The following is a 115,343-nucleotide window of genomic DNA, read 5'->3' as shown; positions in this document are numbered from 1 at the left end:
TGAAGTAGAAGTTATTGACGGAGATATTTATATATACATGTAATTTACAAAAGGAAGCCTCTCCTGGCTTCCTTTTAAATAAAAATAGACGAGGTGCGAATATGAACGGATATGTATATTTAGTTGGTGCAGGACCAGGTGATGAAGGGCTTATTACAAAAAAAGCGATAGAGTGCTTAAATCGTGCAGATATCGTCTTATATGACCGCTTATTAAACCCTTCCTTTCTTAATTATACAAAAGAAACATGTGAACTTATTTATTGCGGAAAAATGCCAAAGAATCATACTATGCGTCAAGAAATGATTAACTCACACCTCCTTCAATTTGCGAAAGAAGGAAAAATCGTAGTCCGCTTAAAAGGCGGAGATCCATCTATTTTTGGCCGTGTTGGTGAAGAAGCAGAAACTTTAGCATCAGCAAATATTCCATATGAAATTGTACCAGGTATTACCTCTAGCATCGCCGCTAGTATCTATGCAGGTATTCCCCTCACCCACCGTGACTACAGTAATAGTGTCACTTTATTAACCGGACATGCAAAAGGTCCTTTAAGCGATCATGGAAAATATAATTCATCTTACAATAGCGACACGATTGCCTACTACATGGGTATAAAAAACTTACCTACAATTTGTGAAAACTTACTACAAGCAGGAAAAAAAGAAGATACGCCAGTAGCAGTCATTGAATGGGGTACAACTGGTAAACAGCGCGTTGTCACAGGGACACTGTCTACCATTGTTTCTATTGTCAAAAACGAAAATATTTCTAATCCTTCTATGACAATTGTTGGTGATGTCGTTTCCTTACGTAATCAAATCTCTTGGAAAGAACGCAAGCCATTGCACAGCAAGAAAGTTTTATTTACATCTGCAACAAATAAAAAAAGCGCAATAAAGCAAATGTTACAAGAGTCCGGTGCAGAAATATATCAAATTCCAACTTTCAAAAAGAAAGAATACACATTAACCTCTGAACAAATCAATAAGATTTTTAACGTTGATCGTCTTGTATTTTGTTCCGCTGACAGTGTAGACATCTTAATGCAATCATGCAGTAAATATCATAAAGATATTCGTTCCTTACAGGCAGAACTTCAGTATATGAACCTTTCTATTCAAGAAAAGCTCATGCAATATGGATTGTTCAGTAAACCTGCGCAATTTTCTTCGAATTCAACGATTTATTTAGGACGAAACATTAACCGAATTGCTGTTATTCAAGAAAAAATTGGTGCTGGTTCCTATATGATGACTCATGAGTACACAATTGATCATCGCTTCGATGAAATTCATTCACGTATTCTTTCTGAATTCTCATGGGATAGCATTGTATTTGAAGGTCGTGCTTCTATTGATACGTTTCTAGCAGAAATAAAACGCCTTGGCTTTATCAATATTCTTACTCTCCCATTCTCGTATACCGACGTTCCAACTTTACACTATGCAAATAAAGTTGGGTTTCATAACGTAGATCATCAATTACAAGAAACTCTTATGAAGAAAGACATGGTGAGACAATGAAAGGAATTGTATATGTTGGACATGGGAGCCGGCTACAAGAAGGTAATGAACAATTCATTCAATTTATTCAATCTGTTATGAAAGAGCGAAACGAAAGAATTCAAAAAATAGCTTTTCTAGAACTAACGACACCTACTATTTCGGATGCAGTTACAGAAACGATAATAGAGGGAGTAACTGAAATAATGATTGTACCTGTTTTATTATTTGCAGCAGCTCACTATAAACGTGATATTCCTTTTGAAATAGAGCAACTACAAAAGAAATATCCACAAATAACATTTTCAGTTGTACCTCCTTTTAGTACACATCCACATATGGTGGAACTTGTAGTGAAAAGAATACGTGAAGCTATGCCAATGCAAAATAGTAGTATTTTACTCGTAGGACGAGGCAGCAGTGATCCACAACCGATACATGAATTACAACAAATCAGAGCAGCTGTCGAACGAAAACTTGGTATGCCAGTATCCTGTTCCTTTTTAACGAAAGGAACTCCCTCTTTTGCTGCTGAGCTCAAGGCTATAACATCGACTGCGTCCCATGTATATGTCATGCCGTACCTTCTCTTTACCGGATTATTACTTCAAAAAATTAAATTGCATACAAAAAAATATGATCACGTTACGACTTGTAACTGTCTTCAGTTTGATACATACATGAAGTTAACATTATTAGAACGAATGGAGGAATGCATATATGTATAACATGTACCCTCTTATGTTTAATCTACAAAATAAAGTGGTCGTTATCATTGGTGGAGGTAAAATTGCATATCGAAAAGCGTCTGGATTAAAAAATACAGGTGCTTTCGTCACTGTTGTCAGCCCAGAAATTTGCGAGGAAATGAAGGAACTTTCTTATATTACTTGGAAGCAAAAAACTTTTAGTAATGATGATATTAAAGATGCTCATCTTATTTATGCAGCTACAAATCAACATGCTGTAAATATGATGGTCAAACAGGCCGCTCATGATTTCCAGTGGGTTAACGTTGTAAGTGGTAGTACAGCATCATCTTTTCACACACCTGGTGTCATTCGAAATGATGAATATGTTGTCACTATTTCAACTTCAGGTAAGGACCCATCGTTTACGAAGCGCATGAAGCAAGAATTAACATCCATACTTCCTAAACTTATAAAAAAACTTTCTCATACTCGCAAATTGTAATCTATCACTCAGCTAAAATAGTAATTAACTTTGAACAAACGTTTTTAGAGGCGTTTGTTCTTTTTGCTTTAGTTTCGTTTTTTAGGCTCAGACAAGCAATTGGACAAGAATCTGTGAAGAAAAATAACGGCAACAATTACGGACATAAAAAACAGTTGCTTGAAAGCAACTGCTTCAATACAGGTTTTATATTGGATATTCATTCAACCAAATTAGCGCATATTCATACTCATCAAAAAATCTCACAGATTCTTTCGTATTAGATTGTTGTAAATAATCCATTATCTCCCCCTCTTCAAGGAGAAATGCAATTGCCTTACTGTGATTCAAAATGGTTTCATTGAAAAACTTCTCTTTCCATACTTTTTGAACAGAAAAATGATTTGGCGTGTATCCTTTTCTATCCACCAACAATTTATATTTCCGCCCTTCGGAAATGAATTGCTGACAAACCTGCTCGAAACCATTAAACCATTCATACACATCATCTGTTTTTATATTACCAACTAGATGGGTAACAATTACATCTCCTGAAACTGTTGTGCTGATATTTTGTTTACTCAACTTGGAATCATCCCCTTTATTTACAATAATACGGAAAAATTACATGGAATCAATAAAGATAAAATTCTTACTTGACGCTCCCCCATCACTATCAACCTAAGCTCATGTAACGTCAATTATAAGCGAGATTGTGTCTTTTTTCGCAAATCTATATGTAGATGCTTTAAAGATTTACATACGAAATAACCCGTAACGAGTTTCCTTTTTTTTGAATTAAGCCACTTGATTATCAGACATAGTACAATTGTAAACGACACTCAATATATTTAAGACTGTTTTCTTCTCATATCGATGGGATTTCCGTCCATCATTTACCGCCTCAAATCTATTCGTTTTTGCACGTACATTCAAAACAAAATATATGACAAATAAATAACGACAGTTACTGTAATAATGCTGAAAAGTGTTGAAAATAAAACGATTTGTGCATGTAATTCAGGTTCTATTTGATACTCCATAGCAATGGTTGATGTATTTCTTGAAGTAGGAAAAGAACTTGCAATAAATAATGATTGTGCAACAATACCATCCATGTTTAGTAGATATATCATAGCAAGTGCTAATAATGGTCCCATCAGTAACCTTCCAATTAAAGCCCATGTTATGACTCGATGGAAAAAATTAAGCTTAATGTTGGATAATTGTGCCCCTAGCAATATGAGTGCTATTGCAACAAAACCATTCGCAAGCTGATTAAGAGGAATAAAGATAGAATTAGGTATTTGAATTGTAAAAGATTGAAAGAAAACCCCTAATACGAGTGCATGAAATACAGGCAGTCTTAGAAATGATTGAATAATACCTCCGATTGTTTTTGTTGCTGATAGTAAGTTATATATCCCATATGAATAAGTTAAAAGATTCTGGAAAATAACAATAAAAATTTGAATGGAAACCCCCACTGGATTGTTACTGAAAATCAATTGACTTACTGGTAACCCATAATTACCGGAATTCATTAACGAAATGCTATTTTTTAGAGCTGCACTTTCTCCTTTTTCTAACTTTAATATTTTTGAAATGAAATGACTTACTATGATCAGACTCAGACTATAAAGCATTAAATAGTATATTATCTGGAGCAACAAACCTGTTTCTATACGAATATCATATATATTCACAAATACAGCCGCTGGCATCAAGCAATAAGTAATAAGTGTAGATAGCTGCTTTAAGTTAAATTGAAACTTTCTTTGTAAGATTGCACCAATTAGCATCAATATTAATATTGGTAATATCACGTCTAATATAATAAAAACAAACATGTAAAACCTCATTCCAAATATATTATAGTTGGATGAAACTCTTTACTAAATATGGACCACATTTAATTCATCGGAAAACACCCTCAGTTCTTAATAATCAGAAAACTGAAATCAATAATATGAAAATGCTCATCAAAAATTCTTATTTCATTTCCCTCCCCTCTCTTTTCTTTAACATATCAAATATAACTCATAAAGAAAATTATGGATTGTTTATACAAATTCATAATTTTATCTTATCGAACTAAACTGTATTCTTTAGTGTAGTACTTTTTTCACAATATCCGTTAGCCTTACCAAAAAATTTGGCCCTAAAAAAATCTGATACTGCAGTTACTATGCGAAGAATACTTACATCAATTCCATACTTGTCGCTTAAACCACCTAACACACCTGATACTTGTTTATCTTGAGTGGACTTATATTTTTTTCATCTAAACATCCCGATTCAATTAAATATTTACATTCTAAAAATGAGTTCGATCTTTAGAATAGATTTAAGATTTCCTTCACTAATCTACCCCTTAATTGAATAACTTTTGACTTCTATATTTTAAAATAAAATTCCATAAACCTTCTGTTTTTCATTTTAAAAGCACATTCTTTTAGAAAACGAGCGTTTGTTGAGATAGCAATAAAAACATGTTGAAGCCTATTACTAAAAAAAACATCCCAATATACTTTGGGACGGTTCTTTTTCCTTATTAATGATTCTTTAACATCACTAACAATTTCTCTTGGCTATACATCCACACTGTAATAATTAAACAAGCAAGTGCGACTTCTGATAACGCCATAAATCCAATTGCATAATGACCTGTTAATTGGAATAGTAATGTTAAAATTAGCGGTGGGAAGAATCCTCCTAGTCCACCTAAAGCTGATACGAGACCATTTACAATACCAGCTTGTTCTGAGAAATACATTGGAACGAGTTTAAAGATTGTACCATTACCTATACCTGCACAAAATGCGACTAGTAGGCAACCAAATGTATACACGTTCATGCTAGGCATAAATGATAAAATAATACCTGAAAGTGTTAAACCGATAAATACAAAGATTAATATTTTAAATGGATTAAACTTATCACCGAGCCAACCACCAATTGGGCGCATAATTGTTGCGAGTACGATGAATCCAGCTGTCCGCATACCTGCATCTACTTTCTCTAATCCGAAGTGAGATACTAAAAAGTTTGGTAAGTATACGGTAAATGCGACAAATGATCCGAATGTTAAAAAGTAAAAGATACATAAAAACCAAAGTTTTTCATTTTTATATACACCTTTTATTTGTTCCATTAATGGTGTATTCACCTTTTTCTCTTTACGATCGCCTAATAAAAAATTCATAAGTGCAAATGCTGCAAGTAAAACCAAATAACATTGTACTGTCGCTCTCCAGCCAACTGAAGTTGCGATAACAGGCGCTAAAAATGAAGTAATGGCTGTTCCGGCATTACCTACACCGTAAATACCATTTACAAAACCGTGACTCTCTTTCGGAAAGTATTTTGGTAAAGAAGTTACCCCTACAGAGAATACAGCACCACCGATTCCGACAAATAATCCACCAATAATTAAATCCATCATAGAATTGGCAACACTAATATAAAAGACAGGAAATAATAATAAAATAAAACTAATAAAGAATAATTTTCTTGCTCCGAAACGATTTGTCCAATAACCAATTGGAATGCGAAGAACAGAACCTAAAATAACCGGTACTGCTGTTACCATAGAAATTTGTCCCGCAGTTAATGGAATATCCGCTTTAATATAAGGCATTAATGATGATAAAATGACCCATACCATAAAACCGATAACTAGATTAGAAGTTTGTAAACTTAATTGAAAATTAGGACTTTTCATCCTGTTCCCTCCTATGTATGCATAGTTATATTCATTCTCTCCAGCCTAATCACGTCCTAACATGATTAGGCTGAAAAGAATCAACCACCACTTACTGGCGGAATCATTGCTACGACATCGCCAACTTGAATGATGTCATCCTCATTTGCATACTCTTCATTTATCGCGACCATAATCTCGTTTGAAATTGCTACATTATATTCCTTAATCAGAACTTCCTTCAGCTTCGCAACTGTAATATTTTCACAATCTATGTGTAATGCTGGCTTACTTACTTCTTCTTGTAAATGTGCAAATAATAGTACTTCAATCATATACTCCTCTCCTTTCCAGGCTCACCATTTGCATATGTTACCTTCTCTAACTGATCACCTATCCATGACTCACCATCTTCCCAAAACTCTTTCTTCCAAATTGGAACAATTTGTTTAATACGCTCCATAATATATTCGTTCGCCTCATATGCAGCTTTCCGGTGTGGTGTAGAAACAGCGACAACAACAGCAAGATCAGAAATTTGTAATGTACCAATGCGATGTGTAATAGCGACATATGTCCCTGGCCACTTCTCTCCTACTTCAGTGCCAATTCTCTCAAGCTGGTTCTCCGCCATTGTCTTATAAGCTACATACTCTAAACAAAGTGTACGTCGACCTTTCGTAAATTCTCTAACAGTACCAATAAAAGTAGTAACCGCACCACACTCACGACGAATTACTTTGTTTGTAACTTCTTCAATTGAAATAGGTGTATCAATTACTTCATAATACGTATGTGTCATCTTGCACCTCTGATCCTTATATAAGTTAGCAATCTCTTTTTCTATTACTTGTATGATCGAAGCGGCTCTTCCCACGGCCACTCACTTCCGACGTTCGATTCTAATAACAGTACCGAAACGGTTATTCCTGTTTCAAATCCTCTCGTTCCTCCCGGCAGAACGATAAATGCATTCGCTTCTGCAATTGAAGAAATTGCGCTAGATTTATCTAAACCGACTGGTGTAACTTGCAATTGCCCATCTACAATTTCTACTCTCCCTCTTACAAAACGAGTAAACGGATTTGCTTTCGAAATGTCTTTCTGTAAAATTGCCTCTGCACGATATATGTGCGGATCTTTCCTATGCAAGTATGTTCCAATGACAGGTCGAACATACAATTCACATCCGACATAACAAGCAGAAGGATTACCAGATAGACCAAATAATAGTTTTCCCTCTAACTCAGCTACAGTTGTCACACTTCCTGGTCGCATCGCTATTTTGTTAAAAAGTACATTAGCTTGTAATCTCTCATAAATAGCCGGTAAATAATCATAGTCTCCTACTGAAACGCCACCAGTTGTAATTAATATATCAACTTCTTTTATCGCTTTTTTTACAGTGTTATAACACGTCTCAAAATTGTCAGCGAATTGCCCATAATACTGTACAATTCCACCTGCTCGTTCAATTTGAGCAGCTACCATATAAGAGTTACTATTTCGAATCTTCCCTGGCTTTAATTGTTCATGTACTTCGAGCAGTTCACTTCCTGTCGTTACAATTCCAATGACTGGCTGTTTTACAACATATACCGTACTATAACCAAATGTAGCAAGAAGTGCTGCAACTCCAGGATTAATAACAGTCCCTTTTTTCACCAGAATGCTATTTTGTTTTACATCTTCTCTTTTAAAAGAAATGTTATCCCCAGCAACAAAGGAGCGTTTCAATTTCATATAAGTCTTTTCGTTTTCTTCAAATCCTTCCGTTAGCTCTAACATAACTACTGCATTACACCCCGCAGGAATTGCCGCACCTGTCATAATACGGACAGCTTGAAATGCTTTCACATCTTCTGTAAAAACAAAACCTGCTCCAATTTCACCAATCACTTCAAACAGAATGGGATTACTGCTACTTGCTTCTTTTGTGTCTTCTGCTCGAATCGCAAATCCGTCGTATGGAGAACGATTGAAATGCGGGACATCATGATCTGCAATAACATCTTCTCCAAGTGTTCTACCGTAGCTTTCTATAAGAGAAACCTTTTCTATTTCACCTTGGTAAGCATATTCCATTACACGTGCAACTGCTTCTGCCACTGGAATTGGTATACGTTTTTCTAACATTCTTTTTCACCTCGTTTTAATAAGGGACAACTCTCTTTCTGTTCATCCTATATATTTTGCGTATAATCGTTTTGCTATTTTCACATCATTTGTTCCATGAATAAATGCCCTACCGTCTGTAAATAAAACGAAACGATATTCATCAATTAGAAATGATAGTAAGTAAGGCGTTTTTTGGACAAGTACACTTTTTTGTAATCGTTTTTGAACTTCCTCTAAATGAAGAACACGTTTTACCCCTGAACGGATTTGAACCGTATTCCGTCCGCATAGCACTTCCATTTTCATCTGTGCTTCAAATGTTAAACTTGGGTACGTGCGTGTATTTCCACAAGATGGACATGTATTTTTCTTCTGTCTATTTACTTTTAATGAGAGATATTGATTGTTCCAAATATCAAATGATAACATTGTTCCTCTTAGCGCCTCGAAATCATCCACCAATATTTTCATCGCCTCTGTTACTTGATGAGCAACGACCATTTGTACAGCCGGTTGAATGATTCCTGCTGTATCGCATGTTGCACTGCCCATAGGATGATCCATTAAGCAGCGAAAACATGGTGTTTTCCCTGGAAGAATTGTATACGTTACACCGTAACTTCCAATACATCCACCGTATATCCAAGGTATATTTTCTTTTTGTGAAATGTCATTTATAAGTAGGCGCGTATCAAAATTGTCAGTCGCATCTAATATGAGATCCACTTCTTTTGTTAACTCTTTTATTTCTTGCAGTGTGACATCCGATACTACTGGTACAATTTCCACTTCAGAATTAATCTTTCTTAAATGCTCTGCCGCTGCAATTGCTTTCGGTTTGCACTGCTGTGCATCTTCTTCTGTATATAACTGTTGCCGTTGTAAATTACTCCATTCGACGTAGTCACGGTCAGCAATTGTCAATTTCCCAATTCCCATTCTAACAAGAGCTTCTGCATTTGCAGCTCCTAGTGCACCCGCACCGATTAGGAGCACATGCTTTTCTCTTATTTTTCTTTGTCCCATTTCACCAATTCTAGAAAACAATACTTGTCTTGCATAACGCTCTTGCATAAGAACTCCGCCTTTCACTATCCACCAATGTAAGACATTTCAACTTTTGGACGTTTACTTGTACTTTCAACTGTTCTTTCATCTGAATATCGATCTGTTCTATATCGCCATGTATGTTGTAAAATTTTTAATAATGAGGCGTCAGAAATATTTTCTCGAAGAAGCGTTCGCAAATCCGTTCCTTTTGTTCCAAATAAACATGTAAAAAACTTACCGTCTGCCGAAATACGGGCTCTCGTACAAGAAGAACAAAATGACTCAGAAACAGAAGTAATAAATCCAACTTCTGCATCGCTCCCTACATATCGATACATTTTCGCAACCTCTCCAAAGTAACGAGGTTTAACAGGCTCAATCGGATATACACGATTAATCTTCTCTATTAATTGTTCCTTCGTAATAACTTGTTCAAAGTTCCAGCCGTTTGTACTGCCCACATCCATAAACTCTATAAAACGGAGCTGAATTTCTTTTTCTTTAAAGTAACGAGCCATATGAAGAATTTGACTATCATTCATTCCTTTTTTTACGACCATATTTACCTTTACTTCTAACCCTGCGTTCTTCGCTTCTTCAATTCCTTTTAATACAGGTTTTGTGCTTACATTTCGTCCATTAATTTTTTTGAAGACATAATCCTCTATCGCATCTAAACTAATATTTACACGTTTTAATCCCGCTTCTTTTAACGCCTTTGCTTGTTTTGCTAAATGAATACCGTTTGTTGTGAGTCCAATATCTTTTAAGCCTTCTAGCTTTGCAAGTCTTGCAATTAACGTCGGTAAGTCTTTACGCAATAAAGGTTCACCGCCAGTAAGCCTAATTTTATTGACTCCCATACTTATAAATAATCTCGCTAATCTTTCTATTTCATCGAACGTTAATAAAAGCTCTTCCTTTAAAAAAGCGTAATCAGGTCCGAACACTTCAGCAGGCATACAGTATGTACACCTAAAATTACAACGATCAATAACTGAAATACGTAAATCTTGAAGTGGCCGTTCTAAAGAATCTTTCATGTTCTCATGCATCTATATCCCTTCTTTTCTGCTGCAATCCTTAGTAAGCTTTCAATTTTTTTATTTGCCTTCATTATAAAAAAGAAGCTACATATTCAATGTGACTTTTCTCACATTACTTTCCCCATTCAAAAATTCTTCACAAATCCGTTCGAATTTTGTTCACATCTTTAATCTCATCCACTTTGTCTATTGAATTTTTCAAACTAAAAACTGAAGATTTCTTCCCCTTACGGTCATTGAAATTTCAATTTATTTTTAAAATAGCTCTTGCATTTTCATCATACTTACACTCAAAATAGGAAATGTATTGCTTATAAGAAGAAAGGTGATCACTGTGGCAAACAGTATGACATTATCTCAAGATTTAAAAGAATTACTTGCATCTGTTGAATATAAAATGCAAATTAAAAAAGGTAGTTTTATTTTTCAAGAAGGTATGGAGGCAACAGAGCTCTATATCATCCACTCAGGAAAAGTACAAATTAGTAAATTAAGTGCTGACGGACAAGAATTGACACTTCGAATTTGTTCGGAATATGACATTATTGGAGAACTAACATTATTCACGGACAATGCGAAATACTTATTAAATTCAAAATGCCTTGAAGATGTTGAAGTAGGAGTTATAAAGCGTGAAGCGTTAGAAAAAGCATTACTCCAAAAACCAGCACTTGTATTTGAATTTATGAAATGGATTAGTGAACATTTAAGAAGAATGCAAACGAAGTTCCGAGATTTAGTATTACACGGCAAAAAAGGTGCCCTGTACTCTACTCTTATACGAATGACAAATAGTTACGGTGTATTAAAAGAAAATGGGATTCTCATCGATTTACCATTAACAAATCAAGAACTTGCTAATTTCTGTGCAACTTCACGTGAAAGTGTAAATCGAATGTTAAATGAATTAAAAAAGCAAGGTACAATTTCGATTCATAAAGGAAAGATTACAATCCACGATTTACAATTTTTAAAATGTGAAATTGCTTGTGAAGATTGCTCTGCTTCTGTTTGTAGCATTGATTAGCATCTTATTTAGATGCTAATCTTTTTTCAATTTAAACTACTTATTAACGGCTATTCCCTATATAAACAAAAACGAGGCCTTCCATATTAGACCTCGTTTCGTTTTAGCTGCTAACTCCTATCTGTTTACAGCAGTATTATTTTTTCAACTCATTAGGAATACGTCTTCTGTAAATTACATAACTACGGCTTACATATTTAATTGGGGCACTAAATACATGTACTAGTCTTGTAAATGGCCACACTGCGAATAAACCCATCCCTGCAAGAATATGAATTTTAAACCATACTGGTACTTCCGTCATATATTCAACTTTCGGTTGGAAAATAAAGAGACTTCGGAACCAAGGGCCAATTGTTGTACGATAATCAAATCCTTTTGAATCGATATTTAAAAATGTTGAAGAAAGTCCTGCTAACATTACGATAAGTAATAAAATAAGCGCAATATAATCTCCCTTTGTGCTCGTTGCAATGATACGTTTTACAGTTACGCGGCGGTACGTTAATATAATTAAACCGATGATAGAAGCAACACCTGCCGGAAGCCCGAAACTAATTGCCATTATGTGATACGTATGCTCAGAAATACCTATCGAACGGTATACAGCTTCTGGAATTAATATCCCCATAACATGACCGCCAATTACGAACATAATCCCAAAGTGGAATAATAGACTTCCGATTCGGAGCATTTTCTTTTCTAATAGTTCACTAGATTTTGATGTCCATCCAAATTGATCATAGTTGTATCTAAAAATATGTCCACCGATAAAGATTGCAAAAATGATATAGGGAAACAATACCCATAGAAATTGATTCATCATTTTAACAACTCTCCTTTCTAATTTGTCTGTACATCCCATGCTTCGATAGCGAGTAGAACAGCCGCAAGAATTGGTTCATACATACTACCTGCTTCTTTTAACTGAACGTGTAATGCTTGTATATTCTCCTTGTATTTATTCATAATTGGTTCACTGTCTTGCTCATTTGCATTTGCAAAAAACTCAAGAAAAAGTGGTAAATAATCAGGTAGTTCTTTATCCGTTACTTCAAAACCAGATTTTTTATAATGCTGCTTTAACTCTAATAATTCAATACCTCTTTCTCTTTGTTCACCAGTGTTCATATAAGTAAGATACATATTTGTTTTCTTACCAAAATCGAATGTATATACGTAACTATCAATGAGTTGATCATTCGTTTTATGTAGCGCTTGCTTTATAAAGGCTGTAAGTGATGCTTTAACTTCTTCCTTTTCTATCGTTTCAATCTCTTCTTGCAATTCAGTTACAGCTTCTCTCCACCCTAGTTCAGGATAGGAGAGAAGAAAAGAAGAACAAGAAAAAGCAGTTTGTAAACTTTGTTTCATCATTTTCTGCCCCCTTTATTTAAGAAATTGTCATACAAGAGCCTGGACCACCTGCGAATGCTAAACCACAGCTTCCTTGTTCGCTATATAAATCTGCCACTTGTTCACGGTGAGTGCCCGGAATGACGAAGCGATCTTTATATTTCGCAATAGCAAGAAGACGATACATATCTTCTACATCCTGTTTTGTTAAACTAAGTTCTTTTAATACAGCTTCATTTGGCTCTTTATTAATTTGCAGCGCTCTCATATGCGTTCGCATAACAGCCATTTTCTTCAATGTAAGACGAATGTGTGATTCATCTCCTGCAGTGAGTAAATTCGCTAAATATTGAATTGGAATACGCATATTATCGATAGCAGGGAAAATCTCTTCTGCTTGCCAGTTACTGCCTTTCCCTTCCACCATATTCATAATTGGGCTAAGCGGCGGAATATACCAAACCATCGGCATTGTACGGTACTCTGGATGAAGAGGCAGAGCAATTTTCCAATCGATAATCATTTTATAGATTGGTGACTCTTGTGCTGCTTTAATCCATTCTTCAGGAATGCCTTGTTTTTTCGCTTCAGCTGCTACTTCTGGATCATTTGGATCTAGGAAAACAGTAAGCTGAGATTCATATAAATCTTTTTCGTCTTCAACAGAAGCTGCTTCTTTTACTTTGTCAGCGTCATATAGCATTACCCCAATATACCTGATACGTCCCACACATGTTTCTGAACAAATTGTTGGCATACCAGCCTCAATACGTGGGAAACACATTGTACATTTTTCAGCTTTATTCGTTTGCCAGTTAAAATACACTTTTTTATATGGACAAGATGATACGCAGAACCTCCAAGCACGACATGCATTTTGATCTACAAGAACAATGCCGTCTTCTTCACGTTTATACATCGCACCAGATGGACAAGATGATACGCAAGACGGATTCATACAATGTTCACATATGCGTGGTAAATACATCATAAAGACGTTTTCAAAATCTGTTTTAATTTCTTCTTCCATTTTCTTTACGTTCGGATCTTGTAATCCTGTTATATGTCCACCAGCTAAATCATCTTCCCAGTTCGGACCCCATTCAATTTTGTCGATAAATTCGCCTGTAATTGCTGATTTCGGACGAGCAACTGGTTGATGCTTACGCTGCGGGCTATTTGTTAATGTTTCATAATCATAATTCCAAGGTTCAAAGTAATCATCAATTGTTGGTTGATCTGGATTGTGGAAAATGTTCATAAGACGTTTCATTTTCGAACCAGATTTCAGCTGAATTTCACCATTTTTCAATTCCCATCCGCCTTTATATTTCTCCTGATCTTCCCATTGTTTCGGATAACCAATTCCAGGCTTCGTTTCTACGTTATTGAAGTACATATATTCCGCACCTGGACGATTTGTCCAGGTGTTTTTGCACGTTACGCTACAAGTATGACAGCCGATGCATTTATCTAGGTTCATTACCATTCCGACTTGCGCTTTAATCTTCAAGCCAATCTACCTCCTTCAGTTTACGGATTACAACATTTAAATCACGCTGGTTCCCAGTCGGACCATAATAGTTAAATCCATAGCTTAATTGGCCATATCCACCAATCATATGTGTTGGTTTAACATGAATACGGGTTGGACTATTATGCGTTCCCCCACGGGTGCTTGTTAATTTCGTACCAGGCACGTTAATGTGGCGATCTTGCGCATGGTGCATAAATGCCATTCCCCTCGGTATACGGTGCGTTACAACAGCACGCGCTACGACAACACCGTTACGGTTAAAGCACTCGATCCAATCATTATCAGCAACGCCAGCTTCTGCAGCGTCCTCTTTATTCATCCAAACAGTTGGACCACCTCTAAACAGCGTTAACATCGGTAATGAATCGAAATACATACTATGAATCGACCACTTATTATGCGGTGTTAAATAGTTTAGTGTAATCTCTTTCCCTTCTACTTCAGGGCGTGACTTACGGAACGGTTTATGTTGCAGAATTGGTTTAAATGTTGCCATCGTTTCACCAAATTCTTTCATCATGTCATGGTCTAAGTAGAAAGATTGTCGACCAGTTATCGTTCTCCAAGGAATAAGACGTTCCACATTTGTTGTAAACGGTGAGTAACGTCGTCCACCTTTTTCTGAACCTGTAAAGGCCGGAGAAGTAATTACTGTTTTCGGTTGTGCTGTAATTTGTTCGAATGTAAAGCATTCTTCTTCACGTTCTTCTGCTAAATCACGTAATTTTAGATCTGTTTGTTTTTCAAGTGCTTCCCATGCTTTTACTGCCATATGACCGTTTGTTGTAGAAGAAAGCGTTAATACCGCTTCAGCAGCATTGATTGCTTCTTTTATGTCTGGGCAACCTTTCGCAATAGTATCCGTTCGAACAACTCCTAATTTGCTCTTTAATTGCTCATACTCTTTTTCAGCTGACCAAGAGATCCCTTTCGTACCAATCGGTTGTTTTCCGGCATTTGGTCCAAGTGCTGTCATTTTGTCATAAATCGTTTTATAATCCCTTTCAACAACATGAATTTGTGGCATCGTTTTACTCGGGATTGGTTCACATTCACCTTTACTCCAATCTTTAATCTTGCCAAGTGGTTGCGCTAATTCTTGCGGTGTATCATGAAGAAGTGGTGTTGCAACAACTTCTTTCATTGGTTCAAGATCTATTTTCTTCGCTAAATCTGACACAGCTTTAGAAAGTGAAGTGAAAATATCCCAGTCAGAGCGTGCTTCCCACGGTGAACCGATTGCTGGATTAAATGGATGCACAAATGGATGCATATCTGTACTACTTAAATCATGTTTTTCGTACCAAGTTGAAGCAGGTAAGACGATATCAGAATACAGCGCTGTTCCAGCCATACGGAAATCTAAATTAATGAGTAAATCAAGCTTCCCTTCTGGTGCTTCTTCATGCCACTTAATTTCTTCTGGTCGTAATGAATCACTATCGTCATTCATTAATCCGTTTGTTGTACCTAATAAATGTTTTAAGAAATATTCATGCCCTTTACCAGAACTTGAAATTAAATTCGCACGCCAAACGAATAAGTTGCGCGGGAAGTTGTTTTTATTATCAGGATCTTCAATCGCAAATTTCAGTTCTTTTTCTTTTAATTTTTGTGCAACATATTTTCCGATTTCTTCTTGCGTTGTTGCACCAGCAGCAACAGCTTCTTTATATAATTCAATTCCATTTTTCTCGAATGTTGGATAAGAAGGTAACCAGCCGAGTCGTGCTGCTAATACATTGTAATCACCGTGATGTTGATAGCGTGAGTTACCTTCAATTGGTGATGCTAAATGTCCAACAGGTGTATCTTCATAGCGCCATTGATCTGTTACGAAATAGAAGAAAGACGTACCATTTTGTAATTTTGGTGGCCCTTGCCAATCTTTTGCCATCGCGATTGTTTGCCATCCTTCTGCAGGTCGTAACTTTTCTTGACCAACATAATGCGCCCAACCACCGCCGTTTACACCTTGTGCTCCAACGAGAAGAACAAGATTTAAAACAGCGCGATAAATCGTATCAGAGTTAAACCAGTGGTTAATACCCGCTCCGACAATAATCATTGAGCGACCATTCGTATCAACAGCATTTTGTGCGAACTCACGAGCGATTTGAATAATAAGCTCACGTTTTACTCCTGTCATTTTCTCTTGCCATGCAGGTGTAAACGGTATGTCATCATTGAAGTCTTTCGGCTCTTGTCCGCCAAGCCCTCGGTTCACTCCGTAATTTGCTAACGTTAAGTCGTATACAGTTGTAACGAACACTTCGCCTTCTTCTGTCATAACCTTTTTCACTGGAATTGTACGTTCTAATACTTTGTTTCCATCATCAGAGAAGTACGGAATTTGTACCGTTCCAATCGATTCTTCCATTCCAAGTAAAGAAAGACGTGGATCAATCTTTTCACCTGTTTCTTCATCTTCTAAACGCAAGTTCCATTTCTTTTCGTTATCCCAACGTGAGCCCATTGTGCCTTGAGGTGTTGCAAAATCATTCGTGTTCTCGTTCCAAAGAACAGGTTTCCATTCTCCTAACTTCGTTTCGCGTCCAATATCAGCAGCGTTTAAGAAACGATCAGCAACGAATTGATCTCCTTTTTGTTTCAATGTGACAAAGAAAGGAAAATCAGTATATTGCTTCGCATACTTTGTGAAATATTCCACTTGATTATCTACGTAAAATTCTTGTAAGATCACATGCCCCATTGCCATCGCAAGTGCACCATCTGTACCTTGTTTCACACTAATCCAATCATCCGCAAACTTTGTAGATTCAGCGAAGTCAGGGCTGACAGAAACGACTTTCGTTCCTTTATATCGAACCTCTGCTAAAAAGTGAGCATCTGGTGTTCTCGTCATCGGTACATTTGAACCCCATGTCATAATGTAACCAGAGTTATACCAGTCACTACTTTCTGGTACATCTGTTTGATCGCCCCAAATTTGCGGAGAAGCTGGTGGTAAATCTGCGTACCAATCATAGAAACTAAGCATCGGCCCACCCATAAGTTGCATAAAACGACTACCAGCAGCATGACTTAACATCGACATAGCTGGAATTGGTGAAAAGCCAACATTTCGATCTGGCCCGTATTTAATTACTGTATAAAGTAGAGAAGCTGAAACGAGTTGTAATACTTCATCCCAATTCGCACGAACGAATCCACCTTTACCACGCGCCTGCTTATACTTACGTGCTTTTTCAGGGTTTTCCACAATGTTTTTCCAAGCATCTAGTGGTGACTTGTGCTTTTGTAGTTCCTCTTGCCACATACTCCAAAGAACACCACGTACATACGGATATTTCACACGAAGTGGACTATAAATGTACCAAGAAAAACTCGCTCCACGCGGACATCCTCGTGGTTCAAAATCAGGCATATCTGGACCTGTTGTTGGATAGTTAAGCTCTTGCCCTTCCCAAGTTACAATTCCATCTTTCACATATATATTCCAGCTACATGAACCAGTACAGTTCACGCCGTGTGTAGAACGAATTACTTTATCATGCTGCCAACGCTTTCTGTACACATTTTCCCATTCGCGATCTTCATATGTTTCTTGTGTATGATTATCGTTATAACGATCTATTGGTGAAAAATATTTTAAACGTCTCATTAGTGCTGAAGTTTTTTTCTTCATACTGTTCACTCCTTTAATACGTCTCTCTTACATACCCTTACTATAAGAGAGGTTGTAAAATACAGATGTGACATTTCGCACAGTTCAAGAGATTGTCAAAAATTCAGTAGAAAATAAGTTTGTGAGAAAATCTTGTGTTCCGTTGTGAAGATTATGGTTAATCTTAATTATTAGGAGAATGGTATTTTGAGGTATCGACTATTTTGCAAAAGAAAAAGAGTTTTGATATTATTTCAAAACTGCCATAAGGAAAAGAGTATAAATTGTATGTAAAAAAATTTTTCCCAATGTTATTATTTTATATCGAGTCTGATTTTACATAAAAATACAAATCATTATTTACTGTATTGCCCTTAGTTACGGAAACAATTATACTAGATGTAATCGAAATAAATAATCTGAATATTCTCAGAATTTAAGGTAGAAGTTTTACTATCTACATATAGAATTAGAAATATGTCCACTAAATTGATTAGAAAACGATAATAACATTAGGAGGATTACGATGCCCCAGCTTGATTCATTACATCCCACTGTAGAAAAAATAATCAATAATATTGAAAAAATAATGGTCGGAAAACGAAAAGAAACAATCTTAGCTTTGACAGCTCTCTTAGCTGAAGGTCATGTGCTATTAGAAGATGTTCCTGGTGTCGGGAAAACAATGCTAGTACGTGCCCTTTCTAAATCCATTGATGCTGATTATAAGCGAATTCAATTTACACCTGATTTATTGCCGTCAGATGTAACAGGAGTTTCTATTTATAATCCGAAAGAGCTCCAATTTGAGTTCAAGCCTGGACCAATTATGGGGAATTTTGTACTTGCTGATGAAATTAATCGTACATCTCCAAAGACACAATCTGCTTTACTTGAATGTATGGAAGAAGGCAATATTACAATAGATGGCATTACAAGACCTTTACCAAAACCGTTCTTTGTCATGGCTACACAAAATCCGGTCGAATATGAAGGAACATATTCTCTACCAGAAGCTCAGCTCGATCGTTTCTTATTGAAACTAAAAATGGGATATCCTACACCAGAGGAAGAATTTGAAATTTTAAACCGGATGGAAAAAACAAATCCACTCTCTCAATTACAGACCATTACTACAATAGAAGAATTAATTTATTTACAACAAAGCGTACGGGTAGTAAGTATGGACAAAGCAATTAAGCATTACATTGTAAAGCTTGTTAATCAGACTCGTACGTACAGTTCTATACAGTTAGGTGCAAGTCCACGTGGCTCGATTGCTTTAATGAAAGCTTCACAAGCTTATGCATTTATCCATGGCAGGAATTATGTTATTCCAGACGATGTTAAATTTTTAGCTCCTTACGTTTTAGCACATAGACTCATTCTAAAAATGGAAGCAAAATTTGAAGGAATAACAGGAGAACAAGTTATCGGAAAAATCGTTGCACGAACTACCGTGCCTACTCAAAGGACGATGAACCCTTGATGAAACGAATGCTGCGAGCGCTATATCACGTTATGAAGTTATTGCTACTCCCTTTATGTCTAGTCTTAACATTTGTGTACGCTATGCTTCAAGGAGGGTTTGTCAGTTGGTTTTTGTTTTACAGCACAATTCCCATTGCTCTTTATTCGCTACTACTCCCCTTCTACGCTTTACGGGACGCTGAAGTAAAACGAATAACAAACCAAAATGGATATGTAGTAGGAGAACAATTTGTAAGCACGATTACAATAAAAAGAAAATTTCCTTTTCCCTTACTTTATTTAGTTATAGAAGATGAACTGCCACCACAATTTATAAGTTGTAAACAAACAAAGATGAATAAGGTAGTACTCTTCCCAGGATTGAAACGAAATATTTCGTTTCAATATGTTATTAACACAATCCCTAGAGGCGAGCACACTTTTTCAAGCGTTCGTGTCAAAACTGGCGATTTATTCGGCATGATAGAGAAAGAAGTAACTTTTTCAGTTCCAGATACATTTTTAGTCTATCCCCAGTATGTAGATATAGCATATCGACAATTGGAAAATCATTTCGAACAAGGAGCGCTTTCAGCAAATATAAATTCAGCAAAAGACTCTACAATCTCTGTCGGTGTCAGAGACTATAAACCTGGTGATCGCTTTTCATGGATTGATTGGAAAGCAACTGCACGAACAAACACTATTATGACAAAAGAGTTTGAACAACAGCGCAGCCATAATGTCATGATATTCATAGACAGAACCGAGTCTCCTCTATTCGAATCAGTCGTCACATTTACTGCCTCTATCGTAAGGACTGTCTTGAAACAAAATTCACCAGCATCATTCGTGTCTATCGGAAAAGAACAAACTATTTTCCCTTTAGACAATGGAGATACGCAGTTACAACAAATCCTTTGTCATTTAGCAAAAGTGCAAGCAGACAGTGTATTCCCGCTCTCCCAGAGTCTAGACATGGAACTAAGAAAAATTTATGAGCCCGTCACGGTTATACTCGTGACCAGTAATCTTTCTCCCGATATTCAAAAGGCGGCTGATTGTGCCGCTATAAGAAATAGAAAATGTATGGTTTTTGTCGTGAAAGAAAAAGCGAATCAACTTTCACACCGAGAAATCAGTATAATAGAAACTCTAAAAAAACGACAAATATTTGTAAACACGGTTTATGAAAACCGTTATACAAACGTGTTTTTTGAGGTGAGCAAATGATAACATTACAAACAAAATACAAGTGGGATACGAACAGATTCTTTATGCATGCATGTGTATTTCTTCTTTTACTAGAATGGCTAAGACCTCTTATAGGTATTACAAATGTAGGTAGATTAGATATTTTCGTAACATTTATAGGAATTTGCTTCGCTCTCTCTTTTTTTCAAACGAGGTGGCAGATTCCAATAAAAATTGTCACAGTCCTATTTATCATTCATTCCCTATATTATAAAAATGCTTTTATAAATCCATCTTGGCTAACAGCATTCTTTTCTGATATGTTTCGAAATTCCTCCCTGTTTTTCCAAGGGAATTTACTAGATATTTCTCCAGTTTTTCCGACGGTTTTATTTTTTCTCTCATTTTGGTTTTTGAGTTCTTTTACTTCATTTTGGATTATTCATAAAAAACGTGGGTTTCTATTTCTTGTATTGACTATTATTTATATCGCAACTTTTCATAACTTACATTTATACAATGCAAACTACGCTATTATTCGTACTGTTGTCATCGGCTTTTTTATGCTTAGTCTTCTTCAAGTAGAACGAATAAAAGAACGTGAACACTTACAAAATTATGCTAGGGAAATCTCAAAATTACTTAGACCACTTACAATATTTATTGTATTATTAGCAACCATCGCATACTTTGCTCCAAAATTTGGCCCTCAATGGCCAAACCCAATGGATTTCTTAAAATTCAACACATCTGAAGCAAGTAAAGAAAAAAAAGTTTCTACAATTGGGTATGGTTTAGATGACTCACGATTAGGTGGTCCTTTTAAGGCGGATCCTACAATTGTTTTCACAGCACGAACGCAAAACAAACAATATTGGAGAGTCGAAACGAAAGATTTTTATACCGGAAAAGGCTGGGAGGTTTCTGAAAATCCGAAAAAGGTTTCTTTTAAAAATAAAAACGACGTCGTAAGCTGGTACGAACAAAATACAAAAACAGAAACTACTGAGGCAACAATTACCATGCAAAAAAGTTACCCTCACCTTACCTATCCAGCAGGATTAGTAACAGTTGAAGCTTCTTCTGATGTATCATACAGTGTTGACCCGTTTTCAGAAAAAATTTATACAATGAATGGAGACTCTTCTACTACTTTACATTCGTATAAAGTAACATATGAGATCCCTGAGTTTTCCATAAAAAACTTGAAAGCTGTAAAAACAAATGAAGGTCAAGAAACAAATCCTTATTTTATGACAAAGTACACACAACTTCCCGAGTCATTACCACAGCGCGTAAAAGACTTGGCTATCAATCTTACAAATGATAAAGACAACCGATATGATAAAGTATTAGCTATTGAAAATTACTTCACAGACAACTCTTTTACATACGAATCAACGAATGTCTCATTCCCTGCCAAAAGCCAAGATTATGTAGATCAATTCCTTTTCGATACAAAAAGCGGCTACTGTAATAATTTTTCGACGTCTATGATTGTACTACTTCGTTCTGCCGGGATTCCAGCTCGCTGGGTGAAAGGCTATACAGAAGGAACTCTTGACAATACACTTGCCTCTGCAGAAGGTGAGGATGTTTATACAATCACGAACGATAACGCACACTCTTGGGTCGAAGTATATTTCCCAGAATACGGATGGATTCCATTCGAACCGACAAAAGGATTTACTAATCCCTATAATTTTATAAATAATACGCCTGCTCCTATTTCACAAAATAGCGAAGCAAATAATTCTAATAACGAGCAAATACAACAACGAAATAATGAAGCAAAACTTAAAAGTTTAATTGAAAATACAGAAGAAGCTTCTACTAAAAAGGTCACAAATTCTAAAACTAGTTTTTCTTGGTGGTACGTATTCCTCTCTACGATACTAATTAGTATTATAGGATACATTCTCTTCACCACTAGAATGAAATGGATGACATTTCTTATTATTCATTTCTATAAATACCGAAAAGATGATGCTGTTTATCAAAAAGCTTACGGTGCACTTTTAAAACAATTTGCGAGAATTGGCATACCACGGGGTGAAAGTCAAACATTCCGAGAATACGCTCTCCATATCGATACACTTTACAACTCGGCCGATATGCAACAACTTACTGCCAGTTATGAGAACGCTATGTATCAACAGGGGCAGGCTACGGTAGAATGGAAGAAATCCGTACACTTATGGGAAGTACTTATGAAAAAAGCAGCTTCTCCACCTAAATCAGATGGCTTTGATACAGTTATTTAATCTTGAAAATTTGAGTTTAAAGAAAACGTCTCAAAGAACTACATTGTTCTTTGAGACGTTTTTTAATAAAGTGAAACTCCTACTTATTCCCCAAGCACCTTCTCAATCTCAACCTCTAAATCTACCGGCTTCGTCTGCGGAGCAAAACGCCCTACTACTTTCCCGTCTTTTCCGATTAAAAACTTCGTAAAATTCCATTTCACTGCTTTCATACCAAGTAAACCTGGTGCTTGTTCTGTCATGTATGTATATAGAGGGTGAGCCTTATCACCTTTCACATCAACCTTTGCAAACATCGGGAAGTTTACACCGTAGTTTAATTCACAAAAACTAGTAATGTCCGCTTCTGTACCTGGTTCTTGTCCCCCGAATTGGTTACAAGGAAATCCGAGTATTTCGAGTCCTTGGTCTTTATATTTATCATATACCTCTTGTAATCCTTTATATTGTGGTGTGAAACCACATTTGCTAGCTACATTGACAATAAGAAGTGCTTTTCCTTCGTAATCTTTTAACGATTTTTCTTCACCTGTAATTGTTTTAGCTGAAAAATCATAAACTGTCATTGTCTTTGCCCCTCTCTTCACTATCATTCTATGTTTATACTATACTACATTCGTGAATATACAGCTCTTATTACGTACTTATAAGTTGTAATGATAGCGCTTTATTTCTGTTCGAAAATTCGACACAAACTACTAGACTTTTATGATGGAAAGTTTTACAATTGAAATGTGAACAAAATGTGACAGTTTATATTCCATTATAAAAGAAAAGGATGGTGTTCATTATGAAAACTGCACAACATGAAACGATTTCAAATCGCGAGTTTTATTTCGTACTATATATGATGTTATTGTTTGTTACTGGCTGGGTAATCGATGTAAATGGTTTATTCTTAAGCTCCTACTTTAATTTAGCAGGAGAGATTATGCTTCCATTAGTAGGCGGGATTGTTGGACTGTTCATTATGTCTATTAATAAACAACAAACGAAATAATAATATTACAAAAAGGCAGAAGACGAGCTTCGTTTTCTGCCTTTTTTCTATTTTAGCGTATAATAAAAACATGCAGTATATAAGGAGTGGTAACTATGAAAAAAGTAGAGCAATTATCTTCTCACCTATATCTTATTGATGATTTCGATTTACAGCATAATGAACGAACAGGTACGTACGTTTTATTAGGTGACGATATTACTTTAATTGAAACTTGTGCAGCCCCTTCTCTTCCGTATATTTTAGACGGCTTACAACAATTACATATTGATTTAAACGATGTTAAAAACATTATCGTTACACATGTGCATTTAGATCACGCTGGAGCAGCTGGTTTAATGATGGAAAAGTGCCCAAATGCTACGTTATATGTGCATTCTCGTGGTGCTCGTCATATGATTGATCCAACAAAACTTATTTTAGGTGCAAAAGCTGTCTACAAAGAAGATTTCGATAAACTCTTTGATCCAATTCTTCCAATTGAAGAAGAACGTGTTCATATTGTACAACATGGTGATACGTTAAAAATTGCAAAAGATCGCACCCTTACATTTTATGATACACCAGGACATGCGAAGCACCATATTAGCATTCACGATTCATTAACAAACGGGATTTTTACTGGCGATACAATTGGAATTTATTATAGAGAACTCGCAGACGTTGATGTAGAGTTATATCTACCATCAACGTCCCCTTCACAATTCCAACCAGATGCGATGATTACTTCTAAAAATCACATTCAAAGTATGAATGTAGATACTATTTATTTCGGTCATTACGGCGCATCCTCTCATGTTACAGAAGTATATAATCAACTGGAATATTGGCTACCTATTTTCGTTCATACTGGTAAGGAAGTCTTTGAAAAGTATAATGATTTCGATGAAGTAACTAAAGCTTTACAAACTTTGTTAATGGATAAAATCTCTTCTCATCTTACAAAGTTAAACGTTCCATCAGATCATTCCGTTTATAATATTTTACATTTAGATATAGAAATTAGCGCAATGGGCATTATTGATTATTTCACGAAGCAAGAAAAATCAAACTCCACTATTAACTAACAGTAAAAGAAGAGATATACAACAGTAGTTATTGTATATCTCTTCTTTTTTTGAATATATTTTGAGTAAAGGATGGTGGAATATAATGCAAAAAGTGATGCTATACCTCTGCTTCACATTATTTATCGTCTTATTATTATTTGTAGGAGTAAAAATTCAATTTTATTTAGATACAGATGCACAAGTGAACTTTAACGTTTATCCAAGATTATTCTACTTTACACTCTTCCCTCTTATAGTTGGCATTTTATTACGCTTCCTTCAATCTATTAATCGCGAAACGAGTAAACAAAACTGGAGCTTTCAACCGGATAAATTTATTGCTATTACAGTGCCTACACTATTCATTTCCTTTTCCCCAGCACTACTCTTTTCACCACTTGCCGAATACCTACCTTATTTAGTTAATATTATTCTAATAAATACAACTTTTGTTACGATTATTAGTTTAATAGCTGGTTATTCACTATTAGATTGTTTTATACAAAAGGACAATGCAACGATGAAAAAATATAATTGAATGCTCTATTTTCTTTTAATAAAGAAAGCTCAAAGCTAAAGCTTTGAGCTTTTTTACTTATCTCACCTTTTCATCTACATACTCCATAAACTGCTCCGCTTTAATAAATCTTTCTTTGTACGCCTCAGGCACTTCTTCTACTGTTATCCCGCCACTCGATTTCGTTTTTACTAACACAGTTTGATGTGACATTAACGCCTCCATATATTGTTCATACTCTTCAGGAGTTAGTACTTCTTTACTAGATTTATGGCCATTTAATTTATCAAAATACGGATGAAGCTCCATTACTACCTTTTTCAATTCCTCTTTTTTAGCTGGTGATAATTGATCATAATCTATATTACCATTCGAATCCCCGTACGCAAGCTTTGCATTAGTTAATTTTTTCAGTTCTTTTGTAAACTCTTCATATTCCTTCGAACTCATTTCATCTTTCGCTTCTGATAATTTTGCATTAAAACGCATATACGTTTCTAATGTCATCGCTCCGGCGTGTTTTTTTAAATTCTCAAAAGATCCGTATATACCATCCGCCATAATAGATTGATATGCAAAACCGGTCGTAGGGATTAAAAATGCTGCTGCAAGCACTCCGGCGATAAGACGTTTCTTCACCTTACTTCCCCCGCGATTCATTTTGATTTGAACAATTACTTTTTCTTTTAACTCCGGTGGGGCAACAATCCCCTTCGCTTCTTCTCGTATAGATTCTCTAACTCTACAATCTAAACTCATTTCACATTCCCTACCTCTCCTAAAAAGATTTCTTCTACTTGCTCTTTTTGACGTAGTTTCTTTAATGCCGCATGAATTCTAGACTTCACTGTACCAATTGGAATATGTAATATTTGTGCTACTTCTTCTTGTGAATATTCGTATAAGTATCTTAAGATAATAACTTGTTTCAATTTATACGGTAATTTATGAATGAGTTCGATTAGTTTTTGGTTTGATATTTTACTTACAACATCGTTAGAAAAATCAATTTGCACTGGCTTTCTTTGCTCTTCTGCTTTTTTCATAATTCGTAGTCGCATCCACCTCTTTCTTCTATAAGAATGAATTTGTTTAATCGCAAGCCCAATTAGCCAAGGGCGAAATGGCTTCTCGCTATCATATTTACGAAGCGATTCATATAGCTGTATGTATACTTCTTGAACGACATCATCTACATCCGTTTTATCTTCAATTAAAAAATGTGCTGTTTTATATACTTCTTGAATCGTTACATCATACAATTCGCTATACGCTTCTTTATTTCCTGATAAAGTTAATCGAATTAAATGTGCGTAATCTATTTCAGCCTTCATATTCCAGCCCTCCTTTGTCTTACACTATATATTGGCAAGTAATTCATATTTCGTTCGATTTTTCCGAAAAAATTTTTTATATAAATTAATATTATGATCCAATGAGTTCATAAGCTTCACTTATAACCACACATAACTATTATATAATTTTCCAATTTCTGATAAAGATTTAAAATGATTTATATAGTCAAATTTAGGAGGATATATGATGAAAGCTATCGTTGTAACGTCGTTCGGTGGTCCTGAAGTGATGAAATATACAGATGTGGATATGCCGACTATTTCAGAAGATCAAGTTTTAATTCGCGTTTTTGCTACTAGTGTAAATTTCGCTGATATTAAATCACGTTATGGCAAAAAAGGAAATAAAGCACTACCTTTTATTCCAGGAATAGATGCAACTGGTATTGTAGAACGCGTCGGTTCTCATGTGAAAAATATTCAACCTGGACAGCGTGTCATTGCTTTTCCTCAAAATGGATCTTACGCAGAGTACGTTGTTTCAAATGAAAATCTCACTTTCGTTTTACCCCATGAAGTCGACTTTCAAACTGCAGCTGCTTGTCCGATCGTATCTTTCACAAGCTATAATTTACTCGTGAATGTTGCAAGGCTTCAACAAAATGAATCCGTGCTGATTCATGCAGCTGCTGGCGGAATTGGTACTACCGCGATTCAACTTGCAAAACGATTAGGGGCTGGAACAGTTATCGGTACTGTAGGAAGTGAAACGAAAAAAGAAATCGCTTTAGATGCTGGAGCTGATTATGTTATTTGTCATCAAGATGAAGATTTTGCAGAGAAAGTCAATGAGCTGACAAACGGAGAAGGAGTGAATATAATTTTGGACTCTATTTCTGGAACTGTCTCTGAAAGAAGTTTAAACTGCCTAGCTTATTACGGTCGCCTCGTTCATTTCGGTAATGCAAGCGGTAAAATTGGCAATTTCAAAACGAAAGATTTACACGCAAGTTGCCGCTCTATACTAGGCTTTAGCTTTGGCACTACACGGAAAAAACGTCCTGAACTACTCCAAGAAACGGCAAATGAAGTTTTCCGTTATTTGCGTGACGGAAGTTTGCAAATGAAAGCTACAAAATCTTTTCCCCTTCCAGATGCAGGGAAAGCACATGAATGGGTCGAAAGTAGAAAAAGTACAGGGAAAGTAATACTAACTGTTCAGTCTTCTTCCTGAAATGAATACTTGAAACAGAGGTGGCATTCATGGGATCACGAATTATGCATGTTATTATCGCTAACGGTATTGCTGAGAAACTATGTATTCAAGATAAAACTTCTTTCTTACTTGGAGCTGTAGCCCCTGATGCTGTTCATTCAAAAAAAGAAAAAGGAACCTCACATTTTTATGCTGGTACAACGAAGAACTATACGAGAAGAATAGATTATGATTCATTTTTTCATAAATACGAAGCACATATAGATTCCCCCTTTATTTTAGGCTATTACACCCACCTCATTGCCGATGATAATTGGCTAAGTGGCTTTTTTCTACCATGGCTAAAAAATAGAATAGAAAATGACGAAACTATCGCACCCCTGTACTATAACGATTTTAAATTGTTAAATGCAAAGTTGCTTCATCATTACGATAAAGAACAACAGCTCTTCTCTCTTCTCAATCAAGAGGCTCACATTGTGGATATTGAAGAGGTTTCTAAAGAAAACGTTTTAGCTTTTCGAAAGTATCTTTTTGAAGATATGTTGTATCCCGAGCAACATTTGCATGAAGACTTACAGGTGTTTACGTTTAATCAAATTGTCGGTTACATTGAAACCGCTATTGAAAAAGGTGCATTTTTTATTACACAACTCTCTCATGAAAAATCCACTTCAAAGATTTAATCCCCCTCAATATATTTGAGGGGGATTTTCACATAGCAATATTATTATTGGTTCTTCTCCATAACCGCAAAATAATTCCCTTCACTATCAGCAAAGTTAAACACTTTACCAGAAGGCATAGTTACCATTTCTCCAACAGTAACATTTTTATTTTTTAAACCTGCATATAATTGATCCAGATTTTCTGAGAAGAACATTAAGGACGGTGTACCAAGATTTAATTCTGGGCTCATTTTCGAAATAACTTCTTTATTATGTAATATAATGCTCGTTTCAGCACCGTTAGTTGGAGCAATTTCAATCCATCTCATTCCTTGCTTGTTATCTTCCTCCGCAACTACATGAAACCCTACCTTTTCCGTCCAAAAATTTACTGCCTCATCTTGATTATTTACATATAACATAATTTGTCCTACTTTATGAATCATTTGTATTCCTCCTATTGTTTTTTTACATTCTATGTAGCTTTCTACAGCTGGTATCGTTATTCCTTTTGAGTTGGTATGTACTTCTTTGCAAAATTTATCGACTGACTCATCCCATCCAGTTCGTCAAAATAATTGTTTCTTTCAATCATGTTATATCCGTCGAATCCAATTTCATCTAATACTTTGAAGAATATATCGAAATCCACTTCACCATTTCCTACCGCTACTTCTATATACTTACTTGAACTATTACTTTTCACTTCTTTACAATCTTTAATATGAGTTTGTACTATATAATCTTTTAATAGTAATAAACCTTCTAACGGATTTTCATTTACATCACTTATTAAATTTGCTGGGTCAAAGTTAACAGCTAGTCCTTTCGAGTTTGCATTTTCTAAAAATCGTTTTAATACTATTGCTTTTTCAGATCCTGTCTCAATAGCAAAGACTCCCCCAAATTTGAATGCTAATTCCCCTATCTCATAACAAACCCGCACCATTTTATCATAGCTCTCACTTTTTTCATCATCTGGAACTTTCCCAATATGAGCTGTTATTATCTTTGCTCCCAGCTCCAAACCTCTGTCAGTAATATATTTAATCTGATTTATTGCACTGTCAGCTTCTGTTCCTGTAATTCCATTTTCTCCAAAACTAATTGCTAATGATGGAATCTTTATCCCATTAAAAGATAAGCTTTTCTTTAAAGCAGTCCATTCTACCACTGGAATATTAGCTAAGTTGAAGTTTTTATTCATAGCATATAATTGAATATATTCTAAATCCCATTCCCTTGCTTTTTGTATTCCTTCGTTTACTTCAATATGTTTCGTATTCAAAAACATTCCTAATTTCCTATCCATATATGTACCTTCTTTTTATTATTTCGCATCAGTTTAATATTCGACTTTTTTATATTACTTCCTTGTACAAACTAAATGAGAAATGATTCACCCTTATCGATAATTCTTATAAGATAGATACATTTAAATTCCCTTTGTTATTCAATTACAAACAAAAAGACGTAACTATAAATAGTTACGCCTTCCCCATTATTTATCTAGGCTTTTTCTTCCCAGTAAATGCTGGTTTCTTTTTCTTAGGTGCTGGTGGCTTCGATTCTACAAATGTTCCTTTGAACATTTCTTGCTTCGTAAATACGATGCCTAGTTTTTTCGCAAATTGTAGTAATTTGCGCTCTTCTTGTGGAGTTACAAGAGATACGACAGTTCCTTCTTTACCCATACGTCCTGTACGTCCTGAGCGGTGAATATATTGGTCTACTGTGTCCGGTAATTCTAAGTGAATTACATGTGTTAAATCATCAATATCAATACCGCGTGCTGCAATATCAGTAGCAAGTAGAATTTCTAATTTTCCGCCGCGGAATGCACGCATCGTTGCTTCACGCTCTTGCTTACCTGCTTCTGCATGAAGAGCTGCTGCTTTCATTTTACGGAACTGCAATTTCTGAGTAATTTCATCTAAACGGAATGGATCGTTTAAGAAAGCAACTGCTTTTACATCGCCCATATGCATAATTCTTCTTACATAATCATTTTTTTCGCGTCGCTCACAAATGATGTACGTATGCTCAACTAAGCTTTTTGACTCTGCACGTGTTACACGTACCACTTGTGGTTCAACTGCCAAATCACGTGCCGCGTCTTCTGCCGCTTTGGTAATTGTCGCTGAGAAGAATACTAATTGACGGTCGCGCATCGTTGATTTAATTACATCTTGTACTGCGCCCATCATCTTTTGTTTTACAATTTGATCAAACTCATCAAATACAATTGTTTTCACTTCATGCATTTTTAGCTTTTTCATACGAATTAATTCTAAAATACGTCCTGGTGAACCGACAATTACTCTCGGATGTTTCTTTAATTTTTCAACTTGGCGCTTAATATCTGCACCACCAATTAAAGATGCACCTGAAATTTCAGTTCCTGCTGTAAACTTTTGAACCTCTTCATGAATTTGCATTACAAGTTCACGTGTTGGCGCTAAAACAACAACTTGTGGCTGTTTTACTTCAGGATTAATTTTATGTAAAAGGGGTAATAAGTACGCTAATGTTTTTCCTGTTCCAGTTGGAGATTCAGCTATAACGTCTTGTCCTTCTAAAATAGTTGGAATCGCTTGTTTTTGAATTTCAGTTAATTCTTTAAAACCAGCCTTCTCCCAAGCTTCTTGTAAAAATGGTTGCATATCTTTTATCATTTGTTTTTCTCCTTTATCTCTATTTTTGAAGAAAATGCTGTATTGTTCGCACCGTTTCTATCATGTGTGAAATAACAGCTATTAAATCATCAACATGGTCTTCTGTAATCGCTTTTTGAAATAGAACCTCTACCTTATTATGATATGAAATCGCTTGCTTATTATATTCGTATGAAACTTTCTGCATAATCATTCTTTCTTTTCCCCATATAGAACGCATTAAAGTTTCAATTTCTTCGCATCCTACTTCTGGTTGTTCTAACGGGAATGAAAATGCTAGCTTCATTTCACAACCTGGTGTAAACTGAGGCACTTCTAGTATTTCACCAGACAAGTTCTTTGCATCCACAGATAATGAAAATGTTGCTTCTACTAATGGTTCGAACGGTTCTGTTAATTGAAATGAGATATGATATATACGACTGAATGAGGCAAGGTCCATCATATCTTTTCGATCTGTTACAAGAATATCTCCATGTAGATCAAAATCATACACAGCACCTTCTACGATTACTTTTAAATTGTCAAAAGCAGTTGGATCAAACATAATTTCCTCCAAAAAACAGGCGCCTTTCGATGGAAAGGCGCCACTTGATGTATATATAGTTTACAGATAAACGAGATGAATTACAACCTTTTAGAATAAACCTACTGCTTTTCCATCTTCATTTACATCCATTTGAAGTGCTGCTGGTTGTTTTGGAAGACCTGGCATTGTTAACATTGTACCTGTTAACGCAACGATAAAGCCTGCACCGATAGATGGTTTTAACTCACGAATTGTAACGATAAAGTCAGATGGACGACCTAATTTTGTTGCATCGTCAGAAAGAGAGTATTGTGTTTTCGCCATACAAACTGGTAGGTTACTCCAACCTTCTCCTTCATATTGAGCTAATTGCTTACGTGCTTTCGGAGCAAATTCAATATCTTTTGCGCCATACACTTTTTGAGCAATTGTACGAATTTTTTCTTCTAATGGTAATTCTAATTCATAAAGTGGTGCGTAGTTGTTTTCACCTTTTTCGATTTCTTTTAGTACTTTTTCAGCAAGGTCAACTCCGCCTTGGCCACCCTTCTCCCAAACTTCTGTTAAGGATACTGCATAGCCACGCTCATTACACCACTCTTGTAAGTATGTAACTTCTGCATCTGTATCTGTAATGAATTTATTAATTGCAATTACGAAAGGCACACCGAAGCTTTGAATTGTTTCAACATGCTTCTGTAAGTTTTCCATACCTTTTGCTAATGCATCTACATTTTCTTCTTTTAATTGATCTTTTGCAACGCCGCCATGCATTTTAAGCGCACGAATCGTCGCAACAATAACAACTGCTTCTGGTTTAATGCCAGCTGCACGAGCTTTAATATCTAAAAACTTCTCAGCGCCTAAATCAGCACCGAATCCAGCTTCTGTAATAACATAATCACCTAATTTTGCTGCCATTGTTGTAGCGATAACACTGTTACAACCGTGAGCGATATTCGCAAATGGTCCGCCATGAATGATAGCTGGTGTATTTTCTAACGTTTGTACTAAGTTCGGCTTTAATGCGTCTTTTAATAATAGTGTTAACGCACCTTCTACACCTAAATCTTTAACCGTTACAGGTTGATTTGCAAAGTTATAGGCAACTACGATGCGAGATAAACGTGCTTTTAAGTCTTGAATATCTGTTGCAAGGCAGAACACGGCCATAATTTCAGATGCTACTGTAATGTCAAAACCGTCTTCACGTGGTACACCTTGTACAGGTCCACCAAGACCAATTACTACGTTACGAAGGGCACGATCATTTAAGTCAACGCAGCGTTTCCAAACGATTTTACGCGTATCAATTCCAAGTGTGTTTCCTTGTTGGATATGATTATCAATAAACGCTGCTAATGCGTTATTGGCAGTTGTGATCGCATGGATATCTCCAGTAAAGTGAAGGTTAATGTCTTCCATTGGTACGACTTGTGAAAAACCGCCACCTGCTGCTCCACCTTTTAATCCCATCGTCGGTCCAAGAGATGGTTCACGAAGTGCAATTACTGTTTTCTTACCAATTTTGTTAAAAGCTTGACCTAAACCAACTGTTACTGTTGATTTACCTTCTCCAGCTGGAGTTGGGTTAATTGCTGTTACTAAAACAACTTTACCGTCTTTCTCATCTTGTAAGCGCTTAAAAATATCAAGAGATAACTTACCTTTATAATGCCCGTATGGCTCTAATTCATCTTCTAAAATATTTAAATCAGCTGCAATTTCTTGAATCTTCTTCATACTCGCTTCTTGTGCGATTTCAATATCGGATTTCACTGTTGTAGTAGTTGTCATATACCCTAGTCCCCCTTTAATTGGTTCTGATGATATTGTATCAGTTTTTTGTATTTTCTGCACTTATTTACCTCCTAAAAATTCTTTCATTTCTTTATACGTTTTTTAACATAAATACCCATAAGAATGTTAACGATTGTTGCAACTCTGTAGGTAGTTGACCTAACATCTTCTCGTTTACTCCGCGCTTATATACGCCGATGCCATCTACAACTTTAAAACCTTGTTCTTTCGCTAACTGTTCAAATTCCCAAGGCATCATCGTATTACAAACAACGTCTTTTCCATACAAGCGAGGATAACTGTTCTCTCGTGGCTTTGCTGTCGGTCCTAAAATTGCAATACATGCATATCCATCTTTCTTTAACACACGCTTTATTTCATTTAACGCTCGTAATGGCTCTTCCGTCCACTCTAAAGAATTAATTGCCATAATTGATTCAAATTGCTCATTTTCAAATGGTAATGCAGAAAGATCTCCTTTTATAAAAGATAAATTTGGTCCTTCTCCGCGCTCCTTACCTTTTTGAATCATCACTTCCGATAAATCTACTCCCACTGCTTTATAGCCTGCGCTACTTAATTTATATGTACCGTACCCATCACCACAACCAACATCGAGCACTTGTGCTTCTTTCTTTACGTATTGTTCAAAAAACGGAATAATTGTGCTCCTACTCCCGCTATCCCACATTTCCTGACTATTTTTATTCCAAAACTCCGCACTACTATCCCATTTCTTCTCTGCTGATTCATGCCAATTAAATGTTGTCATACATTCCCCTACCTTCACGTATTATCATTCATTTCATTCTACATCATTTTCCAAAATTCCTGTTTTATCCCGCTTGCAGTAAGACACCTACCTCAAAATTCAATGGATGCGGACCAGTTAATGGGAGAGAACTGCTCATAAAAATCCAATTGTTGCTGGCTGATAATCAGTTGTGATGGAAAAAATCCCGCACTTTATCTTCAATAGGAAATGGATATGTTAACGATGGAATACGTATTCTCCATTTTTTGCTTTACTTGGGTTTAACTCATACTCATGTTCTTACCTTTATGTAAGATACTATAGGTACACCCAATTGAAAGAGAGGGATGTACATGCGAAGAAAGAGAAATCATCATTTTAAAAGTGGTGAAAAAAACGAAGAGTATGCTGCTGAAATATCACCAGCTGGCATACCAATTAGACATAAGCGTAAAGAAATTGCAAATGAAATAGAAGGTACAAATACCGGCGCAATGGTAGGCTATGTCGCTTTATTTCTTTCGTTATTCTCCATTGCTTTTTATCCAGTTACGCTCGGCTCCCTAGCAATTTTAGTTGGCCTATTAGCTGTCAATTTCGGAGCAAGAACACTTGGATATACAGCAATTGGTTTTGGTAGTTTTTCTGTTTTATTTACTTTACTTTATCCGCTTGCTTTGTCAGCGTTTTAAAAAAACACACCAAGTTATACTTGGTGTGTTCATTCATGATACAACATAATATGACCGCATCCACAACAATGTTTCGCTGTAATTTCTTGAAACACTGGATAATTTTCTTCATCCCTATGCTCAATAAATACTTTTTCAAACCGATACATGTTTGGTGCATATGCCCAATCTTGTTTCGTACGTGCATATAATGTTGAGGAAAAAAACTCCTCACCACCGCAAACGATACATGTGTTCTTCATCGCTATCCCTCCTATGCTTGTCTTACTTCATCTATATGAACATAAGCATAAAAAAAAGACCTTCTATTACTAGAAAGTCTTCTCTGAAACAAAAAGAAATGTACCAAACATTCCTACTCCGCTATATTCTTTTGAAACACCAGCTTCTGTTTTAAATGTTTGCTTTACAGTCATAAAGAATACACCATTTCGTGCATCTGTACTTTCAAATTGTAGTTTTTCTTTTTTACCATCTACATTTTGCGTGCATTCAAAACTACTCTCATTACAATTCAACGCATACTTATCCTCTACATACACTTTAAAATCTGATTCTTTCGGACAAGTTATAAGTAATATTGCCACGAGAATAATACTTACAATACCCACAATTGTATAATATTTCTTCATTTGTACTCCTTTCAAATGACAAGAAAACTTGACTTCATGCGCCAAGTTTTCTTAGTCAACAACCCATTGCCACTCTTGTTCTTTCTTATCAAAAATGAGCCAACCTGTTTCTGTTGCTTCCTCTTTCAATTCATCGATATTATCTAGCACCTCATCCGTACTTTCATACGAACCAACTACATATACCGGAATTTCAAGACCTCTTCTTGACTCAATCTTCCCTGCTAGATCTATGTAAAGACCATCTTCCATTAGTGGAATAAGTCCCATAATCAATTCTTTTGAAATTGCTGGGAAAATTTTTGATTTTTGGAAGAAAGAAAAACGTTTCTTACCGAAAGCACCGAGTTTATACGGAATGACTTTACTTAACATTCCTACAAAATCGGCAATTCTACGATAATACACTTTGTTGTACCATCCGTCATCATGTGAAAAATAAACAAATCTATTTTTCAGTAACGGAAAGAATGTTCTTGCAAGTGGTTCTTTTTTGTGAGCCAAATATAATAATTCTGCAATTTCTTTCGGCTCTAATTCATCTAAATCGCTTGCATCATCAAAATCTACCCAACAAAATTCATCAAATTCATCAATCTCTGCTTGAATTAACTTATGTATATTTTCTTCCTCAACATATTCAAATAAAGTATGATAATGAAAATCCGTCCATTCAAAGTTGTGCTTCAAAAGCAACACTTGATGAAGCGGTGAAGGGATGTTACTCGCAAACTCTTTAAACGTAATTCCTGATGTAATAAAACAATGACCTCGACGATTACCATTAATATATATCATATTCTTTACTTGGTCAGATCCTCCAGACAAAGCACCTAGCCACCTTCGTTTTATATGTTTCAATTCTATAGCATATTTTAACATGAAAAATTTTAGAAACATAGAAAAAACTTCAAAAACTATTTACAATTTCATGTGTTTTATTACATAGTGATTACAAGAAAAAACGCCTGCTCATAAGCAGGCGTTTTTAAAGGATTTCATCTGGGTTTTGAGGATGATGATTTCCCTCTTTCTTTTCTTCTTTTTGGAACATCGATTGAATTTTATCAATTGTTTGTGGAGCTAATTCAATCATTTTTTCTGCTAAATGTGTCGCATTTTGTAGATGAAGAATATTTACTCCATCTTTATTCACCACAAGAAATGCTACTGGTGTAATAGAAACACCACCCGCGCTACCGCCACCAAATGCAGGGTTACCGTTCGCTCTTTGTCCATCATTCGTTTGGAAATCAGAACCTCCTGCTCCAAAACCGAACGCTACTTTAGAAACCGTTAACACCACACCACCGTCAGCCGTTTGAACAGGCTCTCCAACAATCGTATTTACATCAACCATTTCTTTTAAATTTTCCATTGCTGCTTTCATTAACCCTTGAATTGGATGATCCACCGTTCATAACCTCCTTTGTCATATCTTTCCTAGTTTTTCCGAAAGTTTGTGAACTAAACATAAAATTTTATATTGATTTCAAAAAACTTAAGTTGTAATATTTAGAAAAAATAAAAAAGAGGTCGATTCGTTATGATGCGAAAATTAACAAAGAAAGATCATGAACAAGTATTCGCTTACCTAAAAGAAGAAGCAGCCATTAACTTGTTTATTATTGGAGATATTGAAGCTTTCGGTTATGACACAGATTTTCAAGAATTATGGGGAGTATTTAAAGAGAATGGGACATTAAAATCAATTCTACTCCGATTCCACGATTCATTTATACCATATAGTAAAGAAGACTTTGTTACCATTGATTATGAGGCACTTCTTTCCGCATATAAACCGCTTAAACTCTCTGGCAAGTCAACTATTGTAGAAAGGTTTGAAACTTCTCCAAGTCTACAATTAGGCGCCAAAAATGAAATGTATTTTTGCGAATGTCTAAATGACAACAACTTACCTAGCACGCCTATCCAAGAAACAATTAAACTTGCCACACTAGATGATGTAGAGCGAATTATGCAATTAAGAAGTGACATCGCTGAATTTCCGACTACTAATGAATCAGAGAAAATATTAAGGCAGGCTATCGAAACAAATACAGGACGTACATATTATATTGAAAAAGACGGTGCAATCATCGCATCCGCCTCTACTTCCGCTGAAAATTCATTATCTGCTATGGTAGTTGGTGTATGTACACACCCGAATTATCGCGGAAATGGCTACGCTTCACTCATATTACAAAAAATGATTCAAGACTTTACGAAAGAAGGCCGAACACTTTGTTTATTTTATAACAATCCAGCTGCTGGACGAATTTATAAACGACTAGGGTTTAAAGACATTGGGATGTGGACGATGTATCGATAATAATGCATAATACACGCAGGAGAGGCTGCCTATTATAAGTAGCCTCTTCTTAACTAATATCTATTCACATGTACTCCGCTTGCCGTTACTATATGATATACTACGCATTTACTTGTTAACGCTTGTTAATTTTTATAACATAAAAAAACAATTTAAATCTTTTATCTTTTCAACTGAACCAATTAGGAACGCTTTATCGTTATTCTCTTTTCTTATTTAGATATATTTTTCGACTTGCTACTGAAATTTTCCAATAAACAGGAAATCTCAATACATACTCCACCAATAATTAGAGCAACAATAGCTGTTAAAACCTTTTTTCCCATTGGCTGTGGAAAGAAGAAGGGAGAAAAAATAGCACTGCGGTAAAAGTACACATTAAAATACGCCCTTGTTTAAACATGCTTGATTGCTCCTTTTTTCTTTTTCAGATAAAACTATAAGCATAACGTTAAAAGAGGCAACCAGTAGGTCACCTCCCAAGTAAAACGATTAATAATACATGTTACATATTTTCAGCTGTTATTCCATACAATCTATCTCTATTTTGCCCTCTTCTTTTTTCGATTTTTAAATATAATCTCTAACGCTACTACTGTGGTGAATCCTACAGTTAGTTGTAAACCTGTAAACAATAGTTTATCATTTAGAGGAGTATCCGGAACACTCCACAGCAGTATCGGCGGGATAAGTATGCCAATGATTACAAGGGTTCTCATTATTTTCCCCTATCGTATTTTCCAACTAGTCTATAATTCTAATAATTTCTCGCGTAGAACTATTTCACTCTCAGTCATATACCCTCTATGCATTTCCTCTACAATCTTATCGTGATTAAAACATAATACTTTTTCATCCCCTAGATAGCCTATTGGGTAAGGAACACCCACATAATCAAAATCACGTTTATCTGCTGATATGACCATTCTTCCAATAATCATTACAATTTGTTCTATATCTTCTATTTTAACGACTGTTCCAATTGGTAATAGTTTCATTTGTTTATTTCTCCTTTTTTAAGCATCTGTAATAGTTCTAATCCATTTTCATTAAAAATTTGAAAATGGATTCTAAAACAACATTTGAAGTAAATCCTATGAATAATTAAATTGCTGAAAAATTTTTTTCTTGCAACAAAACTTCAAGTGAATTCCGTATTATTATTGGATTACTCCTCCCTTATACCAAACTTTATTTTTGTTTAAATTTTATATATATTCGTCCTACTACTTTATTCGCTCCCAAGGAAATGGCTCCTAAAATTAAAACAAAAATAATAAGAGCCATCTTTTTAGGTAGGCTATATGGCAATAACATAGAAAATATAAGAAGTATCACAACTGCAACATATGTAATATATTTTCCAGCCTTAAATGATTGCATATTAATATGCCCCTCTCTTAATCCTTCAATTTAATGGTACCACCTATCCGATAACCATCTCTAACGTATAATCCCGTTTCTTTTCCTAATTAATAGTGGATTATCCCTATCCTTTTTCAAACTTTATTATTGTTTAAATTTGTTATGTATTCGTCCTACCACTTTATTCGCCCCTAAGGAAATAGCTCCTAAAATTAAAACAAAAATAATAAGAGCCATCTTTTTAGGTAGGCTATATGGCAATAACATAGAAAATATAAGAATAGACGATGTATCGATAATTAAAAGCCGATTTAAAATCGGCTTTTATACATACTCATTTTCTTTTCTCATGCTTTCGCTTCCCTCATTCAGACTATTATACTCACTTCAAAGTCATAATTACCTGTCTTTCAACAAACCCAAACTCTTCGTACATCTCTTTTGCAAAGTTCCCAGTAAATACATTCAACCTAATTTCTGAATACTTCTCCTTCAATTCCTTAATACCAGCTTCCATCAGTTCTCTCGATAATCCTTTCCCGCGATATTCTGGGAAAACGTACAATTCATATATAAATCCAAGTTTTTCACAAGAAAAATAGTCTGTATTTTCCCCTATTAATATCCATCCCATTACTTTATTTTCTTCTTTAATGATTAAATAAAATGCTCCTTTTTCTACAATCGGCTTTGTAATTTCAATCGCTTTCTCGGTACTTAATTGACAATTTCCTCTCGTCCCTTCAAAAAGCGCTTGAGCTGTATGTTTTAATATTTCATTGGTATCTTCTTGATTTGCCTTAATTATCATTTTTCACAACTCCCCTGGAATAATAGGCATTACTATCCCTTGTTCAAGATTCTCCGCCTCCATAACAATTGCCGTTAATCCTTGTTCTGTACTTGTTTCATGGGGCTCTCCCTTCTCCCAAAACACAGCTTGTCCCGCCTCTACCTTTATCTTTTTTTTATTTGCCCCACATACATATCCTGCTCCGTCCACAATAAGAAGCAGTTGAGATACAACTGCTTCATGATAACCGATGATTCCATTCTCTTGTAAACGCATAGCACCGATATGTACATTTCCTTGATGGTTTACTATTTTCGACATTATGAAATTAGATTGAAATACTGATATGTGCTTTCCTACTTTTTCACTAAAATCAAAAATTTTCATTGCTAGTCCTCCTTATACATATAAAACCATCCTTACTGTCTGCATCATATGTCCTTCAAAGTCTTCTTCAAATTGCTCTAATTCAGCAAAACCTTTCGCTTCATAAAAGCGTTTTCCTTTTTCATTTGCTGCTTCTACATGTATGTACAATTTACGTATCCCATTTAATTCCTTAATCCCTCTTTGTAATAAAGCACTTCCGATCCCTTTTCCTTGCTGATCTGGTAACAAATAAATCGCACCTAATTCCGCTTCATTTTGTAGTCTAACAGGTGAAAAGTTAGCAAATCCTATTACTTCTCCCCCTTCTTCCGCAACGAATAAATGTGTATTTTTAAGACGATATTTCATTTTTTCATCAGAATATGCCTCGTCTAAAAAACTGTCTTGAATTTCTCTTGGAATAATGCCTTCATATGTATCATGCCAAGCTATTTTTGCTACTGATTGTACAGCGTGAATGTCTTCTTGCTTCATTTCTCTAATTATATATGTCATCTCGATGTCTCCATTCTCTTTAAATTACATTCTGCTAATATACTAGAAGAAACGGCAGAACCATTTTCATAATTCACCTTAATTAATTTTAACTTTTCAATCGAGGCTGTTGTAACATCAAAATTCTCATATATATACTCCATCGCACTTAAAAACTGAGTTGAATTCAAATGATTCGCAATCGTACAATGCGGAACCCATTTTCCCGGTACGTAATATGAATTTGGATTGTCATGAAAATTTTTAAAATAATCATGATAAGAATGATGAAGTTTTAACAATTCATCGGTAACAATCGGTGCTAGAAAGACCGTTCCATTAGTAGGAAAAATTCCAACAGAAGGAAAAGTTACTGCGTCCATATTTTCTTGAATAGCTACAAACTCCCCTAGTTTCTCCGTATACAAATGAACATCTAACTCATTATAATCCGCAATCGTGATATGAGGTTCTACTCCAGCTAATTGATTTGTTCCCATTATATTCGTTAATTCATTTTGCAGTTCTGTAATTTTATTAGTAAATACACGATCAAATGTAGCAATAATAGCGTACAATCTTTCTCACCCCTTCGTTACACATAGTGCTTCCCATTCTTCACGAATCATTCCCATTCGAATAGAATCATAGTATGTTCCTTTATAATAACGACACTTTCGCATTCTACCTTCTAAGCTCATTCCTATTTTCTCCGCTACTTTCATCATTCGTTCATTGCCAGACCAAGTCGTGATTCCTACTCTACCAATCTCCATTTTTTCAAATAGCAAATCTCTATATAATGTCAATGTTTCTGTACCGTATCCACCATTCCAGTATGTTGGATCATAAATCACAAGCCCCATCTCTAACCAACGCGTCGGTTTATATTCCCAATAAAACCCGACTGTCCCAATGATTTGACCGTTATTTTCTATAATTAAATTTGACAGTGGTTCTTCTTTCAAACGAGTTTGCATCTTCTCTTTATAGGAAGAGTATTCTTGCATTGAGAACGGGAAATATGGCGCATCCCATTTCTTCCATTCTGGGCTTTCTTCTTTAAATATGATATTCCATAATGTTTCTATATCCGATTCTTCTATTGTACGAATTGTAACTTTCTTCCCCTTTAATACAACGTTTTGCATAATTCCCTCCTGCATTCACCTTTATTTCATATATAATTATAATATTTTTTCAGAAAAATCAAAACTAATATCATATATTATATTGTATAATTTTGTTATAAGATACCAATTATTGATTTAGAAAGCTGGTGATTCAATGAATAATCAATTTAGTATTGCTTTATTTCTCACTATTATTACGACAAATATTATTCTATATTTCTTCTTACCATCAAATATTGTTACGAAATGGGACTTCAATGGAACGCCTACATCAACAATGGATAAAAGCACTTTTGTAATCGTAAATATAATTATATGTTCCTTCTTATTCTTTGTATTTTTAGCTTTATCTAAAGCAGCGAGTAACCAGAAATTTCTACATTGGATCGGCAACACAATGTTACTATTCTTATTTTTTGTCGATATTGTCATTGCCCTCATCGCTCTTGGCTTTTCACTTCCTCTTGATCATTTCATATTTTTAGCATTAGGGCTTTTATTTATATTAATAGGTTATTTCAGTTCCAAAATTGATACGACTAAATCAACCGTTTCATTAGAATGGAATGATAAGCACCTCGAAAAAAGAGCTTCAAATATTAGTAGTATTTCAATGATGATAGCAGGTATTTTTTTAGCGATACTTCCTTTTAGCGTTTCTGCTCCCTATAGAGGTTATGGCATACTAGCAATTCTTTTAGGAATGACGCTTATCATTCTACCGAGTACGATTTATTTACTTATTAAAGACAGCAGGCAGTCCACTAATTTAAAAGGTTAATTGAAGTACGAAGGCGCAAAATAGGCAATAAAAAATAGGAGGTTACATCCCTCCTATTTCTGCTCAAGCAAAATGCCTTTCTCTATCCACCCCTCTACACCATCTTTTTTAATTAAATCATATCCTGAACAACTACCATCAATGAGAGAAACGATCTCTCCTTTTCTAACGCTTATTTGCGCACAAGAAATATCAGTTTTCACTGTATATTCACCTGACTCAAGTTGTTTCATGTATTCATTTTTTACAGTGAGTAATTTATTTGTTTCCTTTTGCTTACATATTGTGTAATCTTGCATCTTCTCGATAGGCTCTATGTAATAATACGGATATGTCACTCCGCCCTGCATTTCTGAATTCGCATTAAAATCCGCTATTACTTCGTACCCTGGAAAATAGTCTACATATGTATAAGAAAACGTATCGCCCGTTTGTTTCCTCTGAATGATAAATGCATTTAATTGTCCTGCTTCTTTAATTGCATTTCCTCCATCTATTGCAATAATTTTTTTCTCCTCATCAATAACTGGATTGTTAGACGGTGCTTCTTCAGAATAGTTCACGACAGGCCAATGACCCACTATTACATACTTATTTGCTTTATGTGATTTATTAAAAAACTCTGGCATTGCTATCGCATTTTTGCGCTCTGTTTCTTTCCAATCTACTCAATCTTCTAGCCCGGCATGCACAAAAATATAATCTTCTGTTTCAATCGCTGTCGGTAACTCCGTTAGCCAATGTATTTCTTGTGAAAATTCACTTTGCAATGCTTCTCTCACTTCACGAATTGAAGTGCCTTCATGAACTGAAAAATCCAATTGCTCTAGCCATTCATTAAAAATCGAATGCTTTCTCGTACATAAATAATTAATAAGACGAGGATTTTCATTTAGAAGAGCATCAACTAAAACTTCACAATTTCCTTCAACAACGTGAACCTTTGAATTGTTCTTTACAAGATTCATAACATAGTTTACTACGCCTACGCTATCTCGTCCTTTCTCGCAAAGATCTCCATTAATAATTAAATAATCTTCATCTTTAAAGTTAACTTTATGTAGTGCTTCTTTTAAAAGATTTAATTCTCCATGAATATCAGATATGACGATAACTCTAGCATCATTAGGGATTGATAGTTTCTTTATTTTCTTCAAGTATAAGCGCTCCAATCATTCTCTTTATTAAATTAAAATAATTCGACAAAATACACTATATAACCTTTTCAAATACATATACCATAACTTACAACCTATTTACGGTTTAATAATAACTTAAAAAATAAGAAGAAGCTGTTCCCAACTTTTGCGGGACAACTTCTTCTTATTTTTTATAATTCTTTATGAAAAGAATAACTCACTTTATCATACCCTTCTCTTTCATAAAAACGATGCGCATCAATTCTTGCAAATGCTGATGTGAGGACGATAGATTCACATCCGTTTTCCTTTCCCCAGTTCTCTATATACGAAAGTAATACATTTCCATGTCCTTTTGAACGATGTGCGTCTGCCGTTACAAGGTCATATACGAAAACGTGCTTCTTATTATAAAAGTTCGTACAAATCGCTACACCTGCAAGGCTAACAACTTCATCCTCCTCATTACGCAGCGAAAATAGTTTATAATTTTCTTCTTTCATATTTCGAAATAAAGAGCTTGTTTCCTCTTTTGAAAGTTTCGTTCTTAATTGCTGTAAAACAGGTAATACTTCATGTAATTGCTCTTCTGTTACTACTTCTTTAACATTCATTTTTAACTCTCCTCTAACTATTTATTTAATTTTCTAAATGTTATATCATTATTATAGAAAGTAACTGCCCTTTACTTAAGTGACAGTTTAAGTATTTTTTATAAGGCCAGTTTTAAAGGAGAGTTTTATATGGATTTTACTATCCCATTGCAATTACAAAGTAACACACCTATTTACTTGCAAATTTACGACTATATAAAAGCTGAAATTATACAAGGGAGTATTTCTGTTGGCACACGTCTACCCTCACACAGAAATTTAGCATCACAACTTAATATTAGCCGCATCACTGTTGAATCAGCTTATCAACAATTATTAGCTGAAGGTTATGTAGAAAGTAAACCGAAACGTGGTATTTTTGTAGCAAATTTCGATATTGACGTTATCCCAAATAAAAAACGAAATGCAGCAATGAAGACGAGCAATTTAATAGACGAAAAATTCGAATATGATTGTAGCCAAGGGCTTATTGATCAAAATACATTTCCGATTACAAATTGGAAACGAGCATTACAAGAATCCATACTTACATACGAAAATGCACTATTTGCCAAAGAAGACCCTCAAGGTGAATTCGCTCTTCGAGAGCATATATCAACATATTTATATCATTCTCGCGGTGTACATTCTTCACCTGATCAAATTGTGATCGGTGCCGGAACGCAGCCACTTCTCTGGCTACTACTTCAACTGCTTGGCCCTACAAAAGAATACGGCATTGAAAACCCTGGATTTCACCGTATACACGCAATCATTAAAAGCTGTGATAGACAAATTCATCCCATACCATTGGATGAAAAAGGTATTGATATTTCTAGCTTATATAACACAAATGCCAATGTCGCATACGTAACACCATCACACCAATTTCCACTCGGGATTATTATGCCTTTATCTAGAAGAACAGAATTGTTAAAGTGGGCTAATGATTGCAATGGATACATTATTGAAGATGACTATGACGGTGAGTTTCGCTACGCTGGTAAGCCGATTCCTTCTTTGCAAAGTCTTGATTCAAATGAACGCGTTATTTATATGGGGACTTTCTCAAAATCTTTTTTACCTTCTTTACGAATGGGATATGTTGTTTTACCACCACATCTTTTAAAAACATATCAAGAACTGCATGGAATTTTCAAACAAACAGTCGCTACAATACAACAACTTGCTTTTGCTAACTTTATACAAAGCGGGAATTGGGAACGTCATCTTAACCGGAGTCGTACACTATATAAAAGAAAACATCATGCGTTAGTAAAATCCATTATGAAAGAAATGGGGGCTAATGTTCAAATTCTTGGCGAACAGTCCGGACTTCATATTGTTTTATGTGTCCATAACAGTATGAATGAAAACGAACTGATTGAATCCGCTAAAAAACAAAGCGTTAAATTATACCCGCTTTCTCCATATGATTTCGTGAATGATTTACGTAAGGAATCATACGTATTACTCGGTTTTGGTAGCATTCCAGAAAATAAAATTGAAACGTTGGCTATATTATTGAAAAACGCTTGGTTCCCTAGTTGCAAGGAAACTTGTTAACAGCGGGTTTAACTTGTAACATACTAACAATTCAACAAAATAAAAAAGAAGGCTGTTCCAAAATAACTTTTTGGACAGCCTTCTGCTAGTTATTCACCTGACCTAGCTTTCCTTCCCGGACGTTTCACACCAGTCGTTTCTGTTGAATAAGAAGCTTCAATTATAGCGGTTGGATCTACAGAGAGAACGAGATCTTTCATTTTCGGATAAATGAATCGGTTTGTAATACAATAAATGATTCTCTTATGCTCCCCTAAAAAACCACCTTCTCCATGTAGATACGTAACAGATAGTTGCAATTCTTTCATAAGTAAATCGCCTATTTCTTTATTCTTACCAGAAATAATCATAACGCTCTTACCTTGATTTATACCATCTAATATAAAATCAATCATTTTCGTAACAATATAGAAAATGGCTAATGAGAACATCGCTTGTTCGATTGAAAATAAAATGGCAACAAAGATGAAAATAACTGCATTTACTGCAAGTAAAAATGTACTAATCGGTACATTAAAGTGTTTATTCATCCAAACTGCTAACATTTCCGAACCGTCAATTGCTCCACCCATTTTAACAACAATCCCAACACCAATTCCGAACAGCACTCCACCATAAAGTACAATTAATAACTCAGAAGTCGTAATTGCTGGAAATGGTTTTAAATAAATTAATCCGAGTGTTGTAACTACATTCGCATAAGATGTACGGATAAAAAATTTCTTTCCCATTACTTTTGCAGTAAATAATAAAATTGGGATATTAATTCCTAAGAACACACCATAAAGCGGCAATCCTGCGACTTTATTTGCCATAATAGCAATAGCCGTTACCCCGCCATCTACTAATCCATTAGGTGCTAAAATAAGCTCTAATGAACCTGCTACTATAATTGAGCCAATTGTTAATAATACGTATTCAAATACTTTCTTCATTCATTACCCCCAAAACTTATATATTTTCTTAGTATTATTTTAACGTAATTTTACTACTAATTCAAAGGTATCGATTTATATAAAAAAAAGTTTCACCTTTATCGCTATTTTTATGTAACACGTAATACTAGAAACACACTTACAAATTAAAAGTAAGTGTGTTTCTAACATCTATTTAATCTTTACGTACGGCTTCATTTTTAATTCAAATATTTCCTCAACTGCCCTTTGATATCCACCAGCATTTCTAAGCGACTCTCCCACTTTACGACTATTTTCCTTAAACGTCACATCATCCATTACTTTCTTTACAGTCTCACGTAACAATTCAGAAGTTAACTCGTTACGATTAAGTGTTATGCCTGCCCCTACTTCAGTCAATCGTTTTGCAACGAATGGCTGATCTCCTGTTACCGGAATTACAACTAATGAAACACCGTAATATAACGCTTCACTCGAACTATTCATACCACCATGTGTCACGAATACATCAGCATGCTGTAAAACTTCTAATTGCGGGACATAATTATACAACTTAAAGTTTTTCGGGATATTTTCAAATTGACTTATATTTATCTTCTTACCAACGACTAATACGACTGTCGCATCTACATCTTTAAACGCTTCAAAACATTTTTCATACAAAGCAGGTTGTTCATTAAAAACTGTTCCCATAGAAATGAAAATCACTTTTTCATTTTTTAAATCTTCGGTAGGAAAACTCCCCACTTCTTTTTGAGTAGCAATTGATGGACCTACAAATTTATACGATTCATCAAATAAATCTGAACGCGGCTGATATTCTTTTGAAGTATATACAATCGTAATATCACCAGGATGGTTCATAATATCATACATACTATTACATTTCATTCCATACTGCTTATTCCATCTTTCCATTCCCGCTAAACAAGATTGATATAATGGATTCATTTCGTCTACTTGTCTCGATTCTTGCCCATCATGAAAATTAATGTACTGATTAACAGCAAACGTTGTACAAGATGAAACGCTTGGTAATTGTAAAATATTCGCTATAATACGTCCTACTGGAAAATGATTATCATATATTAAATAATCATATTTTTCCTCTTTTGTTTCTTCTACAATTTGAGTAACAATACGCTCTGATGCTTCAATCATATGAGATAGCATCGTCAAAGGGCTCCCACCTTCATTTACTCGTTCCATAATATTAATTTGAGAGAGAAAATTCTCAAACACTCGGAATTCTGCACCTGTTGCTTCAATCTTCTTTCTATAATCTTCAATACAATACGAAACAACTGTTTCTCCTCGTTGGATTAACTCACTTACAATAGCTAAAGTCGGATTAATATGACCTTCCCCAGGGAAATTTATTACGAGTACATTTGCCATAATATTCTCTCCTATCCAGTCAATCTTATAAAGTTAACAATTAATTATATTAATTAATTTAAGTCTATTATAAATGAATGCATTCTACTTCTTCATGCTTTTCTCTTCATTTTATTATTGAGAAATATTTTCTATAGTCTACATTATTTTGATTCACAATCTTATAAATGAATGCTTAATTTTACTTTTACTCTTCATAGATTTAAAGATATGAGTCTTACATTCAAGTCTTACTACTATACTTTTAGACAATTCACACAAAAATGTAGAAATATAATGTTTTTAATGAATTTTCGCTATAAATGTAACTATGCTTTCAATCTTTTTATCTTTATCCTCATAACACATCATCTGTTATATAATGAATTTATAGAATTTACAGAAAAGGGAGTCTTTTCATGCTACAACAACTATTCAATTCACCTATTCTATCCGTTCAGGCCTTGCACCCAGGTTATGAAGATCATGCAAGTGATGTTTTTCTCGTTCAAACAGAAGATACAGAAGTTATCGTTCGTACTTCTAAAATGAATGAAGAACCAAATAATGATTTTTGGTGGGGATGTAAAAATCTATTTGGAATTGATCCAAGGAACGTCCATCATTTAGAAACTGTACATACATTGCTGCAAGAACATACGAATCTTCCTATCCCAACAATATTAGAAAAACATGTTTTAAATGGCCGTGAATTTGTGGTGGTCGAAAAGTTAGTAGGTAACACAGTTCAATCTTTTATCGAGCAACCAGATTCTATTTTATTTAGCCTAGGAAAAGGACTTGCAGAAATACATAAGTTTAAAGCCGATTTTATAGGAAATCCGTCAGGCACGTTCCAAGTTCCACTAGATGAATTCCAATCACATATTTTAAACGTGAGTAAAGAGCTTGTGAATATGTTTTATTCCGATGATGAAAGCATACAAAATGCTTTTCCTACCTTTGAATCACAGCTTTCTTCCCTGTCCGTACCAAAAGAAGCTACACTCGTCTTACTTGATATGGACCCTACCCAATTTTATATGACGGTACAACTATTACGGGTTTAGTAGATACTGAAGCTTACGCGGTTGCCCCGCGAGAGTTTGATTTTATCGGACTAGAATATGTACTTACCGAAAAAGAAGCACATGCCTTTAAAAGTGGTTACGAAACAATTATGCCTATTCCTCATCTTGAAGAATGTAGACGACCATATCGTTATTTATACCGACTGTTATCTGTGCAAGGTAGTGTGGAATTAAAGGAATGGTTAAGTCACCCATCCTATTTTTAAATACAATTGAGAGGGAGTATACAATGGATATTCAGAAAAAGCGTTCTGTAACAGAAAGTGAAATACAGCAAATGAAGGATTTGGCTTATATTTGCGGGCAACAAGACAATCTTGATTACTCTTCAGATTTACATATCAACTTTTTAAAAAATCGAAATGAAGATCATATAAACGATTTTCTTCTTTATAACGGTACTCAATTAATTGGCACTTTAAATATGTATGATTTCGAAAGACCAACAAAGCTTGAACTAATAGGCTTTGTACATCCTCATTTTAGAAAACAACGTTTCGGAACTACCCTTTTACAAACTGCAATGAAAGAAATACAAAATAGAGAGGCAGATGAAGCTCTTCTTATTATCAATGGGGATTCTATTTCTGGGAATGAATTTGTAAAACATATGAAGTTACCGTATTTATATAGTGAATATAGTATGGAGTTCAAAACAAACGAAATTCAAAAAACAACAGAAAGTAATATACAGCTTACTCTTGCAACTTCAGAATCACTTCTTGACCTTATTGAAATTTCTAGTACAGCTTTTGGTGATTCAGTAGACAATACGGCTACATGGTTACAAAAAATGATGGCTTCACCTTCTCATAAAGTTTACAGTGCTCTTATTAACGAAAAAGCTATTGGAACAATTACAGTTACTGAGCAAGAACAATCTACTACACTATCAGGATTCGCCGTTCACCCTTCTTATCAAGGTAAAGGATATGGAAAAGATATTCTTAGTTATATGGTACATACCCTTATTACAGAAGGAACTTCAACAATTGAATTAGACGTCGAAACGAAAAATAACCATGCTTTAAAACTATATACACAATGTGGTTTTAAAATTAAAACGAAGCATGACTATTATAATTTAATGAATAGCACGGAGAATATTTATGTCTAAAAAACTTATTTATTCTGATTACGATATTTTCGCATCTATTTATAATAAACATTGGGGAAATTTTGCCGAACACTCCTATCTAGCTTTTGAAAAACTCGTTTTACAATATGCACAACCACGTTCTCATATTTTAGATCTTTGTTGCGGGACTGGTCATCTTACAAGGAAACTACTTGATAATAATTTTGTAGTAACTGGTATAGATGGTTCTACTCAAATGATTGAATATGCAAGTGAAAATGCGCCAGATGCAACCTTTTTCGTCGATGACGCTCGCTATTTCAATATAAATGAGCAATTCCACTACGTCATCTCTGCCGGTGATAGTTTAAACCATATTATGAATTTAGATGAACTAAAAAGTGTGTTTCACAACGTTTACTCCGTATTACATAACGAGGGTATATTCGCATTTGATATGAATATGGAAAAAGGATTTCTTGAAAACTGGATTGCTTCGTTTCATATTTCAGAGAAAGAATATGTTTGTACGATTGATTCTACATTTGATAATAAAAACAAAAAAGCAGAAATGAATTTCATATTATTTACACGTGATACAAATGATATTTGGAAAAGAAGTGACTTTTCTTTTAAAGAAACATGTTACACTAAAGACGAAATTACTCATGCATTACAATCTGTAGGTTTTAAAAATATTCAATCGTACGGTACAAATAGAGCATTTTTCACTTGCCAAAAATAAAAAAACTGAATCTAAATGATTCAGTTTTTTCTTAATATATTTACAACTGCAGTTGTTTCGTCATTTTCTTTATAAACACGCGGAATTCTTCTATCTAGCATACATGTAACTTCATAGTTTATTGTACTTAACATATCCGCTATTTCTTCTACTGTGATATTTTCTTCACCTTGTTTACCGTAGAATACTACTTCGTCTCCTACTTGTACTGGCATCGCTTTTGAAACATCCAACATTAACTGATCCATACAAACACGGCCAATTACAGGTACTCGAACCCCGTTAATTAACGCATAGCCTTTATTAGATAATTGACGATTATAACCATCAGCATAACCAATTGGTACAGTCGCAATCCATTCTTCACCAGTTGTTACATACGTATTCCCATAACTTACACCACGATTTTTCTTCGCATGTTTAATATGAGCCACTTTTGATTTTAACGACAACGCAGGCTGTAAAGAAACGACTGAATGATCCACCTCTTTTGATGGATACATACCGTACACTCCTATTCCAACGCGCACCATATTTTGAAATGTGTTACTTAATTCCATTGATCCTGCACTATTTGAACTATGAATATATGGTATTTGAATTCCTAATTCTTTCGCTGTATTAACAGCTTTTTCAAATAAACTTGTTTGCATATTCGTATATGATTTATCGATTTCATCTGCCGTAGAGTAATGCGTAAATATCCCTACTACTTCTATATACTCCATACGGTTTAATTCTTCTAAAAATGGTTTAACTTCTTCTTCTTGTAAACCGATACGACTCATTCCTGTATCAATTTTCACTTGAATTTGTACTTTCTTTTGAAGACGGTTTGCAATTTCATTTATACCATGTAAATCTTCTACTCTATAAACAGTCATCATAACGTCATATTGAATTACATCTTCTACAGCCGCTACTGGTGTGTATCCTAAAATTAAAATCGGCACAGTAATTCCTGCTTCTCTTAATTCTATTGCTTCATCTACAAATGCAACTGCAAGTTGATTTATTCCAGCTTCAATTGCAGCTTTGGCAACTTCAACTGCCCCATGGCCATACCCATTCGCTTTTACAGCAGCCATCATCTTAATTTCTTCATCATTTACATGTTTTTTAAATTCTTTTACATTATGTTTTACAGCATTTAAGTCAATTTCTACAATTGTATCTCTTCCATATTTCAAACTCATTGGTCTAACTCCTAACTCAATAATTGCATTCCATTCTATTTCACGTTTCATATGACCTTTTACAATATAATACTTTTCATTATGCTAGTCAAACTACTAGAATTTTCGGAATTTTGAGTATGATATAATATCCTCAAGAAACTATTATATACGGAGACGAGGAGAATTACAATGTTTGTTCAATCTGCATTACATCAACTAAAAGTTGCTATTGATACTTCTATTTATATGCTTAACCAATATAGTGAAAACGATTTAAAAATACAACCGATTCACTCAAAACGATCATTATTTGAAATGTGTACACATCTTTCTCTTATTTGTCATGCTGATTTGCTCATTTTAAATGGTATTCCAGAAAAAGAATTACATACCTTTTATATAGAACATACGCCCGTAACAGTTGCTCAAATGCAACAAACGATGATTGAAGGATACAACCTTCTCTCCAAAACATTTCTTTCCTACTCCCAAATAGAATTAGCAGAAGTTATGACTGCCTATTGGGGTATTTCTTATTCGCGCTTTGAATGGTTACTTGAAATCGTTGCACACTTTTATCATCATCGTGGACAAATTCATCTTTTATTATGTGAGCATATGAAAGATCCTCGCATTCCTTTATTTGAGTGATTTTCCACTTATTCATTAATTATAAATAGAGAAGCTACAAAACCAATAAAAAGTAGCATTCCTAATAAAATAAATGTTTGAGCATACCCTCCTATTTTCATTAGATAAATAGAAATGATAGGTCCTATACTAGTACCTAAAAATAAAATAAAAGTATAAATAGATACCGCTATTCCCCTCGCTTTCCCTCCTAATTGACCTACAAGAGAAACTAAAGACGGAACGGATATAGCAATACCTATTACAAAACAGACACTCATCATTACAAGTAGAGATAGATACGAAACAAATCCCATTGAACTTAGACTAAAAATAGCGATCAACAATCCTCCCTGAAGAACTTTTCTTACTTCAAACCTCTTCGTTAAACGACCTGCAAGCGGTGACAGCAACATACCAAATAGCCCCGCTAAGCGAAAATAAAGAATTTGTTCTGCAGTTAAATTGTAAGTAGGAGAGCTCAAATAATTCCCTAAAACAGTATATATATTAACAAAAGCCATTAATAAAACAAATGCAATTATATAGCTTAATACTAAGCTTTTATTTGTAAAAACTTTACCCATCTGTTTAATTGGCCCCAAAATATCAGTATAGGATTGAGACGTCTCTCCTTTCGGAAGAGAATAATAAACCCATATAGCAGTACTTATATAGACAATGCTAAGAAGAAAGAAAACCATATGCCATCCAAAATGCTGACTAACAGCAGTACTTATTACCTGCCCTACAATTCCAGCTACTAAAAAACCAGTACTAACAAATCCTATTGTTGTAACCCTTCTTTCTACTGGGAACATTTCTACAACGTAGGCTAGCGCTACTGGAGAAAATGTAGCTGCTGCTATCCCTTGTATACCTCTAAAAATAACAAGCCAAAATAAACTATCTACAAACCCTAAGCAAAAAGAAACAATCGACAGTGCAAGCAATCCAATAAAAATCACTTTTTTTCGTCCATATTTATCAGAAATTGCCCCAAATAACAAACACCCTATAGCAAAGCCAACAGAAAATATACTTCCTGTAGCTGCCGATTGTGCTAATGACGTATTAAAAATGTTTGAAAATAGAGAGATTAAAGGTATTGTTACATATAGGCTAGACATAACTACCATACCCGACCAACATAATACTGCTGTCATTATTGTATAATTCTTTTCACTATTTACTTCCTTTCCTATTTCCATCATAAACTCTCTCCCTTATTACGATTTGTTTTTATTAGTTTAAACTCTCTAAATTACTAAAATAGCATTCCTTTAACTCTTATTTATTTTAATTACATAGCAAAAATTATCACCGTTCATAAAGTTAGTTAAGCATATAATAAGGTAAGCTAATTATATGTCCAAATAAATAAGTTGATCTTCATAATCAACTTATTTACCTACCTTCTCCTAATTTCACCTGCATAGTTGTTTGCATTTTATTTAATAACTTTTCTAAAACTTGACGCTCTTCTTGATTAAAGCCATCAACTAACGAAGCGCAAGATAACCAAAAAGTTGGTAAAGAATGTGTAACTAGTTCTTTTCCTTTCGGAGTAATTTTCACCTTTAATCTTCTTCGATCTTCAGAATGGTGGAATCTTACGATTAACTCTCGTTTCTCCATCCAATCTAATAAGCCAGTGACAGAAGCACGTGTAATCCCTAATCGACTCGCAATATCCGAAGGACTCATGTTCACCTCTTCCCGATTCGCTTCCATTTCACGCAAAATAAACAATAGTAAAAAATCTAATTTACTCTCTGAAATACCAAGCGGAGCTAAATCTACGTCAACCGCATCAAGAACATTATCAGACGTCCATAACATTAACAAACCAAGTTTTGCTGCGATTGGATCCGTTTCCGCTGATGCTGTCTTTTTGATTAACTCTGCGTACGGCTCAATCCCTAAAGGAAGAGAATCTTTTCTTGAATCCATTCATCTTCACTCTCCTTTCTCATTAAATGATTAGCTTACCTAATTACTTTCTCATTATACTCATATTTTTCCTTTTATTGCAAGCACATTGTTGAACAAAAAAATCCTATTATTAAAACAGGATTTTTCACACTGACTAGCTATCCGTTTTAAATAATGTGCAACTTCTTTAAGGCATAAGAAATTCCGCCTTCACTCGCCTTCGTTGTAACGAAATCAGCCCTTCTCTTCAACTCCTCTCCACCATTTCCCATCGCAACTCCTAATCCTACATACTGCAACATCTCAATATCATTTCCACCATCACCAAAAGCAATGGCTTCTGATTTACTAATATTTAAATGTTCCAATACTTTTTGAATTGCAGTTAGCTTCGATACTTTACTATCTTCCAATACATTCATAACGTAACCATGAAAACGGTCAAACGTAAGTGCTGGATATCTTTCAATGAATTTTTGAGCTTCTGCTTCATCAGCATACAGACATATGCAATACATCTCATCTGACAAGTTTTTAACTTTGTCAGGATACCGCTCTAAATTTAAAGTTTCATTTAACGCTCGTATGACACGTTCATCTTTGGAGGCAATATCATTCATTGCAAATTCTTCTGTAAAGTAAGAAACACTGTGACCATGTAATTCAGAAAAATTTGAAATATCATGAACGATTTCGCTTGAAAGTACTGATTTATGTATAACTTTTTCCCCACATTTTATATGTGCACCATTTGCAGAAATATACGTTTTTATGCCTAGCCCCTTAAATTGTGAGCATAAACTATATGGTCTCCCTGTTGTAACAACTACGTGAATCCCCTTATCTATTAATCTTTGTACCGCTTCTTTTGTACTTTCGTGCATACTTCTATCAATCTCGCTTAAAAGCGTACCGTCAACATCAAAAAATGCAACTTTGTACATAAGTCTTTACATCCCGTCCAAATGATTCGTATCATTAATGAAATGCACCGTTTTTTGTTCACCCTCAATTTCAATTAAACTTATTCCCGTATCTCCCATTTTGAAATAGTAGTCCATTGAAATTGGCATATTGAAAAATGCACGTAATAGACTATTAATTACGCCTCCATGGGCAACAATCGCAATTCGATCATATGTATTCTCTGTCACAATTTTAGAAAAAATCCCTTCTATTCTCATTCGAAACTCAATAAATGACTCTCCGTTTTCAAAACGGTCATGAAGAAATTTTGGCTCTGGATATTTCTTTGCTTCTTCAAATGATAAGCCAGCTTGTATTCCATTATTAAACTCCATTAATTCCTCTTCTAATTGAATTGGACAACCAATTGCTTCTGCTAATGTTTCACCCGTTTCGCGAGCGCGTTTTAATGTGCTTGCCCAAATGAAATCTGGTGCAAAATCTTTTTTCACTTTCTGTACAAGTCTTTGTACTTGTCGTCTCCCTTTGTCAGTCAACTCAAAATCAGCTCGTCCTTCATGCACATGTAAAATATCAGCTTCTGATTCTCCGTGGCGTATTAGTAGTATTTGCATGTTTCTCTCTCCCCCTTTATTTAACATTCACAAAATTCTATTATATCACATTTTAAGATTTCAAAATAAAAAGGAACGGTCTCCCGTCCCTCATCCATTCACTTTTTCCGCATCATTCCAATAATATTTACTAAACGCTTCTGTTAACACATCAATTGTGTTATATAATTCATCTAACGTATTATCAACACCACCAACTTCAATTAACATCGCATTTTTCGATAGATCTTGGTTATAAACGCCATTTCCATCTTTTTTATACTTCGGAAAAATCCCTCTACTTAATCCGTAATAGTTTTCATCTAAATAACTATTGATCGCTCTTGCAATTTTTTCATTTTCAGCACGGCCTTCATTTTCCATCCCAATAATAAAATATAATCTTGCATACGATTTTCCATTAATTACTTTTGTTGTTACTTTCTTACGCTGATCATCACGATGTATATCAATCGGAAACGCAATTTTATTATTTTGTGCTAATGCTCCTTTTACATATTCATGAGATGCTTTATATGACTGATACCATACCCACTTTTTACTCGCTAATAAATCACCCATATTCGTTTTATCGTGAATTACTGGAATTCCTTGCCCCTCAAGTTGTTCCTTCATACGTTTTCCTAGTAAGGACACATTTACATCTGGGCTAGATGGATCAGTTGCCCCTGGTAATAATGGAAAGAAGGATTCCCAGCTATGTGTATGATAAATATATACTGCGCTTTCACCTTTTTTCGCTCCGTTCTTTTTCTGAACCGGATTATTCTTTTCCGCTTCTGTAACTTTATCTTTTGCTACTTCCCGTTCTTTCGTTACTTCTTCAATCGGTACACTAGATTCATTTGGGATATTCGTCAAGTTTGTCCCTTCCCCAGCTACGATAATATTAGAATAATACTTTGACATACCAGGTACTTCTTTACCGACGAATGTTCTTAAATCTTTAATTTTCAAATCTGTCGCAATAGAGAACATTAAATTCCCAACTGACTCTCTTTTATTCTGCTTAAAATAATCAAATCCGTAATAGTGATTCTCACTTTCTATCATTTGAACAAAACCTTGCATCGATACTTTTCCAAACCATTGATTTGCATAATTCGATTTCATTGTATGTAAAAGTGACGTCAAAATCGACGCTATTATAATTACTATTAGCGCATATAAAAGGAGTAACGAAATTAATTTCTTCCCATGTATTCGAGTTGCATACTTTTTCACTGCATCACCTTCTTTATACATGAATATGTACAAGCTTTTCGGAATATACGCACAAAAAAAAGAGAAATGGTATCCCATTTCTCTTCCTCACTTTTATTGTTCTTTTCCTGTATCATTTGAAGGTAGTTTCTTCGCTTGTTTTTCTTTAAATATTTCTCCAATTGCCCCAAGAGTACCAAGTGTTTCAATTGCATTAGACGGAATAAAGACTTTATTTGCTGGTCCTTTTGCAACTTCAGCTAATGATTCGAATGATTTGTAAGCAAGTATGCGCTCATCCAAATTCGCTTCACGAAGCAATTCAATACGGTTTTGTTCTGCTTTTGCGATTTCTTCAATTGCTCGCGCTTCCCCTTGTGCCTCTAATTCTTTTGCTTCTCTTATACCTTCAGCTTCGCGAATACGCGCTTCTTTATCCCCTTCAGCCATCAAGATTTTACTTTGCTTTTCCCCTTCAGCACGAAGAACTTTATCTTGTTTTGCTGCTTCAGCTTCTAAAATAATTGCACGTTTATTACGCTCAGCCTTCATTTGTTTTTCCATTGATGCTTGCACATCTTTTGGCGGGTTAATATCAACAACTTCGACACGTTCAATACGTACGCCCCATTTTTCTGTTGCTTCATCAAGCGCTAAGCGGATTTCTGTTGAAATTTTTTCACGACCAGATAACGTTTCATCCAGTTCCATTTTACCGATAATTTGACGCATCGTTGCTGAAGTAATATTACGAACACCATATTCATAGTTTGAAATACCATATGTCGCAAGTTCTGGTTCAACAATTTGATAGAAAATAATTGTATCTATTTCTACTTGAACATTATCTTTCGTAATTACTTTTTGCGGTGGTACATTCGTTTGTTGAATACGTAAGTCGTGATATACACGAACACGATCTACAATTGGGATTAAAATATTTAATCCTGGGTGCATGATACGTTGAAACTTACCAAATCTTTCAACAACCCCAACTTTTTGCTGAGGAATAATTTTAATTGTTAATGCGATAAATGTAACTACAATTAGTGCGAATATAATCGTTAACGTTAATGCTACCATATTTATTCACTCTCCTTTTTTACTTGTAATATAGTACTATGCCTCTTTATAACAACGACTTTTTCTCCAGCATCAATTGAAGAATCTGCAATAGCTGTCCAAGTATCTCCATCCACCTTCACAATACCATTCGCTTCATTTGTAATCGCTTGCATAACAATCCCTTTTTTACCAACAAGCATATCTACTGTATCCGTAAAACCTTTTGCTTCTCGAAAGTTTTTTGAAATTCTTTTCGTAAAGAATGTCAAAGTTAAACTTATAATTGCGCCAACAGTAACTTGTAACAGTAGTGCATCAGGAGCAAACAAAGCAATAAGACCTCCGACAACAGCTCCAATTCCAAGCCAAAGCATGTAAAATGTAATCGACAACATTTCTGCAATAAATAAAATACCAGCTATTATAAACCAAATTACCCAAGCAGCCATATGCAACCCTCACTTTCTTTCTCATTTTCTATATGTATATGAAGAAAAGAATGGTTTATCCGCCCTTTCTTACACTTGGGCGTTTGCTACAAGCTATTGTACATACTCACTGTTACTATGATTATTAATATAATACTATATCAATATATTCTTCATTATACATGAAAATTCCTTTCAAAAAGTGACAAAAAATTAAATTCTTTAAAAATTTCATTTTTTAAATTACAATTATTCTAATTACTAAATACTATTTTTATAGAGGTGTTATTCTTATTGAGAAACCTGTCACTAACCTACTACTTAGGTTCCAAAACATGCATTACTCTCGCTGACATCGTATATGTAATGATTATTACAACTCATATTTATATAGCAACTAAATCAGCTACTATTACTGCTCTTTTTCCATTATTACAAGTTATCACAAATCTAATTGCTAACATCTTTGCACCACTAATAATAAATCGTTTTCCGTCTTATACGTTGTTATATACGCTACAATGGCTAAAAACAGTCTTTTTACTATTATTAATGATTTTGTTTCCGGTCTTATCCACAAACATTATAGCTCTATTAACTTTTATTTTTTTCATTTCATTATGTAGTGGATGGAGCGCTCCATTACTATACAGCATTCTTCCGCGCCTTACACCGAAAGAAAAATTAGTAAAAGTAAATAGTATCTTTTCCTTTTCAACACAAATTGCGCAAGCCGCCGCTTATTCATTTACGAGTGTTATCGTTCTTCTCATTGGCGCTACATCTACACTCATGATTAATAACATGTTAATGATTTTTGGATGTATTGCATTACACTTTTCATTACGTACCATACATACTGAACGAATAGCAGATCCTCCCTCTTCAAAAAGTACTGCTTTATCGGAAGGTTGGAAACTCTTATTTCAAAATCCTTCTCTCCGTACCGTTACATATATGGACTTAATTGAAACTTTCGCCGGGACAATATGGATTGGTGCTATTACGATGGCGTATGTTACGACTATTCTTCATAAAGGCGAAGAATGGTGGGGATATATTAATACAAGTTATTATGTTGGCACGTTAATCGGTGGTCTATTAGCATGGAAAATGAGTTCCTATATTCAAAACAATTTAATACGATCTATGTCGATTGGCTCTCTTATATTTAGCATTCTTACATTTTTATATGGTATGACGAGCAGCGGATTTATTGCGCTTTTTCTATGTGTTCTAATGGGACCATGTTATCAAATTAGAGATATTTCTCAAACGACTGTTTTACAATCAAGTGTCACCCCTTCTTTATTATCAAAAATGTATACAGCACATGGCGCCCTTCTTTCAACAGCTTCTGGTCTTTCTATGCTTAGCGTTGGCATTATTACTGATATGTTCGGTGTTCGTACAATTTATATCATCGCATCTATTCTTATTTTATGTTCCGCTTGTTTATCTTTTAGTTTATTAAAATATCATAAAACAGAGCAGAACGATATTTCACTTTAATCACTAAAACAAAAAGGACAGGCATTCCCTGTCCTTTTTATTTATTCTATTCATGACAAGTTTGGGATTTTTCTATGTTTTGTCGCCTGTTCAAAAGCGTAAGCTAGCTTAATTAACATCCCTTCACTAAAGGCAGTACTTGCAATCGTAATTCCAAAAGGTCTCCCGCTTTCCATATATCCTGCAGGTATTGCTATAGACGGATAACCCGCTTTCGCACATATAGTAGAAGCTATATAGGAAGGAAACAGTATCGCATCAAGATTATATTTTTCCAATGCAAAATCAATGCCTTGTTCTTGTGAAAAATATATATCTTCTAATCTTGCATTTAAATATTCTGGATTTCGTAACGTATTAGGAAAATCTTTTCTTCCCTCTAACTTAGTTTGTCCATATTTTAAAGCTCTTTCTGCTATGTTTTTATTAAACTCCATTAACTCCGAAATAGAATGTACCGGAATAGTAGAAGGTAATTTAGAAAGATAGTTATCTAAACTATGCTTCAGTTCATAAAGCGGCACTCCCCAACTCCATTCTCTATGAAAAGAAGGAATATTAATATTTTCTACTACTGTCGCTCCTTCATTACGTAATACTTGGATCGTTTCCTTAAACAAGATTTCATCATACTCACCATTTTCGTAATAATCTTTTGGTGCATCGTTAAACACACCAATCTTCGCTCCATTTAAGCCATTAACATTAAGATATTTTGTATAATCCTGCTCTGCCCTACCTTCACTTCTATGAGTAGCAACATCTTTCTCATCTACTCCAATTAAACTCCCTAGCAAAATAGCAGCATCTGTTACCGTTCTAGCAAATGGTCCAGCTGTATCTTGCGAATAAGTAAATGGAATAATTCCTCTACGACTAATTAAACCGACAGTCGGTTTAATACCTACTACAGAATTTTGAACAGCGGGGCTCAAAATAGAAGCATCGGTTTCTGTCCCAATAGATACTACTGTAAAGTTAGCGGCAACTGCTATCGCAGATCCTGTACTAGATCCGCCAACAAACATATGGTCCTTGCCCGTTCCGTATGGATTGATTGTTTGACCACCTCTTGCACTATATCCAGCCCACATTTCAAAAGACATTGCATTTGCTAATTCTGTCATATTTGTTTTTCCTATTATTACTGCTCCGGCTTCTCGTAATTTTGTAACGAGAAATGCATCTTCACTGCTTATATTTTGTTCTAGAGCAATCGTACCTGCACTTGTATGCATGGAGTCATTCGTTTCAATATTGTCTTTAAGCAAAACAGGTATACCATGTAATGGACCCCTTATACCTTTTGTCTTTCTTTCATAATCTAACGCTTCTGCAATAAAAATAGCATCTGGATTGATTTCTAAAATAGAATTAATTTCCGGTCCGTCTTGGTCATACTTTGCGATTCTATGAAGATAATACATCACTAATTCCTTTGAAGTTAACTGCCCAGATTCCATTTCGGTTTGTATATCATGAATTGTTAATTCTTTTTTTAATACTGGATTAAACTGAATCTCCATTTATATTCTCCCTTATAGCAACTTTTTTGCGTATAACTCTTACTTTTTCATCTTTTCACCCCAACTATTCCAAACTAATATTCCTTTAAAGAAATTCAATTTATCTATTCAAAAAGCCTTTAATTTCCCAAAAAATAAAAAGAGTCTGAAACGAATGAACTTTCGCTTCAGACTCTTTTATTACTTTACATATATCTCATCCAATAAGTGTAAAAACTCTCCTTGTTTCCCTGCTAATTCAGGGCATTTTGCAATATTAACCCATTCGTAGCTAAACGCTAAACCTTGATCTTTCTCACCAGCACTTACTATATGTTCCCATGTATCTTTTACATCAGTTAGTAAAGTTACATGAAAAAAGTGACGTTTTTCATATTCCTGTTTTTCCTTCACATGTATAATGTAATCTGCTAAAAAACGCTCTATACATAAATGACGTAATCCGGATTCTTCCTGTACTTCACGCAATATAGCCGCTTCTAACGTTTCACCTTCATCAACCGTTCCCCCTGGCACTTGAATACCAGCTTCATGTATATCACGATGTTTAAAAACCAGTAATTGCATAACCCCCTCTTTTTCTCTTGTAATATATGCATGTACTTTTTTCTTATATAACATCGTCATTATACGTCTCTCCCCTCAATCATTTACTCTGTTACTTCTTCAAGCGTCAGTTGATTATCATACAAATATGTAGCTTGTGGATTTCCCACATACCTTACGTGCCATGGTTCATACCGATAGCCCGTAATCGTTTCTTTCGCTTTTGTGTATCGAATCACAAAACCAAATTTATGGGCATTTTCAGAAAGCCACTGACCTTCTTTCGTTTCCCCAAAAAACGTCTCTAACTGAAATTTAGCAGATTGAGACGTAATATCCATAGCTAATCCAGTTTGATGCTCACTTGTGCCAGGAACCGCGCTAGACATTGCTGTTTTTGCTTCCCCATCTTGTTTTTTATACATCGTATTTAATGCTTTTTGTCGATCAAAGGATCTAAATCCAGAAACTGCAAAAAGGAAAATACGCTCGTTGTTAGCTTGCTGGAACATTTCCTCAAGCGCCCTCGCTGCCTCTTTTCTCATCTTTTTCTTTTCTTGATCACCTTCACTAGAGTAGCGCACTTTCGGAATAACTAAATCTGGCGGTCTATAACCATCTGGTAAACGCCTACTTTTATTCACAAGTACAAGCATTGAATTCGGATTATTAATTACCGCAATATCCCCATCCATATTAGCAATCGTTTCTTTCGCTTTTGGAAATATACTATTTACACTTACTTCCCGCGCCTGCTTATCCTTATACATTTTATAATTGATTCCTGCTACTCCAACAATAATTATTGCAGCTACGATACCGAGTAGTGCCCATCTTTTTTTCATATAACGACCTCTTATTTTAATAATTTGGCCATTTCATACTCATCGATGTCCTTTCCATCGATAATAAGAGCAGCTTTTTTGACACCTTCTTTCTCAAATCCAGCTTTTTTATATAGTGCCTGAGCTCTTGTATTGTGGGCCATTACTGTTAATTCTAAACGCCATACATCATGTAATTTTGCCCACTTCTCAACCTCTTTAAACAATCTCGTCCCAATACCTCGCCCGTTATACTCTTGCAAAATACCAATTACAATGCTTGCCACATGCCTCTTTCTTTGAATGTTATTTCCATTCACTAATATAAAACCTATTATTCTCTCATCTTCAACTGCTACAAATATTGTTGCATATTCATTTTCTATAAATCGCTGGATCATTTTTTCTTGTTGCTCAGCTGTAGTTTTCCTTTCTCCTGGTTCATATAACATAAACTTCGTTTCTTCATCTAATTGCTTACTTAATTGCAAAAATGATGCTGCATCTTCTACTTTGATCTCCCTAATCACCTAAATCACCCTATCAATTTCATAATATAAAAATTTTCCTTGTAAAAAGATTTTCTCTGCCATTTCAAAAATCCCTTTCTAATTCTCCTATTATAATTAGACAAATTTCGATATCGCTATAATAATTATTAATCATGTCCATTTTGTGACATCTTGCTATCCACATTTCAAACCAACACAAAAAACGTAAGCATTACACTTACGCTTTTCCAAGATTGAAGTGAGCTAATAATTATCGATAGATACCCTGGCTAATTCAAGTTTCACTTTATCCATTCACTTTTTCTGCCTGCCAAAAATATTCACCAAATGCTTTAGCAAGTGCATCAATTGATCGATTCAATTCTTCCTCCGTATTATCTACACCGCCAACTTCTATTAATATCGCTTGTCCTGATAAATCTTGATTATAGATTCCATTTCCTGTTTGAAAACCTTTTTGAATGACCCCACGACTCACTCCTGGATATTTCTTATTAATCGCCTCATGTAAAGCTGTCGCTAATTGTAAGTTTTTTTCATAATTTTTATTTCCTTTCCCTACTACAAATGCAAGCTTCGCATATGATTTATCTCCAATTGTTTTTGTCGTTACATTCTTTCGAGCACTATCACGATGCAAATCAAAAAAGTATTGAAGATCTTTATTTCCAGCCATAGCTTGCTGCACAATTTCTCGTGACATTTTATACGAACTATTACTGTTTAAACCCTTACTTATTAACTTTTGACCAACATCACTCTTATCGTTAGTAGCTCCAATCCCTTCACCTTCTAGTTGTTCACGGAAACGATCTCCTAATATAGAAATATTCGATACAGAACTCGTTGCTTTATTCGGATTCGGGTCATTCGTTAAGTTAAGTAAAGGTAAATAAGATTCCCAGCTATGTGTATGATAAATAAACGCAACTTGTCTTTTCCCGGTCGTTTGGGACGGCTGTTTTTTCTCTTTATTCGTATCTTGTTTAGGTGCTTGTCCAGTTCCACTAGTCCGTTCTTTCACTACTTCTTCAAGAGGTACACTCGACTCTATCGGTAAGTTAGAATAGTTTGTGCCCTCACCCGCAATAACAATTTCTGTATCGTACTTACCAAACCCGGGTAGCTCTTTCCCGACAAAACTGCGTACATCATTAAAGCGAATATTTGTAGCCATAGAAAAGAGAAAAGAAGAAATTGAAAAATCTTGATTCAACTTTCGATACTCCTGTGTAAAATAATGATTCTCTTTTCCAAGTACATACATGTAACCATTCATCGATAACTCATTTAACCAATTATATAAATACGTTGACTTCGTCTCTTTCATAGAGGTTACCATCATACTAATAAGAAAAAAAGTCGCTAGCACTGTAGTAATAACAAATAAAACTAACTTACGCATACTTGTAAACTTCATAAAAAAAAAGCCCCGATTCATACTATCACCTCTCTATTTCAAGTTATGTACAAGCCCTAGAGAATAGACCGTTAAAATTTCGGCTATATTGTTAATGAGGTGAAATGAATTGAAGCTATTAATAGGAATATTACCAATCGCTCTATCATTCATTTTTTATTTGTCCGCTAAGCATCCAAAAGTCTTTATTGTACTACATATTTCTGCGTACTTGGCACTGTATGTACTCGGTACAATTATTTCCATTAATATATACGATGTTTTAATACAAGATTTAGTTTTCATGACGAGCATTCATGGGATTTTACTGAATCCATTTTTCCTTATTGCAGGAGCGTATATAGGAACATACACGTTGTACCTACTTATGTCTCACATTATTATAAAAATAAAAAATGGAGCGTAATGAAATGCAACCAACATTTATCTGTCATACATGCAAAAAAAGAATTGTGAGAAAGAAAGATCTTATTACCGCCACATGGTACTTCCGCTTTTATTTATTTCACAGTGATTGTTTTAAACGACAGCAAGTGTTCGTCCCACGATTTATCCCTGTGAATACACTTTTCAATTTCTTTCTTATTATGTATGGACTTATTTTTGGCAGCATTCTTATGATTACAGAACCGTCTATTATTTGGCTGATTCTCTTTTTTCCCATTTTTTATCGGTTTCTTTCTTATTATTATGTGGAACGTTTTTTCTCTACATAACGTGCAGACTGACCTCTCGGAATACTTAAACATTCCCACTCATTTTCTTTTAACATCTTCCCAATGTAAATAATCTGACCAATATGCAATGCATAATGGGAAATTTGCCTTTCAATTGCTTGCATGACAGTATGTGCTTCACCGCGAATGTATACCGTCTTCAATAAGTGTTCCGGTGTTAAAGTATTCATCGTATTAAAAACATATTTCCATCCTTCTTGCCAAGCTATAAGGGCTTCTTCTTTTGAATGATAGCATCCCTCAAATTCACCATCTCGATTACGATCTGTTTTTTCACCATCAGACGTTAAAAAATCCGTCCATCTAGAACGCATATTACCGTGCAGATGCTTTATAATAATCGCTATACTATTTGTTTCTTCATGAGAATACCATTGTATTTGTTCATATGATAATTGAGAAAGTGCCCGTTCCCCTTGCTTCTTTGTTGCTTTAAAGTTCGAAATCGCACATTGTAAATATTCTCGTCCGATATCCATATTAGCCCCTACCTTCACCCTAGCTAATTTTCGTTCCATTTGGCAATTCCATATTAGGCTGAAGCAACACAACATCATCAGCTTCAGGAACGCCGCCAAGCACAAGCACTTCTGATTTGAATCCAGCTACACGCTTCGGTGGAAAGTTTACAACCGCAACGATTTGTTGACCGACTAAATCTTCTGGACTGTACCTTTTCGTAATTTGGGCACTTGACTGCTTTATCCCGATTTCTCCAAAATCTATTGCTAGTTTAATCGCTGGTACTCTCGCTTCTTTAAATTCCTCTGCATGTATTACAGTTCCAATTCTCAAATCCAAATTTAAAAAATCTTCAAAATTAGCCATTTATCATTCCCCCCAATTATTACTTAGACAAAATACAAAAATCCCCTTCAAAAAAAGAAAGGTGCCTAAGCACCTTTCTTTTGTAATTCACTTGATTCATTTGATTTATAGAAGAAGAAACCGAGAATCCCGCCAATACATGATGGAATTAACCATCCGATTCCTTCGTTATATAACGGTAACATTTGTAGTACATTAGAAATTGCGTCAATTTTAATTTTCGCACTTTCTAAACCGTTAAAGAAACTAATTAACAATGCACCTAAAATAGCTCCAATATAAATTGTATTACGCTTCCCAATCCACTTATGGAAATACGAAAGTACGATTAATACAATTGCAACTGGATAAATGATCATTAACACAGGTAATGTTACTGCGATTAATTGTGTTAAACCTAGGTTAGATACAATTAAACTAAATACACATACCATTGTTACAATCGTTTTATGCGAAAGTTTTGGGAATAAGTTTGTAAAGAAACCCGCACACGCAGATGTTAACCCAACAGAAGTTGTTAAACAAGCGAGTATAATAACAAGCCCTAATAAAATTTTACCACTCGTCCCATATAGCTCATTTACAACATTCGTTAAAATAAGACCACCGTTTTCTGAAATACCAAGTGATGTACTTGTTGAACCAAGATAAGCAAGTGATAAATAAATTAACGTTAAACCAAGTACAGCAATAATACCTGATACGACTGTTATTTTTGCAATTTGACTACTCTCTTTTATCCCTTTAGAGCGGATAACTTGTACAACGACAATCCCAAATACGAGAGCACTAATTGCATCCATCGTTAAATATCCTTGAATAAATCCACCAAAGAAAGCATTTTCTTTGTAAGCAGCTAACGGCGCAGCTGGCTCTCCAATTGGATCAATAATTGCCTTTCCGACAATAACAGCGACAATTAATACTAATAATGGTGTAAGAAACTTTCCAAACCAATCCACTAATTTAGATGGATTTAATGATAAATACCACGTTATTCCGAAGAAAACTATCGTGAAAAGAAATAGCATGTACCACTCTGAAACCATTGCCTCTGATAAAAACGGCTTCATACCCATTTCAAACGAAACAGCTCCAGTACGAGGAATCGCGAAAAATGGTCCAATTGCTAAATAACTAATCAATGGGAAAATAAACGCAAATATAGGGTGGACTCTAGAAGATAGCGCTTTCAAGTCCCCCTCTACAAACGCGACAGCTGTTACAGCTAGTAGGGGTAATCCGACTCCCGTTACAAGGAATCCTATTGTAGCAATCCAAACATTCTCTCCTGCTTGTTGACCTAAAACTGGCGGGAAAATTAAATTTCCTGCTCCTAAAAATAATGCAAATAGCATTAAACCAATTGCTACCGTATCACCTGGCCTTAAACGTCCCTTCATGCTCTTCATTTGCATAGCATTTTTTCATTGTTTATCTCTATATTTTACAATATGCTATGCATCCTCCTCTCTGCTCAAGATGATAAAATATGCCCCTTACAAAGCAGTGTCTTTCTCCATAATTTCTCCATTCCCCTTATTTTTACTCTAATCATTAATACAATTGTTATTTTTGAATTTTGAGTTTTTTGAATTTTTAAATCATTAGAGTGTTATTACGTGGAGTATAGTTGTCAGACCTCTTTGTTTTTATCACACATATAGTAACATATTTAGTTGCAAAATAAAAACATATTTTCAAATTGATTTTTTTGAAAATCGAAATTATCTACATTTTTTATTCTCTTACACAAATATTGTTATAATCTCACCTATTATCTTGTCGTTATTTTAAAATAACTTTATACACGTAACATAACAAAAGCCATCCAAGATAATTAGATGGCTTTTGTTATGTTACTCTATCGTTTCAACTTCACGTGGATTTTTCATCTCTTCCACATATACAACTCTAAATCCGTGATCTTCTAAATCTTTCAATAATGTCTCTAATTCACCGTCGTTAAACTCTTCTCCTAATGTAAACATAATTCTACGAACTAATAAGGCATCATTATCAAAAGTCATCAAACTTTGAATACCAGTGTATTTCTTTAAAACTGTCGATAACTTTTGGATTGCTCCATTATAGTCTTGCGTTCCAATCATGACAGAGTATTTACTAGAGTGAACGCCCCAAGCATCCTCTAATAACTCAAAAACTTTTTTATGCGTTAAAATTCCAAGGAAAACCCCTTTTTCGTCAACTACTGATAAATAAGGCAATTTTTTTATTGTAAAAAATACTTTAAAGAAAGAAGAATCTTCTCTCACAAATCCCTCTTTATCGTTTAATAATTGCATTACACTCTCGTCAAGTGATCCTTTATATTCTAAAATATCTACTTTATATATATTCCCTAAAAATTTCTCTTTTTTTTCATCTAAAACTGGTACACAACGATACCCCGTTTTATTTAAATGCTCTAACGCTTCCCCTATCGTAATCGAACTTGAGCACAGTAAAACTTCCCTTTTTGGCACGTAATTCCCTTTAATCCTCATAAAAAGCCTCCTTATGTTAAAATACTTTCTGTGCCATAACTATATTATATTTTCAGAAAAAAATAAATAATTTATTTTATTTTTCTGAAAATTATTCATTTTCTTGTCATAATTTATTCATGAATCCTTCACTTGCACTTTCTTCCGCATCCAAAACCCTCCCTCTGAATTCTGAATCACTTCAATGTATCATTGTACGGACCTAATTGTTTTTTAGAAAAGTAATAATTTGTCTCCTTACTTTTCATTAACATATTTCCTTTTATAATTAAAAAATAGGTAGCTATTAGAAAGTAGATCACCCCAAATAACCAATCCAAATTTGTAGCCAGATTGTGTAAAAGAATATACCTCATATATACATAACCAATTGGAACATGTAGTAATACAACCGCACCTAATCCCGGATTATATATTGTTTTAGCTTTTATATTCGCAAAAATACCATGCCATATGAATTGAAAAAATCCCATTAAAATAGGTGCCAACCCAAGCCATATTATATTTTGAAAAAAAACCGGGAGTAAATAAAAAACATACGCAATCAAAATATTTATTACCATAGCAGATTGCGTATTTAATGGATAGCGGTCTGGTATATCACTTTTAAATATAACTACATTAAACAGACCAGCAAAATAACCTGGCCAACGATACTCTTCAAATTGATGCACTAAAATGGCCACAAAACTTAACCCTAACAGTACTTTTATTTCACTCATTTCTCCCAAATTCGCGACTAAAGAAACAACGACAATAATAGCGACAACTAACCCTATATCACACCAATGCTTTCTAAAGAAACTAGCCACCTCTATCACCCACTATCTCAATTTTTATAAAAATAGCGTTCAAATAGGAAATCAATCTGTTTTTCTACAGATGGTACTTTTATATCTGCCCCTGATTCGAGAATTGGCATCATTAATGTGGGAAGAAAAATGGATCCAAATATTTGCACCGTCATCATCATTAAAATTTCCCGATCCGTTTCATTTGTTATCTCGCTCAAAATATTCTTCACTTTACTGAAACCTAGCCTCTTCAAAAAATCCCCATATTCGTATTGAGATGTAAATACCGTAGTTCCCATTGCAATAATCTTCCTAACTAACTCCGGATATTGCCGAATTACTAGTACATAATCCAATAAAAATATTTTTAATCTTTCTTTTGCTGGCACTGTAATATTATCTAAAATAGAAAAAGTGCCTTGAAAGCTAATTAATAAAACTCTAATCGTCTCACTAATTAACTTTTCTTTTGAACCAAAATGGTAATTCACTAGCGCTATATTTATATCTGACAATGCTGCAATTTTTCTTATCGTTACCTTTTCAAAACCTTCTTTTTTAATTAATTCCAATGTTGTATTTAAAATCTTTTTTTTCGTTGATACGTTTTCATTCCCTCCCAATTTATCTCCCCCTCTAGAATGTATCAGTTAAACAACGATTTAAACATCGTTTAATTTTATGGTATCACTTTCCAATTTTAAAAATCTATTTAATCCTTTCGACATTTCCCTACATTCTCTTCATTCCACACAAAAAATAGATTTCTAAATACAATTTAAAATTATCCATATGCCCATACATGAAGAAAAATATATTGTAACTTGCTCCAAAAACGGCTAAAATAAGAATAAGAATTTTCTGAATATTCTAAGAGTAGGTGGTTTATATGTCCTTATTACGCTCACATATATGTAAATTTATAATTGGTGTTATTGTTATTTTTGCCATAAGTCCTATTCCAGCTCTTTTTATTACACACAATTACTCTTATCAAAATGGATTTATTAGCATTTTTCAAAACTTCGCACAGCTTTCTTCTATATCAATTCCAAAGGTTGATTGGATGCATGAATCTATCTTTTTCTCAGCAAATCAAATGATACATACTTCTAATCATTCAACACCATTATTCCCTTACATATGGGAAATATATTTTATATCGATTGTTCGTTTTACTTTTACCCTTGCGATCGGATTTTTCATAAGTTTGGGTATCGGCCATTTATTTTTCAAAGTACCTAACTCGTTTAAAAAGTTTACTACTGTATTGAATTGGATACCTTACTCTGTTTGCACTGTAGTATTACAATGTTCAGTCTTATTACTACTCCTATACGTCGCACAATTTATAAACCTTCCTTACTACTCATCTTTTATCATCGTATGTAGTACTTCCATGATTATCGTTATGCAAGCAGTAAAAAAATGGATTCCTTTCTTGAAAAACACAAATGAATATGAAATAAAACATGATTCTTTTCTTGTGGATACATTGTTTTTGGCGCTTACTTCGAACCATAAATCAATTTTAGGTTCCATCATTCTTTCATTCGTTTTTATGGAATGCGTTTTTCATGCAAGTGGACTGTTACAATTTATCGTTCAATTTGGCGGAAATTCACCCATAATTGTTACAATCGGCTTATTACTACTCTATATCCCATATAGCATACTTTCTTTCCTTCAAACACTATGGACCACAAACTACTCCAAGCAACAGTCATACACTTTAACGAGAAGTGTTCCAAAACCTTAATTGAACTAACCCTCTATAATCTAAAAGTAGGGGGTTATTCCTTTTGTATAGCGGACAAAATAACAGCAAATTCAAAAACTATTACAGAAACATACCAATATTTGCCCTTTTCCTTTGACTATTCTTTTCATTTGGATTTATTATAAAAGTATAACATAATTGCAGGAGGTGACATCTTTATTCCAAACCTTGGAATGGAGAACACACTTGGACATATTAAATATTTTTCTCATCTTTGTACTTATTCTTATTTCTGGCTTTTTCGTTGCATCAGAATTCGCTGTTGTAAAAGTACGAAAAAGTCGAATTGACCAACTTGCAAATGAAGGTAATAAACAAGCTTTAGCTGCAAGAAGCGTCCTATCTAATTTAGATGTTTATTTATCAGCTTGTCAGCTCGGGATTACGATCACTTCTTTAGGGCTTGGTTGGCTTGGTGAACCGACTGTGGAACATATACTACGACCGCTCTTTGAAAAAATTAATATTACTGGAACAATGGCTAACACTTTATCTTTTGTTATTGCTTTTAGTGTTATTACATTTTTCCACGTTGTATTAGGTGAGTTAGTTCCAAAGTCTTTCGCAATTCAAAAAGCAGAAGCAATCACACTCAAATTTGCAAAACCTCTTATTTTATTTGATAAAATTATGTATCCATTTATTTGGTTACTCAATAGTGCAGCTATATTTTTCACAAAACTACTCGGATTAGAACCTGCCAAAGAAAATGAACTTGCTCATTCTGAAGAGGAATTGCGACTCATTTTAGGTGAAAGTTTTAAAAGCGGTGAAATAAACCAAACCGAATATAAATATGTAAATAACATTTTTGAATTTGATGATCGAGTTGCGAAAGAAATAATGGTTCCTCGTACCGAAATGATTTGCTTATCTACTGAAAATACGTTAGAAGAAAATATGGATATCGTCGCAACTGAAAAATATACACGCTATCCAATCATTGAAAAAGATAAAGATGATATCATCGGGATGATTAATACGAAAGAAGTATTCCATGATCAAACGAAAGGTATTTATAAACCACTTGAATCTTATATACATCCTGTTTTAACAGTATTTGAAACAGTTCCAATTCGTAAAACGTTAGTCCATCTTCAAAAAAATCGCGTTCAGATGGCAATCGTTATGGATGAATATGGTGGCACTGCCGGACTTTTAACGATGGAAGATATTCTTGAAGAAATCATTGGAGAAATTCAAGATGAATTCGATGCGGATGAATCACCTATGATTGAAAAGCGTACACCTAAGCTTACTGTTTTAGATGGAAAGGTACTCATTTCTGAAGTAAATGATATGTTTGGCCTACATATTGATGATAGTGATTTAGATACAATTGGAGGATGGCTTCTCTCTCAAGCAGTTGACTTAAATATTGAAGCTGGTTATTCCATTGAATATGCTGGTTTTCAATTTAAAGTATTAGAACTTGATGGACATCAAGTCAAAAAAGTTGCTGTACATAAACTAGATATTAAAAAGGAGCTATAAAGTGACTGTTTTATTAACAATTTGTATCATTGCCTGTTTCCTTGTTTCATTTCTCGCCTTTATTTATCCCATTATCCCTGGCATATTTGCTGTCTGGGCTGGATATTTAATTTACCATTTCGGTATAAATGGAGGAGAATTAACAACTTCTTTTTGGATTATTCAAGTCATTTTCACTCTTTTCATTTTCGTTGCTGATTTTATTGCAAATGGATATTTCTTAAAAAAATACGGTAGTTCTAAATGGGGCGAACGTGTCGGAATGATTTCTATCATTGTCGGATCGTTCTTCTTCCCACCATTCGGACTTATTATCATACCGTTTTTATCAGTATTTATAACAGAACTAGTGCATAAAAAAGCGCCAAAAGATGCCTTTCTAGTTGGAGTCGCTACTGTAGTTGGTTTTTTAAGCAGTACAGTAGCGAAAGCAATTCTCCAAATCATTATGATTGTCATCTTCTTGTGTTATATCATATTTTAACCATCCCGACTTCGGGATGGTTTTTTAATATGCAATACCTACTCGACTATTTTCATATATGTTTTTCTTACATAGATCCCATGCAAAGTGTGCTGTATCACCCACTGTAATTTTTGATCCACCTTCTGGCAATATATCTTTTTCAGTTCGATATACCTCTGTCGCCTCACCGTCTATTAAATGTGTCGGACAAACAACTGTCCAACATAAATTATTACTATTACTTAGTACCTTATATGCAGCCAAATGATCTTCTGCTGCTGTTGTCGTTTTCCTTTTTGATTCCGTTGATTGAAAACGATATAAATTTAGATCCGTTCTTGCTTGTAAAATACCCGCCGTTCCTATTGTTATGATCTTATGAACCCCTTCTTCTTCCATTTGCTTAATAATTTGTGGCATACTCTTCGCTAATGTTCCATTTTGATCCGTTCCAAGTGCACTAATTACTATATCGCTTCCTTCTATCGCTTTTTTTATATCATTTTCGTTCAATACATTACCTTCTATCACTCGTAACCTTTCATGTTGTATTTCTATTCTATTAAAATCACGCGCTAATGCAGTCACTTCAGCTGAATCCTTTAATGCTAAATTAATTATGTTTGAACCTACTCGTCCTGTTGCTCCCAATATACATACTTTCATTTGTTTTCCCCCTCTTTCATTCTCTTTCTATTTTTCAATAATATCAATCAATTTACAACAAAAAAGCTTCCTCATATATGAGAGGAAGCTTTATTATTACTTTATTTTTTCTCTTTAGAATCAGTAGACTTCTCGGTTCCGCTTGTTTCTTTATCCTTTTTATCCTCTTGTTGTGTTGTTGTGTCGTCTTCTTTCTTCTTGTCTTCACCTTTACTACAACCTACCATTAATAAAGAACTTGCAAGTGCCATAGCAGTTAATGATTTAACCCATTTGTTCATTTGCGTTTCCTCCCTGTGATAGAATATGTACAACCTCATATTACTCTCTATTTTTAAAGGAGAGATTGAAAAACAGTAAATATACGGTAAATTTTTGTAAATATTCCGATAACAAAAACTAATTTAAATTTACATATTTCATTTCCAATCGATACACAATAAAACTAATTTTTTTCTCTAAATGGACATAAAAAAAACTAAGGCGCATACCATTCCGCCTTAGTTTCTCATGCAAACTTTTCATTTTCATATAGATGTGTAATCTTATATTCCTTCTTCATAACATATTGCCACACACTATAAGCGTAACGGTTCATTTTCAGGAAACAATTTTCCAAAAATGAGCGGAACTCCGGATTAGCAACTTCCACTGCAACTTGAGCAAACTTTAGAGCTAATCGTTTTAAGTGCGCAATATAACATGTTGCAATATGAATATCCCCTGTATATTTACTAACTGTTTCCTTTTCCATTTCATGCAAACCAAACTCCGTTGTTTCACAGGTTATATGTTGCACATTCTCTCCTTCTTGAAAATTTACTTGTTCATTATATGCTTGTAACATATATGGTAAATGGTGCTGTAATAGATTTTTTAATTCTTCGTCTCTGACCTTTCCAGCATACTCTCCAACCTTGTATATTAGCATATAACTATATCTCATTAACTCTTTCATACAATCCATGAAAGTGCCTCCCTTCTCTAGGGTCTATATGTTATAAATATGATGCTAAAACATTTGCTATTCTTGCTAAAAACCAATCCCATCTACTAATTTTCTCAAAATCTTCTTCAGAAAATCGTTTTGATTTATGAAAGTCTACCTTTAATCGACTCCATACTTCATCAACAACTGTTTTATCATATATGATACAGTTAGACTCACAATTTAAATAAAAACTTCTATTATCAAAATTCGCTGTCCCAATATCAACAATTTCTCCATCAATGATTGTTACTTTCCCATGAAAAAATCCATTTCGATATTGATAAATCTCCGCTCCAGCATGTAACATATCTTTCAAATATGGATAGGCAGCTTGTTTTAACAATATGGCATCACTTTTAAATGGCACGAGAATTTTCACATTAACACCACGATTTAATGCAGCTTTTAGCTCTTTCACCATTTCTTTACTTGGTACAAAATATGGTGTAGCGATAATTAAAGACTTTTTAGCCTTTTTTAAAAGTGCCCCATACTTTTCCCATAAGCCTTTTCCATTTGAAAATAAATATTGATATTTTACATTCCCTAATGTCGGTATACTTTCATGTATAGGCATTTTTTCTCCTGTATCTTCTTTCCAATCTTCGGCGAACTTTCTTTCCATATCCGCTGCACCCTCACCATGGATGCGCACGTGATAATCACGCCATGGCCCAAACTTCGGATCTTGTCCAAGGTACTCCTTTCCGATATTAAAACCACCGACGTATGATACCTTTCCATCTATCGTAACAATACGTCTATGATTTCGTTGATGCAAAGAATAGAAAACATTTTTCAGTTTCGGTTTTTTACTAAATGTAAACTTCACACCGTTTTCCTTTAATCGGCTAATTACCTTTTTCTTCAGCTTATATCCACCTATCCGATCGACTGACAATTTCACTTCTACTCCACTAGATGCTTTTTTCTCTAATAACTGTAAAAACTCTTCGCTTATTTCATCTTTTCCTACAATATAAAAATGGATATATATATACTTTTCTGCTTCGTTTATATCCTCAAATAATTTTCTATATAACTCTTCACCGTTCGTATATAGTTGAAATTCACCTAATCGAACTTGTCCTAATTCATATTCACTAGCCATTTCCTTCCCCATTTCCACATCGATGTTCATCCAAATGAATACACCTATTAAACAAAGGATTATAGCGAAAAAGTGCTTCATGGATAAATTCCTTTCTCCACTTACTGTTATTTCTATATCTTCCCTTTTTTATTACATTATCATTCAAGAAAATATGTCATTGCATGATATATGTCCATATCAAACAATAGCTCATTTGCATATTGTATGTTGTATCTTAAAATAAAAGGAGGAAATAACAATGGGCTTCGCACATGGTAATGGATTTGCGCTATTAGTCGTATTATTTATCCTCTTAATCATCGTCGGTGCTGCTTGCTTCTGCTAAGTAGCTACTGTCATATGATATGTGGATGAAAAAACTATAAAAGCGGACACCTATTTTTAGGTGTCCGCTTTTCATTTTAAAACCATTTCCGCCTGCTATTGTAACTTAAATGGCTAAACATTTATCTCAAAAGGTTAACAATGTAGCTACTTTCTTACTCTCTGCCTTACGTATATGACGCTGCTCTGCACGTAACACTGCAATACGATGTAATTCTTTCTCTTCTTCTGTTTCAGGGATAACACGCGGTACTGGAACTGGATTATTTCCCTTACTAAGTGCAACAAAAGTAACGAATGACGTTGCCGCTATACGCTTCTCACCTGAAATTAAATCTTCAGCCACTACCTTCACAAACACTTCCATCGAAGTTCTTCCCGTCCAAATTACGAAAGATTCATAACTAACACAATCTGAAGAACGAACAGGATGTAAGAAATCAACCCAGTCCATAGATGCTGTGACACATTCCTTTCTCGAGTGTCTGGATGCTGAAATAGAAGCAACCATATCCATCTCCGCTAATATCTTCCCACCAAATAGCGTGTTATGATCATTTAAATCTGTTGGGAATACCCGGCTCGTTTTGAACACCCTTGACTCATTGGCTGTTTTCCCCTTTACTTCTGTCATTGTTATCACCCCTTTAATGATCTATCCCTAATATTTCAATAATCCCTATACCAAATGAACTACACATTTAATATTAGCAACATTCAGAACTTTTAGTCCACAAAAAAGAACCGATTTTATCAATCGGCTCCTCTAAATACATATTGTTCTTTCGGCTGTTCAACTTTATTCCATTTTGTTACTTCTAATACAGGAATATTCGCATGAAACGGCTGATAAAACTCAGTAGTTATCTCTCCTTCTACTTGAATCCAGTCATCATTATTCCACTCTACGCCTTCTGGTTTTTTCACTAACATACCATATACACCAGAATCCGCTACACAGTGTATAATACCGAAACGGAATAAGAAATATTGTTCTTTTTTAGAAGAATCATCTCTAAAAACAAACCCTTTAAAAGATAATTTTTTCCCAGTAAACTCGCCAGGATAATTATAAATTGTTTCCATACCCTTTAGGAAGTCTTCATCTTTCAAATTAATATTGTCTTTCGTAACAAACTCTTTCTTCCCTTTTTCCATTACACCGCGGTATCCTTCTTTCCCGTAATAAATGCTCGTATCAGGTCTTAGAAATTGTCTTGTCATAAATGGATCCTTACTTTCTGCTTGTGCAACAGGAAAATGAAATCCTTTCGCCTTAACAATATCTGAATCTAACGTTGCAATCGGGAAAAATAAGCCTGAGATAATTGGAAAACAAAACAAGGAGTACGAAAATGCTTTTTTCCACCATGTATTCTCATCTTTTGAATGATCATGTCCGCAATGGCTATGGTCACAACTGCAATCATTTTTCTCTTTTTCCTTTTGGTGCTCTTTTTGGAAAACGACGATAATTTGTACAATCGTTAAGAAACCTAAAATAATTGCTGCTGTTGTTGATAAATAGGCATACTTCATATTGATATACTTCGTAATGTTACCGGAAATATGAAGCTGCGCAATTAATATTGTAAAACCTAATAATATATATGCTCGAAACATAACCTACCACCCCATCGCATAAATGAATAGTGAGCTTGCATAAACAACAAGAGTAACTGTAACTATAACAACAATTACAAATTTAGTTTTAAATGTCGCAAGCATCATAAACATATTTTTAATATCCACCATCGGTCCGTAAACGAGGAACGCGACAAGTGAAGCTGTTGAAAACGTACTTTGGAACGAAGAAGCGATAAATGCATCTGCCTCTGAACAAAGTGATAATATATAAGCAAGTCCCATCATAACAGCTGATGAAGAAAACGGACCTTGTCCAATAGCAAGAAGTGTTGAAGTTTGTACAAACGTTTGTACCGCTGCTGCAATTAACGCACCTAGTACTAAATATTTTCCCATTGAGAAGAATTCCTCAACAGCGTGTGTACATACATCCCACATTTTTTTACGCAGTGGACGCTTATTATTCACTTCTGGGAAGTGATCATCTCTTAATTGATGTTCTTTAAACATAAAGGATAATATAATTCCAACGATAATGGCTACGATAATCGCTACAATAGAACGATACCATACCATGTGCATACTACTCCCAAAGGCAACGTATGTTGCAAATAAAACAACTGGATTAATTATTGGACCAGTTAACATAAATGCAATCCCTGCGTATGGTGGAACGCCTTTTCCGATTAATCGTCTTACAATCGGAACAATTCCACATTCACAACCTGGAAACAACATGCCTAAAAAAGTAGCTAATAAAACAGACAGAAATCGGTTCTTCGGCATCCATTTAGCCACCATATCTTCTGTCACGAACATTTGAATGAATCCTGAAATAAATACACCAATTAGCACAAACGGAAGTGCTTCGATCAATATGGAGATAAAAATTGTATTCATTTGCAGGAATGCTTTCGGTAATTGAAACAATTCCATGATGTATTTCCTCCAACTTTTCATTAACAATATGTAATTTTAACCCCATTTCATTAATTGGACAAGGATTATATGGCATACATAGCCTTTATATACATTACATTGTACAAGTTATATTCTATTCAAAATTTGAGATTTCATAGCAAAAAAGCTGCTCTAGCGTAGTTATATAACTATGCTAGAGCAGCTTTTTTATCGTTAAAAGTAACGTTTCTTCCAAAAAACAAAAGCTAACGTGAAAGATAGTGTTACACATATGATGAGTACAATTACAAAACCGTGGGCTTCCCCTTCAAACGGAACCTTTACGTTCATTCCAAAGAAACTAGAAACCATCGTCGGTAAAGATAAAATGATTGTAATTGACGTTAACAGTTTCATAACACTATTTAAATTATTTGATATAACGGAGCTAAAAGTATTCATCATTCCACTTAAAATGTGACTATATATTTCCGCCATTTCAATAGCCTGCTTATTTTCAATTAATACATCTTCTAATAAATCTTGATCGTCTTCATACATTTTTAAAAATGTACTATTACGCATTAACTTTTGAATTACAATTTTATTAGCCTTTAATGACGTTGTAAAGTATACTAAACTTTTCTCAAGGCCTAATAATGTGAAGATCTCTTTATTTTTCATTGACTGATTTAATTGATGCTCTAAATCAATTGTTTTTCGATTTATTTGCTTTAAGTATCTTAAATAATAAGTAGAAATCGTATATAAGAGCTGAAGTGCAAAGCGCGTCTTTTTAAACGTATAAAATTCTTTAATACGTTGATTAATAAAACGTTCAAAAATTGGATTCTCTTCTAAGCAGATTGTAACAAAACAATCCGGCATCACAATCATACCTATTGGAATCGTGTCATAAATCGAATTTCCTTCTTCGTCATGTCTAACTGTCGGAATATCCACGATAATTAAAGTATTATTGTCTTCCTTTTCAATACGAGAGCGTTCTTCATCATCCAAAGGGTCTTTAATGAAATCTAAGTCTACATTTAAAGTTTGTACTAGATATTGAATTTCTTCTTCTGTTGGATGAAGTACATTAATCCAGCACCCCTTTTGCATTTCCTCAATCTCTTGTAGTTTTCCGTTTCGGTCTGTTAAATATATATTTAACATACTATCACCCCGATTCTTTTTACATGTAGGAATCTACCTCTCTTAAATCACAGTTTTTAAACCGCCATTCTCAGCATATGAAACATACGTTTAAATTTCAATAGAAAAATTATTTTGAAAACGTTTTTATAGGAAAAATATTATAAAGTGAAACTTTAATCAGTGGGTGGCTTCATCCCCCCACTGATTATTAGCCCTCACAAATCGGGCTTTTACAGGCTACCCGCCCCCAACCAAACTTCTTTTCTTTCGCTGAATTTTGAGGTGAGGGTCTCACTGCCCGTTAAAGCGGGATAAACATAGAAAAAGACAGAGTGCTCTCTGCCTTAAAAGCTTATGTTGCCTTTATAACATATTTAGAAAGCATCCACAAGTTAAAACCGACTGAAATCGTATAGCCAGCGTATGTTGAAATGATAAAACTTACATAATCGAAATACGGAAGCAATACAATATTTAAAACTATCTTCACAATAATTCCAATCACTAGTCCTAGCACCGTCTTCTGCTGTTGATTGATTCCTTGTAGCATAGCAGCCGTTACTGTAAAAAGAGAAAATAATATGCAAGCAGGAGCATAATACTGTAAAATGATTCTCCCCATCTCTGGATCATTTCCAGCACCGAATAAAAGAGTATATACAGGCTTGGCTAACACCATCATTCCAATTGCCGCCGGTACCGTAATCGCTACTACTAATACATTTGTTCTCGTAAAATGTTTGTACAATAGCTTCGTATTTCCTGCTGTGTAAGCTTTCGTCATCTCTGGTACGAGAGACATACTAAAAGCTGTCGCAACGGATACCGGGATAAGCACAACCATTTGAACAAGACCAATTATCGCATTAATTTTTTCCGCTTCTCCTTGCATATACCCTATTTGTATAAGTAGTTTATTAATTGTAAATGTATCAATCGTCTGATACAACGGAATTGCTAAGCCCACCACAACAAAAGGAATAGAATATGTAAAGAGCTCCTTATAAAGCGAGAAAAAAGATTTCGTTGTTTGTGGTATACTTGCCATTTCTTTTTTCTTTAAGTGCCTTCTCCTTCTCATATAATACGCACTTAAAACAGTTAATCCACCTACCGCTCCCATAAAGGCACCAAATGTTGAAATACCAACTGCTAGCGAGACAGATGCTTTTAAAATATATAAAACGACAAAGCTTCCTATTAAAATGGTTAAAACCCGAAAAAATTGCTCTACAACGACACTTAATGCAGAAGGCCCCATCGATTGGAATCCTTGAAAGAAGCCCCTTAATAAACTCATTACTGGCACAAGTATTAACGCAAAACTTACAATTCGAATATTAGTAGTAACCGCTCCTACACTATTCCCCGTTTGATCATTCCCATCGATGACAAGCTTAGCTAAATGCGGAGCTAGCATATATAACGTAAAACACGAAATGACTCCCATTATAAACATAAACACGATTCCACTTTTCAACACTCTCTTAACCGTATGATAATCATTCAGTTGATCATATTTTGATACCATTTTTGAAACTGCAAGTGGTAATCCCATTGTCGCAATGCTGAGCATAATGGTATAGGGACGATATGCATACGTGTATAAAACATACCCACTCGTACCGACCATTGCTGTAAATGGTATAACATATATAAATCCTAACATTTTTGATATCATCGTTGCCATCGTTAAAAATATCGTTCCACGTATAAACGGTGACCCTTTCATCACATTCCTCCGCTACGCTTTATTATTACACATTATGGACAACTCCTTTTTTTTAGAACCGGAAACAAATAAAAAAGCCAATGAAAAATCATTGACTTTAACGCGCAGCTTTTTTCTTTTTGAAATACTTTAAACCAAAGTATAGAGCAATAAAAAGAACAGCTCCTATAATTATGTAATGTGTGTAATCAGATGCATACTCCTTAATTTGTCGCCAATTCCCACCAAGTTTTTCACCTAAGTATATAAATAGAATTGACCACGGAATGATCGCTACAACCGTATAAAGTGTAAATAGTTTTAATGGCATCTTAGCTAGTCCTGCTGGAATAGAGATCGCATGACGTACTACTGGGATAAAGCGCGCAGAAAATATTACGCCTGCTCCATAACGCTTAAACCAACCTTCTGCTATGTCTAAATGATGTTTATTAATAAGTAGATATTTCCCGTATTTCTCTACAACCGGACGCCCTCCGTAGTATCCAAGCCAGTATAAAAAGATTTGTGCTAAAGTACCACCAATCGTTCCGGCGATAACTGCACCAACAAAACTAATTTTACCATTCGCTACTAAAAAGCCAGCATACGAAAGTACAATTTCACTTGGGATTACTTCAATCATTAAAGCAAGAGCTACTCCAAAGTAACCTAAGCTTGCAAAAAATTGCAATAACTGATCTATTATGTTTGCTAACATGTTCTTTTTTATCTCCTTTTTTCTTCACATACCATCCCATTATTACATAAAGGCTGCAATCTGCCAATATCTTCATTTTAACAATATGTACAATTCAAGCAGGATTAATCTATTAATTTCTCTTTCTGCGGGTCTTTCATGTAGGCAAACATCTCTTTAATTTGGTCTTCTGTATTTCTAGCAATTGATAAATTAGGCAATTCATTTTCACCAAAAAACTCCACCTCTTCTGTTTCAATACTAGTTTTCTTTTCTCCACCAATAATCTCGCATCCAATGAAAATCTTATATACATGCGTTGCCGATGGAGATGGTTGATTTTTTTCTTTATCAAATATAGCTAGTAACTTAAAATGATCTACCTCATAACCTGCCTCTTCGAAAACCTCTTTTGCTGCAACTTCGGTTGGCGTATAACCGACATCAGCCCATCCACCTGGCAATGCCCATTTCCCATCGCTTTTTTCTTTCACAAATAATAACTTTTCATTTTGAAAAACAACCGCTCTTATATCAACTTTAGGTGTTTGATAGCCTGTCTCACTTGCAAATAATTTCTCTACGACTTCCCAATCTGTTTTCGTGTAATGTGACATCATTGAAATAGAAATATCTCGTAATTGCTGGAAACGCTCAATATCATACACATCCTTAGAATACGTTAAACCCGCTTGAGCTATAGATTGTATTTGTTTTACCCAATCAATCCATTTAATCGTCATATATCCGCATCCCCATTCTCTATCAAATATATTACTTCATTTTTATTGATACATCTTTATTATACAAAAAAAAGAGATTGATAACGTTTCAATCTCTTTCAAAATTAATCCAATTCATGTAAGTGGTCTTGTATATACTTTCTTCTCTTATTTATATATTCATAAATCATATCAGCCTCTTGATCAAATGTTTCTAATTTTTCTTTCATGTATGGATCTTGTAGTAAATATGGACGAATCAATTCACACAACCCTTCTACTTTCGGCCTCATAAACGAAACTGTAAATTGATCTTCTAATATTTCTTCTAAAATACTTCGATACTGCTTTCTAAATACAGGTATGTCTAGCAATCTTGCACTTAACGTATTATACCCTTGAATGCGAATATATTCATGATTAAGTGGTCTTCCTTGTACATCTCGCCCCCAAGTCGCATCATAATCCCACGGTATAACTTCAAATAAATTTGTTTCATCGTTATGATATAGTGCGTAGTTATGAACGAAACCATCAAAGTTTTGTGTAAAAATAACTCCTGCTAACCATCTTAAATATTTATCGACATGTAGAAACTTCCCAATCTCTTTTTCATAGGCTTCCCTCGTCAAAGTATTCGCTTGAAATACAAATTCACTCAGTTGTTCTTCACTATTTTTATTCGAATATTTAAATTCATAACCCGCAAAGAGCTCTGTCTTAACATCTTTATCTCGTTCACTCATTAATGAAAAATTTGCATCATCATCTATCGCATAATAAATAGAACCACTCGGTAATCCTCTATTTTTCAAAAAATTTTCATCAACCGATTCTAACTGTAAATACACACCTTGAATTTGACCATTAATTTTTATAAATACATGTTGTGATTTTGGCGAAAGTACACCAATATCATGAAAAAAATCTAAAGATAATTTATTTCGTATGAGAGACGGATCCATAAACTCCGAATTCAAATGAAACTCTTTCGCACCTTGAAATTTTTTAGGCTTATAAAACATAACATGATAAGACTTTTTCTCAAATTCGCGAATATGAGCTCCTCGGTATACGATATCAATATCATACTTCTTTTTTCCATAAGTTAATTTTGCTGGCACTGGACTATCTGACCAAATGTCCTTTTTCAATTCCACTAAGTACATTGGATGAACAAAAAAATCATATGAAGGCAGCATGTTTTCTCATCCCTTCTCAGTTCTCTTCATTCAATGTATGCGCCTTGTCTTGTCCATACATCCGCAATCATCTATTTATATAAAATTACACTCTTGTCCTGTTCAGAAAGATGCCTACATACATATCATGTTAAGGAAAAAGAATACCTTTTCACTTTAATACATGATAAGGAGGATTTCTATGAAACGTGATATTAGAAAAGCTGTCGAAGAAATCAAAAGTGCTGGGATGGAGGATTTCTTACACCAAGATCCAAGTACTTTTGAATGCGATGATGATAAATTCACTCATCATCATTGTACAACTGGATGTAAATGTACAACTGGGGGTAAATGTCCAAGAACAAGATGTACTCGCGTGAAACATTGTACGTTCGTTACAAAATGTACGCATGTAAAGAAATGGACATTTGTTACGAAATGTACACGTGTACGTGTTCAAAAATGGACGTTCGTTACGAAAGTCACGCGTAGAAAAGAATGCGTTTTAGTTACAAAACGGACTCGCAGAAAACATTGTACATTCATTACAAAATGCATACGCTTTGAAAAGAAATTTTTCTGGACAAAACGAAGTTTCTGTAAAAAATGCGAATTCTTCCCTAACAGACACGGTCACTCTTGCGATGATTCATGTGATCATGGTAAAGACTGTCACGATAGCGGACACAAATGGAATGATTGCAAAGGCGGACATAAATTCCCATCTTGCAAAAATAAGAAATTCGATCACTTCTGGTATAAAAAACGTAACTGCTAGTTTTTATACCACCCAAAAAAGGCCGTTTTGCGGCCTTTTTTACATTTATTGAAAGTGACTTATATCTGCAAATTGTTTCACTTTACCAATACCCTCTTCAAATTCTATTATGCTCAAACTGGCACTATGCATAAATGGATCATCCCACACATTTTCTATTTCCATTCCCGCGAAATGCCCTATAAGTAATTTTGCTGCTGCCGCATGAGAAACAATCAATATGTTTTGTCCTTTATGCCTCTCTAAAAGAAGCTGCATCCCTTCAATTACTCTTTCATAAACGGCCTCGAAATTTTCGCCTGATGTTGACTGAAAAAGATGTGGCTCATTCCAAAATAGATGTACTTCTTCTGGAAATTGCTTTTCTATATCCTCGATTGTTTGTCCTTCCCATATACCCATGTTGATTTCATAGAAATGCTCATCCGCTATAATGGGTATATCACGTTCCCTTTTTATTAACTCTGCCGTATGAAGTGTTCTTTCGCTCGGACTACTATAGATCGCATGGATTGGTAAATCTTTCATTCGATTCCCTAATTGTTTCGCCTGAACTATACCATTTTCAGTTAAAGCAGAATTTTTTCGTCCCTGCATTCGCTTCGCTACATTCCACTCTGTTTCACCATGCCTTGTTACATATATAGTTGTTTTCATTTCTTACTCCCCCTCACCATGTTGGTCGTAATTCCCACGGTTCAACTCTCCCTACAATCCACTCTGCTCGTTTACTTTCAATCCCTTTTATAACTCCATCAGCTATCTCTTCATGCGTAAGCCATCTTCCATATGTATCTTCTAAAATAAAACCTAAAATAATTCTATAATAAATACATCGCGTACTTCCTATTTTTTGTGCAGGCATACGTGATGCTTTACTACCTAAAATATGAAATAAACTATATGTTTTAGACGACAAATCTAGTTCTTTACAAATATTTGATAGTGCATGCTTTGCACTTGTGTGTACCCATGCAACAACTAATGTGATCGGGCCGTTTTTCTCAATTGTACTTTTAATAGCTAGCTTTACATCTTCATCATTATGATAATCTAACGAAAGGCATGTAATATTTTCTGGTGCAGAACTCATTCGCTTAACATTTTCTAAATTCACTTCATCTCGCCCGATAATAGAAACATAAAATCCTTTCTCACAAAGCCACATAGAAACTTTCTTTAGCATTCCTGTTCCACCAATTACTAGTGCATGCAAATGCTATCCCTCCCTAATAAAATGTCATATGAGGTTTCTCATCCCTATAATAATTTAAACGGTCTTGCAGTGTCCCTGAGTGAAACTCAAATTTATGACCGTCAGGATCAACAAAGTATATAGATTCACAATCTCTGATATCACGTTCTCTTCCTTGTAAAATATGAACATCATTTTCTTCTAATCGCTGTATTAAACATTCAAAGTCTTCTCGTTCAACAGAAAATGCAATGTGCGTATAAGATTGATGAATCTCATTTCTCGGAATATGCGTCTCTTCATTAAGCGCTATCCATACTCCACATATGTTAAAATAAGCCAATTTTCTTCCTTTAACTAATAATTCTCCTTCTAATACTTTTTCATAAAACATAATAGAGTTTTCTAAATTAGATACCGAAAAACAAATATGATTGATTCCCCTTAACAACTATAATTCCTCCTTATACAAATAAAAGATGAGCGAAAATTCACTCATCTTTTATTATACTATTTTTTTGTAATATATGCCCATTTATAACTGAAGTCCCCGCCAAACGTATGATTAGCAATACCTTTTACAAATGGCTTCTCTAAATAAGCTGTACTTTGTTGGTACGTAGGAGAAATTGCTGCGTCTTGACCAATTAAGATTTTTTCAGCTTCCGCAAGTGCATTCCAGCGTGCTTTATCATCTTTTAATAGCTCTCCTTTTGATTTCGCTACTAAATCATCATACTTCGGATTAGAATAATCCATTTCATTAAATGAGCTTCCAGTAACAAACATATCAATATAAGTCATTGGATCCGGATAATCAGGGCTCCATGCAGATAATGAGAATTCATATTGGAATTTCTTTTCTAAATCTAGCTTTTGCTTGTATGGTTGCTGTTTCAAATTCACTTTAATACCAGGCAAGTTTTTCTCTAGTTCTTCCTTAATAAAGTCGCCCACTTTTTTACGGCTACCGTTATCATCGTTTAGTAATTCAACCGTAATTGTATCTTGACCAAGCTCTTTCTTCGCTTCTTCCCATATTTTTTTTGCTTTCTCTGCATTATCTTTACTATCACGGAAGTTTTTATTTACAGAGCGGAAATCTTTTCCATCCGGACCTGTCGTGAATTTTTCAGGTACTAAGAAATATGCTGGCAATGAACCGTCATTTAAAATAACATCAGCAATTCCTTTTTTATCGTATGCTAAATCAATTGCTTCACGTACTTTTTGGTTTTTAAATGTTGCATTTTTTTGGTTAAAACGTAAGAAATATATGCGTGGATCTAACTTCGTTTTAAATTCATCTGGCTTATTCTTTTTATATTTATCAACAAATTCAGAAGTTAAAATAACTCGATCTGCTTGATCACTATCATATAAATTTACTCCCGTGCTTGTTTCCTTCACAATACTTACATTAATTTCGTCTAACTTTACAGTATCTTTATCCCAATAATTAGGATTTTTCTTCAACTGATAATTTTGTTCATGTTTCCATTGACTCATTGTAAATGGTCCATTATATAATAATTTATCTGCTTCTAATCCGTATTTATCTCCTTGCTCTTTCACATATTTTTCATTTAATGGGAAAAATGTAGGGAACGACGTAAGCTCAAGAAAATAAGGTGCTGGTTGCTCTAATTCTACTACCAACGTTTTATCATCCTTCGCTTTAACACCCAATTGATCTGCTGGTAATTCACCTTTATTTACTTTCTGTGCATTTTTCACATCAAATAAAATGAATGCATATTCTGCCGCTATTGCTTTATCTAATGTACGTTGCCATGCATATACAAAATCTTGTGCTCGAACTGGATCACCATTTGACCATTTCGCATCACGTAATTCAAATGTATATGTCTTTTTATCTTCACTAATCTTCACATCTTTTGCCATACCTGGTGTTGGTTTATTATCTTTATCTAGACGATATAAACCTTCCATTGCATTTACAAATACACGGAAAGATACAGAATCCGTTGATTTAGATGTATCCATTGAAGGAATTTCAGCTGTTTCTAGCAAATTTAAAACTTGTTTATCGGCCATTCCCTTATTCGATTCTTTCTTCGTTGTCGAAGCCTTCTCACCATTCCCACATCCTGCAACCAATACACTCGTCGTTAACGCAAGTGCAGCAATTGTTGTTGTCTTTCTCTTCATTCTTCCTTCCCCCAATCTATATGTATAAGTTAAATCCTATATAATATATTTTATTATACAAAAGATTCTGATTATTTTAAATATTTATTTTAACAAACATAGAAAAAAGCGAGCGGAAATTTCTTTCCAGCCGCTTCCTTGAATAGCATTTACTTGTAATCCATCCTCTATATCAAATGGATTTTGAACTTTAAATATTTCTTCCATCAGCTTCAAAAACTCTTCTTCAGTTTTAGATTCACCATTAACCATAAGTGAGTATGGTTCCACTTCACCTAATTTATAATCGACAACAAATTGAATCTTCACCTTTTGTCTTGACGTTCCGGTGTTATATCCTTGGAATTCTACTAATTCTAACCCTTCCGTTCCACGATAATATATCCAACCTGAATTTTGAAAATAATTTTCGAAAGATTCACCTATTGAAAAGAAAGGATATTCATAAAGCGAGCTTGTACGAACCTTTTGAATAACGTCTCGATCAGTCGGAAAAAAGAAATGACTAAAAAATATGCTAGCAACTGCTAAAATAGTAACAATTGTCGCTCCCATTTTGCTCGTTCCGCCGCTATCATTGATTAGATAGTTTTCAACTGATTTATCTTTTATTTCTCTTGCTTTTATTCGGTATATACGTCTTTCCGCAAATTGATAGTACAATCCATTTGCAAAAATCCCCATTCCAAACAGAATAAAAATGAGTAATAAAAACGTAAGAGGCACCATATTAATGATTGGCAACGCTACATTAAATCCCATATAGTACGAAAATGCATCACACGCTACTAATAACAACATAAATAAAGCAGCTGGTACATAATACTTACGATATCCTAGCCAGCCTATATTGAAAATAGCAGCCCAACCATTCCAGCTCCACCTAGCAATCCGCTTATTCTCAAGCTCCCATTTCCTTTTATAATACGGATATTGTCTCCCTACATATACTTCCAGTTCTTTATCTATTAACGAGCTACCTTCCTCTTGTTCATTATCCAAGTTTCGCTGACAACTTGTACAATTTAACTGTTCCTCCTCGCAAGGTTGCCCACAATTTATACATTTCAAAACAATCCCTCTTCCCATCCATACGTCATTTCAAAATACCTTCGTGTTTTAATAACCACTCTTTCCTCCATAAACCACCAGCATATCCAACAAGCTTTCCACTCTTTCCTATTACACGGTGACATGGAACAATTATTGAAATTGGATTCCGACTATTAGCCCCTCCTATTGCCCGTACAGCTTTTATATTTCCAACTTTCTCTGCAATATCTAAATATGAAGCACTTACGCCGTATGGAATAGTATAAAGTGCATCCCATACATTTTTTTGAAATGCTGTTCCCTCTGCAGACAGCGGGACCGTAAATTCTTTTCTTTTCCCTTTAAAATATTCATCTAACTCATTTATACATTGTTCTATCATTTCATTTTTATTTTCTTCTTGTCGTTCATCAACAAATATAACAGACGTAATTCCTTCTTGATTCGCTGTAATTTCAAGCAAGCCTAATTCACTTTCATAATAAGCCTGGTACATATGTCATCCTCCAATTCAGTTCATATTAGTCATTGTAACACGAATATACAAAATTTTTCGTATAAGCGTTTTATTAGAGAAACAAAAAAGAGAATGATAAAATATAAGAAAATTCAATCAAGGAGGCTATTTGATGAATTCCAAGCTTTTTTCACCTTATACAATTAAGAACGTTACACTAAAAAATCGTATCGTTATGTCGCCTATGTGTATGTATTCATCAGGGAGTGAGGATGGCAGCGTTACGAATTTTCATCTCATTCATTATGGAACTCGCGCTGCTGGCCAAGTAGGTTTAGTTATGGTTGAAGCAACTGCGGTGTTAGCTGAAGGACGAATTTCTAACAAAGACTTGGGCATTTGGGATGACAACCTAATTGAAGGCTTACATAAAACAACTACTTTTATACATGATAACGGTGCAAAAGCTGCCATTCAACTCGCTCACGCCGGAAGAAAAGCTGAATTAGATACGAATGCTTTCGCTCCTTCTGCAATTCCTTTTAATGATACGATGAAAATACCAGTAGAAATGAATATACAACAAATCAAAGAGACTATATTAGCTTTTCAGAAGGCCGCGTTACGTTCAAAACAAGCCGGATTTGATGTTATCGAACTACATGGCGCTCACGGTTACCTTATCAATGAATTCCTATCACCACTTACTAATAAACGAACGGATGAATACGGCGGCTCACCTGAAAACCGTTATCGTTTCTTACGCGAAATCATCGACTCTGTAAATGAAGTTTGGGACGGACCAATATTTGTTCGTATTTCAGCAAATGATTATCATCCTGACGGGCTAACAGTTCAAGATTATGTTCAGTATACAAAGTGGATGAAAGAACAGGGAATAGATTTAATCGATTGTAGTTCTGGTGCAGTTGTACCAGCACATATTGATGTGTATCCTGGTTACCAAGTACAATACGCCAAACATATTAAAGAGCATACTAAGATTGCAACTGGTGCAGTTGGATTGATTACGACTGGGTCACAAGCAGAGCAAATTTTAAATAATAACGAAGCAGATTTAATTTTCATCGGACGTGAATTACTTCGCAATCCGTACTTCCCAAGAATAGCGGCCAATGAACTTGGCTTTGAATTGCAAGAACCTCACCAATATAAGCGAGCACCAGGAAAAATTCATACGAATAAATAAAACCGAGAAGTCATTCTTCTCGGTTTTATTTATTCTATCGTTGTAATTTCATTTGAATTATAAGTATGGATACCCGATTCTTCTCGCAGCGCGGTTATATACATACCTTTCGCCACATCTTTAGCTGAAATTGGTTTATACTTTTTGAAAGCCCCTTTAAAAATAAAAGGAATAATACGAGATAACTTTTCAGCCATTCGTTCGCCGAAACGAAATTCTTGTCGGTTTCCTACTAATAATGATGGTCTAAAAATGTGAATACCACCAATCACTAACTTTTGCAATTCTTCTTCCATTTTTCCTTTCACTTGTGAATAAAAGAAAAATGATTTAGGATTCGCTCCCATAGAAGACACAACAAGGAAATTTTGCACCCCTTGTTTTTCAGCTAAACAAGCAGCTCGTAACGTATATTCATAATCTACTTTTTTAAAATTTGCTTTTGTTTTTGCTTTTTTTATTGTTGTTCCTAAGCAACTAAAAACATCATCCACAGCAAAGAACTCTTTATATTCCTCTAATATCGAAAAATCAACTTGTTTCTGCTGTAACTTCTCATGTTGCAATTGCATTGGCTCTCTTACAAAAATAGTAACCGAATCGTAGTAATCTGATTCAAGTAATAGACGCGTTATCTCTTGTCCAACTAAACCACTTGCACCAAGTATTAACGCTGTTCGCTTATTCATATATGCATATACCTCTTATTTTACTTTTCTCTCCTTCAGTAAAATACAACCTTTAGGAGTTTCCTGCTCTTATTTTACCACAAGTAAAACACTATGCGTACGCATAGTGCTTTACTCACTCTTTTTTCTCATCTCTCTCTTGTAATTTCGTTATTGTTGTAGCGTCCCCTAAATTACTTATTAATCTTCTTAAAAAAATTAATACGAAAGATAATGGCAATACTACCGCTAATATTAATAAAATAGCTTCCATTAAGTAACCCAAGCGCTCATCCCCCTCTTTACCTCCTTTTCAATATATGAAAACAGCGTTGTCACATATGCATGCATTTGCAAAAATAATACACCTATATTTGACAACTTTATAACAAAAACAAATCGGAATGATTATTATTTATTGCAACTTTATTAAAGATGTATTATACTAAGTTCGCAAACTAAAACGTAATTATTCCGTTTTGTATTAAAATGATATTTTTCTTCTATAATTGGGGAAAATATATCCGTAAAAAAGAAAAGAGGAGAACTTCATGCCTAAAAGATTGACTATATTTTCATTCTTACTTATTTTTATCTTAATTTTCGCTGGCTGCTCAAATAAAAAAGAAAGTAATGCCAAGAAAGATGGAAAGCTAACAGTTTATACAACGATTTTCCCACTTGCTGATTTCGCAAAGAAAATCGGTGGCGACTATGTAAATGTTGAAGCAATTTACCCACCTGGTGCAGATTCACATACATTTGAACCAAGTCAAAAACAAACAGTACAAGTTGCAAAAGCCAATTTATTCGTTTATAACGGCGCTGAATTAGAACCATTTGCTGAAAAAATGGAAAAAACATTACAAAAAGAAAATGTTAAAATTGTAAATGCATCTAAAGGTATTGAGCTTCGTGCTTCTACTGAAGAAGAGCATCATGATCATGGAGATGGCCATAAAGAAGATGAACATCATCACGATAAAGACCCACATGTTTGGTTAGATCCTACTCTAGCAATGAAACAGGCAGAAAAAATTAAAAATGCACTTGTAGAATTACAACCTGAACATAAAAAAGAATTCGAAAAAAACTTTGCAGCACTTCAAACTAAATTTACTGATTTAGACGATCAATTTAAGGCAGCTGTAGCGAACGCAAAAACGAAAGAAATTTTAGTTTCTCATGCTGCCTATGGTTACTGGGAACAACGATACGGCCTAAAACAAATTCCTATCGCTGGAATTTCAGCTTCTGATGAACCATCTCAAAAACAGCTTGCTGACATTACAAAAACAGTAAAAGAACATAATCTAAAATATATTTTATTCGAAACTTTCTCTACTCCAAAAGTAGCATCTGTTATTCAAAAAGAAACTGGTACAACAGTTTTACGCTTAAATCACTTAGCTACTGTTTCTGAAGATGATGCAAAAAATAATAAAGATTACTTCACTTTAATGGAAGAAAACGTAAACACATTGAAAGAAGCAACAAACTAATCCATTATATTTTCTAGGCAGCTGAATCTAGTATTCAGCTGCCTTTTTATGTATTTATCCTTGACTTGACCAAAATAACAAGTAAAATTATCCATATTAGCTTTAAAGCTATATTAATTTAGAAGGTGAGTTGGAATTATGAATCTTCACATTTGTGAAGTAACAGCAAAAAATTGGCGTTCAGTAGTTGCTTTAGACGTCGCAAAAGATCAGCAACAATTTATTGAAAGTAACGCGTTTTCTTTAGCAGAATCATTATATGAAGGAAACGGAATGTCAGTAGGTTTATATGATGGAGAAACACTTGTAGGTTATGCAATGTATGGATGGTATTCAGTAAAACATAAAAGTGTATGGCTCGATCGCTTTATGATTGACCAACAATATCAAGGAAAAGGATACGCAAAACGTTTCCTTCGCTTACTCATTCAATTCTTACAAGAAAAATTTGAATGCAAAATAATTTACTTAAGTTTACATCCAGACAACAAACTTGCAATGGGACTGTATGAATCATTTGGTTTCCGCTTAAATGGTGATATTGATGATGAAGGTCCAGTTGTAGGTGTTGTAATGGAGTTACTAATAGACGAAAATACAAGCCTGTGAAAACAGGCTTTTTATTATACATTTATCAATTTTTAATTTCTTTCCCTTATTTAATTCTGTTTTGCAATCTAATAGAATGCTCATAAAAATAAGCCTGCAATTTACGCAGACTTATTTCACACACTCCTCGAAATGTTCTTGGAACCACTCTTTATTAATATCTCTTCCGATGAAAACTACTTCACTTACTCGCTCTTCGCCCTCTTGCCACTCTCTATCGTACGAAGCGGCAAATAACGTATGTACACCTTGGAAAACGATACGTTTATCTACTCCGTCTATCGATAAAATTCCTTTGTAACGATATAAATATTCCCCTAGCTCTTGAACGACAGCTGACATCCACTCATTAAGCTTTTGTAAATCCAGCGGACGTTCTTCACGTAATACAAATGATTTCACACCTTCTAAGTGATTATGTTCTTTATGAGGGTAAATTTGCAACGTATCTTTTGTTTTAAACGTTTGGATTTGTAATAAAGATGGTATATCTACCTCACAGTTAGTCGCCTCAATTAACTTTGCAGTCGGGTTAATTCCTTGAATTTCATGCAAGAGATTTTCTTTCTCACTCTCTTCAATTAAATCTAATTTATTTACTAAAACGACATCCGCAAACGCAATTTGCTCTTTTGCCTCTAATCCTTTTTCAAAATGTTTATGTATATGATAACTATCTACCACCGTTACAACACCGTTAATTTGGTATGCAGATTGAATGACTGGATCTAAAAAGAATGTTTGAATAATCGGCCCTGGATTTGCAAGTCCAGTCGTTTCAATTACTAAACCATCAAAATCCATTTTCCCTTCTGCTTTTACGTCCAGTAACTGTTTTAAAGCAACAAGTAAATCTTCACGTACAGTACAGCATAAACAGCCATTTGTCATTTCCATAATTTCTTCTTCTACATTCATAATCAACTGATTATCAATGCCAATTTGCCCTATTTCATTTACAATCACCGCTAATTTCTTACCGTGATTTTCTGATAAAATACGATTTAATAAAGTCGTTTTCCCTGATCCAAGAAAACCAGTTAATATTGTTACTGGAATCATTTCGTACCTCTCCTTATAGCTATATGTTTCTACATTATAGCATATAGAGAAAATCATTTTTGTAGCAAAACATATTTATTGTCTGTACACCTAATTAACTATATAATAACATGTAGTAAGAAAGCCTTTTCAAAACATTATTATTCATCAAGGGGGTACTTATAATGGAGCGAGTTCAAATGGCTGAAACGCTAGAATTTTCTCGTATTATTCAAGGATTTTGGCGTTTAGCAGAATGGAATATGACGAAACAAGAATTACTTTCTTTCATTGAAGATTGTATGGATATGGGAATTACTACTTTTGATCACGCTGATATTTACGGCGGATATACGTGTGAAGGGTTATTTGGCGAAGCTTTACAATTAAAGCCTTCCTTACGAGAAAACATGCAAATTATTACAAAGTGTGGAATCGCTCCCCCATCACCGAAATTTCCAGAGCGATATGTTGCTCACTACAATACTAGTGCAGAGCATATTATGCAAAGTGTAGAAGCATCACTGAAAAATTTACATACAAATTATATTGACGTATTACTTATTCATCGTCCCGATCCTTTTATGGATCCAAATGAAGTGGCAAAAGCATTTTCACAATTAAAACAAGAAGGAAAAGTTCGTCACTTCGGTGTATCTAACTTCTTACCTTCACAATTTAATATGTTAAGTTCGTACTTAGATTTCCCGCTTATTACGAACCAGATTGAAGTTTCTGCATTGCAGCTTGAGCATTTTGAAAAAGGGACAATTGATTTATGCCAAGAAAAACGAATCAATCCAATGATTTGGTCACCTCTTGCTGGTGGGGAAATCTTTACTGGTCAATCAGAACGCGCCGTACGTGTACGTGAAACTATGCAAAAAGTTGCTACTGAGCTAGGTGTTTCTAGTATCGATACGGTTATGTATGCTTGGTTACTTGCTCATCCAGCTAATATGATGCCAATCGTTGGCTCTGGTAAATTAGATCGCGTAAAAACGGCTGCTCTTGCTACAAACGTTAACTTAGACCGTCAACAATGGTTTACAATTTTCGAAAGCTCTAATGGGCATCCTGTACCATAATGCATAAAAAGAAGAGCTGTTTTCTTACAGCTCTTCTTTTTCATATGTATTTCTAGTCATGGCAAATACACACATATCCCTTAATCCGTTTCCATCTACCGTAACACTCGCACTTTCTAACGTACCTTCTAACTTAAAGCCTAATTTCTCAGGTATCGCTCTACTCTTCTTATTTAAAGAATCACAACGAATTTCTACACGGTTTGCTTTCAATTCAGAAAAAGCGTAATCCGTTATACCTTTCGCAGCCTCTACCATATAGCCTTTTCCGCTAAACCTTGTATCAATCCAATATCCGATTTCAAATTGAGGTATATCCCAATTAATACGATGTAATCCGGCTGAAGCAATAAATTCACCTGTTTCTTTCGAAAATACTAGTAATCTTAAATCCTCACGTTGCAAAAATTGAATATGTGATTTTCTAATACTTTCTTCTATTTCTTGCTCTGTTTGCTCTTTTTGTGCAAACACCATCCAAGGTTTTAGTTCTTCTATTGAAGCCTGAATTGCATCATATACAACTTTACCATCTCCTGGTTTCGGCATTCGAATAAAAAGCCTGTCAGTATAAAATTCAGAAGGAAAATCGAATAATAACGGATTCACTGTAAACACTCCCCATAATTCTTTTATATATAATAATATCCATCTCAAGTTATATAGTAAAGAATTTTCTGAATTGAAAACCTTTTACTCATTCACTTCCGCCGCTACACGAATTCCAGATTCAATCGCACCTTGAATCCATCCGTGATATAGCGTTGTATGATCTCCAGCGAAGAATATTCTCCCCTCTGGTTTGACAATCGCTGGTTGCAGCTCAGATTCTTGACCTGCTTGAAAAAGTGCAAATCCTCCAAGCGCATACGGATCCAATGTCCAGCTTTTTGATATTCCAGATATGAACTCATCATACACTTGACCACCTAATATTGTTGCTAAGTTGTGTAATGCGTAATAAATACGATCACCTTTTGATAAACCATCCCATAACAATGCGTCATAAGACCATGTATAGCTACCTAACATCATAGCCGGTCCTTTCTCACCAATTCCATAACTTGGATAATAGGCATAACGAATTGGCAAATCTGTTATAATTCTGCCACCTAATTGTCCTTGTTCTTCCCAAAATCGGCTTTTAAATTGAATTCCTATTTTCGTCGCAGGCATATAATGTAATTCACGAATTGCTTTCCATTTTTCATGAGATATAGAATCAAACGGATCTACTTCTACAAAACGCATTGTCGAAAACGGAATGGTAACAATAACTAAATCTCCTGTAATACTACTATATTCAAAAGTTTCCTCGTTCCGATAGAAAGCTGTCACACCATTATCGTGTTGATGTAGCTTCATTAATTTTTGATTATATATAATATTCTCTTCTAATTGCGGTAAAAATGACTTTGGCAATCTATCGTTCCCACCCACAATTTCACAAAATCCGCTCTCCTCTTGCATAATGTATAGAAAGCGTAAAGTCTCTACAAACGATCGTTCCAAAAAACCTTCTAAATCTAATAGAACACCAATCATCTCAATTGTTACTGGCGAAAAGTAAGTATTATACTGATAAGGGTGATACTTCAAAAATTGTCCTGTGGAATATCTCCCAAAGTCCTTCACTACAACATCCCAATTTTTCTCTGGATTTCTTTTAATAAAATTTATTATCGGCTGTACTGCTAATAACAATAGTTCTTCAGACGTTTTTCCCACTTCATTCATTTCCACAGGATACCTTAAAATACTTGGATCCTTTTCATATTGTTTCAACGTCGTTTTTCGTCCATTTACGTATATAATATCCGTCTCATTTCTATTAATAAATGGACTCACCTGTAGCCCAAATTTTCTTATATAAGCCATCGTTAATGTATGCGAATACGGAATTCTCATTGCTCCGACATCTAAATATAATCCGGTATCTTCCATTCTAACCGTTTCTATACGGCCACCTACCCGATTGTTTGCTTCAAAAATTTTCACATCATGTCCTGCAGCCTTTAATAAAGATGCTGAAACTAATCCAGCCATACCAGCTCCCACTACAATAATTTGTTTTGGATTTATCGTCTTCTTCAATCCTTTATCTATAACTTTTAACGCTTCATCCATTTCAGTGTTATACATTATATCTTTCTGCACAATTCCACCCCTTACTTCATCAAATGGACGTTAGTGGTTTAGTGCATTTTATTCATAAATCTCCATAAACATAACACCATTGCAATTTGAATATTCACTAAAAGTACATAAGAGACAGATTTCATATTTCTTTATGCTTCGTATAATATAGCAACCGCAACGAAGGAGTGACTAAAAAATGAAACATACTTATGATTACCACGCTACAAAAAAGCATTTAGAATTAAAGAAACAAAACTTATGTAAAAAACTTAGCAATATAACACTATCTGAAAAAGAACGTGAACAGCTAAAATGTGAAATTGACAACTATGAATATATTTTAAATCTGGTCGAAATGAATCATTATGAACGCGGATTTTCTCGTTAAAAGCGGAAATAGGATTATCCGCTTTTCATTTTGAGCATTTCACTACGCATTTTTCATAAGTAAATATATAATAGGATGTACATTAAGATTGAGAGGTATATTCTATGATCAAGTTAAGTGTATTAGACCAATCACCTATTTCAGATGGTAGCACAGCAGCCCAAGCTTTTTCACATACAGTTACGCTTGCACAAGAAGTTGAAAAACTCGGATTCACACGTTTTTGGGTATCCGAACATCATAATTCCGTAAGCTTAGCTGGTTCAAGTCCAGAAATACTTATTTCTCATATTGCAGCAAAAACGGACCGTATTAGAGTCGGTTCAGGTGGTGTTATGTTACCACATTATAGCCCATATAAAGTTGCTGAGAATTTCCGTGTTCTAGAAGCACTGTATCCGAACCGCATCGATCTCGGTGTTGGTAGAGCTCCTGGTGGTATGCCAATAGCAACTCGCGCACTTCAAGAAGGGAAAATGGTCTCACTTGATCAATATCCAGAACAAATTGCAGACGTTGCAATGTACTTACATGATCAAATACCAGAAAACCATCACTATGCAAACTTAAAAGCTACTCCAGTTATCCCAACATCTCCTGAAATGTGGATGCTCGGTTCTAGCGGAGAGAGCGCTAAAATTGCTGCAAACAACGGAGCTTCTTTCGCATTTGCACAATTTATTAATGGCTTCGGAGGCCCTGAAGTTATGAGGGCTTACCAAGAACAATTTCAGCCTTCATTTTTAGGAGATAAGCCTAATTCAATCGTTGCCATCTTTGTTATATGCGGAGAAACAAATGAAGAAGCGGAAAAAATTGCTTCTAGTTTAGATTTATCAATCTTATTATTAGAGCAAGGAAAACGAACTACTGGTACACCTTCTATTGAAACTGCTCAAAATTATTCATACAGTGCTTATGATTTATTCCGTATAAAAGAAAATCGTCAACGTATGATTGTTGGTGATCCGTCTTCTGTAAAAGAAAAAATAATAAACTTAAGCAAAGCATACAATACTGACGAATTTATGATTGTCACGATTACCCATCAATTTGAACATAAATTAAAGTCTTATCGCTTACTAGCAAATGCTTTTAATTTATAACTCTAAAAAGAGATGCATCACATATGATGCATCTCTTTTTCTTACTACTTATTGTTTTTATTTCCTATATATTCAATAGCTTCTTTTAATAGCTCATCAAAGTTAATAGGATAATCATGATCTAAGTTAGGCACAACTTTATACTTATGTTCTATATTCTTATCTCTTAATAATCGTACAAATTGCTGCGTGGATTCGAAACAATCTTCATCTTGATCCCCGCATATTATATATCCTTTTATATGTTTATCCTGCAGCACTCTTAGCAACTCATCCCATTCTTCAATCTCAGGAAGCCATGGTGCCATAAAAATAAAACCATCTACATCTATATCTTTTTGTAAAATCGTATATAAAGCTACTCTTGCCCCTGCAGAAAAACCACCAATTATCACATTTTCTACTGTATGATTTTCTATAAACTTATTGTAATGCTCTTTTAATTCTTCTTTCCCTCTCTCTATATCATCCCAAACAAATCCATCTGAAAACTGAATTTGTGAAGACTGTGGTAAAGCTAACGTGTAATCTTGTGCCAAAACTGATTTCCAATATGGCTCTACTATTTGAATATTTTCTTGGTCACCATGTAATGTAAGTAGTAGTTTCCCCTCTTTCTTGCTGTATATATATTTCACATCTGGTCTTTCCTTTTTATGTGCTAATTCTTCTCTTTCTTTACATAATTGCACCATTGTATGAAATTCTTTAAATTTATGTAGTGATTTTAAATCTTCGTCGGAAATTAAATATTCATTTCCATACCAGAATCCCTTTTCTATAATGGCCTTCCTCATTAAATGTAATGCTTCTTTTTCAAGTCCTGATGCACTTGCGAGCGCATACTTAAAATTATATATTTGCGCCTCATTCCCTATTACACCTGTAGCGTTTTCCATTATATAATTGTACGCTTCAAAACTTCCTTTATTTGCATAACAACGTAACGTTTCATTTAATAATTGAATGTAAGTCATACTATTTTTCATGTACCAATTCCCCCGAAACTTTTTATAATATTTATTTTGCGAATCTTTATACCACTTTGTGAAGATTTTATATAACTCGCCCTAGCAATATCTTATTCTCCGAATGATACTTAATAGTTATCCTTCTCTGTCCAATACATTTAATATAAATATTAATAAACTGAAAAGTCAATATTTTAACAAACAAAAAAAGACAACAATATATGTATTGTTGTTTTCATTACGTCTACCCGCTCTTTTGTTTTTTTCTATCTGGTTTACTTGAAACTAAATAATGTTTTTCTGAAATATATAAGTCTCTTTTTAAGCTACGATTTAAGTAAGGTCCTAGTTTCATTCCGCATATGAGGCGATCTTCGCTACCTTCAACAATTGGGAACATTTCTTTTTCTGTTACGTATTGATCTACTGCTTTTTGTACGACATCAATTTCTTTCACTAGGTTTAAATTTTCTGCTGTATGTTCAAATACCTCAAGCGTTTCCTTCGTTATGAGAAAATCATTTGTTGGAAATGCAGGTAAATACGGTTTTAACAAATCATAATTTACTGTATAATCTTCATTTACTAATACTGTATAAACGATATTAGCATTCGTTTCTAAAAACTGAGCCATCGCTTGTTCTAATTCATCTTTCGTAATTTCCCGCTCTTCTTTTCCAGTTCTGAAAAAGCGAAACATCGCATCGCCTCCTTTTTACTATATTATAGCATAAAAGAAAACTGAAAAATCATAAAAAAACCCATTGAAATAATTTTTCAATGGGTTTCTTTATATTTTTTATCGTTATTTTAAGAATGCACTTAGCATCCATACATGTTGTTCTAATGTTGTATGAATTGCTAACAGCATGTCAGCTGATGTTTCATCGCCAGCTTCGCCCGCAACTTCCATACCTTCTTTTAATTCTTGAATAAGTGCAGAATAATCATTCACTAATGTTTGCACCATTTCTTCTGCAGATTCTTTGCTTGTCCCTTCGCTGACACTAGATGTTGCGAGATATTCTTTCATTGTCGCTAATGGTTTACCTTCTAAAGCTAAAATACGTTCTGCTAACTCATCAATATACGTTCCAGCTTCATTATAAAACTCTTCAAATTTCTCATGTAATGTAAAGAAGTGTGGCCCTGTCACATACCAGTGATAATTATGTAATTTCACATATAACACATTCCAGTTTGCTACCTGCTTGTTTAATACTTCAACAACATTTGTTTTCGTACTCATACAATCCACTCCTCTTATCATTTTGTAATGTTTATCTTTTAATAACCTAATTACATTTTACCATACATTCCCTTTCCTTTCGAACAATCGGCTTATATGTAACAAAGTTTTAACACCTTTAATACTTCCCTAATATCATTTAATTCATGTATTTTTTCAAACACTTCATACGTCTAATTGTCCAAGCTCATACATATGCATAATAGTACATCAAGCTCATCATAGTAGAAAGAGGGATAACATGGACAATCAACAATGGCAAGTAGCAAAGAAAGTAGCTGCTACTTATATCGGAACTGTCGTTGGAGCTGGATTTGCTACTGGACGAGAAATTGTTGAATTTTTCACAGTGAATGGATTATACGGGACAATTGGCATATGTGTAAGTGGATTTTTTTTTATTTGGCTCGGCACAAAGATGATGTTACTTTCATCACAAATCGGGGCATTTTCAGCGCAAGAATTTAACAAATATTTATTTGGGGATGTATTTGGGAATGTTGTAAACACATTATTATTACTCGTTTTATTCGGCGTAACGAGCGTTATGTTATCAGGGGCTGGTGCAGTATTTGAAGAGCAACTTCGCTTACCAAGACAACTCGGTATTCTCATTACAGTTATCGCTTGTCTCATTATAAGTAGCCGCGGATTACAAGGTGTTTTTGAAGTAAATACACTTGTCGTACCTATTATGATGATTTTTATTATCGGACTTGCTATTACAACCTTTTTTCACGGTACACCTTCCATTAATAACACTATTCCTGCAGAGAGTTGGAATATGAAATGGATTACTAGCCCTATTACATATGTCGCCTTAAATCTTTCTCTCGCCCAAAGTGTTCTCGTCCCATTAGCCAGTGAAGTAAAGGATCGAAAAGCCATTTTTTGGGGTGGGATTTTAGGTGGTGCTGGACTTTCTTTAATTTTATTATGCAGCCATTTAGCAATCTTATCAGTCGATCAATTTTATCAATATAACATCCCAATGGCTGAAGTCATAAGAAGATTTAATGCAACTTTTCACTTCTTCTTCGTTCTCATTATTTTCGGTGAAGTTTTCACAACTTTAGTTGGTAATGTGTTCGGAATGACAAAACAGATGCAATCTATTACTGGGTGGAAAAATCACAATATTATTTTCTTCATTTTACTAATTAGTTATTGCTTTAGTTACATCGGTTACAGTGACTTACTTCATATTCTATATCCTATCATCGGATGGGTAAGTATTGTTATACTTCCAATCATTGCGTTTAAACAACTTCAAAAAACATAAAAAAGCATCCATGTTATTGGATGCTTTTTTATGTTCATTCACAATCATCACATACTTCCCAGTACGGTCCCATTTCTAATGCTAAATACGGCTTTAACTGCAACCGGATCATTCGACTAGGCATGCGCTCTAAAACAAATTGAATACCTTCTTCATCTTCGTCTAATTCAACTTTTGAAATCACAATTCTTTGTATAGTCGTAATGGGAATTCCATCTTTATATAAAGTGATTTTCACCTCATCGTATTCATTAAAATACAATTCGACACTCATTTGATTTTTCAGTATTTCATCAACAATTTTATATGTATCATTTTGTTCTTGGATTATATATTTCCATCCGCCTCTATCTTCTTTCGGAGCTGTTTGAAATAATGTCTCCAAATCCTCGTATAGCATAAGATAACCCCTCTCTTACTAAAAAACGATGAGTATTTTATATACCCTTTATCTCTATCACTATCCATAGCTATTGTACCATATATCACCGTTCTTACCGTATTCATTTGCTTCATAGATACTTATAAAATAACTAATTCTATCTCCATTATTATGTATATTACCTCATTACTCCATACACTCTTACAAGTTTAAATAACGACAGGCTTTAATCCATGCAAATATTGTCTACTCTCCGCTTTTATTAGCTCACAGCATTCATACTTTTACATATAATAAGACTACCACAAATAAAAAAGGAGAGTGACTTATACCACTCCCCTTAAAAGAACTTCCCTATAGCTGCTAAAACTAATACGATTATTAAAATTGCAAATAATAATGAGACAATGAAACTAAAAATAGGTAACGCTTTCTTTTCATTCTTCTTAAATAGTAACTTTAAACTAAGAAAAATATTTACTGGTACAAGTATAAAATAAAAATATTTAACAATTTGTACCGAGCTATTCGAAAGTGTTTTTAATATAAACACTTCAATTAGAAAAACAATAAAAAATGAAATACTTAGCCAAAATGAGACGTAACTAAGCCAAGAATGTCTTTTTGTCCCCCAATACACTCCCATAATACTCTCCTTTTATTTGTATTCTATACGTTAATAATTATACACAAAGCTAACAAATACCTCTATTTTTCGACAAACATTATGTAAAATGCCATTTTAAACGTCATAAAGAAAGTCTACATCCCTATTTGATTTTACACAATAAAACAGACTACCCTCTAGTGGCATAATGCTACTAGGGGATAGTCTGTTCTCTATTAAACTTTAAATCTGTCAATTAGTCCTTGTAACTCTTCAGCCATTTGAGATAGCGTGCCCGCTGCGGATCCAATTTCCTCCATCGAAGCTAGCTGTTCTTCAGCTGAAGCCGCAACGTTTTGTGTGCTTGTCGCATTATTTTGCGCTGTCATTGCAATTTGTCCTACCGAAATAGATACTTCATTTGCCCCTTTTGACATTCCATTAGCCGTTTCAACCATCGTCTTAATTTGATTAGCTATTTCATTTGTAGATTGTAAAATTTCAGCAAAGTTTTGCTTCGTTTCATTTGCGATAACAAGTCCAGATTGAACTTCCTCATTTACATGATTCATAGATTTGACTGTCTTACCCATATCATCTTGTATTTCACATATTAATTTACTAATTTCACTAGAAGATACGCTAGACTGCTCTGCCAATTTACGCACTTCATCTGCAACAATTGCGAAACCTCTTCCATGCTCACCGGCTCTTGCGGCTTCAATCGCCGCATTTAAAGCTAGAAGGTTTGTTTGATCTGCAATATTTTGAATTACTTCTAAAATATCACCAATTTGTTTTGATTTATTATTTAGTAATTGTATAACTGCATCTGATTGTGACACAGATTCTGCAATAGACTGCATCTGGTTTACTGTTCTTCCTACTAGTTTCCCACCATCTTCTGCTTTTTCACGAGCATGTGCAGAAGCCGTATTAATAGATGATGAACTATTTGCTACATGCTGAATTCCTTCCGTTACATCAAACAGTAACATAGCGCCATTTTCTACGCTTGTTGTTTGCGTCGTTGCCCCACTTGATATTTCATCCATTGCGATTGTGATTTGCTCAGTCGCTTCACTTGCTTGCCTTACACTTGCAGTTAGCTCTTCTGATGCCGCTGCAACATGCCCAGCTGAATCGTTAATTCTTCCGATTAACGTCCGTAACGAATTCGTCATCTCATTAAATCCTTTAGCAAGTTGGCCGATTTCATCATTAGAATGAATTTCAATTGTTTGCGTTAAATCCCCTTCACTTATTTCTTTAGAGGTAACAACTAATCTCTTTAAAGGCTTCGTAATTGAAAGTGTTACAAAATAAATAAGTGCTCCACCTATTACTAATGAGATAAGCATAACAATTAACATATTATAAAATACAGGTTGAGCAGCTTCAATTACTTCACTTGAGTACATAGTCCCACCAATTTTCCAACCTGTTTTTACATTTGTAGCAAATACCATATTCTTTTCACTACCGCCATAAGAATATGAAAAAGCACCGTGATTATCTTCATAAATTTTCTTTGCCCAAGAATCAGCCGCTTTTTCCCCTGATTTTTCTTGTGGATGAGCAATTATTTTTTGCTTTCCATCTAAAATGAAGGCATATCCTTTTTTACCAATATTAATTAACTTTGATGTTTTTAATAAATTATCTAAACTTAAATCTAGCGCAACAACCCCATTTTTATCTTCTGTTTGTTTTGCGATTGTTACGACAATATGTCCATTTCCTTTTGCCTTATATGGCTCAGTAACAACAATACCACCTTGTTTTGCAACTGCATCTTTATGCCAAGAACGCTCTGTTGGATCATAGTCTGCTGCCATTTGTATATTTGGTTCTTGTACAAATTTTTTATCATTTCCGGCAACATATACTTGTTCAACATCTTTATTCAAATTTATATATTGAGATAACATTTTTCTTAATTCATCCTGATTATCTCCTTGATACATATTCCCCTGAATCACCCGTGCAAAATTATTTACATCATTAAATTTTGCATCAATCATTTGATTGATTAAATTATCCAGTATTTTTATATTGTCGTTGGCACTACTCTTAATTTGCGATTCAAAATTCTTTTTGGCTGTTTGATAAGACATGCCTCCGATAATAGACACAGCCGCAATTAAAATTACAAAGAATGAAATTAATAGCTTTTTTGCTACTTTCATATCACGAAACAAATTTAATAGTTTATCCATTATGAACCTCCTAATTTTCAAATTTAAAAGTTAAATTGAGTTAATTATGAATATTTCCCAATCCCTAATTATTATTTTCATAACCTATTATGATGAATACTTTGTAAAGTTTAAACAATTAATTTCCCTTTGTCTATATATACGAATAATATTATTATAAAATTTACAAATAGAAAAAACCAAAGGGGCACCCTTTGGTTTTTACATTTTTTTATGTTGTTTAGAAAGCTTTTTCCACTTATCACGCTCTGCTCTGGCAAGGATTACATCTTGTTTTCTCATAAAATACGCCAGTTCTCTTTGTAATTTTTTATAGCTTTTCAAACGATCTATCGTAATAAGTCCGTTATCAATTGCACTATGCACCGCGCATCCTGGTTCATCCTCATGCTTACAATCACGAAAACGGCATGTTGTCGCAAGTTTTTCAATATCAGAGAATGTTGTTTGAATCGCTTCGCTTCCTTCCCAAAGTTGCAATTCTCTCATGCCGGGAGTATCAATTACGAGAGCGCCACTTGGCAATTGAAATAACTCTCGATGCGTTGTCGTATGCCTCCCCCTACTATCCTCTTCACGTATATCTCCCGTTTTTGCTACCTCAATTCCTATTAGCGCATTTAACAAAGTTGACTTTCCTACCCCTGATGACCCAACTAAAGCAATTGTTTTCCCTGAAGAAACGAATTGTTTCAACGAATCAATACCTGTATGCTCTAAACTATCAACAACGAAAATAGGAACACCAATTGCTATAGCTTCCGTTTCTACAATTTTCTGTTCTACATCATTACATATACTACTCTTTGTTAAAACAATAACTGGCATAGCGCCACTTTCATACGCTAATAATAAATAACGTTCCATCCTTCTAACATTAAAATCATGATTAAGTGCATTCACTAAAAATAAATAATCTACATTTGCTGCTATTACTTGTTCTTCCGTTCGAGTACCAGCTTCTTGTCTAGAAAAAGAGCTTCTTCTCGGAAAAACACGATGAATAATAGCTTTCTTTTCATTCTCTATTTTCTTTATATACACCCAATCACCAACAGCTGGATAATCTCCCTTCGTTACTGCTTCATGCCGAAACTTTCCAGACAGTTCTGCCATATATTCACCATCATTACAAATAATTCGATATATATGCTTATGCTCAAGTAAAATACGCCCTACTTCAAAGTTCTCTACAGCTTGTTCCTCAAAAAAAGAATCCCAGCCATACGATTCTAAAATATTTTGATTCAAATTGATATCCTCCCTAGTTTAAGCTAAGTGGAAGGATAGTGCGCTCACTTATATCGTTTCGCCCTTTCCATCCACCTTTGTATTTGGTTTATTATTCATATAAGTTATTTTCGCCATAATACATCACCCCGTTCTTATTTTTATTACTCTCATTATATGGAATTCTCCTATAAAAAGCTACATCATTTAACGTAATTTTCAAATAACTTGTTTTTGAGCATTCTAATTTGTCCTCGGTGACTAATTTCATCTTCTAGCACATGAAACCAAAGATAGTGCTGGTTATATACTACACCGTTAGGCCACTTTCTTTCTGACATGAGCCACTCATTACCTTGTTCACTTAAATACTTCAGAGATTCTTCTCGAACACTTTGTAGAAGTTGTACATAATACTGTATTTCATGACCACAGATCGCTCTACCTGCTTCCCCTAAATACAATGCATCTTCCCATATTTCTAATTCTTCTTTTGTAAAGTCACGATCTTGAAATGAAATAAGCTGATGAACTTTTTCAATAGCTGCTATATGCTTTAATAAGGCGCCAATTGAATTTCCGCTGCTCTGCATAATTAAATCTAATTGCTCAACTGATAAATTTTTTACTTCGCCTAATGTTACAGCTCTCGTATGCTCAAGCATGCTTACTAATTCCCCTATTTTTTTTGTATAACCATCTACACTTCTTATTCGATAATCTATATTCATATGACGCACCCCTTTCTGCATTCATATTATTGTAAAAATGATTCATATAATAGACTGAAATCTATCGAAATTTTCTGTTATAATTAAATTGAATACAAAATATACCCAAACAAACTTTCTCAATATGCTTATATGAAATATTAAAAGGAATCAATATAAAATAATCGAATCTTATTCACTAAAAGGAGTGGATTCGATGGAAATGTATCAATGGCTAACCGCTGTTCTCGTTGGTGGCATTACTGGCTTCGTTTCCCATCTAATCAATAACCAAGGTAAGTTATTGCTTCCACGCCGTTTGAAAACTTTTTTTCACTTTGGATTTTTAACTGATGTTTTTACCGGTAGCCTAGCTGCACTTCTTGGACTCGTTTTATTCGATGTCACCGCAATAAAAGAAATTATAAAAGTATCCATTGTAACTGCTATTTCCGGTCAAACTTTCTTACTACATCAAGCTCTTGGTGGCGAACAGGCTAAAAATACGCAAATTGGGAAAGCTGATGAGAAGATTCAAGAAATTGACAAATTATTGCGACGTTAGTGTATACTTTCTTTTAAAATTATTGTTATAATGAGAAATAAATATTTTCTATTGCGTCGTTTGTCAGGAGAAAGGGTGTTTCGTATGACAAAAAAGAAAATAGAAGATTTCTTAACAAACTCCGAAAAAGAGGAACTGCTAGAAAACTATAAATGTTTACGAGAAGCCCGCACAAAAAGCGAAGCTAACTATTTTGGTGAAGCAGTAAACCATCTATTAAATAAAGCAAAACAACGAATTATTAAAGATGCAGGTATACATGATGAAAATGCTGCAACTGTTCAATCAAAGAGAAAAGCACTGTTTTAGCTACATTAGCTAAAACAGTGCTTTTTATTACAACATTTTTCACATTACTTTCACATCTATTTCACAATTATAAGTACTCCTATATGTTAAACTAGGTATATCCTTTTCCGAGGAGCTATATGCCGATATATAAACCCCTATCTATATAGGGGTTTTTTATTTCCCCATAATTTTATTACAAATCCTTTTCAATCATACAGCTCAACGACGAATTATTAAAAATACAGCAACTATGCAATCAAAAAGCACCTTTTTAACTTATCCTAAAAAATTGTTTTTTGATTTACTAAAACTTTATGATGCAATTCCTTTTTCATTATCTTTACTAATGTTTTCACCTTTTCTAAACAGAAATAAAGCTACAACATATAATAACGCTGTAAAGCTACCTACTAGTATAAAATTGTGAGATGTTGCAAATAACATTCCTTCTATTACCGCACCAATCATTTGGCCAATGTACATCGAGGCGTTAGCAAGGGCAGCACCTGTTCCCCTTGCTATAGTAGACATGTTTTGTAAATGTCCCATCATTAATACAAACAAAATTCCTGTCACAAAAAATAAAACAAAGAAAAAGAATTCAACAAAAATAAGATTCTTTAAATAGGGAAGTATTACATATAACACTGCCGTAAATACAATTCCACCATAGAAAGAAAGATTGTATCCAATTTTATTTACAAGTCTAGGGCCAAAAATATTACCAGCTAAATTTCCTAATCCTAGTACAAGCATAGCCGTACCTACTTCATGAACCTGTAAGCCAAATTGAATGGAAAGCCATACACCAAAAAATGAAAATGCAGCAAAATTTCCGGTTTGAAAAACAAAGTATGCAAAATAAGAAAGTGAAACCTTTGAATCTGTAAGTAATTGTTTATAACGCTGTAAAATCACTTTTTTATTTCCACCTATATGAACCGACTGTATTTCTGGTAATACAACATAAATAAGAATAACAAGTAGTGCTGATAATATACCAATGAAATAGAATGGGATTGTATAATGTATCGTTGCTAAATAAGCTCCCAGTGGCAGCCCTAAAATTTGAGAGATTGATAACCCTGCTGTTGCAACCCCAATTGCTTTCACAATTTGCTTTTTCTCTATAAGGAGCGGAATGGATGCCCACACTTGTGGAGATACAAAAGCTGCACTTACACCTGCTAAAAATCTAAATGTTAGCATCCATCAAAAACTCGGTGCAATTCCACACAAAAACGTACTTATTGCAAAAAAACTCATACCTAGTACCATCACTTTTTTTCTGTTTAATCCATCTGATATAGGACCAGCAATAAGCGCAAATCCAGCATACCCTAAAGCATACGAACTCACCATCCATCCTGACAACTCGGTTGAAACATGATACACCTGTTGTAATGTCGGCAACAGTGGTGAAATTAAGAAAGTGTCTGTACCGATCATAAACATTATCGTGAAAAATACAGCTAGTACTCTATTCATTGTGAGTCAGGTGTTATGTACACACGCCTTGAAGGAACACAACGTTTCATTTCAATTCGTGAAGAAGATTTAAATGCTAGATTCCCAGGTTTGTTACAAGTTGTATTACATGCGACAGAGCCATATTAAAAAACATCTCATATGAATATGAGATGTTTTTTAATATGGCTATTCTTTTAATAAATCTATTAATCCATTCCCTTCAGATGTACGTTCGTACCCTAAAGGTACAGTTCTTTTAATAAGTTGTGCATATACTTCCGGCTCTGATAACTTTCGACCGTATTCTTTCTCACACTGTTTAATGAGCAAGGCGAGCGCCCCAGCAATATGCGGCGTCGCCATGGAAGTTCCACTTAACACAGCATATTTCCCATCTGGATACGTAGATAATATTTCATCACCTGGCGCTACTAGATCAATTTCTTGATTTGAATTACTAAAACATGCAATCTTCCGCTCTAAATTAACAGCACCAACTTCAATTACCTCAGAGTAAGCACCTGGGAAATCTAATTCCTCTGTTTCATCATCGCAATCTCCATTATTTCCAGCAGCACATACAACGAGAACATCCTGCTTTACCGCATTTTGAATTGCTTCATGTAATTCTGGAACATCTTGCGGACCACCAAGTGACATTGAAATAATTCTCACTTTCTCTTGATTCGGCCCTCTCCAATTTACAGCATAATGAATTGCCTCAATAATTTGCTCATAACTTCCAGAACCATCTCCCGCTAAAACTTTTAATACTAACATTTTAGCAAGTGGTGCAACTCCTAATACACCGACACCATTTTCAGTCGCGGCAATCGTCCCCGCTACATGAGTACCATGTCCGTTATTATCAAGATACACATTTGGATCAGCTTCATAATCTTTTGTGAAATTTCTTCCGTCGATAATACGATCTTTTAAATCTATATGATTAGTATCACACCCTGTATCTAATACGGCAACGACTACATCTTGCCCCTTCACACTCTTTTCCCATACTTGCGGAGCGTGAATCATTTGTACACCTGGTGGAATTTCATTTACTTGTTCTACCACCTTATTTACGGTAAACGGAATCAATTGTATACCTTTTTGTTTATTCACTGTACTACTCATCGTAATCCCTCCTGAAAATGTATTATTTTCATTTCAGACCACTTTTGAATACGTGTAAATGTAACATTCGTTTTATTCTTTTTGTTTTCCTTCTTTTCAAATATTTCTCAACATCATTTACTAACTTTATACTACTTTTTTATTTTCCCTATGATTTGTAGGAAGTAACACCCCATGTCGTTCAACTACTAACCAAAATAAGAGAACCAATTAATGGTCCTCTTACAGTCTTTTAAAAGAATGATATGTAATTTGAAAAATAATATAAATTAAGACTAAACCTCACTCTTGTTTAAAAACTTTTCTATTTCTTTTACTAAATATTCCGCTCCCTCTATCCCAACAGTAATATTTCCATTTGCTAATGATATGTTCTGTTCTGAAACATCACCTGTGATTTGGCAAGCATTGTAAGGTTGATATTTTTGTAAAATGATTTTATCTGCTTCTACAAAAATTTCAAGCGGTGATTTGATTTGTATTCCCAATACATCGCGTAATTCTTTAGGGATAACAATTCGTCCTAATTCGTCTACTTTTCGAATAACTCCTGTTGCTTTCATATTTCTCCCCCCTTACTCTATATTAATTTTTCCACCTCGCTTTTTCCATTTTATCACTTTTTGGCAATACTTGCCTCTTTTTAGAAAATTTTGTACTCGAGTTAAAAAAACACATTTAATGCATACGTAATCTCTCTTTCAATTGTTTTACATAACGGGATCTTATAAGTAAGAAGTATACAATTTGAATACCTATGAAAATACTTAATACAACTGTATTTTCTTTAAACAATGAGTACTCAAACATTTGCCCTAACGCAGTTAAGGCTACTGCCCCATGTAATGTTGCAACACCAATTGGAACGAAGAATAAAAGCGCCAATCGAATTGTAACTACCTTCGATAATTCCCCACTCGTCAATCCAACTTTTCGAATCATTTCGAACAAGCGAACATCATCCTCCAAATCGGAGAATAAACGGAAGTAAAGGAAACTTCCTGCGCAAACGAAAAATACTATACCAATAAAGAAACCTACAAATAAAATCGGTCCTGCAATTTGTAAACTTTGGTTTTGTTCGTACTCTTCCGCACTAAACGTTGACTGTTCTTGATACGGTTTAATTTGATGAGTAAGCTCTTTACCAATTTCAATCTCATCTTTCGTTCTTTCAGTTTTATACATATAATCTTTTGTCTCTATAAATCCATCTTGTAATGAATCATATTGATTATTAGAGATTACATAAACATTTCCTCTTAATATTTTCCCCAATGAAGATGAAGTAACTTTTTTCACCTTTAAACTTTCATTCATATTGGGTAAAGTAATTTCTTTTCTTTCTTTCATCGCTGGCCCTGGTATATCAGCTGACAAAAATACAATCTCTTTATTGGCTACAGTATTAAATGGTTCTCCTGTTAACTTTGCATATTCCTTATAATCTGATTCTTTTATAAAAGTGGCGCTTCTTAACGACTGTTCCTCCGTTTTCTTTGTCGAAATATTAGTTTTTGAAGCTGCTATATTATGTTTCTTTAATCCTTTGTCAATCATTTGTATATGTTGTGATTCGTTACTATTCCCTTGCTTAGAATGGTAATGAAACGCAATTGGTCTCTCCATTATCCCTTTCGTCATGGATGCGAAGCCGACTAATGTCCCTATTGCGGAAAATGCTACAGTAGAAATAATGGTTACAATAAAGAACATTCTTGCGTTATCTCTCATGCGATACGCTAAATCTGATAACGTAATAATATTAGTCTGTGTCCAATAGAAACGTTTACTTTTTTTACATAATCGAATAATAAAGACACTCAGCTGCTTGTACAACAAATACGTCCCAATAATAACTACCGTTGTAACAGGAATCATCATAATAAATACCATTGCGCCATGCGATAGAAGAGCTCCTACATAGCCAGCACTAAGCAATACTACTGCTAATATTGAAGAAATGATTGATGCTTTCGGTTCCGGTTTTGCCTCTGCTGACCCTCTAAACAACTTCATAATTTTATTTTTACGAATCATTCCTGCACTAAACAATGATATGATCATAAATAATATGAAAAACATAATACTTGTTACAACAATTGCTTTCATCGGTATGTAATAGGATAAGGATATATCTAGTTTTAATATCATCGGGGCGACAAATAGTAA

At 34.5% G+C, this 115,343-nt stretch carries 126 protein-coding genes and 6 pseudogenes (2 of these 132 only partly in view); 39 read left to right on the top strand and 93 right to left on the bottom strand.

Annotated elements, in window-relative coordinates; translation table 11 throughout:
* The 4 genes in view from nirD to BM089_RS06305 are tightly spaced (at most 58 nt apart) and all read left to right on the top strand, a layout consistent with a single transcriptional unit that may run on beyond the window.
* Positions 1-43, top strand: the final stretch of a protein-coding gene (gene nirD / locus BM089_RS06320) for a nitrite reductase small subunit NirD (protein WP_000616683.1). The gene continues 275 nt to the left of window position 1, outside the view; only the last 43 of its 318 coding nucleotides appear in the window; the start codon falls outside the window, past its left edge; its stop codon occupies positions 41-43.
* Positions 44-101: 58 nt separating this feature from the next.
* Complete coding sequence (locus BM089_RS06315) at positions 102-1,526, top strand: uroporphyrin-III C-methyltransferase (RefSeq protein WP_071714372.1); 1,425 nt, start codon at positions 102-104, stop codon at positions 1,524-1,526.
* Positions 1,523-2,233, top strand: coding sequence for a sirohydrochlorin chelatase (locus BM089_RS06310; RefSeq protein ID WP_090976300.1), 711 nt, complete (start codon positions 1,523-1,525; stop codon positions 2,231-2,233). The genes BM089_RS06315 and BM089_RS06310 overlap by 4 nt, the downstream gene beginning before the upstream one ends.
* Positions 2,226-2,699 (top strand): precorrin-2 dehydrogenase, encoded by a 474-nt coding sequence (locus BM089_RS06305; protein WP_000282601.1) that lies wholly within the window; start codon positions 2,226-2,228, stop codon positions 2,697-2,699. Before BM089_RS06310 ends, BM089_RS06305 begins: the two co-directional genes overlap by 8 nt.
* Positions 2,700-2,885: 186 nt before the next feature.
* Here BM089_RS06305 and BM089_RS06300 read toward each other — a convergent pair whose 3' ends face one another.
* From BM089_RS06300 to moaA, 9 genes and pseudogenes are all read right to left on the bottom strand, one after another.
* Positions 2,886-3,293 carry an STAS/SEC14 domain-containing protein gene (locus BM089_RS06300; RefSeq protein WP_225988557.1) on the bottom strand — a complete coding sequence of 136 codons (408 nt, stop codon included), beginning with the start codon at positions 3,291-3,293 and terminating at the stop codon, positions 2,886-2,888.
* 317 nt (positions 3,294-3,610) lie between these two features.
* Positions 3,611-4,528 carry an AEC family transporter gene (locus tag BM089_RS06295; protein WP_069355489.1) on the bottom strand — a complete coding sequence of 306 codons (918 nt, stop codon included), beginning with the start codon at positions 4,526-4,528 and terminating at the stop codon, positions 3,611-3,613.
* A gap of 301 nt (positions 4,529-4,829) precedes the next feature.
* A pseudogene (locus BM089_RS31435) lies at positions 4,830-4,958 on the bottom strand (PspC domain-containing protein); the annotation flags it as partial.
* 274 nt (positions 4,959-5,232) lie between these two features.
* Positions 5,233-6,402 (bottom strand): nitrate transporter NarK, encoded by a 1,170-nt coding sequence (gene narK, locus BM089_RS06285; protein WP_000841863.1) that lies wholly within the window; start codon positions 6,400-6,402, stop codon positions 5,233-5,235.
* A gap of 80 nt (positions 6,403-6,482) precedes the next feature.
* A complete protein-coding gene (moaD, locus tag BM089_RS06280; RefSeq protein WP_000573676.1) occupies positions 6,483-6,716 on the bottom strand; it encodes a molybdopterin converting factor subunit 1 in 234 nt (77 codons plus the stop codon).
* The gene (locus BM089_RS06275; protein ID WP_000149965.1) at positions 6,713-7,183 is read right to left on the bottom strand and encodes a molybdenum cofactor biosynthesis protein MoaE; all 471 of its coding nucleotides are present in this window, start codon (positions 7,181-7,183) and stop codon (positions 6,713-6,715) included. The genes moaD and BM089_RS06275 overlap by 4 nt, the downstream gene beginning before the upstream one ends.
* Positions 7,184-7,227: 44 nt before the next feature.
* Entirely contained in the window at positions 7,228-8,517 is a 1,290-nt protein-coding gene (glp, locus tag BM089_RS06270; protein WP_090976298.1) for a molybdopterin molybdotransferase MoeA, read from the bottom strand.
* 42 nt (positions 8,518-8,559) lie between these two features.
* Entirely contained in the window at positions 8,560-9,573 is a 1,014-nt protein-coding gene (locus tag BM089_RS06265) for a molybdopterin-synthase adenylyltransferase MoeB (RefSeq protein WP_001158064.1), read from the bottom strand.
* A gap of 17 nt (positions 9,574-9,590) precedes the next feature.
* On the bottom strand, positions 9,591-10,604 hold the full coding sequence (moaA, locus tag BM089_RS06260) for a GTP 3',8-cyclase MoaA (RefSeq protein WP_000545008.1): 1,014 nt from the start codon (positions 10,602-10,604) through the stop codon (positions 9,591-9,593).
* 325 nt (positions 10,605-10,929) lie between these two features.
* Here moaA and BM089_RS06255 point away from each other — a divergent pair, with 325 nt between their 5' ends.
* Positions 10,930-11,622: a Crp/Fnr family transcriptional regulator gene (locus BM089_RS06255; RefSeq protein WP_000013866.1), complete on the top strand. Its 693-nt coding sequence runs from the start codon at positions 10,930-10,932 to the stop codon at positions 11,620-11,622.
* A 136-nt stretch (positions 11,623-11,758) separates the two neighbouring features.
* On the opposite strand, the gene narI is transcribed toward BM089_RS06255, so the two are convergent.
* From narI to BM089_RS06235, 4 genes are read right to left on the bottom strand one after another with little or no spacing between them, the layout of a single operon-like run.
* Positions 11,759-12,448: a respiratory nitrate reductase subunit gamma gene (narI, locus tag BM089_RS06250; protein WP_000981851.1), complete on the bottom strand. Its 690-nt coding sequence runs from the start codon at positions 12,446-12,448 to the stop codon at positions 11,759-11,761.
* Positions 12,449-12,465: 17 nt separating this feature from the next.
* A complete protein-coding gene (gene narJ / locus BM089_RS06245; RefSeq protein ID WP_063220184.1) occupies positions 12,466-12,996 on the bottom strand; it encodes a nitrate reductase molybdenum cofactor assembly chaperone in 531 nt (176 codons plus the stop codon).
* A 19-nt stretch (positions 12,997-13,015) separates the two neighbouring features.
* Complete coding sequence (gene narH, locus BM089_RS06240) at positions 13,016-14,491, bottom strand: nitrate reductase subunit beta (protein ID WP_063547125.1); 1,476 nt, start codon at positions 14,489-14,491, stop codon at positions 13,016-13,018.
* Positions 14,481-18,164: a nitrate reductase subunit alpha gene (locus BM089_RS06235; RefSeq protein WP_090976296.1), complete on the bottom strand. Its 3,684-nt coding sequence runs from the start codon at positions 18,162-18,164 to the stop codon at positions 14,481-14,483. The genes narH and BM089_RS06235 overlap by 11 nt, the downstream gene beginning before the upstream one ends.
* A 505-nt stretch (positions 18,165-18,669) precedes the next feature.
* Here BM089_RS06235 and BM089_RS06230 point away from each other — a divergent pair.
* The 3 genes from BM089_RS06230 to BM089_RS06220 are packed head-to-tail and all read left to right on the top strand — an operon-like array spanning position 18,670 to position 23,071.
* A complete protein-coding gene (locus tag BM089_RS06230) occupies positions 18,670-19,632 on the top strand; it encodes an AAA family ATPase (RefSeq protein ID WP_001135807.1) in 963 nt (320 codons plus the stop codon).
* Positions 19,632-20,846 carry a DUF58 domain-containing protein gene (locus BM089_RS06225; RefSeq protein WP_090976294.1) on the top strand — a complete coding sequence of 405 codons (1,215 nt, stop codon included), beginning with the start codon at positions 19,632-19,634 and terminating at the stop codon, positions 20,844-20,846. The genes BM089_RS06230 and BM089_RS06225 overlap by 1 nt, the downstream gene beginning before the upstream one ends.
* The gene (locus BM089_RS06220) at positions 20,843-23,071 is read left to right on the top strand and encodes a transglutaminase TgpA family protein (protein ID WP_089170882.1); all 2,229 of its coding nucleotides are present in this window, start codon (positions 20,843-20,845) and stop codon (positions 23,069-23,071) included. The genes BM089_RS06225 and BM089_RS06220 overlap by 4 nt, the downstream gene beginning before the upstream one ends.
* Positions 23,072-23,154: 83 nt before the next feature.
* On the opposite strand, the gene bsaA is transcribed toward BM089_RS06220, so the two are convergent.
* Positions 23,155-23,637, bottom strand: coding sequence for a glutathione peroxidase (bsaA, locus tag BM089_RS06215; RefSeq protein ID WP_000219434.1), 483 nt, complete (start codon positions 23,635-23,637; stop codon positions 23,155-23,157).
* A gap of 224 nt (positions 23,638-23,861) precedes the next feature.
* Here bsaA and BM089_RS06210 point away from each other — a divergent pair, with 224 nt between their 5' ends.
* From BM089_RS06210 to BM089_RS06200, 3 genes are all read left to right on the top strand, one after another.
* On the top strand, positions 23,862-24,071 hold the full coding sequence (locus BM089_RS06210) for a DUF3925 domain-containing protein (protein WP_043938462.1): 210 nt from the start codon (positions 23,862-23,864) through the stop codon (positions 24,069-24,071).
* Positions 24,072-24,166: 95 nt separating this feature from the next.
* The gene (locus BM089_RS06205; RefSeq protein WP_090976292.1) at positions 24,167-25,138 is read left to right on the top strand and encodes an MBL fold metallo-hydrolase; all 972 of its coding nucleotides are present in this window, start codon (positions 24,167-24,169) and stop codon (positions 25,136-25,138) included.
* 85 nt (positions 25,139-25,223) lie between these two features.
* Positions 25,224-25,658, top strand: a complete 435-nt coding sequence (locus BM089_RS06200; RefSeq protein WP_001174535.1) for a hypothetical protein — start codon at positions 25,224-25,226, stop codon at positions 25,656-25,658.
* Positions 25,659-25,715: 57 nt separating this feature from the next.
* Here BM089_RS06200 and BM089_RS06195 read toward each other — a convergent pair whose 3' ends face one another.
* Positions 25,716-26,396 (bottom strand): DUF3600 domain-containing protein, encoded by a 681-nt coding sequence (locus tag BM089_RS06195; RefSeq protein ID WP_000050703.1) that lies wholly within the window; start codon positions 26,394-26,396, stop codon positions 25,716-25,718.
* Positions 26,393-26,971, bottom strand: a complete 579-nt coding sequence (locus BM089_RS06190; protein ID WP_000642664.1) for a sigma-70 family RNA polymerase sigma factor — start codon at positions 26,969-26,971, stop codon at positions 26,393-26,395. The genes BM089_RS06195 and BM089_RS06190 overlap by 4 nt, the downstream gene beginning before the upstream one ends.
* A 208-nt stretch (positions 26,972-27,179) precedes the next feature.
* Between BM089_RS06190 and BM089_RS06185 the strand changes: the two genes are divergently transcribed.
* Both BM089_RS06185 and BM089_RS06180 read left to right on the top strand, forming a co-directional pair.
* On the top strand, positions 27,180-28,166 hold the full coding sequence (locus BM089_RS06185) for a quinone oxidoreductase family protein (protein WP_048567938.1): 987 nt from the start codon (positions 27,180-27,182) through the stop codon (positions 28,164-28,166).
* Between the two features lie 29 nt (positions 28,167-28,195).
* A complete protein-coding gene (locus BM089_RS06180; protein WP_090976290.1) occupies positions 28,196-28,834 on the top strand; it encodes a zinc dependent phospholipase C family protein in 639 nt (212 codons plus the stop codon).
* A 44-nt stretch (positions 28,835-28,878) separates the two neighbouring features.
* Here the strand turns inward: BM089_RS06180 and BM089_RS06175 are convergent, their stop codons facing one another.
* The 6 genes from BM089_RS06175 to BM089_RS06150 form a co-directional block, all read right to left on the bottom strand.
* Complete coding sequence (locus tag BM089_RS06175) at positions 28,879-29,262, bottom strand: VOC family protein (RefSeq protein ID WP_000581475.1); 384 nt, start codon at positions 29,260-29,262, stop codon at positions 28,879-28,881.
* A gap of 56 nt (positions 29,263-29,318) precedes the next feature.
* A complete protein-coding gene (locus BM089_RS06170; protein WP_110496516.1) occupies positions 29,319-30,128 on the bottom strand; it encodes a sugar phosphate isomerase/epimerase family protein in 810 nt (269 codons plus the stop codon).
* A gap of 193 nt (positions 30,129-30,321) precedes the next feature.
* Entirely contained in the window at positions 30,322-31,491 is a 1,170-nt protein-coding gene (locus BM089_RS06165; protein WP_016512956.1) for a DEAD/DEAH box helicase, read from the bottom strand.
* A gap of 19 nt (positions 31,492-31,510) precedes the next feature.
* Complete coding sequence (locus tag BM089_RS06160) at positions 31,511-32,038, bottom strand: hypothetical protein (protein WP_139213217.1); 528 nt, start codon at positions 32,036-32,038, stop codon at positions 31,511-31,513.
* Between the two features lie 90 nt (positions 32,039-32,128).
* Positions 32,129-33,817, bottom strand: coding sequence for a formate--tetrahydrofolate ligase (locus BM089_RS06155; RefSeq protein WP_014482011.1), 1,689 nt, complete (start codon positions 33,815-33,817; stop codon positions 32,129-32,131).
* 94 nt (positions 33,818-33,911) lie between these two features.
* Positions 33,912-34,592, bottom strand: coding sequence for a class I SAM-dependent methyltransferase (locus BM089_RS06150; RefSeq protein WP_090976286.1), 681 nt, complete (start codon positions 34,590-34,592; stop codon positions 33,912-33,914).
* Between the two features lie 335 nt (positions 34,593-34,927).
* Between BM089_RS06150 and BM089_RS06145 the strand changes: the two genes are divergently transcribed.
* Positions 34,928-35,266: a hypothetical protein gene (locus tag BM089_RS06145; RefSeq protein WP_001253201.1), complete on the top strand. Its 339-nt coding sequence runs from the start codon at positions 34,928-34,930 to the stop codon at positions 35,264-35,266.
* Positions 35,267-35,295: 29 nt separating this feature from the next.
* On the opposite strand, the gene BM089_RS06140 is transcribed toward BM089_RS06145, so the two are convergent.
* From BM089_RS06140 to ytfJ, 4 genes are all read right to left on the bottom strand, one after another.
* Positions 35,296-35,508: a hypothetical protein gene (locus tag BM089_RS06140; protein WP_000798747.1), complete on the bottom strand. Its 213-nt coding sequence runs from the start codon at positions 35,506-35,508 to the stop codon at positions 35,296-35,298.
* Between the two features lie 69 nt (positions 35,509-35,577).
* The gene (locus tag BM089_RS06135; protein WP_000761184.1) at positions 35,578-35,898 is read right to left on the bottom strand and encodes a hypothetical protein; all 321 of its coding nucleotides are present in this window, start codon (positions 35,896-35,898) and stop codon (positions 35,578-35,580) included.
* Between the two features lie 51 nt (positions 35,899-35,949).
* Positions 35,950-36,726 (bottom strand): oxalate:formate antiporter, encoded by a 777-nt coding sequence (locus BM089_RS06130; protein WP_000014087.1) that lies wholly within the window; start codon positions 36,724-36,726, stop codon positions 35,950-35,952.
* A gap of 160 nt (positions 36,727-36,886) precedes the next feature.
* On the bottom strand, positions 36,887-37,312 hold the full coding sequence (gene ytfJ, locus BM089_RS06125; RefSeq protein ID WP_000349991.1) for a GerW family sporulation protein: 426 nt from the start codon (positions 37,310-37,312) through the stop codon (positions 36,887-36,889).
* Positions 37,313-37,444: 132 nt separating this feature from the next.
* Between ytfJ and BM089_RS06120 the strand changes: the two genes are divergently transcribed.
* The gene (locus BM089_RS06120; protein ID WP_000984744.1) at positions 37,445-38,230 is read left to right on the top strand and encodes a GNAT family N-acetyltransferase; all 786 of its coding nucleotides are present in this window, start codon (positions 37,445-37,447) and stop codon (positions 38,228-38,230) included.
* 212 nt (positions 38,231-38,442) lie between these two features.
* Here BM089_RS06120 and BM089_RS31865 read toward each other — a convergent pair.
* From BM089_RS31865 to BM089_RS06075, 9 genes and pseudogenes are all read right to left on the bottom strand, one after another.
* A pseudogene (locus BM089_RS31865) lies at positions 38,443-38,633 on the bottom strand (hypothetical protein).
* Between the two features lie 139 nt (positions 38,634-38,772).
* On the bottom strand, positions 38,773-38,949 hold the full coding sequence (locus tag BM089_RS30980; protein WP_090976284.1) for a hypothetical protein: 177 nt from the start codon (positions 38,947-38,949) through the stop codon (positions 38,773-38,775).
* Between the two features lie 30 nt (positions 38,950-38,979).
* Positions 38,980-39,228: a DUF4176 domain-containing protein gene (locus BM089_RS06110; protein WP_000771614.1), complete on the bottom strand. Its 249-nt coding sequence runs from the start codon at positions 39,226-39,228 to the stop codon at positions 38,980-38,982.
* Between the two features lie 193 nt (positions 39,229-39,421).
* The gene (locus tag BM089_RS06105; RefSeq protein ID WP_090976282.1) at positions 39,422-39,613 is read right to left on the bottom strand and encodes a hypothetical protein; all 192 of its coding nucleotides are present in this window, start codon (positions 39,611-39,613) and stop codon (positions 39,422-39,424) included.
* A 364-nt stretch (positions 39,614-39,977) separates the two neighbouring features.
* A complete protein-coding gene (locus BM089_RS06095) occupies positions 39,978-40,406 on the bottom strand; it encodes a GNAT family N-acetyltransferase (RefSeq protein ID WP_000584233.1) in 429 nt (142 codons plus the stop codon).
* 3 nt (positions 40,407-40,409) lie between these two features.
* Positions 40,410-40,775 carry a cupin domain-containing protein gene (locus tag BM089_RS06090; protein WP_000688071.1) on the bottom strand — a complete coding sequence of 122 codons (366 nt, stop codon included), beginning with the start codon at positions 40,773-40,775 and terminating at the stop codon, positions 40,410-40,412.
* Positions 40,776-40,787: 12 nt separating this feature from the next.
* Positions 40,788-41,273, bottom strand: a complete 486-nt coding sequence (locus BM089_RS06085; protein ID WP_090976280.1) for a GNAT family N-acetyltransferase — start codon at positions 41,271-41,273, stop codon at positions 40,788-40,790.
* Complete coding sequence (locus tag BM089_RS06080) at positions 41,270-41,830, bottom strand: 2'-5' RNA ligase family protein (protein WP_090976278.1); 561 nt, start codon at positions 41,828-41,830, stop codon at positions 41,270-41,272. The genes BM089_RS06085 and BM089_RS06080 overlap by 4 nt, the downstream gene beginning before the upstream one ends.
* Before the next feature lie 6 nt (positions 41,831-41,836).
* Positions 41,837-42,403 carry a GNAT family N-acetyltransferase gene (locus tag BM089_RS06075; RefSeq protein ID WP_001181849.1) on the bottom strand — a complete coding sequence of 189 codons (567 nt, stop codon included), beginning with the start codon at positions 42,401-42,403 and terminating at the stop codon, positions 41,837-41,839.
* Between the two features lie 136 nt (positions 42,404-42,539).
* Here BM089_RS06075 and BM089_RS06070 point away from each other — a divergent pair, with 136 nt between their 5' ends.
* Positions 42,540-43,166 carry a DUF1648 domain-containing protein gene (locus BM089_RS06070; RefSeq protein WP_053564673.1) on the top strand — a complete coding sequence of 209 codons (627 nt, stop codon included), beginning with the start codon at positions 42,540-42,542 and terminating at the stop codon, positions 43,164-43,166.
* Between the two features lie 53 nt (positions 43,167-43,219).
* Here the strand turns inward: BM089_RS06070 and BM089_RS06065 are convergent.
* Positions 43,220-44,323, bottom strand: a pseudogene (locus tag BM089_RS06065) (metallophosphoesterase).
* A gap of 173 nt (positions 44,324-44,496) precedes the next feature.
* On the bottom strand, positions 44,497-44,919 hold the full coding sequence (locus BM089_RS06060) for a GNAT family N-acetyltransferase (RefSeq protein ID WP_001101119.1): 423 nt from the start codon (positions 44,917-44,919) through the stop codon (positions 44,497-44,499).
* Positions 44,920-45,048: 129 nt separating this feature from the next.
* On the opposite strand from BM089_RS06060, the gene BM089_RS06055 reads away from it, so the two are divergent.
* On the top strand, positions 45,049-46,464 hold the full coding sequence (locus BM089_RS06055; protein ID WP_090976276.1) for a MocR-like pyridoxine biosynthesis transcription factor PdxR: 1,416 nt from the start codon (positions 45,049-45,051) through the stop codon (positions 46,462-46,464).
* 89 nt (positions 46,465-46,553) lie between these two features.
* On the opposite strand, the gene BM089_RS06050 is transcribed toward BM089_RS06055, so the two are convergent.
* Entirely contained in the window at positions 46,554-47,399 is an 846-nt protein-coding gene (locus BM089_RS06050; RefSeq protein ID WP_000755126.1) for a YitT family protein, read from the bottom strand.
* A 171-nt stretch (positions 47,400-47,570) separates the two neighbouring features.
* The gene (locus tag BM089_RS06045; RefSeq protein ID WP_090976274.1) at positions 47,571-48,779 is read right to left on the bottom strand and encodes a macrolide family glycosyltransferase; all 1,209 of its coding nucleotides are present in this window, start codon (positions 48,777-48,779) and stop codon (positions 47,571-47,573) included.
* Positions 48,780-49,177: 398 nt separating this feature from the next.
* Here BM089_RS06045 and BM089_RS06040 point away from each other — a divergent pair.
* The 3 genes and pseudogenes from BM089_RS06040 to BM089_RS06030 all read left to right on the top strand — a co-directional run bounded on the left by BM089_RS06040 (position 49,178) and on the right by BM089_RS06030 (position 51,672).
* Positions 49,178-50,055: pseudogene (locus tag BM089_RS06040) on the top strand (nitrate reductase).
* A gap of 23 nt (positions 50,056-50,078) precedes the next feature.
* Positions 50,079-50,966 (top strand): GNAT family N-acetyltransferase, encoded by an 888-nt coding sequence (locus BM089_RS06035; protein WP_090976272.1) that lies wholly within the window; start codon positions 50,079-50,081, stop codon positions 50,964-50,966.
* Positions 50,959-51,672, top strand: coding sequence for a class I SAM-dependent methyltransferase (locus tag BM089_RS06030; RefSeq protein ID WP_000038495.1), 714 nt, complete (start codon positions 50,959-50,961; stop codon positions 51,670-51,672). Before BM089_RS06035 ends, BM089_RS06030 begins: the two co-directional genes overlap by 8 nt.
* 20 nt (positions 51,673-51,692) lie before the next feature.
* On the opposite strand, the gene alr is transcribed toward BM089_RS06030, so the two are convergent.
* Positions 51,693-52,868 (bottom strand): alanine racemase, encoded by a 1,176-nt coding sequence (gene alr / locus BM089_RS06025; protein WP_002093966.1) that lies wholly within the window; start codon positions 52,866-52,868, stop codon positions 51,693-51,695.
* A gap of 171 nt (positions 52,869-53,039) precedes the next feature.
* On the opposite strand from alr, the gene BM089_RS06020 reads away from it, so the two are divergent.
* Positions 53,040-53,501: a DinB family protein gene (locus BM089_RS06020; protein ID WP_000498006.1), complete on the top strand. Its 462-nt coding sequence runs from the start codon at positions 53,040-53,042 to the stop codon at positions 53,499-53,501.
* Between the two features lie 8 nt (positions 53,502-53,509).
* Here the strand turns inward: BM089_RS06020 and BM089_RS06015 are convergent, their stop codons facing one another.
* From BM089_RS06015 to BM089_RS05985, 7 genes are all read right to left on the bottom strand, one after another.
* Positions 53,510-54,691 (bottom strand): MFS transporter, encoded by a 1,182-nt coding sequence (locus tag BM089_RS06015; protein WP_139213216.1) that lies wholly within the window; start codon positions 54,689-54,691, stop codon positions 53,510-53,512.
* 196 nt (positions 54,692-54,887) lie between these two features.
* Positions 54,888-55,433 carry a MarR family winged helix-turn-helix transcriptional regulator gene (locus tag BM089_RS06010; protein ID WP_090976270.1) on the bottom strand — a complete coding sequence of 182 codons (546 nt, stop codon included), beginning with the start codon at positions 55,431-55,433 and terminating at the stop codon, positions 54,888-54,890.
* A gap of 149 nt (positions 55,434-55,582) precedes the next feature.
* Entirely contained in the window at positions 55,583-56,359 is a 777-nt protein-coding gene (locus BM089_RS06005) for a Cof-type HAD-IIB family hydrolase (RefSeq protein WP_090976268.1), read from the bottom strand.
* 6 nt (positions 56,360-56,365) lie between these two features.
* Positions 56,366-56,956 (bottom strand): histidine phosphatase family protein, encoded by a 591-nt coding sequence (locus tag BM089_RS06000; RefSeq protein ID WP_001166442.1) that lies wholly within the window; start codon positions 56,954-56,956, stop codon positions 56,366-56,368.
* 90 nt (positions 56,957-57,046) lie between these two features.
* On the bottom strand, positions 57,047-58,258 hold the full coding sequence (locus tag BM089_RS05995) for a stage II sporulation protein P (RefSeq protein ID WP_002093965.1): 1,212 nt from the start codon (positions 58,256-58,258) through the stop codon (positions 57,047-57,049).
* Between the two features lie 15 nt (positions 58,259-58,273).
* Positions 58,274-59,242 carry an SPFH domain-containing protein gene (locus BM089_RS05990; RefSeq protein ID WP_000226254.1) on the bottom strand — a complete coding sequence of 323 codons (969 nt, stop codon included), beginning with the start codon at positions 59,240-59,242 and terminating at the stop codon, positions 58,274-58,276.
* 2 nt (positions 59,243-59,244) lie between these two features.
* Complete coding sequence (locus BM089_RS05985) at positions 59,245-59,673, bottom strand: NfeD family protein (RefSeq protein WP_000741971.1); 429 nt, start codon at positions 59,671-59,673, stop codon at positions 59,245-59,247.
* Between the two features lie 273 nt (positions 59,674-59,946).
* On the opposite strand from BM089_RS05985, the gene BM089_RS05980 reads away from it, so the two are divergent.
* Positions 59,947-61,164: an MFS transporter gene (locus BM089_RS05980; protein ID WP_100910336.1), complete on the top strand. Its 1,218-nt coding sequence runs from the start codon at positions 59,947-59,949 to the stop codon at positions 61,162-61,164.
* A gap of 50 nt (positions 61,165-61,214) precedes the next feature.
* Here BM089_RS05980 and BM089_RS05975 read toward each other — a convergent pair whose 3' ends face one another.
* The 5 genes from BM089_RS05975 to BM089_RS05950 form a co-directional block, all read right to left on the bottom strand.
* The gene (locus BM089_RS05975) at positions 61,215-62,690 is read right to left on the bottom strand and encodes an amidase family protein (RefSeq protein WP_088023984.1); all 1,476 of its coding nucleotides are present in this window, start codon (positions 62,688-62,690) and stop codon (positions 61,215-61,217) included.
* A gap of 180 nt (positions 62,691-62,870) precedes the next feature.
* On the bottom strand, positions 62,871-63,317 hold the full coding sequence (locus tag BM089_RS05970; protein WP_016512975.1) for an NUDIX hydrolase: 447 nt from the start codon (positions 63,315-63,317) through the stop codon (positions 62,871-62,873).
* Between the two features lie 23 nt (positions 63,318-63,340).
* Positions 63,341-64,081 (bottom strand): M15 family metallopeptidase, encoded by a 741-nt coding sequence (locus tag BM089_RS05965; RefSeq protein ID WP_090976264.1) that lies wholly within the window; start codon positions 64,079-64,081, stop codon positions 63,341-63,343.
* A gap of 11 nt (positions 64,082-64,092) precedes the next feature.
* Positions 64,093-64,590: a GNAT family N-acetyltransferase gene (locus tag BM089_RS05960; protein WP_002093964.1), complete on the bottom strand. Its 498-nt coding sequence runs from the start codon at positions 64,588-64,590 to the stop codon at positions 64,093-64,095.
* Positions 64,591-64,858: 268 nt separating this feature from the next.
* Positions 64,859-66,013: a stage II sporulation protein P gene (locus tag BM089_RS05950; protein ID WP_001079282.1), complete on the bottom strand. Its 1,155-nt coding sequence runs from the start codon at positions 66,011-66,013 to the stop codon at positions 64,859-64,861.
* A gap of 88 nt (positions 66,014-66,101) precedes the next feature.
* Here BM089_RS05950 and BM089_RS05945 point away from each other — a divergent pair, with 88 nt between their 5' ends.
* The gene (locus tag BM089_RS05945) at positions 66,102-66,398 is read left to right on the top strand and encodes a hypothetical protein (RefSeq protein ID WP_090976262.1); all 297 of its coding nucleotides are present in this window, start codon (positions 66,102-66,104) and stop codon (positions 66,396-66,398) included.
* A gap of 4 nt (positions 66,399-66,402) precedes the next feature.
* Positions 66,403-66,708, top strand: coding sequence for a permease (locus tag BM089_RS05940; RefSeq protein ID WP_139213215.1), 306 nt, complete (start codon positions 66,403-66,405; stop codon positions 66,706-66,708).
* Here the strand turns inward: BM089_RS05940 and BM089_RS05935 are convergent.
* The 6 genes from BM089_RS05935 to BM089_RS05910 form a co-directional block, all read right to left on the bottom strand.
* Positions 66,681-67,247, bottom strand: a complete 567-nt coding sequence (locus tag BM089_RS05935; protein ID WP_139213214.1) for a DUF1572 domain-containing protein — start codon at positions 67,245-67,247, stop codon at positions 66,681-66,683. The two genes, BM089_RS05940 and BM089_RS05935, sit on opposite strands and share 28 nt — an antisense overlap.
* The gene (csaA, locus tag BM089_RS05930) at positions 67,228-67,557 is read right to left on the bottom strand and encodes a chaperone CsaA (protein ID WP_001263018.1); all 330 of its coding nucleotides are present in this window, start codon (positions 67,555-67,557) and stop codon (positions 67,228-67,230) included. Before csaA ends, BM089_RS05935 begins: the two co-directional genes overlap by 20 nt.
* A gap of 65 nt (positions 67,558-67,622) precedes the next feature.
* Entirely contained in the window at positions 67,623-68,975 is a 1,353-nt protein-coding gene (gene brnQ, locus BM089_RS05925) for a branched-chain amino acid transport system II carrier protein BrnQ4 (protein ID WP_001999653.1), read from the bottom strand.
* Positions 68,976-69,416: 441 nt separating this feature from the next.
* Positions 69,417-70,064, bottom strand: a complete 648-nt coding sequence (gene cbpA, locus BM089_RS05920) for a cyclic di-AMP binding protein CbpA (RefSeq protein ID WP_001220528.1) — start codon at positions 70,062-70,064, stop codon at positions 69,417-69,419.
* A gap of 176 nt (positions 70,065-70,240) precedes the next feature.
* Complete coding sequence (locus BM089_RS05915) at positions 70,241-70,885, bottom strand: HXXEE domain-containing protein (RefSeq protein ID WP_003270331.1); 645 nt, start codon at positions 70,883-70,885, stop codon at positions 70,241-70,243.
* An 8-nt stretch (positions 70,886-70,893) separates the two neighbouring features.
* On the bottom strand, positions 70,894-71,481 hold the full coding sequence (locus tag BM089_RS05910) for a TetR/AcrR family transcriptional regulator (RefSeq protein ID WP_089170849.1): 588 nt from the start codon (positions 71,479-71,481) through the stop codon (positions 70,894-70,896).
* A 266-nt stretch (positions 71,482-71,747) separates the two neighbouring features.
* Here BM089_RS05910 and BM089_RS05905 point away from each other — a divergent pair, with 266 nt between their 5' ends.
* From BM089_RS05905 to BM089_RS05895, 3 genes are all read left to right on the top strand, one after another.
* Entirely contained in the window at positions 71,748-72,617 is an 870-nt protein-coding gene (locus tag BM089_RS05905; RefSeq protein ID WP_090976258.1) for a hypothetical protein, read from the top strand.
* A gap of 207 nt (positions 72,618-72,824) precedes the next feature.
* Positions 72,825-74,132 (top strand): hemolysin family protein, encoded by a 1,308-nt coding sequence (locus tag BM089_RS05900; protein WP_016081950.1) that lies wholly within the window; start codon positions 72,825-72,827, stop codon positions 74,130-74,132.
* 1 nt (position 74,133) lies between these two features.
* Positions 74,134-74,616: a DUF456 domain-containing protein gene (locus tag BM089_RS05895; RefSeq protein WP_053564685.1), complete on the top strand. Its 483-nt coding sequence runs from the start codon at positions 74,134-74,136 to the stop codon at positions 74,614-74,616.
* A 24-nt stretch (positions 74,617-74,640) separates the two neighbouring features.
* Here BM089_RS05895 and BM089_RS05890 read toward each other — a convergent pair whose 3' ends face one another.
* From BM089_RS05890 to cls, 4 genes are all read right to left on the bottom strand, one after another.
* A complete protein-coding gene (locus tag BM089_RS05890) occupies positions 74,641-75,264 on the bottom strand; it encodes an NAD(P)-dependent oxidoreductase (protein WP_053564686.1) in 624 nt (207 codons plus the stop codon).
* Positions 75,265-75,365: 101 nt separating this feature from the next.
* Complete coding sequence (locus BM089_RS05885) at positions 75,366-75,545, bottom strand: hypothetical protein (RefSeq protein ID WP_001045960.1); 180 nt, start codon at positions 75,543-75,545, stop codon at positions 75,366-75,368.
* Between the two features lie 227 nt (positions 75,546-75,772).
* Positions 75,773-76,231 carry a spore coat protein gene (locus tag BM089_RS05880; RefSeq protein ID WP_000340543.1) on the bottom strand — a complete coding sequence of 153 codons (459 nt, stop codon included), beginning with the start codon at positions 76,229-76,231 and terminating at the stop codon, positions 75,773-75,775.
* 31 nt (positions 76,232-76,262) lie between these two features.
* Entirely contained in the window at positions 76,263-77,447 is a 1,185-nt protein-coding gene (cls, locus tag BM089_RS05875) for a cardiolipin synthase (RefSeq protein WP_016512978.1), read from the bottom strand.
* A 160-nt stretch (positions 77,448-77,607) separates the two neighbouring features.
* Between cls and BM089_RS05870 the strand changes: the two genes are divergently transcribed.
* The gene (locus BM089_RS05870; RefSeq protein WP_000505094.1) at positions 77,608-77,694 is read left to right on the top strand and encodes a YjcZ family sporulation protein; all 87 of its coding nucleotides are present in this window, start codon (positions 77,608-77,610) and stop codon (positions 77,692-77,694) included.
* A gap of 126 nt (positions 77,695-77,820) precedes the next feature.
* Here BM089_RS05870 and BM089_RS05865 read toward each other — a convergent pair whose 3' ends face one another.
* From BM089_RS05865 to cotH, 8 genes are all read right to left on the bottom strand, one after another.
* Positions 77,821-78,327 carry an acyl-CoA thioesterase gene (locus tag BM089_RS05865; protein WP_053564687.1) on the bottom strand — a complete coding sequence of 169 codons (507 nt, stop codon included), beginning with the start codon at positions 78,325-78,327 and terminating at the stop codon, positions 77,821-77,823.
* A 119-nt stretch (positions 78,328-78,446) separates the two neighbouring features.
* On the bottom strand, positions 78,447-79,316 hold the full coding sequence (locus tag BM089_RS05860) for a TIGR03943 family putative permease subunit (RefSeq protein ID WP_000488059.1): 870 nt from the start codon (positions 79,314-79,316) through the stop codon (positions 78,447-78,449).
* 3 nt (positions 79,317-79,319) lie between these two features.
* Positions 79,320-80,216: a permease gene (locus tag BM089_RS05855; protein ID WP_090976256.1), complete on the bottom strand. Its 897-nt coding sequence runs from the start codon at positions 80,214-80,216 to the stop codon at positions 79,320-79,322.
* Positions 80,217-80,414: 198 nt separating this feature from the next.
* Positions 80,415-81,356, bottom strand: a complete 942-nt coding sequence (locus BM089_RS05850) for a magnesium transporter CorA family protein (RefSeq protein WP_000932389.1) — start codon at positions 81,354-81,356, stop codon at positions 80,415-80,417.
* A 334-nt stretch (positions 81,357-81,690) separates the two neighbouring features.
* Complete coding sequence (locus BM089_RS05845) at positions 81,691-83,070, bottom strand: putative polysaccharide biosynthesis protein (protein ID WP_000678842.1); 1,380 nt, start codon at positions 83,068-83,070, stop codon at positions 81,691-81,693.
* 97 nt (positions 83,071-83,167) lie between these two features.
* Positions 83,168-83,770 carry an undecaprenyl phosphate transporter UptA gene (locus tag BM089_RS05840; RefSeq protein ID WP_000880691.1) on the bottom strand — a complete coding sequence of 201 codons (603 nt, stop codon included), beginning with the start codon at positions 83,768-83,770 and terminating at the stop codon, positions 83,168-83,170.
* A 104-nt stretch (positions 83,771-83,874) separates the two neighbouring features.
* Positions 83,875-84,492 carry an NUDIX hydrolase N-terminal domain-containing protein gene (locus BM089_RS05835; RefSeq protein ID WP_088020884.1) on the bottom strand — a complete coding sequence of 206 codons (618 nt, stop codon included), beginning with the start codon at positions 84,490-84,492 and terminating at the stop codon, positions 83,875-83,877.
* Positions 84,493-84,596: 104 nt separating this feature from the next.
* Positions 84,597-85,673 (bottom strand): spore coat protein CotH, encoded by a 1,077-nt coding sequence (gene cotH / locus BM089_RS05830; protein WP_000937999.1) that lies wholly within the window; start codon positions 85,671-85,673, stop codon positions 84,597-84,599.
* Positions 85,674-85,854: 181 nt separating this feature from the next.
* On the opposite strand from cotH, the gene exsB reads away from it, so the two are divergent.
* Positions 85,855-86,433, top strand: a complete 579-nt coding sequence (gene exsB, locus BM089_RS05825; protein WP_000817498.1) for an exosporium protein ExsB — start codon at positions 85,855-85,857, stop codon at positions 86,431-86,433.
* Between the two features lie 45 nt (positions 86,434-86,478).
* Here the strand turns inward: exsB and BM089_RS05820 are convergent, their stop codons facing one another.
* The 6 genes from BM089_RS05820 to BM089_RS05795 all read right to left on the bottom strand — a co-directional run bounded on the left by BM089_RS05820 (position 86,479) and on the right by BM089_RS05795 (position 91,349).
* The gene (locus tag BM089_RS05820; RefSeq protein ID WP_090976254.1) at positions 86,479-87,090 is read right to left on the bottom strand and encodes a phosphoserine phosphatase 1; all 612 of its coding nucleotides are present in this window, start codon (positions 87,088-87,090) and stop codon (positions 86,479-86,481) included.
* 13 nt (positions 87,091-87,103) lie between these two features.
* Positions 87,104-87,649: a short-chain dehydrogenase gene (locus BM089_RS05815; protein WP_000543126.1), complete on the bottom strand. Its 546-nt coding sequence runs from the start codon at positions 87,647-87,649 to the stop codon at positions 87,104-87,106.
* Between the two features lie 13 nt (positions 87,650-87,662).
* Positions 87,663-88,079: a FosBx1 family fosfomycin resistance bacillithiol transferase gene (gene fosB, locus BM089_RS05810; RefSeq protein ID WP_000943771.1), complete on the bottom strand. Its 417-nt coding sequence runs from the start codon at positions 88,077-88,079 to the stop codon at positions 87,663-87,665.
* 59 nt (positions 88,080-88,138) lie between these two features.
* Entirely contained in the window at positions 88,139-89,800 is a 1,662-nt protein-coding gene (locus tag BM089_RS05805) for a peptide ABC transporter substrate-binding protein (RefSeq protein ID WP_000824269.1), read from the bottom strand.
* A gap of 84 nt (positions 89,801-89,884) precedes the next feature.
* The gene (locus BM089_RS05800; RefSeq protein ID WP_002093960.1) at positions 89,885-90,871 is read right to left on the bottom strand and encodes a DUF2628 domain-containing protein; all 987 of its coding nucleotides are present in this window, start codon (positions 90,869-90,871) and stop codon (positions 89,885-89,887) included.
* Between the two features lie 25 nt (positions 90,872-90,896).
* Positions 90,897-91,349 (bottom strand): methylated-DNA--[protein]-cysteine S-methyltransferase, encoded by a 453-nt coding sequence (locus BM089_RS05795; RefSeq protein WP_000283907.1) that lies wholly within the window; start codon positions 91,347-91,349, stop codon positions 90,897-90,899.
* A 133-nt stretch (positions 91,350-91,482) separates the two neighbouring features.
* Here BM089_RS05795 and namA point away from each other — a divergent pair, with 133 nt between their 5' ends.
* On the top strand, positions 91,483-92,520 hold the full coding sequence (gene namA / locus BM089_RS05790) for an NADPH dehydrogenase NamA (RefSeq protein WP_053564694.1): 1,038 nt from the start codon (positions 91,483-91,485) through the stop codon (positions 92,518-92,520).
* A 29-nt stretch (positions 92,521-92,549) separates the two neighbouring features.
* Here the strand turns inward: namA and BM089_RS05785 are convergent, their stop codons facing one another.
* The gene (locus BM089_RS05785; RefSeq protein ID WP_061661203.1) at positions 92,550-93,209 is read right to left on the bottom strand and encodes an oxidoreductase; all 660 of its coding nucleotides are present in this window, start codon (positions 93,207-93,209) and stop codon (positions 92,550-92,552) included.
* Between the two features lie 115 nt (positions 93,210-93,324).
* On the bottom strand, positions 93,325-93,474 hold the full coding sequence (locus BM089_RS30975) for a hypothetical protein (protein WP_000540932.1): 150 nt from the start codon (positions 93,472-93,474) through the stop codon (positions 93,325-93,327).
* Between the two features lie 265 nt (positions 93,475-93,739).
* On the opposite strand from BM089_RS30975, the gene BM089_RS05775 reads away from it, so the two are divergent.
* Positions 93,740-94,690 (top strand): metal ABC transporter substrate-binding protein, encoded by a 951-nt coding sequence (locus BM089_RS05775; RefSeq protein ID WP_090976251.1) that lies wholly within the window; start codon positions 93,740-93,742, stop codon positions 94,688-94,690.
* 138 nt (positions 94,691-94,828) lie between these two features.
* Complete coding sequence (locus BM089_RS05770; protein ID WP_001048674.1) at positions 94,829-95,299, top strand: GNAT family N-acetyltransferase; 471 nt, start codon at positions 94,829-94,831, stop codon at positions 95,297-95,299.
* 111 nt (positions 95,300-95,410) lie between these two features.
* On the opposite strand, the gene BM089_RS05765 is transcribed toward BM089_RS05770, so the two are convergent.
* Positions 95,411-96,361, bottom strand: a complete 951-nt coding sequence (locus tag BM089_RS05765; protein ID WP_000613426.1) for a CobW family GTP-binding protein — start codon at positions 96,359-96,361, stop codon at positions 95,411-95,413.
* A 164-nt stretch (positions 96,362-96,525) separates the two neighbouring features.
* Here BM089_RS05765 and BM089_RS05760 point away from each other — a divergent pair, with 164 nt between their 5' ends.
* The gene (locus BM089_RS05760; RefSeq protein ID WP_000442793.1) at positions 96,526-97,428 is read left to right on the top strand and encodes an aldo/keto reductase; all 903 of its coding nucleotides are present in this window, start codon (positions 96,526-96,528) and stop codon (positions 97,426-97,428) included.
* 24 nt (positions 97,429-97,452) lie between these two features.
* Here the strand turns inward: BM089_RS05760 and BM089_RS05755 are convergent, their stop codons facing one another.
* Together BM089_RS05755 and BM089_RS05750 are read right to left on the bottom strand one after the other, a co-directional pair.
* Entirely contained in the window at positions 97,453-98,037 is a 585-nt protein-coding gene (locus tag BM089_RS05755; RefSeq protein ID WP_071731031.1) for a GNAT family N-acetyltransferase, read from the bottom strand.
* 84 nt (positions 98,038-98,121) lie between these two features.
* A complete protein-coding gene (locus BM089_RS05750) occupies positions 98,122-99,585 on the bottom strand; it encodes a flavin monoamine oxidase family protein (RefSeq protein ID WP_001168111.1) in 1,464 nt (487 codons plus the stop codon).
* Positions 99,586-99,763: 178 nt separating this feature from the next.
* Here BM089_RS05750 and BM089_RS05745 point away from each other — a divergent pair, with 178 nt between their 5' ends.
* Together BM089_RS05745 and BM089_RS05740 are read left to right on the top strand one after the other, a co-directional pair.
* Positions 99,764-99,955: a DUF3896 domain-containing protein gene (locus BM089_RS05745; protein WP_000683362.1), complete on the top strand. Its 192-nt coding sequence runs from the start codon at positions 99,764-99,766 to the stop codon at positions 99,953-99,955.
* A 104-nt stretch (positions 99,956-100,059) separates the two neighbouring features.
* Complete coding sequence (locus BM089_RS05740) at positions 100,060-101,061, top strand: LLM class flavin-dependent oxidoreductase (RefSeq protein ID WP_000594038.1); 1,002 nt, start codon at positions 100,060-100,062, stop codon at positions 101,059-101,061.
* Positions 101,062-101,105: 44 nt separating this feature from the next.
* On the opposite strand, the gene BM089_RS05735 is transcribed toward BM089_RS05740, so the two are convergent.
* From BM089_RS05735 to BM089_RS05725, 3 genes are all read right to left on the bottom strand, one after another.
* Positions 101,106-102,050 carry an alpha/beta hydrolase gene (locus BM089_RS05735; protein WP_000798326.1) on the bottom strand — a complete coding sequence of 315 codons (945 nt, stop codon included), beginning with the start codon at positions 102,048-102,050 and terminating at the stop codon, positions 101,106-101,108.
* 226 nt (positions 102,051-102,276) lie between these two features.
* Entirely contained in the window at positions 102,277-102,732 is a 456-nt protein-coding gene (locus BM089_RS05730) for a DUF3939 domain-containing protein (protein ID WP_000488209.1), read from the bottom strand.
* Between the two features lie 105 nt (positions 102,733-102,837).
* Positions 102,838-103,281, bottom strand: coding sequence for a Dps family protein (locus BM089_RS05725; RefSeq protein ID WP_000105199.1), 444 nt, complete (start codon positions 103,279-103,281; stop codon positions 102,838-102,840).
* Positions 103,282-103,522: 241 nt separating this feature from the next.
* Between BM089_RS05725 and BM089_RS05720 the strand changes: the two genes are divergently transcribed.
* Complete coding sequence (locus BM089_RS05720; RefSeq protein ID WP_000370207.1) at positions 103,523-104,563, top strand: YkvI family membrane protein; 1,041 nt, start codon at positions 103,523-103,525, stop codon at positions 104,561-104,563.
* Positions 104,564-104,597: 34 nt separating this feature from the next.
* Here BM089_RS05720 and BM089_RS05715 read toward each other — a convergent pair whose 3' ends face one another.
* The 5 genes from BM089_RS05715 to BM089_RS05690 all read right to left on the bottom strand — a co-directional run bounded on the left by BM089_RS05715 (position 104,598) and on the right by BM089_RS05690 (position 109,732).
* Positions 104,598-104,963 (bottom strand): DUF3979 family protein, encoded by a 366-nt coding sequence (locus BM089_RS05715; protein ID WP_000965063.1) that lies wholly within the window; start codon positions 104,961-104,963, stop codon positions 104,598-104,600.
* 322 nt (positions 104,964-105,285) lie between these two features.
* The gene (locus BM089_RS05710; RefSeq protein ID WP_000539571.1) at positions 105,286-105,591 is read right to left on the bottom strand and encodes a hypothetical protein; all 306 of its coding nucleotides are present in this window, start codon (positions 105,589-105,591) and stop codon (positions 105,286-105,288) included.
* 197 nt (positions 105,592-105,788) lie between these two features.
* Entirely contained in the window at positions 105,789-107,771 is a 1,983-nt protein-coding gene (locus tag BM089_RS05700; RefSeq protein ID WP_000359515.1) for a HAMP domain-containing methyl-accepting chemotaxis protein, read from the bottom strand.
* A gap of 201 nt (positions 107,772-107,972) precedes the next feature.
* Positions 107,973-109,022, bottom strand: coding sequence for a ribosome small subunit-dependent GTPase A (gene rsgA / locus BM089_RS05695; protein ID WP_001073089.1), 1,050 nt, complete (start codon positions 109,020-109,022; stop codon positions 107,973-107,975).
* A gap of 182 nt (positions 109,023-109,204) precedes the next feature.
* A complete protein-coding gene (locus tag BM089_RS05690) occupies positions 109,205-109,732 on the bottom strand; it encodes a DinB family protein (RefSeq protein WP_001018102.1) in 528 nt (175 codons plus the stop codon).
* Positions 109,733-109,928: 196 nt separating this feature from the next.
* Here BM089_RS05690 and BM089_RS05685 point away from each other — a divergent pair, with 196 nt between their 5' ends.
* Entirely contained in the window at positions 109,929-110,276 is a 348-nt protein-coding gene (locus tag BM089_RS05685; RefSeq protein ID WP_000426321.1) for a DUF4257 domain-containing protein, read from the top strand.
* Between the two features lie 84 nt (positions 110,277-110,360).
* A complete protein-coding gene (locus tag BM089_RS05680; RefSeq protein ID WP_000162602.1) occupies positions 110,361-110,585 on the top strand; it encodes a hypothetical protein in 225 nt (74 codons plus the stop codon).
* 294 nt (positions 110,586-110,879) lie between these two features.
* Here BM089_RS05680 and BM089_RS05675 read toward each other — a convergent pair.
* Positions 110,880-112,055, bottom strand: a pseudogene (locus tag BM089_RS05675) (MFS transporter).
* A 3-nt stretch (positions 112,056-112,058) separates the two neighbouring features.
* Here BM089_RS05675 and BM089_RS31345 point away from each other — a divergent pair.
* A pseudogene (locus BM089_RS31345) lies at positions 112,059-112,184 on the top strand (transcriptional regulator); the annotation flags it as partial.
* A 39-nt stretch (positions 112,185-112,223) separates the two neighbouring features.
* On the opposite strand, the gene BM089_RS05670 reads toward BM089_RS31345, so the two are convergent.
* The 3 genes from BM089_RS05670 to BM089_RS05660 form a co-directional block, all read right to left on the bottom strand.
* Complete coding sequence (locus tag BM089_RS05670; RefSeq protein WP_000099763.1) at positions 112,224-113,171, bottom strand: S8 family peptidase; 948 nt, start codon at positions 113,169-113,171, stop codon at positions 112,224-112,226.
* A 275-nt stretch (positions 113,172-113,446) separates the two neighbouring features.
* Positions 113,447-113,734, bottom strand: a complete 288-nt coding sequence (locus tag BM089_RS05665; RefSeq protein ID WP_000648324.1) for an AbrB/MazE/SpoVT family DNA-binding domain-containing protein — start codon at positions 113,732-113,734, stop codon at positions 113,447-113,449.
* A gap of 115 nt (positions 113,735-113,849) precedes the next feature.
* Positions 113,850-115,343, bottom strand: the 3' portion of a protein-coding gene (locus BM089_RS05660; protein ID WP_001025995.1) for an FtsX-like permease family protein. It continues 387 nt past the right edge of the window; the window shows 1,494 of its 1,881 coding nt (coding positions 388-1,881); its start codon lies beyond the right edge, outside the window — the gene reads right to left on this strand; its stop codon occupies positions 113,850-113,852.

This window comes from Bacillus sp. 5mfcol3.1 (assembly GCF_900114335.1).
Classification (GTDB): Bacteria; Bacillota; Bacilli; order Bacillales; family Bacillaceae_G; genus Bacillus_A; species Bacillus_A thuringiensis_S.
Note: the sequence above shows the minus strand (reverse complement) of the source record. Positions and strands in the feature narration are given on the sequence as shown.

What these genes read in the sequence shown, in the direction of transcription:
- narK (WP_000841863.1), bottom strand. Translation starts at nt 6,402, where the DNA reads ATGAAAAGTCCTAATTTTCAATTAAGTTTACAAACTTCTAATCTAGTT.
- BM089_RS06085 (WP_090976280.1), bottom strand. Translation starts at nt 41,273, where the DNA reads ATGACATATATAATTAGAGAAATGAAGCAAGAAGACATTCACGCTGTA.
- narJ (WP_063220184.1), bottom strand. Translation starts at nt 12,996, where the DNA reads ATGAAACAAAGTTTACAAACTGCTTTTTCTTGTTCTTCTTTTCTTCTC.
- BM089_RS05665 (WP_000648324.1), bottom strand. Translation starts at nt 113,734, where the DNA reads ATGAAAGCAACAGGAGTTATTCGAAAAGTAGACGAATTAGGACGAATT.
- BM089_RS06090 (WP_000688071.1), bottom strand. Translation starts at nt 40,775, where the DNA reads ATGAAAATTTTTGATTTTAGTGAAAAAGTAGGAAAGCACATATCAGTA.
- BM089_RS06220 (WP_089170882.1), top strand. Translation starts at nt 20,843, where the DNA reads ATGATAACATTACAAACAAAATACAAGTGGGATACGAACAGATTCTTT.
- BM089_RS05905 (WP_090976258.1), top strand. Translation starts at nt 71,748, where the DNA reads ATGTCCTTATTACGCTCACATATATGTAAATTTATAATTGGTGTTATT.
- BM089_RS06225 (WP_090976294.1), top strand. Translation starts at nt 19,632, where the DNA reads ATGAAACGAATGCTGCGAGCGCTATATCACGTTATGAAGTTATTGCTA.
- BM089_RS05785 (WP_061661203.1), bottom strand. Translation starts at nt 93,209, where the DNA reads ATGAATAAGCGAACAGCGTTAATACTTGGTGCAAGTGGTTTAGTTGGA.
- BM089_RS05935 (WP_139213214.1), bottom strand. Translation starts at nt 67,247, where the DNA reads ATGGAACGAAAATTAGCTAGGGTGAAGGTAGGGGCTAATATGGATATC.
- BM089_RS05760 (WP_000442793.1), top strand. Translation starts at nt 96,526, where the DNA reads ATGGAGCGAGTTCAAATGGCTGAAACGCTAGAATTTTCTCGTATTATT.
- BM089_RS06120 (WP_000984744.1), top strand. Translation starts at nt 37,445, where the DNA reads ATGATGCGAAAATTAACAAAGAAAGATCATGAACAAGTATTCGCTTAC.
- narI (WP_000981851.1), bottom strand. Translation starts at nt 12,448, where the DNA reads ATGATGAATCAATTTCTATGGGTATTGTTTCCCTATATCATTTTTGCA.
- BM089_RS06055 (WP_090976276.1), top strand. Translation starts at nt 45,049, where the DNA reads ATGGATTTTACTATCCCATTGCAATTACAAAGTAACACACCTATTTAC.
- BM089_RS06010 (WP_090976270.1), bottom strand. Translation starts at nt 55,433, where the DNA reads ATGGATTCAAGAAAAGATTCTCTTCCTTTAGGGATTGAGCCGTACGCA.
- BM089_RS06275 (WP_000149965.1), bottom strand. Translation starts at nt 7,183, where the DNA reads ATGACACATACGTATTATGAAGTAATTGATACACCTATTTCAATTGAA.
- BM089_RS05745 (WP_000683362.1), top strand. Translation starts at nt 99,764, where the DNA reads ATGAAACATACTTATGATTACCACGCTACAAAAAAGCATTTAGAATTA.
- BM089_RS05670 (WP_000099763.1), bottom strand. Translation starts at nt 113,171, where the DNA reads ATGAGTAGTACAGTGAATAAACAAAAAGGTATACAATTGATTCCGTTT.
- BM089_RS05885 (WP_001045960.1), bottom strand. Translation starts at nt 75,545, where the DNA reads ATGAACAAATGGGTTAAATCATTAACTGCTATGGCACTTGCAAGTTCT.
- BM089_RS06185 (WP_048567938.1), top strand. Translation starts at nt 27,180, where the DNA reads ATGAAAGCTATCGTTGTAACGTCGTTCGGTGGTCCTGAAGTGATGAAA.
- cotH (WP_000937999.1), bottom strand. Translation starts at nt 85,673, where the DNA reads ATGCTGCCTTCATATGATTTTTTTGTTCATCCAATGTACTTAGTGGAA.
- BM089_RS06160 (WP_139213217.1), bottom strand. Translation starts at nt 32,038, where the DNA reads ATGTTTGATCCAACTGCTTTTGACAATTTAAAAGTAATCGTAGAAGGT.
- BM089_RS05870 (WP_000505094.1), top strand. Translation starts at nt 77,608, where the DNA reads ATGGGCTTCGCACATGGTAATGGATTTGCGCTATTAGTCGTATTATTT.
- BM089_RS06200 (WP_001174535.1), top strand. Translation starts at nt 25,224, where the DNA reads ATGCAAAAAGTGATGCTATACCTCTGCTTCACATTATTTATCGTCTTA.
- bsaA (WP_000219434.1), bottom strand. Translation starts at nt 23,637, where the DNA reads ATGACAGTTTATGATTTTTCAGCTAAAACAATTACAGGTGAAGAAAAA.
- BM089_RS05995 (WP_002093965.1), bottom strand. Translation starts at nt 58,258, where the DNA reads ATGGGATACCATTTCTCTTTTTTTTGTGCGTATATTCCGAAAAGCTTG.
- BM089_RS06265 (WP_001158064.1), bottom strand. Translation starts at nt 9,573, where the DNA reads ATGCAAGAGCGTTATGCAAGACAAGTATTGTTTTCTAGAATTGGTGAA.
- BM089_RS05860 (WP_000488059.1), bottom strand. Translation starts at nt 79,316, where the DNA reads ATGTTTCGAGCATATATATTATTAGGTTTTACAATATTAATTGCGCAG.
- BM089_RS06000 (WP_001166442.1), bottom strand. Translation starts at nt 56,956, where the DNA reads ATGCAAATACTACTAATACGCCACGGAGAATCAGAAGCTGATATTTTA.
- BM089_RS06060 (WP_001101119.1), bottom strand. Translation starts at nt 44,919, where the DNA reads ATGAATGTTAAAGAAGTAGTAACAGAAGAGCAATTACATGAAGTATTA.
- BM089_RS05715 (WP_000965063.1), bottom strand. Translation starts at nt 104,963, where the DNA reads ATGCTATACGAGGATTTGGAGACATTATTTCAAACAGCTCCGAAAGAA.
- BM089_RS06205 (WP_090976292.1), top strand. Translation starts at nt 24,167, where the DNA reads ATGAAAAAAGTAGAGCAATTATCTTCTCACCTATATCTTATTGATGAT.
- BM089_RS06005 (WP_090976268.1), bottom strand. Translation starts at nt 56,359, where the DNA reads ATGTACAAAGTTGCATTTTTTGATGTTGACGGTACGCTTTTAAGCGAG.
- BM089_RS05795 (WP_000283907.1), bottom strand. Translation starts at nt 91,349, where the DNA reads ATGTACCAGGCTTATTATGAAAGTGAATTAGGCTTGCTTGAAATTACA.
- BM089_RS05775 (WP_090976251.1), top strand. Translation starts at nt 93,740, where the DNA reads ATGCCTAAAAGATTGACTATATTTTCATTCTTACTTATTTTTATCTTA.
- BM089_RS05730 (WP_000488209.1), bottom strand. Translation starts at nt 102,732, where the DNA reads ATGTTTCGCTTTTTCAGAACTGGAAAAGAAGAGCGGGAAATTACGAAA.
- BM089_RS05890 (WP_053564686.1), bottom strand. Translation starts at nt 75,264, where the DNA reads ATGAAAGTATGTATATTGGGAGCAACAGGACGAGTAGGTTCAAACATA.
- BM089_RS05940 (WP_139213215.1), top strand. Translation starts at nt 66,403, where the DNA reads ATGCAACCAACATTTATCTGTCATACATGCAAAAAAAGAATTGTGAGA.
- BM089_RS06035 (WP_090976272.1), top strand. Translation starts at nt 50,079, where the DNA reads ATGGATATTCAGAAAAAGCGTTCTGTAACAGAAAGTGAAATACAGCAA.
- BM089_RS05740 (WP_000594038.1), top strand. Translation starts at nt 100,060, where the DNA reads ATGATCAAGTTAAGTGTATTAGACCAATCACCTATTTCAGATGGTAGC.
- BM089_RS05765 (WP_000613426.1), bottom strand. Translation starts at nt 96,361, where the DNA reads ATGATTCCAGTAACAATATTAACTGGTTTTCTTGGATCAGGGAAAACG.
- BM089_RS06095 (WP_000584233.1), bottom strand. Translation starts at nt 40,406, where the DNA reads ATGATAATTAAGGCAAATCAAGAAGATACCAATGAAATATTAAAACAT.
- BM089_RS06140 (WP_000798747.1), bottom strand. Translation starts at nt 35,508, where the DNA reads ATGAAGAACACATGTATCGTTTGCGGTGGTGAGGAGTTTTTTTCCTCA.
- BM089_RS05700 (WP_000359515.1), bottom strand. Translation starts at nt 107,771, where the DNA reads ATGGATAAACTATTAAATTTGTTTCGTGATATGAAAGTAGCAAAAAAG.
- BM089_RS05805 (WP_000824269.1), bottom strand. Translation starts at nt 89,800, where the DNA reads ATGAAGAGAAAGACAACAACAATTGCTGCACTTGCGTTAACGACGAGT.
- BM089_RS06050 (WP_000755126.1), bottom strand. Translation starts at nt 47,399, where the DNA reads ATGAAGAAAGTATTTGAATACGTATTATTAACAATTGGCTCAATTATA.
- BM089_RS05690 (WP_001018102.1), bottom strand. Translation starts at nt 109,732, where the DNA reads ATGAATATAGATTATCGAATAAGAAGTGTAGATGGTTATACAAAAAAA.
- BM089_RS05685 (WP_000426321.1), top strand. Translation starts at nt 109,929, where the DNA reads ATGGAAATGTATCAATGGCTAACCGCTGTTCTCGTTGGTGGCATTACT.
- BM089_RS05840 (WP_000880691.1), bottom strand. Translation starts at nt 83,770, where the DNA reads ATGTTAGCAAACATAATAGATCAGTTATTGCAATTTTTTGCAAGCTTA.
- namA (WP_053564694.1), top strand. Translation starts at nt 91,483, where the DNA reads ATGAATTCCAAGCTTTTTTCACCTTATACAATTAAGAACGTTACACTA.
- BM089_RS06110 (WP_000771614.1), bottom strand. Translation starts at nt 39,228, where the DNA reads ATGAAACTATTACCAATTGGAACAGTCGTTAAAATAGAAGATATAGAA.
- BM089_RS06170 (WP_110496516.1), bottom strand. Translation starts at nt 30,128, where the DNA reads ATGGATAGGAAATTAGGAATGTTTTTGAATACGAAACATATTGAAGTA.
- BM089_RS06075 (WP_001181849.1), bottom strand. Translation starts at nt 42,403, where the DNA reads ATGCAAAACGTTGTATTAAAGGGGAAGAAAGTTACAATTCGTACAATA.
- BM089_RS06315 (WP_071714372.1), top strand. Translation starts at nt 102, where the DNA reads ATGAACGGATATGTATATTTAGTTGGTGCAGGACCAGGTGATGAAGGG.
- BM089_RS05725 (WP_000105199.1), bottom strand. Translation starts at nt 103,281, where the DNA reads ATGAGTACGAAAACAAATGTTGTTGAAGTATTAAACAAGCAGGTAGCA.
- BM089_RS06305 (WP_000282601.1), top strand. Translation starts at nt 2,226, where the DNA reads ATGTATAACATGTACCCTCTTATGTTTAATCTACAAAATAAAGTGGTC.
- BM089_RS06015 (WP_139213216.1), bottom strand. Translation starts at nt 54,691, where the DNA reads ATGGAAATAGGAAAGGAAGTAAATAGTGAAAAGAATTATACAATAATG.
- BM089_RS06295 (WP_069355489.1), bottom strand. Translation starts at nt 4,528, where the DNA reads ATGTTTGTTTTTATTATATTAGACGTGATATTACCAATATTAATATTG.
- BM089_RS30980 (WP_090976284.1), bottom strand. Translation starts at nt 38,949, where the DNA reads ATGAGAACCCTTGTAATCATTGGCATACTTATCCCGCCGATACTGCTG.
- BM089_RS05880 (WP_000340543.1), bottom strand. Translation starts at nt 76,231, where the DNA reads ATGGATTGTATGAAAGAGTTAATGAGATATAGTTATATGCTAATATAC.
- BM089_RS05950 (WP_001079282.1), bottom strand. Translation starts at nt 66,013, where the DNA reads ATGAATCGGGGCTTTTTTTTTATGAAGTTTACAAGTATGCGTAAGTTA.
- BM089_RS06210 (WP_043938462.1), top strand. Translation starts at nt 23,862, where the DNA reads ATGAAAACTGCACAACATGAAACGATTTCAAATCGCGAGTTTTATTTC.
- BM089_RS06030 (WP_000038495.1), top strand. Translation starts at nt 50,959, where the DNA reads ATGTCTAAAAAACTTATTTATTCTGATTACGATATTTTCGCATCTATT.
- BM089_RS06235 (WP_090976296.1), bottom strand. Translation starts at nt 18,164, where the DNA reads ATGAAGAAAAAAACTTCAGCACTAATGAGACGTTTAAAATATTTTTCA.
- glp (WP_090976298.1), bottom strand. Translation starts at nt 8,517, where the DNA reads ATGTTAGAAAAACGTATACCAATTCCAGTGGCAGAAGCAGTTGCACGT.
- BM089_RS06195 (WP_000050703.1), bottom strand. Translation starts at nt 26,396, where the DNA reads ATGAGTTTAGATTGTAGAGTTAGAGAATCTATACGAGAAGAAGCGAAG.
- BM089_RS06145 (WP_001253201.1), top strand. Translation starts at nt 34,928, where the DNA reads ATGCGAAGAAAGAGAAATCATCATTTTAAAAGTGGTGAAAAAAACGAA.
- BM089_RS05855 (WP_090976256.1), bottom strand. Translation starts at nt 80,216, where the DNA reads ATGGAATTGTTTCAATTACCGAAAGCATTCCTGCAAATGAATACAATT.
- exsB (WP_000817498.1), top strand. Translation starts at nt 85,855, where the DNA reads ATGAAACGTGATATTAGAAAAGCTGTCGAAGAAATCAAAAGTGCTGGG.
- BM089_RS06230 (WP_001135807.1), top strand. Translation starts at nt 18,670, where the DNA reads ATGCCCCAGCTTGATTCATTACATCCCACTGTAGAAAAAATAATCAAT.
- BM089_RS05735 (WP_000798326.1), bottom strand. Translation starts at nt 102,050, where the DNA reads ATGAAAAATAGTATGACTTACATTCAATTATTAAATGAAACGTTACGT.
- BM089_RS06045 (WP_090976274.1), bottom strand. Translation starts at nt 48,779, where the DNA reads ATGGCAAATGTACTCGTAATAAATTTCCCTGGGGAAGGTCATATTAAT.
- moaA (WP_000545008.1), bottom strand. Translation starts at nt 10,604, where the DNA reads ATGCATGAGAACATGAAAGATTCTTTAGAACGGCCACTTCAAGATTTA.
- brnQ (WP_001999653.1), bottom strand. Translation starts at nt 68,975, where the DNA reads ATGCAAATGAAGAGCATGAAGGGACGTTTAAGGCCAGGTGATACGGTA.
- BM089_RS05990 (WP_000226254.1), bottom strand. Translation starts at nt 59,242, where the DNA reads ATGGTAGCATTAACGTTAACGATTATATTCGCACTAATTGTAGTTACA.
- BM089_RS06165 (WP_016512956.1), bottom strand. Translation starts at nt 31,491, where the DNA reads ATGATAAAAGATATGCAACCATTTTTACAAGAAGCTTGGGAGAAGGCT.
- BM089_RS05720 (WP_000370207.1), top strand. Translation starts at nt 103,523, where the DNA reads ATGGACAATCAACAATGGCAAGTAGCAAAGAAAGTAGCTGCTACTTAT.
- BM089_RS05965 (WP_090976264.1), bottom strand. Translation starts at nt 64,081, where the DNA reads ATGAAAAAAAGATGGGCACTACTCGGTATCGTAGCTGCAATAATTATT.
- BM089_RS06070 (WP_053564673.1), top strand. Translation starts at nt 42,540, where the DNA reads ATGAATAATCAATTTAGTATTGCTTTATTTCTCACTATTATTACGACA.
- BM089_RS06310 (WP_090976300.1), top strand. Translation starts at nt 1,523, where the DNA reads ATGAAAGGAATTGTATATGTTGGACATGGGAGCCGGCTACAAGAAGGT.
- BM089_RS05770 (WP_001048674.1), top strand. Translation starts at nt 94,829, where the DNA reads ATGAATCTTCACATTTGTGAAGTAACAGCAAAAAATTGGCGTTCAGTA.
- BM089_RS05680 (WP_000162602.1), top strand. Translation starts at nt 110,361, where the DNA reads ATGACAAAAAAGAAAATAGAAGATTTCTTAACAAACTCCGAAAAAGAG.
- BM089_RS05845 (WP_000678842.1), bottom strand. Translation starts at nt 83,070, where the DNA reads ATGAAAGGGTCACCGTTTATACGTGGAACGATATTTTTAACGATGGCA.
- BM089_RS05835 (WP_088020884.1), bottom strand. Translation starts at nt 84,492, where the DNA reads ATGACGATTAAATGGATTGATTGGGTAAAACAAATACAATCTATAGCT.
- BM089_RS05975 (WP_088023984.1), bottom strand. Translation starts at nt 62,690, where the DNA reads ATGGAGATTCAGTTTAATCCAGTATTAAAAAAAGAATTAACAATTCAT.
- BM089_RS05865 (WP_053564687.1), bottom strand. Translation starts at nt 78,327, where the DNA reads ATGACAGAAGTAAAGGGGAAAACAGCCAATGAGTCAAGGGTGTTCAAA.
- BM089_RS06190 (WP_000642664.1), bottom strand. Translation starts at nt 26,971, where the DNA reads ATGAAGGCTGAAATAGATTACGCACATTTAATTCGATTAACTTTATCA.
- BM089_RS06020 (WP_000498006.1), top strand. Translation starts at nt 53,040, where the DNA reads ATGTTTGTTCAATCTGCATTACATCAACTAAAAGTTGCTATTGATACT.
- BM089_RS05850 (WP_000932389.1), bottom strand. Translation starts at nt 81,356, where the DNA reads ATGTTAAATATATATTTAACAGACCGAAACGGAAAACTACAAGAGATT.
- BM089_RS05710 (WP_000539571.1), bottom strand. Translation starts at nt 105,591, where the DNA reads ATGGGAGTGTATTGGGGGACAAAAAGACATTCTTGGCTTAGTTACGTC.
- alr (WP_002093966.1), bottom strand. Translation starts at nt 52,868, where the DNA reads ATGAGTTTGAAATATGGAAGAGATACAATTGTAGAAATTGACTTAAAT.
- BM089_RS06150 (WP_090976286.1), bottom strand. Translation starts at nt 34,592, where the DNA reads ATGACAACATTTAATTGGCATGAATCAGCAGAGAAGAAATGGGATAGT.
- BM089_RS06180 (WP_090976290.1), top strand. Translation starts at nt 28,196, where the DNA reads ATGGGATCACGAATTATGCATGTTATTATCGCTAACGGTATTGCTGAG.
- csaA (WP_001263018.1), bottom strand. Translation starts at nt 67,557, where the DNA reads ATGGCTAATTTTGAAGATTTTTTAAATTTGGATTTGAGAATTGGAACT.
- BM089_RS05820 (WP_090976254.1), bottom strand. Translation starts at nt 87,090, where the DNA reads ATGAAAACAACTATATATGTAACAAGGCATGGTGAAACAGAGTGGAAT.
- BM089_RS06175 (WP_000581475.1), bottom strand. Translation starts at nt 29,262, where the DNA reads ATGATTCATAAAGTAGGACAAATTATGTTATATGTAAATAATCAAGAT.
- BM089_RS06155 (WP_014482011.1), bottom strand. Translation starts at nt 33,817, where the DNA reads ATGACAACTACTACAACAGTGAAATCCGATATTGAAATCGCACAAGAA.
- BM089_RS06135 (WP_000761184.1), bottom strand. Translation starts at nt 35,898, where the DNA reads ATGAAGAAATATTATACAATTGTGGGTATTGTAAGTATTATTCTCGTG.
- BM089_RS05985 (WP_000741971.1), bottom strand. Translation starts at nt 59,673, where the DNA reads ATGGCTGCTTGGGTAATTTGGTTTATAATAGCTGGTATTTTATTTATT.
- cls (WP_016512978.1), bottom strand. Translation starts at nt 77,447, where the DNA reads ATGAAGCACTTTTTCGCTATAATCCTTTGTTTAATAGGTGTATTCATT.
- BM089_RS06105 (WP_090976282.1), bottom strand. Translation starts at nt 39,613, where the DNA reads ATGCAATCATTTAAGGCTGGAAAATATATTACATATGTTGCAGTTGTG.
- moaD (WP_000573676.1), bottom strand. Translation starts at nt 6,716, where the DNA reads ATGATTGAAGTACTATTATTTGCACATTTACAAGAAGAAGTAAGTAAG.
- cbpA (WP_001220528.1), bottom strand. Translation starts at nt 70,064, where the DNA reads ATGAGGATTAAAGGGAATTACGTGCCAAAAAGGGAAGTTTTACTGTGC.
- BM089_RS05970 (WP_016512975.1), bottom strand. Translation starts at nt 63,317, where the DNA reads ATGACGATGTTATATAAGAAAAAAGTACATGCATATATTACAAGAGAA.